Annotated in this window: 100 protein-coding genes (1 of these 100 only partly in view); 59 read left to right on the plus strand and 41 right to left on the minus strand. The window is 48.4% G+C overall.

All coding sequences use genetic code 11. The features are described from left to right. A protein-coding gene (locus CWM47_RS11880) for a ThuA domain-containing protein (protein WP_100988180.1) crosses the window boundary here: on the minus strand, positions 1–2644 show its 5' portion. 1121 nt of this gene lie to the left of the window's left edge; only the first 2644 of its 3765 coding nucleotides appear in the window; it begins with the start codon at positions 2642–2644; its stop codon lies off the left edge, out of view. Positions 2645–2770: 126 nt separating this feature from the next. Between CWM47_RS11880 and CWM47_RS11885 the strand changes: the two genes are divergently transcribed. Beyond that, entirely contained in the window at positions 2771–3547 is a 777-nt protein-coding gene (locus CWM47_RS11885; protein WP_100988181.1) for an NUDIX hydrolase, read from the plus strand. 112 nt (positions 3548–3659) lie between these two features. On the opposite strand, the gene CWM47_RS11890 is transcribed toward CWM47_RS11885, so the two are convergent. The 4 genes from CWM47_RS11890 to CWM47_RS11905 all read right to left on the minus strand — a co-directional run bounded on the left by CWM47_RS11890 (position 3660) and on the right by CWM47_RS11905 (position 6595). After that, complete coding sequence (locus CWM47_RS11890; protein WP_100988182.1) at positions 3660–4013, minus strand: T9SS type A sorting domain-containing protein; 354 nt, start codon at positions 4011–4013, stop codon at positions 3660–3662. Between the two features lie 8 nt (positions 4014–4021). Next, positions 4022–4210 carry a hypothetical protein gene (locus CWM47_RS11895; RefSeq protein ID WP_100988183.1) on the minus strand — a complete coding sequence of 63 codons (189 nt, stop codon included), beginning with the start codon at positions 4208–4210 and terminating at the stop codon, positions 4022–4024. A gap of 26 nt (positions 4211–4236) precedes the next feature. Next, positions 4237–5334 carry a peroxiredoxin family protein gene (locus CWM47_RS11900; protein ID WP_100988184.1) on the minus strand — a complete coding sequence of 366 codons (1098 nt, stop codon included), beginning with the start codon at positions 5332–5334 and terminating at the stop codon, positions 4237–4239. Positions 5335–5428: 94 nt separating this feature from the next. After that, a complete protein-coding gene (locus CWM47_RS11905; RefSeq protein WP_100988185.1) occupies positions 5429–6595 on the minus strand; it encodes a glycoside hydrolase family 43 protein in 1167 nt (388 codons plus the stop codon). A 230-nt stretch (positions 6596–6825) separates the two neighbouring features. Here CWM47_RS11905 and CWM47_RS11910 point away from each other — a divergent pair, with 230 nt between their 5' ends. Next, positions 6826–9408: a TonB-dependent receptor domain-containing protein gene (locus CWM47_RS11910; RefSeq protein ID WP_100988186.1), complete on the plus strand. Its 2583-nt coding sequence runs from the start codon at positions 6826–6828 to the stop codon at positions 9406–9408. A gap of 86 nt (positions 9409–9494) precedes the next feature. After that, a complete protein-coding gene (locus CWM47_RS11915; RefSeq protein ID WP_100993843.1) occupies positions 9495–10211 on the plus strand; it encodes an outer membrane lipoprotein-sorting protein in 717 nt (238 codons plus the stop codon). A gap of 93 nt (positions 10212–10304) precedes the next feature. On the opposite strand, the gene CWM47_RS11920 is transcribed toward CWM47_RS11915, so the two are convergent. After that, complete coding sequence (locus CWM47_RS11920; RefSeq protein ID WP_100993844.1) at positions 10305–11033, minus strand: 3-keto-disaccharide hydrolase; 729 nt, start codon at positions 11031–11033, stop codon at positions 10305–10307. 1267 nt (positions 11034–12300) lie between these two features. Between CWM47_RS11920 and CWM47_RS11925 the strand changes: the two genes are divergently transcribed. From CWM47_RS11925 to CWM47_RS11935, 3 genes are all read left to right on the plus strand, one after another. Further along, positions 12301–12663: a hypothetical protein gene (locus CWM47_RS11925; protein WP_100988187.1), complete on the plus strand. Its 363-nt coding sequence runs from the start codon at positions 12301–12303 to the stop codon at positions 12661–12663. A 142-nt stretch (positions 12664–12805) separates the two neighbouring features. Next, positions 12806–13420 carry a 2,3-bisphosphoglycerate-dependent phosphoglycerate mutase gene (locus CWM47_RS11930; protein ID WP_100988188.1) on the plus strand — a complete coding sequence of 205 codons (615 nt, stop codon included), beginning with the start codon at positions 12806–12808 and terminating at the stop codon, positions 13418–13420. A 65-nt stretch (positions 13421–13485) separates the two neighbouring features. Continuing rightward, positions 13486–14418 carry an NADP-dependent oxidoreductase gene (locus CWM47_RS11935; RefSeq protein ID WP_100988189.1) on the plus strand — a complete coding sequence of 311 codons (933 nt, stop codon included), beginning with the start codon at positions 13486–13488 and terminating at the stop codon, positions 14416–14418. A gap of 262 nt (positions 14419–14680) precedes the next feature. Here CWM47_RS11935 and CWM47_RS11940 read toward each other — a convergent pair whose 3' ends face one another. After that, positions 14681–15949 (minus strand): asparagine synthetase B, encoded by a 1269-nt coding sequence (locus tag CWM47_RS11940; protein ID WP_100988190.1) that lies wholly within the window; start codon positions 15947–15949, stop codon positions 14681–14683. Positions 15950–16096: 147 nt separating this feature from the next. Between CWM47_RS11940 and CWM47_RS11945 the strand changes: the two genes are divergently transcribed. The 4 genes from CWM47_RS11945 to CWM47_RS11960 are packed head-to-tail and all read left to right on the plus strand — an operon-like array spanning position 16097 to position 20528. After that, complete coding sequence (locus tag CWM47_RS11945) at positions 16097–18694, plus strand: M1 family metallopeptidase (protein WP_100988191.1); 2598 nt, start codon at positions 16097–16099, stop codon at positions 18692–18694. A 2-nt stretch (positions 18695–18696) separates the two neighbouring features. After that, positions 18697–19629: a helix-turn-helix domain-containing protein gene (locus tag CWM47_RS11950; RefSeq protein WP_100988192.1), complete on the plus strand. Its 933-nt coding sequence runs from the start codon at positions 18697–18699 to the stop codon at positions 19627–19629. Between the two features lie 41 nt (positions 19630–19670). Then, the gene (locus CWM47_RS11955) at positions 19671–20174 is read left to right on the plus strand and encodes a hypothetical protein (protein ID WP_240625864.1); all 504 of its coding nucleotides are present in this window, start codon (positions 19671–19673) and stop codon (positions 20172–20174) included. Positions 20175–20210: 36 nt separating this feature from the next. Further along, positions 20211–20528 (plus strand): DUF3817 domain-containing protein, encoded by a 318-nt coding sequence (locus CWM47_RS11960; RefSeq protein WP_100988194.1) that lies wholly within the window; start codon positions 20211–20213, stop codon positions 20526–20528. A 76-nt stretch (positions 20529–20604) separates the two neighbouring features. Here CWM47_RS11960 and CWM47_RS11965 read toward each other — a convergent pair whose 3' ends face one another. After that, on the minus strand, positions 20605–20907 hold the full coding sequence (locus CWM47_RS11965) for a hypothetical protein (RefSeq protein ID WP_100988195.1): 303 nt from the start codon (positions 20905–20907) through the stop codon (positions 20605–20607). A 145-nt stretch (positions 20908–21052) separates the two neighbouring features. Here CWM47_RS11965 and CWM47_RS11970 point away from each other — a divergent pair, with 145 nt between their 5' ends. The 7 genes from CWM47_RS11970 (at position 21053) to CWM47_RS11995 (ending at position 30056) form a co-directional block, all read left to right on the plus strand. Next, positions 21053–21766, plus strand: coding sequence for a lysoplasmalogenase (locus tag CWM47_RS11970; RefSeq protein ID WP_100988196.1), 714 nt, complete (start codon positions 21053–21055; stop codon positions 21764–21766). 99 nt (positions 21767–21865) lie between these two features. Continuing rightward, positions 21866–23044 (plus strand): nucleotidyltransferase domain-containing protein, encoded by a 1179-nt coding sequence (locus CWM47_RS11975; protein WP_100988197.1) that lies wholly within the window; start codon positions 21866–21868, stop codon positions 23042–23044. A 417-nt stretch (positions 23045–23461) separates the two neighbouring features. Beyond that, positions 23462–27922, plus strand: a complete 4461-nt coding sequence (locus tag CWM47_RS11980; RefSeq protein WP_100988198.1) for a beta strand repeat-containing protein — start codon at positions 23462–23464, stop codon at positions 27920–27922. Between the two features lie 89 nt (positions 27923–28011). Then, positions 28012–29064, plus strand: a complete 1053-nt coding sequence (locus CWM47_RS11985) for a T9SS type A sorting domain-containing protein (RefSeq protein ID WP_100988199.1) — start codon at positions 28012–28014, stop codon at positions 29062–29064. Positions 29065–29112: 48 nt separating this feature from the next. Continuing rightward, a complete protein-coding gene (locus CWM47_RS38760) occupies positions 29113–29253 on the plus strand; it encodes a hypothetical protein (protein ID WP_170069423.1) in 141 nt (46 codons plus the stop codon). Positions 29254–29356: 103 nt separating this feature from the next. Further along, positions 29357–29644 carry a PqqD family peptide modification chaperone gene (locus tag CWM47_RS11990; RefSeq protein WP_100988200.1) on the plus strand — a complete coding sequence of 96 codons (288 nt, stop codon included), beginning with the start codon at positions 29357–29359 and terminating at the stop codon, positions 29642–29644. Further along, on the plus strand, positions 29637–30056 hold the full coding sequence (locus tag CWM47_RS11995) for a lasso peptide biosynthesis B2 protein (RefSeq protein ID WP_240625867.1): 420 nt from the start codon (positions 29637–29639) through the stop codon (positions 30054–30056). The genes CWM47_RS11990 and CWM47_RS11995 overlap by 8 nt, the downstream gene beginning before the upstream one ends. 50 nt (positions 30057–30106) lie before the next feature. Here CWM47_RS11995 and CWM47_RS12000 read toward each other — a convergent pair whose 3' ends face one another. Next, positions 30107–32050: an asparagine synthetase B family protein gene (locus CWM47_RS12000; protein WP_100988202.1), complete on the minus strand. Its 1944-nt coding sequence runs from the start codon at positions 32048–32050 to the stop codon at positions 30107–30109. A gap of 167 nt (positions 32051–32217) precedes the next feature. On the opposite strand from CWM47_RS12000, the gene CWM47_RS38095 reads away from it, so the two are divergent. Next, positions 32218–32361: a lasso RiPP family leader peptide-containing protein gene (locus CWM47_RS38095; protein ID WP_157815954.1), complete on the plus strand. Its 144-nt coding sequence runs from the start codon at positions 32218–32220 to the stop codon at positions 32359–32361. Positions 32362–32476: 115 nt separating this feature from the next. After that, positions 32477–33181, plus strand: coding sequence for a hypothetical protein (locus tag CWM47_RS12005; RefSeq protein WP_100988203.1), 705 nt, complete (start codon positions 32477–32479; stop codon positions 33179–33181). A gap of 255 nt (positions 33182–33436) precedes the next feature. Here the strand turns inward: CWM47_RS12005 and porU2 are convergent, their stop codons facing one another. After that, positions 33437–36697, minus strand: a complete 3261-nt coding sequence (gene porU2, locus CWM47_RS12010; protein WP_100988204.1) for a putative type IX secretion system sortase PorU2 — start codon at positions 36695–36697, stop codon at positions 33437–33439. Between the two features lie 271 nt (positions 36698–36968). On the opposite strand from porU2, the gene CWM47_RS12015 reads away from it, so the two are divergent. From CWM47_RS12015 to CWM47_RS12030, 4 genes are all read left to right on the plus strand, one after another. Continuing rightward, on the plus strand, positions 36969–37826 hold the full coding sequence (locus CWM47_RS12015; protein WP_100988205.1) for a methylated-DNA--[protein]-cysteine S-methyltransferase: 858 nt from the start codon (positions 36969–36971) through the stop codon (positions 37824–37826). A 21-nt stretch (positions 37827–37847) separates the two neighbouring features. After that, on the plus strand, positions 37848–38543 hold the full coding sequence (locus tag CWM47_RS12020; protein WP_100988206.1) for a 2OG-Fe(II) oxygenase: 696 nt from the start codon (positions 37848–37850) through the stop codon (positions 38541–38543). Then, entirely contained in the window at positions 38540–38797 is a 258-nt protein-coding gene (locus tag CWM47_RS12025; protein WP_100988207.1) for an Ada metal-binding domain-containing protein, read from the plus strand. The genes CWM47_RS12020 and CWM47_RS12025 overlap by 4 nt, the downstream gene beginning before the upstream one ends. A 68-nt stretch (positions 38798–38865) precedes the next feature. Continuing rightward, positions 38866–39474, plus strand: coding sequence for a PDDEXK family nuclease (locus CWM47_RS12030; protein WP_100988208.1), 609 nt, complete (start codon positions 38866–38868; stop codon positions 39472–39474). Between the two features lie 3 nt (positions 39475–39477). Here CWM47_RS12030 and CWM47_RS12035 read toward each other — a convergent pair whose 3' ends face one another. Next, positions 39478–40959 carry an aminotransferase-like domain-containing protein gene (locus CWM47_RS12035; protein WP_100988209.1) on the minus strand — a complete coding sequence of 494 codons (1482 nt, stop codon included), beginning with the start codon at positions 40957–40959 and terminating at the stop codon, positions 39478–39480. Positions 40960–41045: 86 nt separating this feature from the next. On the opposite strand from CWM47_RS12035, the gene CWM47_RS12040 reads away from it, so the two are divergent. The 3 genes from CWM47_RS12040 (at position 41046) to CWM47_RS12050 (ending at position 43350) form a co-directional block, all read left to right on the plus strand. Continuing rightward, complete coding sequence (locus tag CWM47_RS12040; RefSeq protein WP_100988210.1) at positions 41046–41669, plus strand: pyridoxamine 5'-phosphate oxidase family protein; 624 nt, start codon at positions 41046–41048, stop codon at positions 41667–41669. A 22-nt stretch (positions 41670–41691) separates the two neighbouring features. Then, a complete protein-coding gene (locus CWM47_RS12045; protein WP_100988211.1) occupies positions 41692–42372 on the plus strand; it encodes an FMN-binding negative transcriptional regulator in 681 nt (226 codons plus the stop codon). A gap of 78 nt (positions 42373–42450) precedes the next feature. Next, positions 42451–43350, plus strand: coding sequence for a cation diffusion facilitator family transporter (locus CWM47_RS12050; protein ID WP_100988212.1), 900 nt, complete (start codon positions 42451–42453; stop codon positions 43348–43350). Positions 43351–43450: 100 nt separating this feature from the next. Here CWM47_RS12050 and CWM47_RS12055 read toward each other — a convergent pair whose 3' ends face one another. After that, on the minus strand, positions 43451–44254 hold the full coding sequence (locus CWM47_RS12055; protein WP_240625869.1) for an OBAP family protein: 804 nt from the start codon (positions 44252–44254) through the stop codon (positions 43451–43453). Beyond that, complete coding sequence (locus CWM47_RS12060; protein ID WP_100988213.1) at positions 44255–45472, minus strand: glycosyltransferase family 1 protein; 1218 nt, start codon at positions 45470–45472, stop codon at positions 44255–44257. It abuts the gene before it with no gap. 360 nt (positions 45473–45832) lie between these two features. On the opposite strand from CWM47_RS12060, the gene trxA reads away from it, so the two are divergent. Continuing rightward, entirely contained in the window at positions 45833–46177 is a 345-nt protein-coding gene (gene trxA, locus CWM47_RS12065; protein ID WP_100988214.1) for a thioredoxin, read from the plus strand. Between the two features lie 152 nt (positions 46178–46329). Here trxA and CWM47_RS12070 read toward each other — a convergent pair whose 3' ends face one another. After that, positions 46330–48111 (minus strand): pyruvate dehydrogenase complex dihydrolipoamide acetyltransferase, encoded by a 1782-nt coding sequence (locus CWM47_RS12070; RefSeq protein ID WP_100988215.1) that lies wholly within the window; start codon positions 48109–48111, stop codon positions 46330–46332. A 395-nt stretch (positions 48112–48506) separates the two neighbouring features. After that, on the minus strand, positions 48507–49703 hold the full coding sequence (locus CWM47_RS12075) for a class I SAM-dependent rRNA methyltransferase (protein WP_100988216.1): 1197 nt from the start codon (positions 49701–49703) through the stop codon (positions 48507–48509). A 127-nt stretch (positions 49704–49830) separates the two neighbouring features. Here CWM47_RS12075 and CWM47_RS12080 point away from each other — a divergent pair, with 127 nt between their 5' ends. Further along, the gene (locus CWM47_RS12080) at positions 49831–50700 is read left to right on the plus strand and encodes a sugar phosphate isomerase/epimerase family protein (protein ID WP_100988217.1); all 870 of its coding nucleotides are present in this window, start codon (positions 49831–49833) and stop codon (positions 50698–50700) included. Between the two features lie 216 nt (positions 50701–50916). On the opposite strand, the gene CWM47_RS12085 is transcribed toward CWM47_RS12080, so the two are convergent. Further along, positions 50917–51834, minus strand: coding sequence for a zinc dependent phospholipase C family protein (locus CWM47_RS12085; RefSeq protein WP_394342013.1), 918 nt, complete (start codon positions 51832–51834; stop codon positions 50917–50919). Between the two features lie 295 nt (positions 51835–52129). Here CWM47_RS12085 and CWM47_RS12090 point away from each other — a divergent pair, with 295 nt between their 5' ends. From CWM47_RS12090 to radC, 3 genes are all read left to right on the plus strand, one after another. Then, positions 52130–52528: a Dabb family protein gene (locus tag CWM47_RS12090; RefSeq protein ID WP_100988219.1), complete on the plus strand. Its 399-nt coding sequence runs from the start codon at positions 52130–52132 to the stop codon at positions 52526–52528. A 103-nt stretch (positions 52529–52631) separates the two neighbouring features. Then, the gene (rpsT, locus tag CWM47_RS12095) at positions 52632–52895 is read left to right on the plus strand and encodes a 30S ribosomal protein S20 (protein ID WP_100988220.1); all 264 of its coding nucleotides are present in this window, start codon (positions 52632–52634) and stop codon (positions 52893–52895) included. Between the two features lie 174 nt (positions 52896–53069). Then, positions 53070–53765, plus strand: a complete 696-nt coding sequence (radC, locus tag CWM47_RS12100) for a RadC family protein (protein ID WP_100988221.1) — start codon at positions 53070–53072, stop codon at positions 53763–53765. 158 nt (positions 53766–53923) lie between these two features. Here the strand turns inward: radC and CWM47_RS12105 are convergent, their stop codons facing one another. From CWM47_RS12105 to CWM47_RS12115, 3 genes are all read right to left on the minus strand, one after another. Continuing rightward, entirely contained in the window at positions 53924–54505 is a 582-nt protein-coding gene (locus tag CWM47_RS12105) for a pseudouridine synthase (protein ID WP_100988222.1), read from the minus strand. A 67-nt stretch (positions 54506–54572) separates the two neighbouring features. Next, positions 54573–55349 carry an exodeoxyribonuclease III gene (locus CWM47_RS12110; protein ID WP_100988223.1) on the minus strand — a complete coding sequence of 259 codons (777 nt, stop codon included), beginning with the start codon at positions 55347–55349 and terminating at the stop codon, positions 54573–54575. 104 nt (positions 55350–55453) lie between these two features. Next, the gene (locus CWM47_RS12115) at positions 55454–56665 is read right to left on the minus strand and encodes a nucleoside permease (protein WP_100988224.1); all 1212 of its coding nucleotides are present in this window, start codon (positions 56663–56665) and stop codon (positions 55454–55456) included. Positions 56666–56855: 190 nt separating this feature from the next. On the opposite strand from CWM47_RS12115, the gene CWM47_RS12120 reads away from it, so the two are divergent. Beyond that, complete coding sequence (locus tag CWM47_RS12120) at positions 56856–57575, plus strand: DUF4292 domain-containing protein (RefSeq protein ID WP_100988225.1); 720 nt, start codon at positions 56856–56858, stop codon at positions 57573–57575. A 132-nt stretch (positions 57576–57707) separates the two neighbouring features. Next, the gene (locus CWM47_RS12125; protein ID WP_100988226.1) at positions 57708–59921 is read left to right on the plus strand and encodes a M28 family peptidase; all 2214 of its coding nucleotides are present in this window, start codon (positions 57708–57710) and stop codon (positions 59919–59921) included. Positions 59922–59975: 54 nt separating this feature from the next. Here CWM47_RS12125 and CWM47_RS12130 read toward each other — a convergent pair whose 3' ends face one another. From CWM47_RS12130 to mutS, 3 genes are all read right to left on the minus strand, one after another. After that, positions 59976–60479, minus strand: a complete 504-nt coding sequence (locus tag CWM47_RS12130; RefSeq protein ID WP_100988227.1) for a Rad52/Rad22 family DNA repair protein — start codon at positions 60477–60479, stop codon at positions 59976–59978. 277 nt (positions 60480–60756) lie between these two features. Further along, complete coding sequence (locus CWM47_RS12135; protein WP_100988228.1) at positions 60757–60963, minus strand: hypothetical protein; 207 nt, start codon at positions 60961–60963, stop codon at positions 60757–60759. Positions 60964–60991: 28 nt separating this feature from the next. Beyond that, positions 60992–63637 (minus strand): DNA mismatch repair protein MutS, encoded by a 2646-nt coding sequence (mutS, locus tag CWM47_RS12140; RefSeq protein ID WP_100988229.1) that lies wholly within the window; start codon positions 63635–63637, stop codon positions 60992–60994. Positions 63638–63743: 106 nt separating this feature from the next. On the opposite strand from mutS, the gene CWM47_RS12145 reads away from it, so the two are divergent. The 4 genes from CWM47_RS12145 to CWM47_RS12160 all read left to right on the plus strand — a co-directional run bounded on the left by CWM47_RS12145 (position 63744) and on the right by CWM47_RS12160 (position 66533). Beyond that, on the plus strand, positions 63744–64283 hold the full coding sequence (locus CWM47_RS12145) for a PH domain-containing protein (protein ID WP_100988230.1): 540 nt from the start codon (positions 63744–63746) through the stop codon (positions 64281–64283). Between the two features lie 51 nt (positions 64284–64334). Beyond that, positions 64335–64865 (plus strand): RNA methyltransferase, encoded by a 531-nt coding sequence (locus CWM47_RS12150; protein WP_100988231.1) that lies wholly within the window; start codon positions 64335–64337, stop codon positions 64863–64865. A gap of 76 nt (positions 64866–64941) precedes the next feature. Continuing rightward, on the plus strand, positions 64942–65421 hold the full coding sequence (locus CWM47_RS12155) for a hypothetical protein (protein ID WP_100988232.1): 480 nt from the start codon (positions 64942–64944) through the stop codon (positions 65419–65421). Between the two features lie 191 nt (positions 65422–65612). After that, positions 65613–66533 carry a sensor histidine kinase gene (locus tag CWM47_RS12160; RefSeq protein ID WP_100988233.1) on the plus strand — a complete coding sequence of 307 codons (921 nt, stop codon included), beginning with the start codon at positions 65613–65615 and terminating at the stop codon, positions 66531–66533. A gap of 86 nt (positions 66534–66619) precedes the next feature. Here the strand turns inward: CWM47_RS12160 and CWM47_RS12165 are convergent, their stop codons facing one another. From CWM47_RS12165 to CWM47_RS12175, 3 genes are all read right to left on the minus strand, one after another. After that, on the minus strand, positions 66620–70387 hold the full coding sequence (locus tag CWM47_RS12165) for a PVC-type heme-binding CxxCH protein (RefSeq protein ID WP_100988234.1): 3768 nt from the start codon (positions 70385–70387) through the stop codon (positions 66620–66622). Positions 70388–70476: 89 nt separating this feature from the next. After that, positions 70477–71592: a Gfo/Idh/MocA family protein gene (locus CWM47_RS12170; RefSeq protein ID WP_100988235.1), complete on the minus strand. Its 1116-nt coding sequence runs from the start codon at positions 71590–71592 to the stop codon at positions 70477–70479. Between the two features lie 58 nt (positions 71593–71650). Next, positions 71651–72529, minus strand: coding sequence for a sugar phosphate isomerase/epimerase family protein (locus tag CWM47_RS12175; RefSeq protein WP_100988236.1), 879 nt, complete (start codon positions 72527–72529; stop codon positions 71651–71653). Between the two features lie 135 nt (positions 72530–72664). On the opposite strand from CWM47_RS12175, the gene CWM47_RS12180 reads away from it, so the two are divergent. Then, a complete protein-coding gene (locus CWM47_RS12180) occupies positions 72665–73537 on the plus strand; it encodes an AraC family transcriptional regulator (RefSeq protein ID WP_100988237.1) in 873 nt (290 codons plus the stop codon). 270 nt (positions 73538–73807) lie between these two features. On the opposite strand, the gene CWM47_RS12185 is transcribed toward CWM47_RS12180, so the two are convergent. Beyond that, positions 73808–74695 carry an alpha/beta fold hydrolase gene (locus CWM47_RS12185; protein ID WP_100988238.1) on the minus strand — a complete coding sequence of 296 codons (888 nt, stop codon included), beginning with the start codon at positions 74693–74695 and terminating at the stop codon, positions 73808–73810. A gap of 178 nt (positions 74696–74873) precedes the next feature. Between CWM47_RS12185 and CWM47_RS38100 the strand changes: the two genes are divergently transcribed. From CWM47_RS38100 to nspC, 5 genes are all read left to right on the plus strand, one after another. Then, a complete protein-coding gene (locus tag CWM47_RS38100) occupies positions 74874–75029 on the plus strand; it encodes a hypothetical protein (protein ID WP_157815955.1) in 156 nt (51 codons plus the stop codon). A gap of 258 nt (positions 75030–75287) precedes the next feature. Next, positions 75288–76064, plus strand: coding sequence for a hypothetical protein (locus CWM47_RS12190; RefSeq protein WP_100988239.1), 777 nt, complete (start codon positions 75288–75290; stop codon positions 76062–76064). 63 nt (positions 76065–76127) lie between these two features. Further along, positions 76128–76958: an energy transducer TonB gene (locus tag CWM47_RS12195; protein ID WP_100988240.1), complete on the plus strand. Its 831-nt coding sequence runs from the start codon at positions 76128–76130 to the stop codon at positions 76956–76958. A gap of 59 nt (positions 76959–77017) precedes the next feature. Further along, entirely contained in the window at positions 77018–77470 is a 453-nt protein-coding gene (locus CWM47_RS12200; RefSeq protein ID WP_100988241.1) for an energy transducer TonB, read from the plus strand. Positions 77471–77493: 23 nt separating this feature from the next. Next, positions 77494–78654, plus strand: coding sequence for a carboxynorspermidine decarboxylase (nspC, locus tag CWM47_RS12205; RefSeq protein WP_100988242.1), 1161 nt, complete (start codon positions 77494–77496; stop codon positions 78652–78654). Between the two features lie 145 nt (positions 78655–78799). On the opposite strand, the gene CWM47_RS12210 is transcribed toward nspC, so the two are convergent. Together CWM47_RS12210 and CWM47_RS12215 are read right to left on the minus strand one after the other, a co-directional pair. Next, on the minus strand, positions 78800–79780 hold the full coding sequence (locus CWM47_RS12210; protein ID WP_100988243.1) for a UDP-glucuronic acid decarboxylase family protein: 981 nt from the start codon (positions 79778–79780) through the stop codon (positions 78800–78802). Between the two features lie 98 nt (positions 79781–79878). Next, the gene (locus CWM47_RS12215) at positions 79879–81210 is read right to left on the minus strand and encodes a UDP-glucose dehydrogenase family protein (RefSeq protein ID WP_100988244.1); all 1332 of its coding nucleotides are present in this window, start codon (positions 81208–81210) and stop codon (positions 79879–79881) included. A gap of 364 nt (positions 81211–81574) precedes the next feature. Here CWM47_RS12215 and CWM47_RS12220 point away from each other — a divergent pair, with 364 nt between their 5' ends. After that, complete coding sequence (locus CWM47_RS12220; RefSeq protein WP_100988245.1) at positions 81575–82720, plus strand: acyl-CoA dehydrogenase family protein; 1146 nt, start codon at positions 81575–81577, stop codon at positions 82718–82720. 184 nt (positions 82721–82904) lie between these two features. Here CWM47_RS12220 and CWM47_RS12225 read toward each other — a convergent pair whose 3' ends face one another. Beyond that, on the minus strand, positions 82905–83147 hold the full coding sequence (locus tag CWM47_RS12225) for a GlsB/YeaQ/YmgE family stress response membrane protein (RefSeq protein WP_100988246.1): 243 nt from the start codon (positions 83145–83147) through the stop codon (positions 82905–82907). Positions 83148–83215: 68 nt separating this feature from the next. Continuing rightward, a complete protein-coding gene (gene pgeF / locus CWM47_RS12230) occupies positions 83216–83962 on the minus strand; it encodes a peptidoglycan editing factor PgeF (protein WP_100988247.1) in 747 nt (248 codons plus the stop codon). A 236-nt stretch (positions 83963–84198) separates the two neighbouring features. On the opposite strand from pgeF, the gene CWM47_RS12235 reads away from it, so the two are divergent. The 4 genes from CWM47_RS12235 (at position 84199) to CWM47_RS12250 (ending at position 89653) form a co-directional block, all read left to right on the plus strand. Further along, a complete protein-coding gene (locus CWM47_RS12235) occupies positions 84199–84606 on the plus strand; it encodes a T9SS type A sorting domain-containing protein (protein WP_100988248.1) in 408 nt (135 codons plus the stop codon). Positions 84607–84770: 164 nt separating this feature from the next. Next, positions 84771–86438 carry a putative maltokinase gene (locus tag CWM47_RS12240; protein WP_100988249.1) on the plus strand — a complete coding sequence of 556 codons (1668 nt, stop codon included), beginning with the start codon at positions 84771–84773 and terminating at the stop codon, positions 86436–86438. Positions 86439–86719: 281 nt separating this feature from the next. Beyond that, positions 86720–88735 (plus strand): 1,4-alpha-glucan branching protein GlgB, encoded by a 2016-nt coding sequence (gene glgB, locus CWM47_RS12245; protein WP_100988250.1) that lies wholly within the window; start codon positions 86720–86722, stop codon positions 88733–88735. Positions 88736–88879: 144 nt separating this feature from the next. Beyond that, positions 88880–89653, plus strand: coding sequence for a hypothetical protein (locus tag CWM47_RS12250; RefSeq protein WP_100988251.1), 774 nt, complete (start codon positions 88880–88882; stop codon positions 89651–89653). 91 nt (positions 89654–89744) lie between these two features. Here CWM47_RS12250 and CWM47_RS12255 read toward each other — a convergent pair whose 3' ends face one another. Then, complete coding sequence (locus CWM47_RS12255; protein WP_100988252.1) at positions 89745–90707, minus strand: alpha-E domain-containing protein; 963 nt, start codon at positions 90705–90707, stop codon at positions 89745–89747. Between the two features lie 248 nt (positions 90708–90955). Between CWM47_RS12255 and CWM47_RS12260 the strand changes: the two genes are divergently transcribed. Both CWM47_RS12260 and CWM47_RS12265 read left to right on the plus strand, forming a co-directional pair. After that, a complete protein-coding gene (locus CWM47_RS12260) occupies positions 90956–91759 on the plus strand; it encodes an NIPSNAP family protein (RefSeq protein WP_100988253.1) in 804 nt (267 codons plus the stop codon). Between the two features lie 56 nt (positions 91760–91815). Further along, positions 91816–93210: a Gfo/Idh/MocA family protein gene (locus CWM47_RS12265; RefSeq protein WP_100988254.1), complete on the plus strand. Its 1395-nt coding sequence runs from the start codon at positions 91816–91818 to the stop codon at positions 93208–93210. A gap of 135 nt (positions 93211–93345) precedes the next feature. Here CWM47_RS12265 and CWM47_RS12270 read toward each other — a convergent pair whose 3' ends face one another. The 5 genes from CWM47_RS12270 to CWM47_RS12290 all read right to left on the minus strand — a co-directional run bounded on the left by CWM47_RS12270 (position 93346) and on the right by CWM47_RS12290 (position 98301). Continuing rightward, on the minus strand, positions 93346–93564 hold the full coding sequence (locus tag CWM47_RS12270; protein WP_100988255.1) for a hypothetical protein: 219 nt from the start codon (positions 93562–93564) through the stop codon (positions 93346–93348). A gap of 128 nt (positions 93565–93692) precedes the next feature. Then, positions 93693–94721, minus strand: a complete 1029-nt coding sequence (locus tag CWM47_RS12275; RefSeq protein ID WP_240625879.1) for an OmpA family protein — start codon at positions 94719–94721, stop codon at positions 93693–93695. A 287-nt stretch (positions 94722–95008) separates the two neighbouring features. After that, entirely contained in the window at positions 95009–95617 is a 609-nt protein-coding gene (locus CWM47_RS12280) for a hypothetical protein (protein ID WP_100988256.1), read from the minus strand. Positions 95618–95767: 150 nt separating this feature from the next. Then, positions 95768–96298, minus strand: a complete 531-nt coding sequence (locus tag CWM47_RS12285) for an REP-associated tyrosine transposase (protein WP_100988257.1) — start codon at positions 96296–96298, stop codon at positions 95768–95770. A 152-nt stretch (positions 96299–96450) separates the two neighbouring features. Continuing rightward, positions 96451–98301: an ABC transporter ATP-binding protein gene (locus tag CWM47_RS12290; RefSeq protein ID WP_100988258.1), complete on the minus strand. Its 1851-nt coding sequence runs from the start codon at positions 98299–98301 to the stop codon at positions 96451–96453. Positions 98302–98441: 140 nt separating this feature from the next. Between CWM47_RS12290 and CWM47_RS12295 the strand changes: the two genes are divergently transcribed. From CWM47_RS12295 to CWM47_RS12310, 4 genes are all read left to right on the plus strand, one after another. Continuing rightward, positions 98442–99764, plus strand: coding sequence for a thioredoxin fold domain-containing protein (locus tag CWM47_RS12295; protein ID WP_100988259.1), 1323 nt, complete (start codon positions 98442–98444; stop codon positions 99762–99764). 331 nt (positions 99765–100095) lie between these two features. Beyond that, on the plus strand, positions 100096–101367 hold the full coding sequence (locus CWM47_RS12300; protein WP_100988260.1) for an Hsp70 family protein: 1272 nt from the start codon (positions 100096–100098) through the stop codon (positions 101365–101367). A 138-nt stretch (positions 101368–101505) separates the two neighbouring features. Then, on the plus strand, positions 101506–102072 hold the full coding sequence (locus CWM47_RS12305; RefSeq protein WP_100988261.1) for a low affinity iron permease family protein: 567 nt from the start codon (positions 101506–101508) through the stop codon (positions 102070–102072). A 186-nt stretch (positions 102073–102258) separates the two neighbouring features. Then, on the plus strand, positions 102259–104286 hold the full coding sequence (locus CWM47_RS12310; protein ID WP_100988262.1) for a PAS domain-containing sensor histidine kinase: 2028 nt from the start codon (positions 102259–102261) through the stop codon (positions 104284–104286). Positions 104287–104407: 121 nt separating this feature from the next. On the opposite strand, the gene CWM47_RS12315 is transcribed toward CWM47_RS12310, so the two are convergent. From CWM47_RS12315 to CWM47_RS12325, 3 genes are read right to left on the minus strand one after another with little or no spacing between them, the layout of a single operon-like run. Then, positions 104408–104998, minus strand: coding sequence for a biliverdin-producing heme oxygenase (locus tag CWM47_RS12315; protein WP_100988263.1), 591 nt, complete (start codon positions 104996–104998; stop codon positions 104408–104410). After that, the gene (locus CWM47_RS12320; protein WP_100988264.1) at positions 104995–105426 is read right to left on the minus strand and encodes a response regulator; all 432 of its coding nucleotides are present in this window, start codon (positions 105424–105426) and stop codon (positions 104995–104997) included. The genes CWM47_RS12315 and CWM47_RS12320 overlap by 4 nt, the downstream gene beginning before the upstream one ends. 7 nt (positions 105427–105433) lie before the next feature. Further along, entirely contained in the window at positions 105434–107674 is a 2241-nt protein-coding gene (locus tag CWM47_RS12325) for an ATP-binding protein (RefSeq protein WP_100988265.1), read from the minus strand. A 223-nt stretch (positions 107675–107897) separates the two neighbouring features. Between CWM47_RS12325 and rbsK the strand changes: the two genes are divergently transcribed. From rbsK to CWM47_RS12340, 3 genes are all read left to right on the plus strand, one after another. Further along, the gene (rbsK, locus tag CWM47_RS12330) at positions 107898–108815 is read left to right on the plus strand and encodes a ribokinase (RefSeq protein ID WP_100988266.1); all 918 of its coding nucleotides are present in this window, start codon (positions 107898–107900) and stop codon (positions 108813–108815) included. A gap of 58 nt (positions 108816–108873) precedes the next feature. Continuing rightward, complete coding sequence (locus tag CWM47_RS12335; protein ID WP_100988267.1) at positions 108874–110418, plus strand: ADP-ribosylglycohydrolase family protein; 1545 nt, start codon at positions 108874–108876, stop codon at positions 110416–110418. Positions 110419–110638: 220 nt separating this feature from the next. After that, the gene (locus tag CWM47_RS12340; RefSeq protein WP_100988268.1) at positions 110639–111823 is read left to right on the plus strand and encodes a hypothetical protein; all 1185 of its coding nucleotides are present in this window, start codon (positions 110639–110641) and stop codon (positions 111821–111823) included. A gap of 98 nt (positions 111824–111921) precedes the next feature. Here the strand turns inward: CWM47_RS12340 and CWM47_RS12345 are convergent, their stop codons facing one another. Both CWM47_RS12345 and CWM47_RS12350 read right to left on the minus strand, forming a co-directional pair. Further along, on the minus strand, positions 111922–112578 hold the full coding sequence (locus CWM47_RS12345; RefSeq protein ID WP_100988269.1) for a hypothetical protein: 657 nt from the start codon (positions 112576–112578) through the stop codon (positions 111922–111924). 263 nt (positions 112579–112841) lie between these two features. Continuing rightward, a complete protein-coding gene (locus CWM47_RS12350; RefSeq protein WP_100988270.1) occupies positions 112842–113834 on the minus strand; it encodes a GRP family sugar transporter in 993 nt (330 codons plus the stop codon). Between the two features lie 133 nt (positions 113835–113967). Between CWM47_RS12350 and CWM47_RS12355 the strand changes: the two genes are divergently transcribed. Then, positions 113968–114411 carry a DMT family transporter gene (locus CWM47_RS12355; RefSeq protein ID WP_100993847.1) on the plus strand — a complete coding sequence of 148 codons (444 nt, stop codon included), beginning with the start codon at positions 113968–113970 and terminating at the stop codon, positions 114409–114411. Between the two features lie 65 nt (positions 114412–114476). After that, positions 114477–115100, plus strand: coding sequence for a hypothetical protein (locus CWM47_RS12360; protein ID WP_100988271.1), 624 nt, complete (start codon positions 114477–114479; stop codon positions 115098–115100). Positions 115101–115343: the final 243 nt, after the last annotated feature.

The following is a 115343-nucleotide window of genomic DNA, read 5'->3' on the forward strand; positions in this document are numbered from 1 at the left end:
CTACCTGAGCGGTTGCATCGGCACTGCGGTGGCCCTGGGCAATTGCCGCCAGATCGTAGCCTTCGGCCAGATAGTCGATGTTAACGGCCACTTCGCCCTGCTTTATTTTCCCATTCGCCAGACTGCCATCTTCCTTATCCGTTACCTTCACGTCATAAGCATAAGGCTGGCCCGGAAAGAAGAAAGTCTGGTTGCTGTTTTTTGATTCGAAGGTAAGCACGGGCTCTTCATTGCCCGCCATAATCTCCAGCGTCCGGCTGCTGCTGCCTCCTTTGGCGTCACTCACGGTAAGCGTTGCTTTGTATACCCCGGCTTTATCGAAGGTAACGGTTGGGTTTGGCTGGTTGAATCTGCGTGCGGCACCTCCGGCCTTGGGAACTACCGTCCAGACATAGGTTAAGGCATCATTATCAAAGTCTTTGGTACCAACCGACGAAAGGTTGGCTTTGAACGGAATTGACCCGCCTTTTTTGGAGGTAGCTACCTGCACAATGGGCTTGCGGTTACCGCCGTTGTATTCGATACGTACCAACCGGGCGTCGTCGTTCTGCGTAAACCAGCCACTACCGTATTCCAGCATGTACAGATCACCTTCCGGCCCAAACTCCATATCCACCGGATTCGAGAATTTATAGCTGGGCATAACCCGCTCCATAGAGGCATAATTGCCGTTGGCATCCAGCGTAACGGCCATGAGCCAGCCCCGCATCCATTCATAAATCAACAGTTTGCCGTCGTAATAATCCGGAAAAGGACGCCTGGCCTGCGCAAACTGATCTTTGTAATAAACCGGCCCGGCCATTGCCGAACGACCACCCGATCCCAAAAGAGGAAACTCTTTCGATTCAGCATAGGGATACCAGATAAAGGCTTTCTGAGCAGGAGGCAATTCGTTTAGCCCGGTGTTGTTGACCGACTTGTTAATTGGTTTTGCCGGATCGTATAATGGACCGGACTGACTAGTGGCAAAGTCGTATTGATGATACGCTTTGTTATCGCCTACGAAATAAGGCCAACCGTAATTTCCGGCCTTGCGGGCCTGCCCTACTTCATCCTGTCCGGCGGGTCCACGCTCATCTTTAGGTTGAGCCGCATCCGGGCCAATATCGCCCCAGTAGAGGTACCCATTCTTAGGATCTACCGAAATCCGGAATGGGTTCCGGTGCCCCATGGTATAGATTTCAGGGCGGGTGTTCGGTGTGCCTTTAGGGAACAGATTGCCTTCCGGAATTGTATAGCTGCCGTCGGCTTCGGGGTGAATCCGTATTACTTTTCCGCGTAGATCATTTGTATTGGCTGATGTCATCTGGGCATCGAAGGGCGACCGACCGGGGCGCTCATCCGACGGGCTAAAGCCATTGGATTCCTGCGGGTTTATATTGTCGCCGGTAGAGATGAATAGGTTGCCGTGAGAATCGAAGGTCATCGAGCCGCCCGCATGTCCACTGATCTCGCGTTGGGTGGCTACGTCCAGAATAACTTTTTGGGAACTCATCACCAGTTCCTCACCAATAAATTCGTAACGCACCACGCTATTTTTGGCTTCTTTGCCTTCTGGCGAATAATACAGATAAATCCAGTGATTTTGCGCAAAATTGGGATCTTTGGCTATACCCAGCAGACCGCCTTCATCTTCGCCAACTTCCCCTTTCTTATTGGTGACTTTGGTATTCACCGGAATGTGATTGATGACTTTCAGCTTCCCCGTCGAGGGGCTGAAGAGTTTTACATTACCCTTGCGCTCTACAACCAGTACACGACTATCGGGCAAAACAGCCAGTTCCATTGGCTCGTCGAGTTTTTCGGCCAGCACAACTTTTGCGAATCGATTTTCTTCGGGCAGTCGCTTCGTTTTTGCCTTCGCGTAGTCCAGCGGCTTTGGCGAATCGCCACCCATTACATATTGTAAACCGGCTCCCAGATGACGCAAAAACAGCGGTTCCGAGAACGTGGCATCTGTGTGTCCACCCGCCGTGTAGAACGAGCGTCCGCCCTCAAACTCCTGATACCAGGCCATCGGGTGATTATCGCCATTGGTACCTCCCTGATAGGTTTTTTCGTCGATGGTCAGGAGCACGTGCAGGGCCGGACTAATGTTTTTGAAGGAATAAAATTCATCTTCCCGCTCCCAGCGTTCTGGCAGAAAATTCGTTGCCGGATTAGCTTTATCGGCTACGACAAAAGTCCCTTTCTGGACATTGTTCGGCATGGGATGATTAGCAAACCAGGCACCCGCCAAGCGGTTGTACCACGGCCAGTCGTATTCGGTATCCGTAGCGGCATGGATGCCCAGATAGCCTCCACCGGCCTGAATATAGCGTTCAAAGGCATTTTGCTGGGCGGCATTGAGTACATCACCGGTAGTGCTCAAAAAGACAATCGCCCGGTAGCGTTTCAGGTTTTCTTCGGTAAAGCGCCCCGCATTCTCTGTGGTATCGACGGCGAACCCTTTTTCTTTACCCAATTGAGCAATCGCTTTCTGACCCGCGCCAATTGACGCATGCCGAAAGGCAGCTGTTTTACTAAATACAAGAATGCGGGCTGGCTCATTGGCGCCCACATACGACCACAACCCAATGGACACTAGGCCAATGAATGCAGTCCCGACTAGCCAGCGCAGGGAATTTGGTATAAGCTGTACCATTGAGATTCTGTAGACTATTTAGCGAAAAAATTGAATTAAAATTAATAGCGTAAATTTTACGGAATAAAGATAGAACACTTTTATGTAATTCGTAATGCTTACGGAATAGTTTTTTTATCTTTGGTCATGAACTCGGAAGAAGAAGTACTGGAATTTGTCAAAAACGGCCATCAGCAATACCTGCCCCACCTCAGCATCGATCCTGTCATTTTTGGCTACCACAACCAGCAGCTGAAAATTTTACTTCTCAAATGGAAAGGACAGAATGGCTGGGGGCTGCCGGGCGGTTTTATCAAGCGTGAAGAGCCCCTAAGCGAGGCCGCCCATAGAATTTTAGCCGAGCGAACGGGTCTGCAAGACTTATTTCTTCAACAGTTTCACCTTTTTGGAGACTCCCCCTATCGGCTCCGGGAACGGAGTGCCGGGGAGTTTAAAGAAAAATATGGCCTTGACGTTGATGATGATAACTGGCTGTTTGTGCGCACATTGTCCATCGGCTATTTTGCCCTGGTAGATTATTCGAAGGTGAGCGTCAGGACAGACTTTTTCACCGAAGGGTACCAATGGTGGGATGTAAATGAGATTCCTCCGCTTTTATTCGATCATAATGAGGCCGTAGAAAAAGCGTTAGCTACGCTTCGACTTCAGATTTATCACCAGCCGATCGGGTATAGTCTGTTACCAGAAAAATTCACGCTTCCCGAAATACATACGCTGTACGAAACAATTCTGGGCAAAGAGCTGGATCAGCGTAATTTTTCTAAAAAGCTTGTTGCCCTTGGTCTAATCAGGAAGCTGAACGAACAGCGGGCTATTGGTCCCCATAGGTCTCCTTATCTGTATCAGTTTGAGAAAGAAGCCTACGAGGACGCCCTGAAGCATGGGCTAGTTCATACGTATTGAGTCGAGGTATTGAGTCGTTAATTGGTGAAATGGTTACTGGATCACTGCGAACCAGCAATCAAGCCAGTACAGCATAATTTCATCAGTAACCACTTCACCCCTCCACCAACTATTACTGAATAACAAAGCTTTCATTCGGGTTGGCCTGCACCACAAACGCTTTGCTGACGATTTCGTCGCCTGTCTTTAAGATCAAATGGTAAGTGCCCGTGCCTAAGCTCGACACATCAAATTGCTCACTGAGCCCTTTGCCCAAAGCTACATTCTGCGTGTAGACGGCTTGACCATCAGCATCCAGAATAGCCAGCTGGCCTTTTGTTTGCAGGGGTTGAACATACAGTTTGATTTTACGCTCGGGGGTCATTACTACACGGGTCTGAGCGGCTGATGTTTGAGGAGTTGATACGTTAGCGAACGATGCAGCACTGGCTACCAGGCCCAGCATCAGAGTAAGTACTTTTTTCATGGCTTTTTTTAGTAAGTAGTTGTTTGTTTCGTTTTGACGATGCGCCGGGGCGACGATTTGCCGGTTTGCCGTTGCGATGAAACAAAGTTGCTACAAATGGTATAAGCCTGAAAATCAAAGGCGATGAGTGCCAATAAAAGCTGGACGACTGCTGTTTTTAGAGGGCTAAACCCGTTATCAACTGGTTCAGAATTCATCCTGTACGGTCAGAGCATGACCGTCGTTACTGGCCCATGAGCGTACTTAATTTAGCCTCCAGATTTTTCCCCCGCAGATTTTTGGCAATAATTCTGCCGTCTTTATCCAGCAGAAAACTATTGGGTATGGCCGTAACCGTGTACAGAGCCGCCGTGGCACCCGAATAGCCATCCAGCTCTGAGACGTTCTCCCAGGTGTACCCATCTTTTTTGATGGCATTCGCCCAACGGCCTTTCTCCGTGTCGATCGACACACTTAAAATAGCAAATCCTTTGTCTTTGTATTTTGAGTAAAGTCGCACTAACGTCGGGCTCTCTTGTCGGCATGGGCCGCACCAGGAAGCCCAAAAGTCAACAAGGGTATATTTACCCCGATACTTTTTCAGGTCGACGGTATGGCTGGCAGTATCCTTTGCGGTAAATTCCGGGGCAATGGCGCCCAACGCAATGCGTTTGGTGGCATTTACTTTGTTGACAAGCTGCCGCGTCAATTCAGTATTGGGATATTTTTTCTGAAAAATAGCCACCATCTGGTCCATCAGCTTGATGTCATTATCCGAATGCCAGCGCATGCTGTGATGAACCGCAGCCAGCGAGTTGATAAAGAAGGGTTGTTCGACCCAGGTGGCCAGCTCGGCTTTATAATTCTCGGATGCTTTCTCGTGTTCGACGTTCCAGTACTCGATTCGAGCCTTATCACCGCTTTTTACGGCTACTGCCGATGAATCATACGTGCGCTTGAGGTATTTGTCAAACACATTTTTACGATTTCGCTCATAGTCGATCAGGTATTGCGTATCCTGAGAACCAGTGCACACGATGTCATCCCTTTTGACCTGCAAATTGATAACATCACCCGGTTTTGCCAGTACCTGTACCAGGGCCGAATCGGCAACGCTGATCGAATAAATGAGCGGTTCTTTAAGCGGTATCGCAAATTGGAATGCCCCTTTAGCATTCGTAACTACTTCCTGCACTTTCCTATCCTTCCGGGTTTCGTAATTCATGAGGGTTAACTGCACCGGTTTTCCAGCAAATTTGGTCGGTAGTAAACCCTGCACCGTAGCCGATTGGGAGAAGGCAATAGTAGTCCAGAAACTAAACATCAACAGGAAAAATCGCATGGAGTCGTTGTTGAATGATCGTCGATCAGTAGAGAAGCTGCTAAGTAGACATCGACCTTTTCACATTAGTTCAATGTGAGTTCGCTTGCTTTCATTAGTTGCCAGAAGCAGTTGCTTTGGCGCCCGAAGGGAGTTTCTGGGGTGTGGTGGTTGGACCCAGGATTGTTATTCGTCCGTTTTGCACCTGCATTCGATCAATACACACAACGCGTTCATCGCCGGTTTTGGCGGTTCTGGCATGGTAGACGCAGAACATTTCTTTGCCGTCTGGCGAGTACGTAACGCTGTTGTGCCCTGTGCCCGTTACCGAGCCACCCTGATCCGTATTTTTCTGTAATACCGGATTGTTAGCCGCTTTTTTATACGGACCCAATGGCGACGTGGCCGTGGCATACCCGATGGCATAATACCGACCGGCGAAATTATTGGCCGAATACATCATGTAATAGGTATTGTCTTTTTTGAACGTCACCGAACCCTCCGTCCAGCGACGGTTCACTTCGCGGGCTGTAACCGACCGGCTTTCCCATTCGGCCTGTTTGTCGTTCAGCCGAACGGGTGGGCGCAGTAATAAAACCGGTTCGCCGATGACGCCGGAGAAATCGGGTTTTAGTTCGACACCATATACCCAGCTTTCCTCAATTTCCTTGAACCAGCCTTTTTTCCGGGCCAAATCAGCTACTTCGCTGTCGACGGAGTGTTTATAGCAGCAACGCGAATAATATAAATAGGCTTTGCCATTGGTATCAAAAAACACATTGGCATCAATAATTGGATAGCCCGGATCAAAAACTGGTTTGTTGGACAGGTCGATAAACGGGCCGGTAGGTTTGTCGGAAACGGCTACACCGATACGGAAATTTTCCATCTCCTTCGTCGGGTTCACGTTCCATTGCGCACTATAAAACAGGTAAAATTTCCCCTTCACTTCATACACCTCCGGTGCCCAATAGGCTCCACCAAAACTAGCTTTCGGGTCGTTCCAGGCATTTTTGTTATCGTGAAAATAGACCTGTCCTTCTGCCTTCCAGTTCACCATATCTTTAGACGAGTAGGCCGAAAATCCTTTATTTGCTCCTCCACCAGTGCCATACATATAATACATCCCCTTCGTGTGCAAAACGTAAGGGTCACCAAACTGGACAGCTAAGGGATTGGAAAACGTAGCTTTTGTCGTGGCTATACTTTGTGTCGTTTGCGCCATAGACTGGCGCCAGAACAGCAGGATAAAAACGAAAAGAAATTGCAGCGATTTTTTCATTCTATAATAAGCAAATACATGTCAAAAGTTAACCTTGACGTTGAGGTTCTGTGCAGGAAGCAGTCGTTAGTCTGAGCTAAATTACCGAATGCATCGACTGGTTAGGCTGGTGGGCGGTATTCACTCATCAGCTATTTTCATCTATTCATCGGGTTGATTTCGATCTTCATCCGAATTCTTTTTCAGGTGTAGAAGCGGGGGTTGATCTTTGTCAGGTCAAAAGCAACCTCATGAAAACGAAAGCTCTACTTATCGCCATTTGTTTACTCACCCTCTCTTTACATTCACCCGTTCGGGCGCAGTTCCCCACAATGGGCGGTTCTGCGCAACCGAAAGCCCTTCCCGGCACTGCCGGTGACCAGAGCCCCAAAGGAACGGCAAAAATCACCGGTTCGGTGCTTGATTCAACCCAGTCGAATGCGAACCCGGCCAAAGCTGTTGAATTTGCCAGTATCGCCCTTTATAATACAGCAACAGGTAAGGCCATCGACGGTACCGTAGCAGATGAAAAAGGCAAGTTCACCCTCACAAAGTTAGTCGCCGGAAACTACCGTATCCTGGTTAGCTTCGTTGGGTTTCGCAACAAAACAATTGATAACCTGACGCTGGCCAACGGGCAAAGCCTGGACCTGGGAACGATTAAACTGGCATCCAGCATAAAAACGCTGGAAGAAGTAACTGTGGTGGGACAGGCCGCCATGATCGAAGAAAAAGTTGACCGGCTGGTGTACAACGCCGAAAAAGACATTACCGCCAAAGGCGGTGACGCAACCGACATTCTGCGCAAAGTGCCGCTGCTTACGGTAGACCTTGACGGAAACGTTTCGCTCCGGGGCAGCTCCAATATCCGGGTGTTGATCAACAACAAACCGTCGACTATTGTGGCCAGCAGCGTTGCCGATGCCCTGAAGCAAATTCCAGCCGATCAGATCAAAACGGTGGAAGTGATCACGAGCCCCTCCGCCAAATATGATGCCGAAGGATCGGGGGGTATTATCAACATCATTACCAAAAAGAACAGCCTTCAGGGATTGAATCTCAATGTCGATTCGGGGGTGGGTAACCGGGGGTCGCTGCTCTCGCTTAATGGCAATTACCGCAAAGGTAAAGCGGGCTTCACCGTTGGGGGCTTCGGACGGGCGATGTATAACACCATTACTAAAACCAACCTCGACCAGACCAGTCAGGTGAACGGCATAACGACACTGACCCGCCAAGCCGGTGATGGACATAGTTCGGGCCTGTTCGGACAGTATAACCTGGGTTTCGATTATGATCTGGCCAAGAACCAGAGCCTGACAGCCGGAGTGCGCTATGGTGTGCGGAACATGCTCAGCCAGCAGGATCTGGTTACTCAGTTGTTTACCAACGGCACGCCCGGTTTAACGGCCTATAGAAACGTAGATGCAAAGAACCTGTCGGGTACGGTAGATGCGAATATTGATTACCTGCACACGTTTAAGCCCCAGCAGGAATGGAGCATCTCGACTCTTTACAGCCGCAATGATTTGACCAACAACTTCGATGCCGATTTGTTGAATGGCGCCAACGAGCTAACGGGTCGTCAGCGCAATCTGAATAAAAACGTGAACCAGGAGTTCACGCTGCAAACCGATTACCAGACGCCGATCAAGAAAAATCAACTGCTTGAATTTGGCGCCAAAGGCATCATTCGGCAGGTCAACAGCAACTATCAGTATCAACTGGCGGGCCCATCGGGCGCGTTCACTACGGAAGCGAACGGCACATTAGGCGAACTGCTCTACCATCAGAATATTGCCGCCGGTTACAGTTCCTATACCTATACGACCAAAAACCGCTACACCTTTAAAGGTGGTTTACGGTACGAACACACGTTCATTGATGCCAGCACCCGCGAGGGAGGCACCCTTGGGATTGGCGATTATGGTGTGCTGGTTCCGAGTGTAAACGCGTCGAAGACGGTTAAAGGAACCACCTTCAAACTGGGCTTCAACCGCCGGATTCAGCGGCCGGGTCTTCAGCAGCTGAACCCCAACTTCAATGCGGCAAACCCCCAAAACATTACCGTCGGTAATCCAACCCTACGCCCGGAATTGACCAATAACTTTGAGCTGGGGCTGAGCAAAACCATCAAGAAAACATTCATCAACGCGACCTTCTTTGGCCGCGTAACCAACAACGCCATTACCCAGATCAGCCAGCCTTCCGATACACTACCGGGCGCTATCGTGACCATCTACCAGAACATCGGTCGTCAGCATACCTATGGAACGAACATCTTCGCCAATGTGGCCGCAACCTCCAAAATCAGCATTGGCCTTTTCCTGAACACGTTCTATACTACGCTGACAGGACAGGCTATTGGCACAGATGGCGTATCGGCAACCTTGACCAATTCGGGGATAAACCTTAGTGGAGGAACATTTGCATCGGCCCAGTTCAGAAATGGCTGGGGTGCCCAGGCCTTCGGTTTCATGCAGGGTTCGTCGGTACAGTTGCAGGGACGGCAGGGTGGATTCGGTTTCTACACGGTAGGTGTGAAGAAAGAATTTGCAAACAAAAAAGCCAGTTTAGGATTAGCTGCGGAGAACTTCCTCAGCAACCGTTACCACATTCATACCGTTCTGAATTCGGCGCAGTTCAGCCAGGTAAACGATGCGTATCTTTACAACCGGGGTGTACGCCTGACGTTTACCGTAAAAATTGGCAAAATGACGATGGATGCCCCTCGCAAGAAAGCCAAATCGGTAAATAATGACGACGTGAAGAGTGATGGAAATGGCCAAACCCAATCGGGCGGTACACCTGCCGGTGGTGGCACACCCCGCTAACGTAAACCTGTAAGGTTTTTAGAAACCATACAGGTTTAATGAGTCTAATACCTAATCTATTCTTTATTTTTAAGCTAAAAAACCCCATGAAAACCAACACCTTTCTGGCCGCTGCAATGGCCATCGTCCTCAGCATCAGCGCTTCTGCCCAAACGGTCGACGAAATCGTCGACAAACATATTGCCGCTCTGGGCGGTATGGATAAGATAGCCGCGGTAAAAACGGTCTATGCCGAACGTTCACTTTCTGTACAGGGTATGGAAATACCCAGCAAATCAACGATTTTAGTTGGCAAAGCAATGCGTTCCGAATCGTCGGTCATGGGTAATTCCATGATTCAGGTGGTGGATGGAACAACGGGCTGGATGATCCGTCCGGCCATGATGGGCGGAACAGGTGACCCCGAAGATATGCCTGCCGATCAGATCAAACAGCAACTCGGCCAGCTCGACCCATTTGGCCCACTGGTCAATTATAAAGACAAAGGCAACAAAGTCGAACTGGTAGGAAAAGAAAAAGTGGATGGTAAGGATGCTTACCACCTGAAAGTGACCACCAAAGACGGGCAAACGGTAGAGGACTTTCTGGATGCCAACACCTATCTGATCAGCAAAGTCAGTATGATGGTGAACGGCCAGCCGGGCGAAATCAGCTTTTCCAATTATAAAGACGTGGACGGTGTCAAGTTCCCCAATACGATGGAAATGGCCTCTCCACAGGCAGGCAATATTACGTTTACTACCGAAAAAGTCACGGTGAATGGTAAGGTTGACGAAGCTATTTTTAAGAAACCAGCCAAGTAAGCTTTTGTATATGAGCAGAACGTAACGACGTACCTGTTGCGCTTATTTGTCAGTAACCAGCACGTAGCGATGGGCCATTCTAAGGCCCATCGCTTATTTTTTTGCCAATGGTTTTACGGCTACTTCCTTAAAGAAAACCACATCATGGTCGCCATGATTCTGCAAGCCAATGTAGCCTTCATTCGGCCGTAGCCCATGATAGGGTTCGAAGTCAAATTTACGGGGAGGCACCGGGTCGCCCTCCCGGAAATCGGTCACCTTTATGCCGTTCACAAAAATGGTCGTACGCGGACCATCCAGTGTAATATCCATCGTATTCCACTGCGGGCCCGGTTTACCGGGTTTTGCCAGTGGTTTGGTTAGGGAATAAAGGGTGCCCGTAACGTGGTATTCATCTTCGTTGGAGGTTTCGGGTCGGTTGTCAATTTGTACTTCATAGCCGTAGTGAACCGGCATCCATTCTTCGCGGGGTTCGAGGGGTATGCGAATGTACACCCCCGAATTGCTGTTTTCTTTTTCCATCTTATAAACCACACGAATGGTACAGTTGCTGAACTTCTCTTTTGTCCAGTACAGCAACCCCATGCCGCCATGTCCGCGAATCATGCCTTTCTCAACGGACATGCTTCCCTTCCCGACATGCTTCCAGCCAGCCAGACTAACACCGTTGAAGAGTTGGCGCCAGCCGTTTTCCTGTGTATTTTTTTTGGTTTGCCTACCAGATGATACGCCTGAAATGGGAAGCGCTACCAACGTGGCAGTGCCAGTTGGCAACAAATGGCATAGACCTGCCAGTACATAGGCAACGATTACTTTTTTCATGATGTAAGGGTAGGCTAATAACTCGGTTACTGAAGGCATGTAAACTACAAAAATACCGTGTGATCTGCCAATATATTCCCGCTGTTGATTCTGAATTTCACCTGACTAGACATACCTAAATAGGCCATACAACACAAATGAGCGACATAATAGCGTTTCCGTTTGAGCGATTTAGACTACTTCTGTAGTCACTGTTTGATGCGTATGTTGACCTACTACGTGGGCGAAAATACAGCTAAACTCTTATCCATTTCACTAATCCATCATGTAGTTATCTTTTATTTATAAATCAAGCCATACAGTAAATAAAGAATTAATCATATATATTATTTAATAACTTGCGTATACGAATATTACTCTTTTTTTATCCCATGACTTCTACTTCAACTACAATCATGCACTCGTCTGACGAAGATTTACCTCCTATTGTCGATTCATCGAAAGCATCCAGAATTACATTTCAAAAAGTTTGTCCGTGCTGTGAGCGTTCGTTTGCTCTTGATCGGGTTCCCCGATCCTTCCTGCTGAAGTATGTGCTTTTTTTCATTCCGACCCGCGTGTATCACTGCTATAGTTGCCATCATACATTCACACGAATTGGTTGAACCTTGCGGTGCGCAAGGCTCGTCAATCTGATTATCAACTACTATTTATTTCTGAGTTGGTACGTTTTTCGTTTACCAACTAACAGCCCAAACGTGGTATCAGGCAGACTGACACTGCGTTTCAATTCATGCTCCTTGCCCCCTCGCCTATCGTCAAAACGATAAAAAATAATTTATACCGGCTATATACACACCGGTATGCAAGGTAAATAGTATCAATCACGTTTTATACGTACAACCAGTCAAACAGTTACTGTAAGGCAATTATCAGTTGTTAGCTACATGCGCAAACCCATGAGGCAGGGCTAAAATTGATCGTTTCATAAAGAGGACAATTGCTGAATTGGGAGTCTGTCTCAGGATACTTTCGTACATTGCCGTGTATTTGATCGCAAGAGCAGTGCATTTCGTACTTTTTTCAGGTACAAAATCCCCATTACTGCCCGTACGGTAGGATTACTGCTGGCGGGCTTACACTCCGGTAGTACGACCGCCTAGTTGTAATATTCCTTTTTTTTACCCGGAACGTATCCGGCCATTGTCAGAAGAAAAAATTTCTGACTTTTTTTTCGCATAACCTGATCTGATAAAAAGCTCCTGTGCCGTGTTGGCGAACCCGGCAGATTGACGCTAATTACCTGACAATTAAATTACCTTTATTCATGAGCAAACAAGCCTATATCCCCAAAGTAGCTGACTGGGTGCGCGTACACGGATTTAATGACATTAAAGCCAATATCGAAGGGTTTCAAACACCCATCACGTATGGCCGTCAGCAAGACAGCGAACAGTTTACGCCTGATGTAACAGGAAAACAATTCGACCAGGAATCCTACTTTGAGGTGATATTAAAAAGCTCAGGGGCCGAAGCAAACCACCTGCTGTCAAAACTCAAACTACTGAGCCAGCTAGCCGCCGTAAAAGGAGGAAAACTGTACCTGATGTCGCCCAGAGGGCATCGCTCCTACGCTAAAGAAGTACTTGCCGAGAGCAATATCGTTGCTGAAGTTATCAACTTACCATAAATTAGGATATGCCGTTCGTTAGCGCCTTTGTTTAGGCAGTAACGATACGGCCGGAAGCTATGTTGGCAAGATACAAACCCGTTTTGTTTGAACACTTTACCCGACTTGTGGTAGTTATTCCTATAGTCTGTCTTGCCAATATATGCCTCTTTTTGTCATCGTCCGTCATGGACAATCGCAGTGGAATGCCGAAAATCGCTTTACGGGTTCTACCGATACACCTTTAACCGACCTCGGCCGACACGAAGCCCGCGAGGCCGGTGTTTTGCTTAAAGCCAACCAACCACCAAACTTTGGCATTGGGTTTACGTCGGTTCTTCAGCGGGCAATTGAAACGATGTCGATCATTCTGGACGAAATTGGCCAGCCTGATTTACCACTTGAACAAAGTGCGGCCCTCAATGAACGCATGTATGGCGACTTGCAGGGGATGAACAAGCACGAAGCTGAAGTACGATTTGGGGCTGAGCAGGTTTTCCGCTGGCGTCGCAGCTATTCCGATCAGCCCCCCAATGGTGAGAGTTTAGCCGATACTCACGCTCGGGTAATCCCCTATTTCAACACCGAAATTCTTCCTCATCTGCAAGCCGGTCAACCTGTACTGGTAGTTGCGCACGGCAATAGCCTGCGGGCGTTGCTGATGGAACTGGAACACATAAGCCCCGAAGACATCGAAAAAATTGAGCTGGCAACGGGCACCCCGCGCCAGTACGACTATGATCCCGCAACGGGATCGTTTCGTCTGTTACCCGTTTAACATGCGAATTCTTTCTTGATCGCTCCTGTTAAAACAGACTCTAAGAATCAACAAATTGTAAGCGTATGAAAGCCGTTGTGTTAAGCAATTGGGGTGGCGTTGAGAACTTCGCCGTTCAGGAGGTACCCAAACCAACCATCCAGCCTGACGAAGTACTGGTTCACGTGAAAGCCTTTGGCGTAAATCCCGCCGATTTTAAAACGCGTTCGGGCGTTGCTCCCTACTCGAAGGCGTATACGCACCCTATTATTTTGGGGTGGGATATGGCCGGAGAGGTTGTAGAAGTGGGTTCGGGGGTAACCACATTTACTGTGGGCGATGCGGTTTATGGCATGGTCAACTTTCCTAAACCCGGCCAGGCCTATGCCCAGTATGTAGCCGCGCCAGCCGCTCATCTAGCCCTGAAACCCGCAAAATTATCCTTCGAGGAAGCCTCAGCCGCTCCCCTGGCCGTGCTGACAGCCTGGCAGGCATTAACCGAGCACGGTCAATTGAAATCAGGCGAAAAGGTATTGGTTCAGGCCGCATCGGGCGGAGTGGGCCATTTGGGCGTGCAACTTGCCAAGGCGTTGGGTGCCTATGTGATTGGCACGGCATCGGGCAAAAATGAAGAGTTCGTTCGATCACTGGGTGCCGACGAATTTATAGATTACACAAAAACCAGCATTGAGGAATCGGTGAGCGAGGTCGACCTCGTTTTTGATACCGCCGGAGCCGATACCATCTTCGCATCTGCCAACGTCCTGAAACCAGCCGGACGACTGATTTCCATTGCCTACGGAGACATGGACAAAGTGCTGGCCGTTCGCCCGGATATTCATGCCGAACGAATCCTGGTGCATACCAGTGGCGATGATCTGCGAACGATCAATGAGTTTATCGACGAGGGTAAACTAAAAATTTCGGTAAGCGAGGTCTTGCCCGCCAATCAGATTGCCGACGTGCACCAGAAGCTGGAAAGCCGCCGAACAACGGGAAAGATCGTATTGACATTCTGATGCACGGAACGCAGATTTTTATGATTGTTAAGATTCGGACTGATTTTTCAATCATAACCGATCTTAATAATGAGGTTATTTGAGCTTTTGTTTCCGAGCGTGTTTTTGTCATCCCGACGATAGGAGGGATCTTCGGAGAAGGCGGAGTTTTCTATTCCCCGAAGATCCCTCCTATCGTCGGGATGACAAAAACACGCTCGGAAACAAAAGCCTAAACAACCTCAATCTAAACAATCATAAAAATCTGCGTTCCATATCCTCTTTACGTTTTCCGCTTCTTCTTCCGGGCCGATGGAAACAGAACGTTGTTTAAAATAAGCCGGTAACCGGGCGAATGCGGGTGTAGATTCAGGTCGGTTGGGTTACGGAAACCGCCCCCACCGCGTAATCCTTCCGGGTCGTGCCCGCCGTAAAATGTCCATTGCCCCTTGCCCGATTCGCCGTAAATATACCGGTCGGAGGATTTGCCCTCACCCATCACCAACGAACTTGGCTTAACGGCCGTTTTTCGGAAAGCCGTCGTCTGCCCGAAGAACTCCTTGATAATGGATTCGTGGTTTTGCGTAAGCATGGACGGAATAACATCCCACTTGGCCGAGAAGTTGAACAACTCAAAAAAACCGCTCGGCTGGTCAAAACCGCGCCCCCCGGCCGAATTAATATCCGAGAACGTAGAGAACCCCCGATACCCGTTATCGCCTTCGAGGGTGAAGTTGCCGAAGGCAAATGTTTTGCTGAAATCCAGTTTCGACTGTGCATCGGGGTCAACATCGTCGCCGTCGTAGCTGCTGCCCACAATATCGACGCCCTCGGCAGCCAGCGCAATGTCGAGCGTTTCGGCAGCCGAACACATGGCGAAAAGATAGCCCCCGCCTGCACAAAACGCCTTGATTCCTTTAGCTACAGCGAGCTTCATCTGCGATACTTTCGAATAGCCGTATTTGCGGGCAATATCTTCTTGCACTTTAATGTCGGTCAATGACTGCCGATGCATGTTTCGACCATACTGACCTGTGAAATCTTCGTGGTGCAGGTGCAGCCAATCGTATTTGGGCAGATCGCCTTTCAGCACTTCTTCGTCGTAAACAACCTCGTAGGGAATTTCGGCGTAGGTAAGCACCAGTAACACCGCGTCGGTATTTTCAAACTCGGCCGGGCTTACCTTGATGGGGGAATAAACGATGATTTTGGCCGCCTTCTGGAGCGTTACCACATTCATGTTCACATCAGGATCAGACAGTTGCTGTTTAATGGATGCGGCTCTGGCGTCGGAAATAACCTCGACAGAAACGCCCCGTATACGGCATTCGTTTTCAATCGACGCGATTTGCTTGATCATAAAACTACCGCCCCGGTAATTCAATAACCAGTCGACATCCAAATCATCTTTGAGCGCCTTATAGGCAATGCCATAGGCTTTGAGGTGATTCGCCTGCTGGTTATCCATCGGGATCAGGATCGAATTAGCCCAACCCGGAACGGCCCGACCAATAATTACCAGCAATAACAGAAAAGACAGTTGCTGTTTCATAGAGTGCCTTATTTTTGACCTAACGTTGCTAACCCACTACCAAACAAGAGTAAGTTTGTGATGTCTGGGCCAATCTTCAGATTGGTCTTATACTTTTTACGATTCACGGCCAATCCGGAGATTGGCCCATGCATAAAATAACCGACAATGGTCTGGAATTTCCCTAAAATCACTCGTTACGGCGCTACTCTATTCGTACTATCACTACTGGTTATGTCCTGCAACCGTCGTCCCTTACCCAGCCAGTCTTCTTTGGTCGAAACGGGTGTATTGCAAACACTGGCCAACGCCAGAAAACAGACAATCAGTCAACTGGCGTATGTTCTAAAGTTCGACATTCCGGCGCAGAAAAACCAGCCTATTCTATCTACCGAAACAATTTCGTTTAACTGGGCGGCTCCCCGACCGGCGCAACCCACACTGGAACTCGACTTCAAAGAAGAACGTGCTCATTTGCAGACGGTTTCGGTCAATGGAACCAATATACCCATTGCTTATGAGAGCGAACATTTGTTAATTTCTACTGCATTTCTCAAGTCGGGAGCCAATACAGTTTCGATTCAATTTACGGCGGGCAATCTGTCGCTCAACCGCAACGATGAATACCTGTATACCCTGCTCGTTCCCGACCGCACGCGCACGGTTTTCCCCTGCTTCGACCAGCCCGATTTAAAGGCTACATTTCAGGTTTCACTAACCATTCCGGCCAGTTGGCAGGCCATGACGAATGCACCCCTGCGCGACTCGACCCTTTCGGGGGATCGTAAAACGATGAACTTCCTGCCTTCTGACCGAATCCCCACCTATTTGTTCTCGTTCGTAGCCGGGAAGTTCACACCCGTAACGCGCACACCAACCGGGCGCTCCATGACGCTCCTGCACCGCGAAACGGACTCCACCAAGTTACGTCTGAGCACCGATCTGCTTTTTTCGCTCCACGCCGATGCCCTTCGGTTTCTGGAAGAATTCACCCAGATTCCGTATCCGTTTCAAAAGTTCGATTTTGTCGCCATACCCGACTTTCAGTATGGGGGCATGGAGCATGTGGGCGCTATCGACTACCGCTCGTCGGCATTGTTTTTAGACAATGGTGCCACCCGCGACCAACGGCTCTCACGCGCTCATGTTATTGCCCACGAAACGGCACACATGTGGTTTGGCGATCTGGTTACGATGCGCTGGTTCGATGATGTTTGGCTGAAAGAAGTTTTCGCCAATTTCATTGCCGACAAAATCATGGAAGTATCATCGGCTGATGCCAATTATGACCTACAGTTTGTGGTCGATCATTTCCCGGCTGCTTACGCTGTTGACCGTACTGAAGGCGCTAATCCAATTGGTCAGCCGTTGGCTAATTTGCAGGAAGCCGGGTCACTTTACGGCGGGATTATTTACCACAAAGCCCCGATCATGATGCGGCAGCTGGAGCGGCTCATGGGCAAAACGGCTCTGCGCGATGGTTTACGCGAATACCTCAAAAAATATGCGTTCAGTAACGCCACCTGGGCTGAGTTGATTGCCATTCTGGATGCCCGAACACCCGCCAACCTGACGGCTTGGAACCATGTCTGGGTGAATGAAACAGGCCGACCAAAATTTACATATCAGCTTGACGGTAAGGGGGGCAAAATCAAGCAGTTTATTATTACGCAGCAGGGCGAAGATGGGTCAAATCGGCTATGGCCGCAGCACTTTGACATAACGCTGGTCTATGCCGATCATACAGAGGAACTGGACGTAAATATGAATCAGGCACAGGTTACGCTAACGGAATCAATTGGTAAACCTACCCCACAGTATATGATCTTTAATTCCTCGGGGCAGGGCTACGGTGTATTTCCAATCGACTCTGTATCGGTTCTGCAACTGGAACGGATCAAAAATCCAGTAGCCCGAGCATCGATTTACATTAATCTATACGAAAATATGGTGGCGGGTCAGAGCATTTCTCCTGCCAGCCTGGTTACTGGCTACCGAAGTCTCCTCGGAAAAGAACCCGAAGAACTTAACCTCCGGTTGCTAACCAGTCAACTATCAGACATTGTCTGGACATTAACCAAACCCGAAGCCCGCCCGGCCCTGGCGACTGCTGTAGAAGAGGATGCCTGGCGGGCGATGGAGCAGGAAACCGCTTCCGGAAAGAAGAAACTACTGTTTCGGCTTTACCAAAACATTGCCCTCAGCCAGACTGCCCGCGACCGGCTTTACACGATCTGGAACGATCAAAAAGCCCCCGCCGGTGTGACGCTCACCGAAGACGATTATACGGCGCTGGCCCTCGCGCTGGCGGTTAGAGACTACCCGGCCGAAGGCATTCTGACGAAACAACTGGCGCGTATCAAAAACCCGGATCGCCGGAAACGGCTGGAGTTTATGATGCCTGCGCTGTCATCGAGTGTAATGGAACGGGATGCTTTCTTTGCCTCGCTGGCCAGCGACACCAACCGCGAACATGAGGCCTGGGTAACGGCGGCACTGGGGTATTTACACCATCCCCTGCGGACCGAGACATCGGCAAAATATCTACCCAAAAGTCTTGATTTACTGGAAGAGATTCAGCGCACGGGCGATATTTTCTTCCCCGAATCGTGGTTGCGGGCAACACTATCAACTTACCAGACGCCCGAAACTGCGCAACTGGTTCGCAAATTCCTGGCCGACCGGCCAACCTACAATGCCCGCTTACGCGCCAAGCTTTTACAAGCCGCCGATGGTCCATTTCGAGCCAGTAAACTACTGTATTAGTCATGGCACCCGATGAGTCGTTTCCTGCCATAAGTCCAGAAATGGCCCGCGAACGCTTTCTCGTAAAAAACGAGTCGTGGCCTGAGCGCTTTAAGGATAATTTCAATCAGTTCATTGTTGCTCCGCTGGAATATAGCGGGCCGGTTATCAAGCTGCCGCTCCCTCCTTCCCGAACCGGCAATCACGTCCTGATTCTGGTTACGGCCGGACAGGTTGAGCTGACGGTTGGCCATCTGGCCTATACGCTGTCGGCTCAGAAACTGGTCATTGTACCTGCCCTGCAAATTTTCACGTTAAATACGATTCGGGAAGATGCAACGGGATTTCTGTGCTTTTTCAGCCCCACCTTATTGCTTAACGCCGGGCAGGGCGCTGATTTTGATTTTCTGAAACTGACGGGCAATCCACTAGTTTCGCTGTCGGTTCAGCAAACAGCGTTCATAAATACCCTGTTCGACCGGCTGACAATCGAATATACAGAAAACGGCTCGATTAAAACAGACCTTATTCGCCCTTACCTACTGGCCTTACTAGCCGAAATAAATCGGGCGTATGTGGGAACAATGGAGGCAAAAACAGACGCAGGTGACCGTCTTGTACAGGGATTCATGGACTTGCTCACGACACAGGTTCGGGTTAACCGATCAGTTAGTCAGTATGCAGAGCAGTTGAACGTTAGCCCAAACCACTTAAACAAGGTAATTAAAGGCAGAACGGGCAAATCGCCCTCGGTATGGATTGACGAACGCGTTGTGCTGGAAGCAAAAGTGTTACTGTTTCAATCAGGCATGAGCATTGCCCAAATAGCCAATCAAATGGGGTTCGACGATCAGTCAGGTTTCGGCAAGCTGTTTCGGAAATATGCAAAAATGAGCCCAGGCGATTTTAGAGTGAGGACTACCACAAGCAAAATGATTGATTTTGACCAATCTTAGCCGATTTGCGCCTACTTCGCAGTAGCCTGACAAACTGAACTTTGCAAACGTTTATTCGCCTGGCTATTTGTCGTCTTATGGTTTACCCGATTCTCTTAGTTATTCATAATGCCTTTCGCTGGCTTGTATTGAGCAGTTTACTAGCCACACTTGGCAGTAGTTATTCGGGCTGGTTATGGCCACGCAGTTATCGTCCCTTCGATCAAACCATCCGTATTGTTGCTACATCTATTGTGCATACGCAGCTATTGATCGGCTTTTACCTCTATTTCATTAGCCCACTCATTCGTTATTACTGGCGTTTTAAACCTGATGCCAGTCAATCGCCGGAGTTTCGTTTTTTCAGTATCATTCATATTAACCTTATGTTTACGGCTGTTATTGTCGTCACTATTGGTTCCAGTCTGGCAAAACGGAAGGCCACTGCGCAGGGAAAATTCAGGACAACAGCTATTTATTTCACCATCGGCCTTGTATTGATTCTAATAGCCGTACCCTGGCCCTTTTCACCACTGGCCTCGCGGGGCTGGTTTCGTGCTTTTTAACGGGATATAGATCTTTATATAACATACTTCTTTACTATGAATTTTTTCACGTCTCTTAAAACCAGATTGCGCGTTATCGGCTTTGCCGAAGGGGTTTCATATCTGTTGCTACTTTTTATTGCCGTTCCGTTAAAACGAATGGGCGGGCACCCGGAAGCGGTGCAAATTCTCGGACCTATTCACGGATTATTATTTCTGCTGTATGTGTTGGTTGTCATTCAGGGAAAAATCGAGTATGGCTGGACTATAGGTAAAATGGCCCTGGCCTTACTTGCGTCCATTATACCGGGTGGGACTTTCTACGCCGACCATAAGTTCTTTCGCCACCTACCGGCTACTCCTGAGCAGGTTTAAAAGTCTGGTTGTCAACTTCACATAATGCAAAAAGCCGGACAATATGCCCGGCTTCTAACACTAAATAAATTAGTTATTACTTGATTGCTTCCAGGGCTGCGGCTGCTTCGGCTGCGGCAATGGCGGCACTATTTTTCTCAGCGTATTCGTCACGTTGCGTTTCAAAGTGCGCGAAAATTTCGGTAACAGAATCGACGTTCTCCGCGATTTTCCCATGCATCGTACCCAGATTTTGTTCCAGATACGAGTCGTTCAGCCCATTCATGTTGTCTACTTCAATTTTGCCGATTTTTTCGATGATAGCCCGTTGGCTGTTTTGAAGGTCTTCCAGTTCACGAACGATCTTATTCATCAACTCAAATTTCTGTAACTTATCCATGATCTCTTTTTTATAGTGTTAAGTACTATAGAAACACAGTATACACTAAATGGTTTGATACTATTTTCAGGAATAAACGCCAAGTTGCTGATTTTAAGCACGATTAGATAGATTTTATCTACCTTGAGCGATTCAATCAACCACCATGTCCACTACACCTACCCGCTCATTTACGATCATTTTTGCGCTCATTACACTGCTCGAAATGATTGGCGATACCCTGCACATTCGCTGGCTGCACTATGGCAGTAAACCGCTGATTATGGCGTTGCTTTTTCTGTATGTCTGGCAGCACTATCGTTTGGCGGGCTCTCCCCATATAATTCGCTGGCTGATGATTGGTATGGTTTTCGCCTTGCTGGGCGACGTCTTTCTGATGATTCGGGAAGTAGATTTGTTCGCATTGGGTCTGGGCTCGTTTCTGATAATGCAGCTATGTTACTGTCGTGCCTTCTGGCTGCTTATTTATCGGGCAAAGCAACCGCTTCGTGTTCAGACGCTGTGGAAAACATCCGTCCCATTTCTGATTTACGACCTTGCGTTCCTGATTTTACTTTACCCGGTTTTTGTCAATAATCCATCCCTGACACCCTTATGGTGGCCGGTAGTGATCTACGTCTTTTGCCTGAGTACGATGGGCCTGCTGGCTACTCAGGTTGACAGATTTCAGCTACATGACCTACTGAATCGAGGATCGCTTGTAGTAGGGGCCCTGCTTTTTATACTGTCCGATTCGGCCATAGCCATTGATAAATTTCTGCACCCTATACCCGGCGCTACCTGGGTGGTTATGACCACCTACGCAGCTGCGCAGTATCTTATTGTTGTTGGTTTAGTGCAGCAAACCTCACCTGCCTGATTCGTTCTAATCTTGGTGAATCAAGCACGTTTCAGTAACTTCCATCCTAATCAGGTACTCGAAACCATTTTAAAATGGCGTTGATTGTTGACGGAATCTATGAATACAGGTCTATCTCCTGAAATAACTGTACTGTTGATGGGCTGCTTGGTGGACCTATCGACTGATAAACAAACGCAGATCAACCAATATATCCAGCAACAACTCATTGACTGGAAGCGCCTTGACACGCTGGCCGATCGTCACCGGCTCAAACCTTTCCTGTACCGTACCCTCCTGAAAATTCCCAACGCTCCTACTGCCTTCGTCGAGTCGCTCAAACAGGACTGCCGGATAACCGCTACCGATAACCTCCTGAAACTGCAACACTATAAGGAAGTCAGTGCTCTGCTAACCGAACACGCAATTGAGCATATACCATTAAAGGGTGTTTATCTGGCAGAACACGCCTACCCGGACAGCAGCCTTCGAATTAGTGGCGATATTGACCTGTTGGTTGGCAAAGACGATGTTTTCAGAACGATACGTCTTTTACAGAATCATGCCTATCATTTATCAAAGAAGCAGGATCTGCACTGGCAACAGGGTGAACAAACGATTCTTTCCGATTTGTATGAAGTTAGTTTGTTCAAACCCTTTTTCAACGACAGCCATTTCGACATTGACCTGCACTGGAAAATCATGGGTTTCAACCAGCACTATGCCCTGTTTGACCTGCCCTATGTTCGTTCGCAGCCCGAGTTTTCGACCGAGTTGATGATCGTATTGCTGGTAACGCATCACGGCGTTAATAATGTCTGGCAGCAAATTTACTACATAAATGATTTGTACTTTTCCCTGAAGGGCAAAGACATCAACTGGAACTGGCTGTTGCAGGAACTTGGCCGATACGGTTTTGAGGATGTCTTTCTGGCGGGGCTATATTGGTGCGTGCAAATCTGGAATCTTTCGTTACCTGCCACTGTGCAGACATTAATAGGCTCATCAAAAATTCATTCGATTGCCGAAGACTACGCCCAAAGTTGGGAAAGCGATAAAGCGAACGAGTTCAGCGATTTGATCCTGTTACAGCTCACCCGTCTGGCGAAAGCTCAAACAAAACCGGGCAGGCGACTTAAAACGTATGGTACTTTTCTGAGTAGCCGTGTATTTCGCTACAGTCTGTTCAGGGTAGGTCCGCGCCTGATTTATCTACCTAAAGAAGTTGGTTTCCTAACCATATTTATACGAGCAACGCAGTCTTTATTTCGTTTTTTACCTGCGCGTTCTACCAATTGACGACCAGACGATAGTATCCTTCACTGCAACGTTGAAACTTTATCCGGCAACGCGGCTAACTACGAGACAGTTAGCCGCGTTTTTTTATGGTTTACAAAATCAAGTGGTTTGGCGGTACCGTCGTTCAAAACTGAGTTACCCTTTTTAAATTTTATTATTTAGTCTATCGATAACAATTGTCATTAGTTAGTAAGTAATTATAAAACAGTAAGTTATAAAATTCATTTTTATAATATAACAAGTTAACATATACCGGTAAATATATATTATTTTATATGAAAATTTCTTTCTCATACATTTATACGAATCAAAAGATCAACATATTAAACACAAATTAACTTTCTTTTAATGATTATAGACATAAAGGATATAACGAATCCTCTATGATTTTCTTTTCAATCACTTACTTCAACAGTTATGACTCAAATTTCTACTTCCTTTCGCAGGAGAGCTTTGTCGTATGCTCTGATCTGGATTACTCTTCACCTTCTTTCATCGTTTGCCAGCACCGTTTCGGCACAGGTGAGCAGCGCAGCATGTAACTCCTTTACGGCCGTTACAAATCCCGGATTTAGCAGCCTCTCTGTTACATCAAGTCAGGTTCCGGTGTTTGGTGGCGATGAATTTTCGTCGAAAGGGAACCTAATTGATGATGATGCCGGGTTTACAACAGCGGCCACGTTTTCGTTTGCTATTGGTGGATCAGCCTGGCTATCCGTTCAAGACCTGAATGCTACAGGGGCAAATGTTTATCCGGCGGGTAGTTTTGCTGGCTTCATTGTTAATGACAACTCATTATTAAACACAGTCGGCACCGTAACGATCTCTACGTATCTGGGCACTAGCACTACCCCAGTTGATACAAAGACAAGCAGTTCGTTACTATCCAATGGTTTATTGAGTGGCAAATCGAGAATTGGCTTCTACAGTGCCGGTGCTTTTGATCGGATTCGTATCGATTTTTCGGGACTGGTTGCCGGGAGTTTAAGCGTATATGCACCCATTGTTGAGAAGTTTTGCAATACCTCGCCCACTCTTAGCTGCAATACCCCGACGTCCTTAACAGCGCCCGGCCATTCTGTATTCATCAATCCAGATCGAACAGGTATTAGTGGTGTTGCCTGTGTTGCCTGTGGCATCGTTAATTCAGATAATGCGATTGACAACAATAGCGCCAACTCAGCCAGCATTGTGCTGACGGGCGGCCTGGCCGTCACCGGATCAATAGCCGTAAAAAACAGGTTCGTGACTTACCCGGCCAATACATTTGCGGGTTTCGATATAGTCAGACCCACATTGGCGAATATAGGCGTATTTGATGGGCTCACGGTGTCTACATACATAACAGGAAATCCCAATCCTGTCCAAACGTTTAGCGGCACTGACCTTATCTCGGCAAATGGCACAATTCTGTCTGGCTCTGGCAGACGAACCGTCGGGTTTTTAGCCTCGCAGCCGTTCGACGAAGTAAGATTGACTGTTAGTCAGCTAGCCGGTGTGACCTTAGGAACAACCTCAGTCTACGGGGTTATTGCCACTTCGTTTTGCAGTGCACCCAGCCTCGACTGTGCCGATAATACACTACCCAAAAATACCCTCATTCCGCTAACAAACCCTACACACCCTGTTTATGTGGATGGCAAGAATACGAGTATTTTGGGCGCAGCGTGCGTTGGTTGCTCAATCAATAATTCGGAGAACATTGTTGATAACAATTCAGCCAACTTCGCCACAGTTGTATTGACTGCGGGTGTGTCGACCAGCGCAACAGTTGCCGTGGCCAATGCTCTCCAGACATATCCCATCAATAGTTTTGCCGGATTCGATATTCAGATAAATACGCTGGTATCGGCAGCGGTGTTAAGCAGGGCCACCATTTCGCTGTATAATAATGGCGCACTGGTTCAGACCGGAACAGGAAACGCCTTTATTGTGGGCGCGACAACCGATCTGCTGACGGGCCGTAGTCGTCAGATTGTCGGGATTGTCGCAAAAGCCGCGTATGACGAAGTTAAGCTTACCATACCCAGCTTTGTAGGGCTTGATCTGGGAACGATCAATATTTACAGTGCTATCTTCGAAAAAACCTGCACAGCAACAATTGTTTGTAATACGGCCTATAATCTAAGCAGTCCGTCATTCCCAGTTGTCATTGATGGCGATCGTACCGGCGTTACGGGAGCGGTAAATGTAGCCACAACCATTCAGGACCCCTGGAATGTGGTATCGGCCAGCACAACAGACTTTGCCAGAATCACCAATCTGGCCGCAGTCGCTACAAATGCCTCCATTGCCGTAGTCGACCCGATCAGCACCTATCCTACAGGTACCTTTGCGGGTTTTGCCCTCAGGAAAGTAAGCGGCCTGGTTACGGCCGATTTATTCTCAAAACTGACAGTAACTACGTATCTGGACGGTGAAGCGCAGGAATCAAGAACAGCAGGTAGTTTGCTTGATCTGTCAATTGTCCTGTTTGGTACAACGACTGATTTCTTGAATGCAGGGTTCGTCACGACAAAGCCCTTCGACGAAATTCAATTAACGGTTGCTCCTCTGGTAGGCCTGGGGGTACTGAGCGGCAACCTCGATGTATATGGTGCCTTTGTTGACACCCGTACGTCAACAGGTGGCGGTTTGGTTTGTGCACTGAACACGAACCCTGACGTTAATGTGACGAACAAAAATGTTCCCGTTAGCGGAAATGTCAAAACCAACGACCTGGTGCCTGTCGGAACAACCTATGGCCCAGCACCGACATCGACTACCCAGCCAGCAGGTTCCTCGCCATCGTTAACGGTCAATGCCGATGGCACATACACGTTTGTCAGTTCAACGCCCGGCCAGTATGTCTATGCGATTCCTGTTTGCGGGTCGGGTCTCTCAGGAACGAGCTGCGCTACCCAAACGCTGACAATTACGGTACTCGACCCAACGGTCAATACCAACAAACCGGTTGCCAATCCTGATGTTGCGACAACAACGGGCAGTCCAACCAATGCTACGGCGATTACGATCAATGTGAGAGTCAACGATGGACCGGGCAATCCGGGGGGTACATTGGGTACGCCCACCATTGCTACCGGACCCGCTCACGGCACGGCCAGCATTGTGAATGGCAACCTGGTTTATACCCCTACGGCGGGTTACTACGGCGCCGATCTGGTCACCTATCAGGTGTGCGAAACGCCCGGTACTAACCTGTGTGCTACGGCTACGGTCACCATTACAGTAAATGCACCGGATAGCCCCAATACCACCGTGGCCGCAGACGATTACGTAAGTACCTACCAAAGTTTGACCGTTACGGGGAATGTAAAAACCAATGACAGCGATCCCGAGGGTAATACACAAACGGTTACGGCTCAAACCACAACGGTTCCTGGAAAAGGTACGCTGGCATTGACAAGCGATGGCAAGTTCATCTTTACACCAGTGGCCGGTGCTACAGGACCTGTTGACTTCACCTATACCACCTGCGATAATGGCAGCCCTTCAGTTTGTGCCAACGGTACACTGCATGTGCTTGTCAACCCATTCAACCCCAACCCGGACTTTGCCGTCACGAACAAAACGGTTCCGGTAACGGGTAGTGTTAAAACGAATGATGTGATACCTGTGGGAGCAACCTATGGCCCGGCACCTTCACCAGCCAGTCAGCCCGCCAGTTCCTCACCAACGCTGACCGTTAATACCGATGGCACATATACCTTCAGCAGCACAACCCCGGGGGTATACGTATATAATGTGCCTGTATGTGCACCAGCGCCACCCACCTATTGCACAACACAGACGCTGACGATTACGGTACTCGACCCGGCGGTGACCAACAACCCACCCGTAGCGAACCCTGATTTCGTTACCACCACCGGTAATCCAACCAGTGCCACGGCGATTACGATCAATGTGAGAGCCAACGATGGGCCGGGCAATCCGGGGGGTACATTGGGTACGCCCACCATTGCTACCGGACCCGCTCACGGCACAGCCAGCATTGTGAACGGTAACCTGGTTTATACCCCTACGGCGGGTTACTACGGCACCGACCTGGTCACCTATCAGGTATGCGAAACGCCCGGCACTAACTTGTGTGCTACGGCTACGGTCACCATTACGGTTAAGGCACCTGGCCTACCGGCTACCGTGAGTATTAACGATGATTATGTGTCAACTTCGGGTGGTACACCTGCTACGGGGAACGTGCTTACAAACGATCTGGGCAATACCCTCACCGTATCCAATGCAGGAACAACAACTACCTCGTCGGGCACGCTGGTTATAACGGCAACGGGCAGCTTCACCTTTACACCGGCACCGGGTGTAACAGGCCCCGCTACGTTCACCTATACTGCCTGCGACAACAGTACGCCTTCGGTTTGCGGCAGTGCTACGCTGCATGTGCTGGTTGGGCTGTCCAGACCAGATTTGACGCCAATTATCAGATTACCGCTTACAAACTTCACCGCATCGGGACCAAATTCATCCCGCCAGTTTACAGTGGAGTTAACAGAAGTGAATGGCCAGTCTACATCAAGTGGAAATATCGTCTTCACTATCGGAGTTCCTCTTGGCTATACCCTCACCTTCGATAATACGCTCACAAGTATCAATGTATCAGGCGGATTTAATAATCCTGTCGTCGTCGATAATACAAAATGGACTCCTACAGCGTCAAATAGCCGACAAATAACGCTGATTATTGCCGCTGGACAATTTATTTCCGCAAATGGGGTTGCAACAATTGGTTTTACTGCTACTCGGGCAGGAGCAAACACGGGTAATCTCTCTAATATAACGACAAACATTAGTGTTGACAATACAGGAACGTATGATACGAATCCGTTAAATAATGTTTACGCTTTAAGTGTCAATTCACTTTAAACAATATGTTGGTGCTAATACTATTTTATTAGTATTTTAGCACCAACATATTTTCAATTATTGTTTTTGTTTAACAAAAAATCAAAGTTATGAACAGAAAACTTTTACTAGTATCCCTAATAAGTATAGGCGGCTGGTACACCTGCTATGCACAAGACCCTTCGGTTGGTGGTTTTGTCGTCAATCCATCCTCTATAGCAACAGGAGCGAATGGAACTGTTAGTGCTGATTTTGGAAACGGTAGCTCTGCAGATATTCCTCAGGCAAATAATGGTACGTATATAATCAACTTACCTCCTAATATTGGCGTTGTTTCCACGTCTGTTCAACCTAACGCCCCCACCAGTACAACGGCTAATCTTGTAACGACCGTTAGTCCTTACGACCCTGTTAATGGCCAAATCATCAGGGTAATAAGTAGTGCTGGGCCAGTTCCAGGAAATGCTAATTACACGATAACTATAAATGTTCTAGGAGTGCAGCCCACTGGAGGAACACCAGCACCCATTAATATCAACGCCAGTTCAACCCCGGCACTAGGCAGCAATGTAACGGGCAACGATATTGCCACATCGAGCATCACAGTTACAGGTCCGCTACCCGTTGCGCTTGTTTCTTTTACTGCCAGAGCACAGCAGAATCATACGGTAGATCTGGCCTGGACAACATCGCTGGAAACTAATAACAAAAGTTTTCTGGTTGAACGAAGCAAGGATTTAAGTGGCTTCGAGGTGGTTGGCGAAGTGAGTGAAGTGGCGCCTATGAGCAATGCATTGAAGAACTATCATTTGGTGGATCAGACACCGTATTCCGGCACAAGTTACTATCGCCTGACGCAAACGGATTTGAGCGGCAAAGCAACGATTTATCCCGTTGTATCGGTAGTTCTGCGTGACGAATCCTATGGGGTCTACCCTAATCCAGTCGTACGCGATGGCCGCTTTTCGCTTCGCCTGGATGAGCCTGAAACCGCTACCCTGGGATTTTTTGGCGCTGATGGACGCGCCTTGCCACTCCAGAAAACCGGTGTTCAGTCGGGTAACCTGCTACTCAAAACAACGGCTAACCTTTCGGCTGGTGTTTACGTACTCACCGTGCAGGAACGGGGACAGACCCGCCAGCACCGCATCGTTGTCGAGTAACTCGCCCCCTTTACGGATTCATCTCATTCCAAAAACTTATCGTCAGTCATGACCACAACAAACATACATCCATTGGTTCGCTTACCTAAAAAAGCCTATAAAACGCCCCGGCTCAAGGCCCTGGGCAGCGTCAAAAAACTTACGCTTAAAAGTGGCTCGGCTGTCGATGGCTTTGGCACATTTGCATAAACCTAAATTCGTTTGGTTATAGTAGCTTGTGAGCTTGATTCGCACTTATCTTGGCGGATCAAGCTCTTTTTGTTAACTTCAGTCTGATTTAGTCGGTCTACTTATGTCTATTACACTCAATACGCGCATCCAGATGGTATCCAATCAATCCTCCTCCGTTCTCGGCGACGAAACCATTCTGCTCAATTATGAACTGGGAAATTATTATGAATTGAATGAGGTAGGCGGGTTTATCTGGTCACTGCTTCAGGAGAGAAAAAGTATGCTGGCTCATGAAATTCTGGACTGTTTGCTCGATGAATTTGATGTAGAGCCATCAGTCGGCAAGGACGAGTTGATGCTATTCCTTGATAATCTATCGCGTGAAAAGCTTATCGAAACCAGTGTCTAGCCTATCGAAGTTCCTGTCTTTGAGTGGGTCCAGGCAGTGGCTGCTGGTCAGGAGCTTTGTGGTGCTGAGTACATACAAATGCCTGCTGCTAGTATTCCCCTTCAGGAAGTTTCTGCCAGCAGAACAAACACTTGTCGCTTCCCGAAAACCGCTTTCCGAACAATCGCTTTCCCAGACCATCTGGGCGATTCAGGTACTAAGCAACCGGCTGCCATTAGGCTTTACGTGCCTGGTACAAGCCCTGAGCGCCAAATGGCTGCTGAACAATCACCCGGATGTACGCGTGTGTATTGGCGTTCATAAAAGTGTAGATCAGGGATTTTCTGCACACGCCTGGGTTGTTTACAAAGACCAAATCATTCTGGGGGAACAGCCTGGCCAACAGTTTCAACCCATATTAGACTGGCATTGAGTAGGTTTCAGTGCATGACGACTGACATTTATCCGATGATCCAAGCGACCTTAACTCACCTTTTGCAGTGAGCCCAGCCAGAGGGCAAGATAGATGATCCGACTCAGCAGCCAGTTATAACGGGTTTTCCGGGTTACCGGCAGTTTGGAATCAAACACAACGGCCACAATTTTAGTAAATACCTGCCGGTCAACAACGCCCCAGATAGGATGAGCCCCCGAAGCGAACTGCTCAACTGTAGCCGTGTATAGCTGCCGGGCCGATACATTCCCATACTCCACAAAGTTGGCCTTCGTAGAGCGCGTTACAATTTCAGGAGGCAATATTGTTGTGAGTCCATTCCGGATCAGGCCCCGCCCCCGCCCCTTGTCGAAGCAAATTTCCAGCGGTGTCGACAGGCCCAGTTCAACCACATATTTATCGAAAAAGGGAAAGGAATAGGGATGGCCGTAATGCGCCCCGATGTGATTCAACTGTTCATTACAAATTACGTTGGTCGTGTTCAGAATTTGCTTTACCGGAACCACCCGCCCTTCGCTCAGGGCGGTTGTCATTGGTTCAGTAGATAGCTGCGGACTGGGAAAAACACGCTGCTTGAAATCTGGCGAGAAGGCATGATCAAGCTGTGCCCGATGCGTTAGTTTAGCGGTAAGCCGCTTGGAAAAATAAACGAGAATACCAGCCGTAGACAGACCGAAGAGTTGTTTTTGTCGACGCAGCATAGCGAGGAAGCTACCCGTTGACTGCTCGTTGAGCCGTTTTTTCAAATTGGTACCCAGAACCGTCAGGGCATATGCCTCAAACTGACGTTCATTGGTCAGACGGGGCGGATTGGTCATAAAATCTGGCGGGTATCGATGATCGATATATTGATGGCAGGCAACTTGCAGCCTGGCCCAGTCTTCGGTATCCAGCAACTCGTCCAGAAAGTCAAAGCCGGTTGCGATGACACTATCACCGTCATGCCCGGTTAGCAGAGTGTCGCAGCCAAGTTGCCGGGCTTCCTCCGAAACACCTATGTGAAAACTCGATGGTATTACAAAATGATCGGGCCGATCGAACAGGGAATTTATAGCGAGTACCGACTTCAGCACATCAGCATTAGGGCGTATGGTGTGGTGTCGTGGCTGCCATTTGTTGATAAACGCCCGTACATACGTCGACTCATCGGTAGAGGCCAGCCCTGTATCGATGTTAAATGTATGAAGGTCGGTCCTTTGTTGCTGCTTTAACAGAAACTGGGCTACAGCGCTCACAGATGATGAATCCAGCCCACCACTTAAATGAGCTCCAACCTGTTTTTTACCCAAGATCCGATGGTCGATCGCCTTTGTGAATGATTCCCGAAAGGCCGAAGCGTATTCGTCAGGATGGCGCAGGCTGCTGTATTTTTGATAATCTATCTGCCAGTACGGCCGCACCGTCAGCCCCTGTGCATCGACCTGAACAGAATGACCGGGCAAGACACTGTATATTGACTCATAGAATGTCTCGGCACTGTACGGCACGTAGGTTGTTGTCCAGGTCAGGTATTCCCGGAACTTGTGCTCATTGGGCCTGACAACAACTTCATGCAACGCCAAAAGTGCCTTTATTTCGGACGCAAAGGCAAAAAAACGACCCGACTGATACACATAATAGAGCGGCTTAACGCCCAGCGCATCCCGCCCGCAAACAAGCGTATGGCTGTTCGTATCCCAGATCGCTACTGCAAAATCGGCGTTCAGGTCCGTAAATGAAGCGGGGCCACTTTGGGCAAAATTCGTCGTAAAGGGTTGATCAGTTGTGTGAGCAAACAAATCGGCATCAGCAACAGCATAGGTCGACGTTGTGAGATTTGCTTCCTGCTTATTGTCAAATGCCAACAGAATACCGTTCTCAATCGGTTGAGCCGTTACCGTTCCCCGGTGCGACAGCAATCCGATCATATTATCTTCATCTGCCACGCGTACAGTCTGCCCGTCAAATCGTATTATTCCCGCAATTCCGCCCATACTATCAAAACTAGCTCAGTAATTTATTTCTTCGGAAGCCATCAGATCCCTATAACTAACGGATAAAAGCCAAGTTGGCGTTTGTACTGTTACTCATGTGTGATTAATTCTTAACATTGGAAAATTCGCTCCTGACGCTATTTTTACGACACGAAAACTTGACACATATGAAATCCAGATCTACTCAACGCAACACGGCTCCATCGCCCCGAAAGACCTATCAAACACCAGCCCTTAAAAATTTGGGTAGTGTCAAAAAACTCACGCTAAAAAGCGGCTCGGCCACCGATGGCTTTGGCACATTTGGATAAGACATCATAGCATTTTCGTTGGACAGGATTACAGAATTTCTCAGTTCATATCTTTTTAAATCGGCAATCCTGTCCGAAAAAATGTAAACTTGTTGTCTTTCTACGTAGATAAATAATGCAACGAGGCAATCACATACATAGTACGCTGGCCTTACTGATTTTACTCGTTATTGCGGGTGGATGTCAACCCAATACTGACCCCGCGCCTGATGATACGGCCTACTTTCCACTGCAAACCGGCGACTACTGGATTTATCAGGTTACGCAGGAAAACTATTCGCTCACCGGTGGTGCAACAACAACTGCTTATCAGGTTCAGGAAAAAATTGGCAGTTCATTTACAAGGAGCGGTCAGGTGTTTTTTCAGGTAGAAGAATCCACACGTACGTCGGAGAAGGGTAATTGGCAAATCAATGCCATTCGGACGGTTTTCAAAAGTCTTTCGGAAGTGGTGAGTCAGGAGAATAACGTACCCACAAGAAGTCTGGTTTTTCCCATTTCGACCAATACCTCGTGGAATAGTAATACATACAACGCGTTACCCGATTCCTTGCCACTTCGGTATGAGAATATAAGCCGTCCCTTTGCCGTCAATAAGCTGGCGTTCGACCATGCGGTTTCGGTGGTTGGCCCATCCGACTCTACCCTGATCGGGCTAACGAAATACCAGCGGGTATATGCTCTGAGTGTTGGATTAGTGTATCGGGAGAATACGGCTCTGGCCTATTGCCAATCGACACCTGACTGCATTGGCAAAGGTGTTATCGCATCAGGGAGCCGCCAGAAATGGGCTTTACTATCTAGTAATAGGCTGCCTTAGTGTTGTCTACTACTTAAAGATTTAATTGACTGGACTATAAAAACATGAACCTATTTTCATTTAATTATTTAATATTCAAAGGGTTTTAACCACAGAGGCACAAAGTACACAGAGGTCTAATGGGGTACTTTTTACCCCATTAGACCTCTGTGTACTTTGTGCCTCTGTGGTTAAAACCCTTTGAATATTAAATAATTAAATGACGGATTGAATTAACTTGATTGCAGCCTGTAAGCGGCAATTATCTACGTTTTCTTAACGCTGCCAGACAACTTTGCCGGTGTGTACTTCGGTGCGGCCATCCTTGTAGGTCAACCGTAGTGAATACGGATAAAGCCCCGGCGCTGTGCCCTGCCAGAGAAAGGAGTTCTTGCCCGTCGATAACGAAAAACTATCGGCGTAAACCGGTACCCCCGACTGGTTATAAATCATCAATTCTGACGCTGTAGGCAACTCTTTCACGTTCAGCGTTAGCTCAAACTTTACGTACGTAGTAGCAGGGTTCGGATAAGCCAGCAGTGTGACCGCTTCATCTTTTGCAACAACATTAAAATCGAGGGTATAGGGCGGCTGCGTACGATTCCCGGCGGCATCTTTTCCAAAAACAATAAGCTGATAACTGCCCCCTTCATTCAGCGATAAGTTGGCACTTACCTGAAGCTGGTTGGCCGAAACCGCCGAAACCGAAAACAAACCGGACGACAGCTTTTGGGGCGAACAGGTTTCACATGTTTTTAGAAACACATCAACGGCACTGGTGTCTTTTGGCGAAAGAGGATTTTCGTCCAACAAGTAAATATCGACGCGGGGGGCTATACTCACCACCGCCTTGTTCTCCCGGATTTTGCCATCCATAAATACATTGATCTCCGGGCTAACCCGATCCGGCAATGCGTTCAGCGGGTAGCTGGTGCTACTTTGCGCCTGTGTCCAATCAATCGTCAGGCTGGCCGTATTGTTCGTTTTACTCAACTCGACCAGTTGATTATCGGGATCAATAATCACCTCAATTTTTTGCAATCGCTCGTCTTTAGCCAGCGTGTAGACTAACGTGTCGCGGTATCGAAACGAACTAAACTGACGTATACTGGCGGTTGAAACCGCGTTGATCGTCTTTTTCAATGATACCAAAATCGTTTGCCCCGAAACATATTTGCCAATGTTAGCCAATGGAACAACCACCCGGATCGAATCGCTGCTTTTAAGCGAACTCCCGGCAATGCTGGATTGAATGTACATGCCCGATGGCTCAGCGGCAAAGTCGGGGTTGGGCAGCGGATAAAGGCTCACAGCAGGATCGCCCTGCAACAGCATTTGCAACATAACCGAAACATCATAGGGATCAGCGCCTTCCTTTTCAAGGTCGCGGTTGAGCTGTTGCTGAACTTTTCCGAACGGCATACCCAGGGTCTCTGCATCGGCATACAGGTCGGTATATAGTTTCGTCAAATAACGGGTGGTGGGTTGCTGAAAACTCCAGTAGGTGTGGGCCAGAACAAGCCCCGCGCCTTTGTTTGGTGCCAGAAGCCAGTCTGTCGACAGGGTTTTGAAGTTGGAGAAGATCTCCCCTACGCCACAACCGTTAAAAATCATAAGCGGATATTGCTGGTTACGAAAGCCATTTTCCGGGGGCGAGGCAAAGCCGAAGTTCATATCCGTAACAGACGGACCGGCATGACCAAAAAACGTGATCAGGCTTAGCCCGCCATTAACGAGGGGCGTAATATTTATTGGTTCAACCTCATTGGTCGTACTTTTGCTGAACGCACTGATTTGCCCCCCCAACAGGCCGTTGCTATAAATAGTGCCAATACCGCTCAAAGCTTCGCGCAGCCCTGCGGCTTCTGCGGCTGTTTTCCCTCCGCTGATGTGAACAATATGCTTTCGCCACAGTCCATTGGGTGTTGCGCTTTCGAGCTGTTTTACTTTGTCCAGATAAGCCAGCACCTGCTCGTTGGTTGTCGCATTGATTCGTCCTGTCGGAATAGCGGGTGTATTGGCTGAATAGCCTGCCAGTCCGGACGTCAATAAAATATCGGAACCAGGATAGCCAACCGTTGGCACAAGATCGTCGGTAGCGGTTTTAGTCGTATACGGATAACTGTTTGCCCGCCCAATGAGCAACAGGTTTTTCACAGCCGTATTGGCAAGCAGATAATCAGCAAAACGGCGGAGCGCCAGCGGGCTTTTCTCGCCATAGTTGAACTGATCAAATAACGAATCGGACTCAACAATAAGGGGCGTGTAAGTTCCCCCGGCAGCAGACGCCCGATAGGCTGCGTATCCTGCCGCCGACTGCCGAAGCGATGCATGGGTAATAAGGACGTAATCTGTTGTTTTTGCCACTGGCGACCCTAAGCTGACCGCCTGAATGGCAAGCGGTTTAGCAGTCGCATTGGTAAGTAAGATGTTTCGATTCTCTGCGGCTTCGCTAACCACGATCTGGGTTTGTGTTCCGGCTGTTTGAGTTACCAGAAAGCGGCAATTTGCCTTGTCGGTGATATCATAAGCATAGGACGCAGCCGGCACATTTGCCACGACCATCAGCGCCATGGGTCGGGCACTGGCTGGCAAGTGAAACACCTTGGTACTCTGCCCGCTCATGTCCAGCACCTGTGGGTAGGTGACCTTTACGTAAGTTACGGAAAAGTTGTTGGTGTAGCCATTCTTTACCGTTTTGAACCGCAGGGTTACTTGCTCGTTTTGAATTGTTTCGGGCTTTATCGTCGTCTGAAAGGTTTGACTGGCGAAGCCCGCACAGGATAAAGTAGAGAGTGCCGAATTTGTTGTTGCATCGGCCTGTACCTGAATTTGGTGAAACGAATTATCCCGGCCATTCACCATGCCCTGCAGTGTAACGGGCCAGTTTGTCGATACACGTCCCGGCAATTTCAATTGAACGACACCCACCGAATCGGCGGTAAGCGTGTGTCCTGACCAGCCTTCGCCGGGTTCAAAATAACTCTGCTGCAAGACGGGTTCCAACCCCTTCAAATTGTTGAACGTGTACTCACTGGTGAACGCCTGAACCAATTCTTCTACATGAAATGGGATGGAAGCTGCCCCTACTGGCGAGGTGTTCAGTTCGGGCATACGCTTGCCCTTCAGCGTGGGGCTACTCGTCAGGAAAAAAGCGGTTTTACTGGAAAAAAGAGTCTGATAAGGATGTAATCGTTGTTGTGGCCGGTAAAGTAAGGAGTCCTGAGCGCCGTCATTACCTTCACCGTAAAACTCAATGTAATCCTGCGTATCGAACACGCCGTCCTGCTGGCCTGTTACCCGGCAGGCAACTTCTTTTCCTCTGAAAAACAGTTGCCAGCTAGCCGGATTCGTTTGAAGAAACGATGCATCAGCTGCCTTGATGTCCGCATAGCCAACTCGATAAATACCTGCCTGATCTACCGTAAATTTGAGATATTTCTGACCCGTCTGTGTCCATTCGTTGCCAAATCGACTTTGTCCGCTTACGACCAGCGAATTGACCAGGAACCAGATAAGGAGTAAACCTTTCTTCATACGGAGATGCCTATACCTGACCGTAATAAGCAGTCAGTATAGCGTTGTTATTTTTTATCAAATATACCAAATAGTACGGGTCGGTCATACATATGCGACCAGTAGTTCGCCAGCCATGAACTGCCCGTGATGGGTGCTACTCGTTTTAACCCTTCTAGGCAGGAAGTAAATTTCATCCCTGGATTCACCCTGCTCTCTAATTCCGCAAGAATCGGGTTTATCACGCCCCGACTTATAGCGACATTTGTATAGGTCAATCAACAGAACCATAATGAACATGAACAGTCCCTACACCTATCAGCAAATTGCCAGGGCTATCGAGCACTTAACGGCTACTTTTCGAGAACAGCCAACGTTGAGCGAACTAGCCGAAAAAGCTAACTTGAGCGAGTTTCATTTTCAGCGACTTTTTACGGAATGGGCGGGTGTTAGTCCAAAGAAATTCGGCCAGTACCTTACGCTCGAACACGCTAAAAGCAGATTACGGACGGGTGCCCCTTTAGCCGATGCTGCTCATGATGCAGGTTTGTCGGGTACGGGTCGGCTGCACGATTTGTTCGTCAGCATTGAGGGTGTTACACCAGGTCAGTTCAAGCTGGCGGGCGCGGGGTTATTGCTTTCTTACGGCGTGTTCAACAGCCCGTTTGGACCGTATGTGCTGGGTGCTCTCAGGGGGAAAATTGCCCTCCTGCACTTTTTGACTGAAGGCGACCAACCCGAAACGATCCTGGCAACAGCCTGGCCAGAGGTTTCCTTACAAAACGATCCAAGTGCCCTACAACCTCTTGCGGACCAGATTTTTGCACAAACTACCGTCGCCGACATGGTTAATACGTCTACCAAACCGCTACCAATTTTACTGCGAGGTTCGGCGTTTCAGCTTAAAGTGTGGGAAGCCCTGTTAAAAATCCCCGAAGGCCGGTTAGTTAGTTACGACCAGATTGCCGATGCTATTGGGCAACCCACAGCGTCGCGGGCCGTTGGAACGGCTATCGGAGCCAATCCAGTTGGTTACCTGATTCCCTGCCATCGGGTTATCAAAAAAACGGGGCTATTTGGCGGCTACCGCTGGGGAGTTGAACGCAAGCAGGCCATGCTCGGTTGGGAAGCCGCCCGAGTCGAATTATGACACAAATAGGTCAAAATATTTATGAAACCAAGTACCCTGAACTGGCCCACTCACCAGCAAGCCCTCTCCGAAACGGGGTTCACATTATTACCACCGCTCCTATCGGCTGACGAATGCCGGGAAATAGCCACCCTGTACGATTCGCCAGACCTGTTCCGCAAAACGATTGTGATGCAAAATCACGGCTACGGCAGTGGCGAATACAAGTATTTCAACTACCCCTTGCCGCCCGTTGTCGATGCGCTTCGGCATGAACTATTCACGCAACTTGCCCCAGTCGCCAATGACTGGAATGAAAAACTCGGCCTTGCGCAGCGATACCCCACCGAGCTTGATGAATGGCTGGCTGTGTGTCACGAAGCTGGACAAACCCGCCCAACGCCCCTGATGCTCAACTACGCAACCGGCGACTGGAACGCGCTTCATCAGGACATGTACGGCGAGTTATATTTCCCTTTTCAGGCTGTTTTGTTTTTAAACCAGCCGGGGCAGGAGTATACCGGAGGTGAGTTTATCATGCTCGAACAACGCCCTCGCATGCAATCAAAAGCAACCGTTTTGCAACCGCAGCAAGGCCAGATACTGCTTTTCACAACCAAGTTTCGGCCAGTTAAAAGTACACGGGGTTATCACCGCGTGGCGATGCGGCACGGTGTCAGCGAAGTCAGGAGTGGCAAACGTTTGAATGTGGGCTTGATCTTTCATGATGCGGCATGATAGCGCATAGTGAGTTAGGGCCCACGCCATTTGCCCGGTTGCGCACATTGGTGAGCCTGATTAAATGTAAGGAAATTACACTGGGAGGTCACCGCCCCAGCAAAATTTACGGGTTACTTACCTGCCGGGCGGGCAAACACATGAAGGCCGAAAATAGAGTCTTCTTTCGAGACGAAACTGAAGCTACTGAACAGGGTTTCCGGCCCTGCGCGGTGTGTTTGCCAACCGCCTACAAGACCTGGAAAACAAGCTAATACGTAGTTTGTCAATATATTTTTTTACACTAAACTTGTTAAAGTATAAACTCAACAGAACTAAGACCATGGTTGCTGAGAAGAAACGTCGTTCATCCACCCGTACTATTCCCTCTGCCCTCATTTATGAAATGTGGGCAGGACAACCCGTGTACTATCGGGGGTACAGGGAGGTGCTGGCGGGAAAAAAAACACTTGAAGAAATTATATCGTGTTCTGATTTACAAGGTGTTTTAGTGGCACTTTTGACTATTTATATAGGCAATCATATCAACCGAAAAAAGTACCTTCTGGCAACAAATGAGATTGGTTTACATCTGGCTGTTGGGGATAATCTGGGCCATGACCTGGTAATTTTTGAGAAAGAAAAAATAGGCAAGCTTAAAGGAAACTATTTTGATGTACCGCCAAAGGTGGTTATCGAGGTAGATATTAAAGCCGACATGACTGACTTTCCTAACAAAGCAGACGAATACATCATGCGTAAATCGCAGAAATTACTCGACTTTGGTGTTGAGAAACTACTCTGGATTATTACAGGCGCACAAAAAGTTTATGTCATCAACAAAAATGACCCAATCTGGTATGTAGTGAACTGGTCAGAAACCATTACCATGCTGGATGACTGCACCCTGAACATCAAACAACTGCTGGACGACGAGGAAATTACGTATTGAGGCCTAGATCACCCTTCTCAATACCGCCACACTCTGCTCCAACTCATCTTCCGAACTCGACGCAAAGCCAAGCCGTGTTCCGTTCAACTGCTGGCCGGGTGGGTTATGAAAAAGCCCATTTGCTAGTGTCAACCCCTCCTGAGCAGCCCGTTGTGCCATTGCTTCCATATTTAGTTTAGGGTCGAAGCGTGCCCAAACGGCCAATCCGCCATCGGGCTTATTGAACTGAACAGCATCCGGCAGTTCGCTGGTTAGCAACGCGCAAAAGTGATCGCGTCGAGCGTGGTACGTACGTAATGTTTTTCGAAAGTGCCGTTTCATGTCGCCGGTTTTGAACAACTGCCCAATGGCAAATTCGAGCATGGGGTCGCCCTGCCGGTCAATGATACGCCGGAGTCGGGCCAGTTCATCAATCAACGCCGTTGGGCCAACCACGTAGCCAACCCGAAAGGCAGGTGCCACCGACTTTGTCAGCGAGCCAACATAGACGACCATACCTTGCCGGTCGGCGCTGGCAAGCGGTAAAATTGGTCGGCTGAGGTAATGAAAATCGTAATCGTAGTCATCTTCCAGTATAGCAAATCCATATTGTTCAGCCAGTTGCAACAGTCGAACCCGTCGGCCGGGCTGGAGTGTTACAGTCGTTGGGTAATGGTGATGGGGCGTAACGAAAACCATTCGTATCGGCTGATTTTCGCAATAAATGGCCAGTTGGTCTATATCGAGACCATGTTCATCAACAGGCACGGATAACACAGTAGCGCCCGTTTTCCGGAAATTCATAGTTGCTCCCGCCCAGGTAGTTTCGCCCGTTACGACGACATCGCCCGGCCGCAGCAGCACCTGACTGGCGAGGTGCAGGCCCATGATACTGCCCCGCGTAATAAGTACATTCTCGGGTGTTGTTTGCAGGCCACGGGTTTCGTTCAGGTAAATGGACAGTTGCTCACGCAGTAAGGGATGCCCTTTTGTATCGCCATAGCCAAAGTGTTTCTGCGGATTTCCCCAGCGAAAATACGAGCGGTAGGCCCGGCTTAACTCGTCCATCGGTGCCAGTCGACTATCTGGAAAACCATCATCTAACCGCAACCCATCCTGATTTGTCAGCACAGGCCGGGCCAGAAAATCAAGGCGCTCAAAGGCGTAGCCCGGCTGTTCAGTTGTGCCCCTATTTCGATCTGAAGCGGCCTGACTATTCTTTACAATCAACCTCTGTGGCTTGACTTCCGGAAAATAATCAGCTACATACGTGCCGCTCCCCGACCGGCTTTCGAGCCACCCCTGGGCAACGCCTTCATCATACGAAGCAACAATTGTTTGCCTGTTTAGATCAAGCAATTCGGCAAGCTGGCGTGTACCGGGCAATCGTTGCCCCGGCGTCAATGTACCCGCCCGGATAAGCTGCCCAAGTTGATTACTTAGCTGAACGAAAACAGGCACAGGCAACGATCTATCCAGATGGATCAAGGTTTTAAAGGGAAGCATAACCGGACTAGTCAGTTTATAGGAACTGGATGATTTACATAGTCCACTAAAGCAAGACATTTGCAGTATAAAAAGCAAATGATTCTATGCAAACCAGCCGCACAACACCCAGCCGTTTAGCAAAACGTGCGCATTACGACGAAGCCACCATTCACCCAATTCTGGACGAAGCTTTGTTCTGTACCGTCAGTTATGTCATTGACGGCCAGCCGATGGCTATTCCAACAGCCTATGTCCGAAAAGGCGACAAGCTTTACATTCATGGGTCGGTGGGCAGTCATTTTATTCGATCTATTGAGCAGGGGAATCCTGTCTGTATTTCGGTTATGCTGACAGACGGGCTGGTGCTGGCAAAATCGGCTTTTCATCATTCGGTCAACTATCGCTCGGTGGTGATTTTCGCAAAGGCCGAAAAAGTAACCGACGAAGCTGAACGAATGGAAGCACTGGCCCTGATAACGGATCATCTTATACCCGGCCGCTGGAACGACCTTCGGCCAACTACCAACAGCGAAATGCGGAAAACAACGGTTCTTGCCTTTTCGCTGGACGAAGCCTCCGCCAAAGTTCGCACAGGTGGGCCAGGTGACGAACCCGAAGATGAAAACCTGCCAACCTGGGCGGGAGTAATTCCAATGCAAACCGTGCGACTGACACCGGTTCCGGCGCAGAATAGCCTGGAAACAGCACTGCCCGATTATTTACAATAGTTCCTAACTATTCAAATCCATTATGTACACGCCCAAAACCTTTCAGGAAACTGACCGCGATACATTATTTCAGTTTATACGGGATAACTCATTTGCGTTACTAATATCCACCGGCAATGATGGCATTCCGGTAGCTACCCACCTTCCTATTGAGCTGCTACCCAGCACCGACGGGCAATTTCACTTGGTTGGGCACCTCGCAAAAGCCAACCCACACTGGAAGTTGTTGACGGGTCAAACGCCCGCCCTGGCTGTATTCTCGGGTGCTCACAGCTACATATCATCCTCCTGGTACGATCACGTTAACGTACCGACCTGGAATTATCTCTCGGTACATGTTACCGGCCGAACCACCCTTTTGACCGACGACCAAACGCTGGACTTCTTGCGAAAACAAGTCGACAAATATGAAGTCCGTTCGGCCTGTCCCGTTTCGGTCGATAGCATGACGGAGGCTTATGTCCGAAAAGAAATGCGGGGTGTTGTCGCCTTCAGTATGACCCTCGACAGTATTCAGGGCACGGCCAAACTCAGCCAGAACCGCGACGATAAAAACTACCGGAACATCATTACCGAGCTGCGTCACACAGGCGATGAAAATGCGGAGAAAATGGCCGCTGAAATGGTATCGAGACGGCCCGCATCTGACAGTGAGCCCGCAGGTGTTGGCCCAATGGGCAAACTGCCTTCATCAGACCAGTAAAGCGAGACCTCGGATGTTGGTTATTTCTCGATGTCAGCAAGTCATGAACATAGCCCGTATAATTCGGGTTGAACCAGCATGGCATCGACTAAAACAGCAATATATACGGCTCTGGGAGCCAATCTGATCATTGCCCTCACCAAGTTTATAGCCGCCAGCGTTACGGGTAGCTCGGCGATGGTTTCGGAAGGTATCCATTCGCTGGTCGATACGCTGAATGAAGTGCTGCTGCTGTTGGGCCTGAAACGTAGCCAGAAACCAGCCGATATGAAACGACCGTTTGGCTACGGTCGCGAGCTTTATTTCTGGTCGTATGTTGTGTCGATCTTAATCTTTGCCGTTGGTGGCGGGGTGTCGTTCTACGAGGGGCTTAGTCATATTAGTAACCCGGAGCCAATAGAAAATCCGCAGTGGAACTACATCGTTTTGGGTATTGCGTTTGTGCTGGATGGCTACTCGTTACTGACGGCCTTACGGGCCTTTAATGCCCAACGGGGTAGCCAGCCATTCTGGTCGGCGGTGAGAGACAGCAAAGACCCGGCTACGTTTGTGGTACTGTTTGAAGATGGCTCTGATGTGCTGGGCCTGATTATTGCCTTTCTCGGCGTGTTTTTAGGGCACCAACTCAATAACCCGTATCTGGATGGAGCCGCGTCCATACTTATTGGCTGCTTACTAACGGCGGTGTCCATTTTACTGGCCCACGAAAGCCGCAGCCTGCTTATGGGCGAAGCCGCCGACCCGGCAATTGTACAACAAACAATAGCCCTGACAGAAGCCGACCCTGTGGTCATAAAGGCCGCTCAAACGCTGACCTTTCAAATGGGGCCAAATGACATTGTGCTTATCCAGCGAATTGTCTTCACGCCCGAATTAACGGATGCAGCTATGATTCAGGGCATTGCGCGTATCCGAAAAACGATTCAAACAGCCGAACCGTCAATCCGGCAAGTGTACATCGAACCGGTCAGTGCTTGATCAGGCAGCGATTTCAAATACACCAGATAATCAGTCAGCGCTTTCCATTGACCTTTCAGATAGAACAGTCACTTCCCTTCTGAAATTATGGTAGAATTACTTATTCTGGAACATGTTGGTGCGTATGCTTTGTCAGAGCGGGCAGTTGTACGACGTCGCCCGATTGCCAGGCATCGGCACCGGGTTGAACGGATGATTCGGGAATATCAAGACGGTTCTTTTTCTTTTCATCCGTAGATAAATCAAACCGCCGATCCCGGTCTTTTTCCAGCTGTTTAGTAAGCTGGCCGTCTTTGGTGAAGCCCATCATTAATGCCGGACTTCCATACGGAAGGGCTAAATCCTGATCGGTATGCCACGTATGCCAGGTTTTGCCATATGTGGTCACGATGGTTTCCATCAGTTCATGTTCGGCAACGTCGGGTAACCCTGGTGCAATGAGGGAACCACTTTTGACTTCGTACCGATGGCTGTGCCAAAGCTTTTTCTCATCGGCGGGCAGTGTTTTAAACAGCTTCTCCGAAACGATATACTCAACGCCCATGATCTTGGCACTGTCGCCATTTCCATCAAAAATAACGCACTGCGTCAGGTCCTCATTGAGTTTGGAACAGTAATGATGAGCTTCCATCTGGCCATTCATGTGGCCATTATAAAAATGAAAGCCGTCGAGGTAAATATCCAGTTTGTTTACTGGTTTCTTTGCCTGTAAAGCCGATGCACCCGCTTCGAGAACCTGGGTTTTAGTGGTTTTTTCCTGACCGGGCGACGTTACATTCGACGGCGTGCTACTACCTCCGCAAGCACTGATAAATAAGCTTATACAAACTGAGATCAAGCTGTTATTCATGACAAGTTCGCCCTGGTTGCCCGTTAGTTGGCTCTTTCTATGCCAGTTTCTCATTTATTTTATAGCCGCATATACCAGTTGCCCTTCAAGTAGTTTCTGCATTTGACGCCAGGTGTTATCCCAGGATTGTTCCTGCAGGAAAGCGTCCAGCGCCGTTCGATCCGAAGTAGATGCATATTGAATCATTTGGCCAAGTGCCTTCTCGATAACCGATGCCGAGTCAGCAATTAACACCTGATCCCAGCCGCCATAGGTTCGCGCCACATCCCGAATAGATGTTGACACGACCGGTAAACCAGCCGCCAGATACTCCGGCGTTTTGGTGGGGCTGATATAGCGGGTGGCCTCGTTAATAGCAAATGGCATCAAAGCCGCATCCCAATTACTGAAGTAAGCGGGCAGTTCATGATAGGATTTCATACCCAGATAATGCAGGTTTGGCCCTTGTGGCAGTGTGGCGGGGTCAATTTTCACAACCGGACCCAGGAGCACAAACTGCCAGTTCGGTAAACGTTCGGCTATATCTTTGAGCAGATCAAGATCAAGTCGTTCATCAATGACACCACTGTAGCCGATACGCAGACCTGTTAAATGCCGTTGATCGACAGGGTCAGGCAATTTCTGGCGAGCAGCCTCAAAATGTTGATAATCGATACAACTTGGAAAGGCAAACACGTGCTCATGCCGTGAACGTTTGGCTTCATAAAGACTGTAGCCACCTGTAAATACCAGATTTGCCTTGGCTAGTAATCGCTTTTCCAGATCGAGCAATTGAGGTGATGCCCCTTTAAACGCCGATAGCTCGTCCATACAATCATACACGGTCAATTGCGGACAAAGGTGATCGGTGAATTGCAGCGCCATTGGTGTATAATACCAACTTACATACTTCTTTATAGACTGTTGTTCAATCAGTTGATTGACTAGCTGGCGCTGCAACCGAATTGTCGTTTCGTGATCGATCCCATGTGGCAGGCGAGGAACCACAACCCGAATAGTATCAGATAATACCTGAACGTCAAGCCCAAGTGTATCCTGCCAGACAGGCTCTTCAACATACCAAACCCGATACTGACGACTGGCTCTACTCAGTAAATGCTGAGGCCGTTGATAAACAAAATTCCAGCGTAAATGGGTGAAGCAAATTACATCTTGACTATCACCCCGTAATTGGCTGGACGGATGGTTTATCGAGTCTACAGAATGGGTTAATGGGTTGAAGGTTGACTTCCTGATTTTGTTGGATGAGTCGGTTTTGTTGTCGGTGATCATAGATGGCTAGCACACGTTATTAGTTAATAAGGCCAGGAGCTTTGTAACTCTTGTTGGATCGTGTAGTAGGCAAACGTGCCACACCGAATATGTCTTTTTTTGTCTCCGCACACAGTGAGGATACGGACCAAATCGAGTCAGGCACTCAGCAATTTATGCATGGATTTCAGGCAGGTCAAATCAAAAGCGTTAACCTGCTAAAAACTAAAACACTGGTAGGACAGGCCTATATAGACACACTAGGCTTAACTGTGCAATAGCACAGATGCCCCGCCCAGGCAACACATAGGTCGGAACTAAACGGCCTGAAAACGGTTTATGTAGCTGAAACAAGTTCAACTTAATAAACTCATTTCAGTCATGGCAGCAGGAACACATGCCGTAGAAGCAACCGATGCGAACTTCAACGATCTCATAAATTCTGACAAACCCGTTTTAGTAGATTTCTGGGCCGAATGGTGCGGTCCTTGTAAAATGATCGGACCCGTTGTTGAGCAACTGGCCGGCGAATACGAGGGAAAAGCCATTGTAGCCAAAATGGACGTTGACCAAAATGCGCAGATTCCCGCTAAATTCGGTATCCGCAGCATCCCAACCCTGATGATTTTCAAAAACGGACAACTGGTCGATAAAGTAATTGGCGCCGTTCCCAAAAACGTACTGGAGCAAAAGCTTCAGGGCGCAATGGAACCCGCAACGATCTAATTTCTGTGACTATAAAAAAAGCCCATCCCGATTGTCGGGATGGGCTTTTTTTATAGTCACAGAAAGAGGAGAAAAGGGAGGAGGGGAAAAAAGGGGAGAAAGTTATGGCAATACGCTCCTTTCCTCCCTTTCTTCCCTTTTCTCCTTTAAACTTATACCAACATCCGCATCGGATCTTCGAGCAGTTGTTTGAACGTTTGCAGGAACGATGAACCCGTCGCACCATCCACCACGCGGTGATCGCAAGACAGAGTCACTTTCATCACGTTCGTTGGTTTGGCCACCGGAACGCCAGCTGCATCCGCTTCGAATTTCACCGTTTGTTTGATACCACCTACCGCCAGAATGCAGGAATCGGGTGGGTTGATGATTGCCGTGAATTCGTCGATACCGAACATACCGAGGTTCGAGATAGAGAATGTACTTCCCTCCCAGTCTTTTGGCTGAAGTTTCTTGTCTTTCGCTTTTCCGGCCAGATCTTTCACTTCGCTCGAAATAGTCGACAGCGTTTTCTGATCGGCATTACGAACAACCGGCACCAGCAGGCCCTCATCAACAGCCACTGCGACCCCGATGTTGACATATTTGTACTTCCGGATTTTATCGCCGAGCCAGGATGAATTCACGTTCGGATGTTGTTTCAGCGCCAGCGCAGCCGCTTTGATCACAAAATCATTAAACGATATCTTAACAGGACTTATGCCATTCACTGTGCCACGGAAATCCATTGCCTTATCCATGTTGATTTCCATGGTCAGGTAGAAATGCGGAGCAGTGAACAGGCTCTCGCTCAGACGACGGGCAATTGTCTTGCGCATCTGGCTAACCGGAACATCTTCGTAGTCGCCCGAAGGTGCGGGCGTTGCTGCCGATGCAGGGGCGGCTTGCGCAGGTGCTGACTGAGCAGCAGGAGCTGTGGGCTGAGGAGCCGGTGCAGCAGGTTGAGCTGCAGGAGCAGCCTTTGCAGGAGCAGTTTTTCCGGGAACAAATGACTCGACATCGCTTTTCACGATGCGGCCTTCCGGGCCACTTCCATGTACCTGCGTGAGATTAATACCCTTCTCTTCGGCAATCCGTTTGGCTAACGGCGATGCTTTCACACGGCCATTCGATCCAACAACATCACCTTCGCCACCACCGTACGATAAATCGGTGTCGGCATCGGCGGGCAAATCGGCTTGCGGATTTTGCTGGGCTGTTGCGCTGCCACCTTCGCCGGTAGCCGCTTCATTACCAGCTGCGGGTGCACCACCACCGCCATCCAGCAATACTTTAAAGTTGGCGCCCTTTTCGCCGACAACGGCAATGATTTCATCAACGGCAACAGACGACCCTTCTTTAACGCCGATGTACAACAATGTACCTTCTTCGTAGGCTTCAAGATCCATGGTGGCTTTATCGGTTTCAACTTCGGCCAGTACATCGCCGGATTTCACCGTATCTCCTTCTTTTTTATGCCATGCCACGATGGTTCCTTCCGTCATGGTATCGCTCATTTTCGGCATCCGAATAATCGACGCATTGACGTTCTCGGCTGGAGCGGCAGAGATGGCCTTTGGATCGGGCAATTTCGTGGCCGTTTCATTACTCGCGCTATTGGCGGGTGCCGGAGCCGGTTCTGGCTTGGGAGCAGCAGGCGCTTCGGCACTCTGGCTTCCTCCGCTCGTTCCGTTGAGCAATGCTTTATAGTCTTCACCATCGGCACCAATAACGGCTAAAACGCCATCTACCGGTACGGACGCACCTTTCTCTACACCGATATACAGTAATGTACCCTCATCATAGGCTTCGAGGTCCATTGTCGCCTTATCGGTTTCAACTTCGGCCAGTACATCGCCGGATTTTACTTTGTCGCCCACTTTCTTGTGCCACTCCGCAATGACGCCTTCGGTCATTGTGTCGCTCATCTTGGGCATTCGGATTAATTCAGCCATAATTAGCTATGTATGTAATCGGGTTATACGAAAGGACTAGTCGGGCCACTGAACCGTCGGACCGCCGAACCGTTCTGGCGGTTGAGACCCAAAATTAGCGGAAAGCAATTAATGTTAATCTAAAAGAGCAATTAAAGTACAACCTTTACTGCTATTCTATTTATTTCAACGTGAATACTGGACAATTGGTTTTTGTCATCCCGACGCAGGAGGGATCTTAAAGTTTCTTGACTTGAGCGCTGACTGAGCCTAAGATCCCTCCTGCGTCGGGATGACAAAAACCAATCAACAATCAACTATCAATGAGCAGCTTACTCTTTTATTTTTCCCGCTGATTCACGTTGTTTTTGTCAAAAAATGGTAGAGACATTTTGTTAAGTCAGACACACTCTATATCATTCAACCCACAGCACCAATCCTTTCAGATAGCCCCCTTCGGGGTGGAATAAGCTAACCGGGTGATCGGCGGGTTGGCTCAAGTGGTGTAACACGCGCACCTGCCGACCTGCTTCAATAGCAGCCGCCACAATTGTATTATAAAACAATTCCCGATCGACCACCTGCGAACAGGAGAATGTGAACAACAAACCACCCTTCGCCACCCGACGAAGGCCCTCGGCGTTTAGTCGTTTATAGCCCTGCACAGCCCGGTGCCGTGCCGACTGGCTTTTGGCATAGGCAGGTGGATCGAGCACCACAACATCATATACCTGATCGTGATTTTTCATGTAATGCATCACATCTTCGGTATACGCCTGATGCCGCTCGTCGCCTTCACTGACGTTGGCCGTTATGTTCTGATTCGTCAGGTCAATTGCTTTCTGCGATACATCGACCGAGTGAACAGAGCGAGCGTCTGCTTTGAGTGCATAAACAGAAAACCCACCTGAATAACAAAAAGCATTCAACACGTTTTTCCCTTTCGCATACTGAGCCAGGAGTGCCCGATTGTCGCGCTGATCCAGAAAAAATCCGGTTTTCTGGCCGGTTATCCAGTCGACCAGAAACGTATTTCCGTTTTCCTGCACCGGGTGTGGCACGGGTGTCCGGCCGTACAGGTAGCTATTCGTTACGGTAGCACCGTATTCGTCGGGCAAAGTATCAGCGCTTTTGTCATACACCGCCAGGAGTTCCTTACCAAAAACAGCTTTCAGGGCTTCAGTAATGGTGTCCCGTTCGCGGTGCATACCAATGGAATGTGCCTGTAGCACAACGACACCATTATATACGTCCAGAATAAGACCTGTACAACCATCGCCTTCGCCATGAACGAGTCGGTAGCAGTTGGTCTCTCCGGTAACGATTGCCTGGCGAATTGTACGAATATGGGCAAGTTTTTTAGTCCAGTACGGTAAATCGGGCGTAACGGGTCCACCAGCCGTAGCACCGAAAGAAAAAACCCGAACGGCAATGCTGCCATCGTGGTAATGGCCGGTGGCAAGATACTTTTTCTTACTGTCGAACACTTCCACTACATCGCCATCGTTCAGATCACCTTCGTAGCGGCTGATAGCGCGTGAGAACACCCAGGGGTGGAATCGCCGGAGCGGTTCATCGCGTCCGGCTTGTAGATATAATTTGGAAAACGTCATTCGTATTAAGGAAAGACCGCAAAAGTAGTGAAGAATGAAGTGTAGAGAGTGAAGAATATTTTCCTGTTGATATTCATCACTCAACACTCTTCATTCTTCACTACTTTTATACAAACTTTAACCAACCATGCAACGACGCAGTTTCCTAAAACAATCCGGTCTGTTAACAGCCGGAGCCTTTACCCTCGGCCAAAGCAACCTACTGGCCAATGCACCTGCCAAGCTGATCAGCCCGTTTGGCGTTCAACTTTACAGCGCTCGTGACGTGATGCCTAAAGATCCAAAAGGCGTTATGACACAACTAGCCAATATGGGCTACAAACAGTTTGAGAGCTTCAGTGGTGCACAGGGCTTTTTGTGGGGCCTGGAGCCGAAAGAAATGAAGTCATTTCTGGATGGCATCGGGGTAAAAATGGTCAGCACGCACTTCAACTTCAGAGCGGAGATGGAAAAGCCCGACGGAATCAAGAAGAGCATTGAGATGGCTCATGACGCCGGGTTGACTTATTTGCTGTGCCCTTACATTGGTCCGCAAAAAACATGGGACGAATGGAAGAAAATCGCCGATATGTTCAACACCGCCGGTGAAGAAGTGAGCAAGGCTGGCTTGAAATTTGGTTATCACAACCATGACTACTCGTTCCGGCCCCTCGATGGCAAACTTCCTCAGGAATTTCTGTTAGCCAACACCGATCCTAAAAACGTGATGTTTGAACTGGATTTGTGCTGGATTGACGTAGCCGGTGTAAACACCGCCGAGCACCTCAAGAAGTACGGCAAACGCTACGAACTGTGTCACGTCAAAGACTATACGGTACAGGCAGGTAAGCCCGTTCAGAATGACTTGGGCAAAGGCAATGTCGACTTCAAGAAAACACTCCGCATAGCGATGGACAGTGGCATCAAATACTTCCTCGTTGAGCAGGAAGAATACGCCGAGTCGCCAATGGTAAGCCTGAAAAACGATGCGGAGTACATGAAGAAACTGGCCGTGTAACCGTGATTTTAACAGGATTTAAAGGATTAGACAAGATTATCTGAACACTAGGCGCGGCCCTTCGGTGTTTTGATAAGATTTAAAGGATTTTTAAGATTGCAGACACTAAATTCTATGATCTCAAAAAAAAACCTTAAATCTGGTCAAATTCTGCGAGGCCACACCTATAGCTCAGATAATCTTGTCTAATCCTTTAAATCTTGTTAAAATCACGGTTCAATTCTCCTCCCTCGCCGAAAACAGCCGTTTAAGCCAACTCTTCTTCTCTTCGACTTCTTCTTTTTGTTCCTGGTCGGTAAGTTGATAGTTTGCCAATGCCCGCAAATCCGGCTGACCGGCGTCAACCCAGCAGGTGTACCAGAAATCGCCAACCATTTTCACGGACGCCCTCATCTGGCGTTCGACCTGCCCGCGCAACCGTTCATGATACTGCCGGGAGAAGTCTGCCGAATAAACTTTGGCAGTGATGCCATTTCGCTCTTCAAAACCATATTTGCGCGTTTCACCGACTTCGCTTGTTAATTGCTGCTCAACATACAGTACTGAATCCAGTGCCGCATTGGCATTGAACACAGCCCGCCAGGCGGCTTTTTGGGGTGAATACACATACTCGGCTTGGCCCGTCAGAAAATCATAGTCTGTACTGAACAGTTCGGGCAAGCGCGACTCCCAAAATCCGTGAATGCCCTGCTGGTTGGTTAGCTGCCCATTATAATTACGGGTCGTGTGTAACGGTACATTAGCATCAGCAATGTAATGGCCTAAGTCGGCAGCTACACGTAAAATACGCCGAACATCGCGTTGCTTAAATGCTTCGGTTAATTGATATTTCGTCAATTGGATCTGCCAGGGCACCAGTCCGTGCAAGGCCAGAGAATCCTCGCCGTAACGGGCCGTTGCCTCTTTGTAAAATCTTGGTAAGGTCGCAACCGATGTGTCAGGATAGGCATCGAGGTCGATAAAATGACGCGGAGCCTCCCCTACCACCGCATACCGTCGCTTATCGGGGTTAACCGCATTGTCGGCCAGAAAACCAATATGCTTTTTAAAAAAGTGCATCATATCGGTTGGAAGTGTAAATACGGAGAGTCGATTTATTTGCTGATGCGCAAAAAATCCCCACGTCGGGGCCATTGATCCGGCAAAGGTCCGGCCAAACTCCTTTATGGTAAAGCGACTCTTTAGTTTCACCGTGTTTTTCCCTTCTGAAAGCCGCCGTACAGATACTTCCCATCTATCCTTTTCCGGTTTGCTGGTAGCATGAACAGCTACGCTTCCAAAAAAAATATTGACAAAAATTAGCAACCAAATAAAACGTTTGTACATTTGATAAATCATGGTACTTTACAGGCAAATTGTTTAACTATTCAATTAAAGCACCATCTGATTCAAAACAAAATTTGGTCAAATCAATAATTCTCAAATAATCATGAATGTCAAGTCAAAGGGATATACCCTAATCGTTGTGTTACTTTGCGCGTTTGCTTTAACAATCTATGGTGCTTACTCACCTGCGCGGAAAGCCCAGAAACAGCAAGTTGTGTGTGTTAAATTCAAAAAAGGGGTCGAAAATGCAGCAGTCGAACAGCATATGAGCGGTTTTGCTTCCTTAAAGCATGAAATTCCACAGATCGTTGGTTACACGTCTGGCAAGACAATTTTGCCAAATCAGGCCGTTGCAGACTATGACGTAGTACATTACCTAACGTTTCAATCGGAAGCTGATATAAAAACTTTTGAGAACAGCGCAGCCTACAAACAATTCGTTAAAGAGAATGAAGTAATCTGGGAAAAAACGTTGACTGTCAACGCCGATATTCGTCAGTAAGGTCAAGTAAATCAAGAATTTCGGTTGGAACAGTTGCTTGTTCCAACCGAAATTCTTATTTTTGCGCCCTTATATCGAGATAACGATCACATTTTATATACCAATGGCAAATCACAAGTCATCAAAAAAAGCTATCCGGTCGAGTGCCAAGAAGCGTTTATTGAACCGTTACCAACACGTAACGACCCGGAACATGGTAAAGAAACTTCGTACGACAACCGACCATGCCATGGCCGTTGAATTGTACAAAACTGTTTCGTCTGCCTTAGACAAACTCGCTAAGCGTAACATCATCCACAAAAACAAAGCAGCCAACAACAAATCGAAATTGGCTCGTTTAGTTAACAAGCTTCAAGCTGCTGCTTAAGCAGTTTTATTGAGTTTGAGTTGTTGTGTAGTAACTGTAATGAGCTATTGCCAACTATATAACCAATAACCAAATTCTTGAGGATGGCAAGTCATACGAAACCTTACCTTTTTGAGGGTAAGGTTTTTTTGTGCACTTTGTAAACCAAAACAGCACCGTAACTGACTTATATCAATGTCCTATGAATCCTCCGGCACCATTCAAAGCTGGGCCGAAGAAGATCGTCCGCGAGAAAAACTCATGCTCAAAGGCAAGGCGGCCTTGTCCGAAGCCGAACTTATTGCGATTCTTATCAACTCCGGCACCGTTGATCTTACAGCCGTAGATGTCTCCCGAATTATTCTCAAAAGCGTCAATAACAACCTCAATGACCTGGCGAAGCTGAGCGTCAAAGACCTCTCGAAGTTTCGGGGTATTGGTGAAGCTCGGGCTATTACTATCATTGCCGCGCTTGAACTGGGTCGTCGGCGTAAGGAACAGGACCGGCCGCAACGGGCACGGGTTACGTGTTCGCGCGATGCCTATAATGAGATGATTCCGCATTTGATCGACAAGCCCCACGAAGAATTCTGGATTTTGTTGATGAACCGCGCCAACGAAATTATGCGTCCGGTTCTGATTAGTACTGGGGGCGTGTCGGGTACCGTTGCCGACCCAAAGTTGATTTTCAAACAGGCTATCGAGCATCTGGCATCCTCGATGATTTTGTTTCATAATCATCCATCAGGCAATTTAACACCTTCGCAAGCAGATAAAGACCTGACTAAAAAACTGAAAGACGCTGGTCGACTGTTAGATATCCCTGTGCTCGATCACCTGATTTTTACCGATAAAGCTTATTACAGTTTTGCCGATGAGGGGATTCTGTAGGTGCTACTTGAATTGAGTGATTCGGTTGTACCTATGGGGTTCAGCCCGTTTAAAACATTAGTCTGGATTACGGGCTGAAGCCCGTAGGTACAACCGAATCACTCAATTCAGCTACTATTTAGTATAGTTATTTGTCGATCATCATAACATACCAATACTTAAAAAAGCCGAAGTCCTTTCATCACCTCTTCCCGACTCAGTTCTCGAACTTGACCGGGCATCATCCCCTCGGCAGTAAAGTTCTCAATAGCCCAGCGTACCAGCCGTAGGGTTGGGAAACCCACCGCAGCGGTCATTTTGCGAACCTGCCGATTTTTACCTTCGTGCAGGGAAATTGATACCCATGAGGTTGGGATACTGGCCCGATACCGAATTGGCGGGTTGCGTTCGGGTAAATCTGGTGCATCAATCACACTGGTCTTAGCCACCAGCGTGTGATAGGTTTTACTATCTACCGAAATGGTGACTCCATCCGACAATTGGCGACAGGCGTCATCGGTCAAAGCCCCATCAACCTGCACGTAATAGGTACGGTTATGCCGAAACTTTGGATTAAGCAGGCGGTGATTGAGTTGTTTGTCATTGGTCAACAACAAGAGCCCTTCGCTGTCGGCATCGAGTCGCCCTACGGGATAGACATCCGAAGGGAAGGTAAACTCCAAATCGGCCAGCGTTTGTTTATCGCCCTCCCGACTGAATTGGGAGAGCATAAGGTAGGGTTTGTAGATGAGAAAGTACATAGTTATCAATGAGCGAAAGAGTGAATGAGTGAAAGAGCGAAACCTAACAATGTGTCGTGTCGCCCTTTCACTCATTCACTCTTTCGCTCATTGATAACCAGACCGGGCAGTGGTCGGCGTGAACGGCGTCGGGTAGCATTTTGCAGTCTATAATTTGGTCACGGAGGTTGTCAGTGACGGAGGCATAGTCGATACGCCAGCCTTTATTGTTGTTACGAGCACCTACGCGATAACTCCACCAGCTATATGCCACATCGGCAGGGTTTTTATACCGAAACGAATCGGTCATGCCGCTACCAAACCAGCCGTCCATCCAGGCGCGTTCTTCGGGTAGGAAACCAGTCGAATTCTTGTTGCGTATGGGATCATGAATGTCGATAGGTGTATGGGCAATGTTGTAATCGCCCACAACAATAAGCTTGGGCCGCTCTTTCCGAAGTTCCTGCACATATGCATAAAAGTCAGATAGAAAACCCATCTTAACTCCCTGGCGAAGTTCGCCCGACGTGCCCGACGGAAAATAGCAATTGAGCAGTGTCAGATCGCCGAAATCGGTGCGCAGAATGCGTCCTTCACAGTCATAAACGGGTAACCCACAGCCTAAAACAACATTCGTTGGGGCTATTTTCGAAAACGTCGCCACACCCGAATAGCCTTTCTTCTCGGCTGCATGCCAGTGATATTGATACCCTAACTGTTCAAATACAGACAGATCAACCACGTCGGTCGTTGCTTTAACTTCCTGAAAGCAAAGAATGTCAAATTGGTGCTGAGACAGCCAGTCGACCAATCCATTACGGATAGCCGCCCGGATACCATTTATGTTGTAGGAAATAAGTTGCATAGATTCTTAAACGCAAGGAGCGCAACGTAAAACGCAAAGGTCGCAAAACTTTATCTTCCCTGCGATCTTTGCATTTTACGTTGCGCTCCTTGCGTTTATAGTAATTACGATACCAGTTCGCCCTCATTAGGAACGGGTCTCTTTTTATCCGTAAACAACAGCACAAAAACGACTAATACCGCAGCCGCGATACCCGCCGGAACGAGCCAGAAAGAAGTCCAGTCGACGCTATTGCCCGTTTTAAACATATCTTTCACAATGCCGGAAAGATAAGAGCCAATACCCATTCCAATACCGTAAGTTGCCAATGAAATTAGTCCCTGTGCCGATGACTTTATCTTTTCACCAGCTTTATTATCGGTATAAATCTGACCTGTAACAAAGAAGAAATCGTAGCAAACCCCATGCAGAATGATAGCCAGATAAAGCATCCATTCGCCTGCACCACCATCGCCATAACCGAAGCAAATGAAACGCACAATCCAGGCCACCAAGCCCACGATAAGCATTTTCTTGACGCCCAGTCGAGTGTAGGCCAATGGGATGAGCAACATAAAGATCACTTCAGACGCCTGCCCAAGTGACATTTTGTTCTCCACATTCTGCATGCCTCCGTCAGTCAGTGACGGATTGGCCATGGCGTAATAAAAAGAAAGCGGAATACAAATAAGTACCGACGACAGAAAGAAGATAGCAAATGAACGGTCTTTGAATAGTTTGAACGCATCCAGACCCAAAATTTGCGAGAAAGATGTGGCTTTAGTAGCCTTGGGAGGGGTGTCAGGCAGGAAAAAGGAGAAAATACCCAGTACAACCGCAGAATACATGGATAGTTGAAAGATTGTTACTTTATCCCCAAAGCCGTAGTACCCAACGATATTAGTAACAACAATCCAGGATACAGTTCCCAGTACGCGAATACCCGGAAACTCTTTTTCAGGGCTGGACATTTGTTGCATCGCAATAGACGATGTTAGGGCCAGAGTTGGCGCGAATGTTAAACAATAAACTAGTAACACCCAGAAAAACTGGTCGGCATCATTCACTTGAATGAGGTAGAAAAGTACTACTGCTCCTAATAAATTAAGGACGCCCAAAACCTTTTGAGCAGCAAAATAGCGGTCTGCAATCATTCCTATAAAGAAGGGAGCGATAAGCATAGCAATTGAAAAAGTCGCAAAAGCGGCTCCCTGCTGTACGCCGGTAGCATGGAGTTGTGTTTCAAGGTACTTTGTCACTTGGCCGTACCAGGCGCCCCACACAAAAAATTGCAGGAACATCATTACGGAAAGTTTGACGCGGGTCGTTGACAGCATCGTAAAGTTAGTAGTTAAGTTTTAAGCCGATGAAGGTAACGAACACCCGTCAGCCCTGCAAGCCGATTGGCCCCTAAAGTTGCCGATAGAGCAAAAATGAATATCATTTTTTGTAACTATCATGCTACTTGCTGTACGTTTTACAAGCGTGGTTCAGTACCTTTACAAACTATCTGACTAATCTATTTGCATGAAAAAGCAACTTATTACCCTTGTGGCCCTAGTGGCCATTCCGGCGTTATCCTTTGCGCAGACAGCCGACGAAATCATCACTAAAAATATTGCGGCTTTGGGTGGTGCCGACAAAGTGGCCGCCGTTAAATCGCTCCAGTTCGACCAGTCTATGAGTGTTATGGGCATGGACATGACGGGTAAAGTAACGACGGTTGTTGGGCAATCGTCCCGTACAGACATTACTGTAATGGGTCAGCAAATGACGCAGGTCGTTGACGGCGATAAAGGCTGGGCGATCAACCCGATGGCGGGCGGTTCTGGTGCACAAGCACTTCCAGAAGATCAAGTGAAGCTACAGAAGGGGAATACTTACGTGATTGGTACTGAGTTGGCAACAGCTAAGGATAAAAAATATCCGGTCGAATTGGTTGGGAAAGAAAAGCTGAACGAAAAAGACGTCTATAATTTAAAAGTGACTGGTCCCTCAGGTGTGGTCAATTACTTCGTCGATGCTGCTACCTATCAACTGGCAGGCAGCAAAGCGACCATTACGATGCAGGGGCAAAGTGGTGAAATCAAATCGCAGTATAGCAATTATAAAACGGTAGACGGCCTTACGTTGCCGTCGACAATAGAACTCAACAGTCCTGCCATGCCGGGTGCTATTACCATGACGTTGTCGAATATGGTATTCAACCCTAAAGTTGATTCGACCATCTTCGCGATGCCTAAATAAGTTTTATTCTCTTTAAAGGAATGAGAGCCGTGCAACCTACGGCTCTTTTTTTATTAACCAACTATTCACTTGCCTTTTTTAAGCTTTACCGAAGTAAATTCCGATATTTGAGAATTATACAATTTGATTCTCATGCACTATCAGCCTCTACTAAAAACTGCTTACCGAACGCTGGCACTGGCGTTTACAGTTGCAGCCGCTCAGGCGCAGCCTGGCCCAGCGCCAGTACTCAGCGGTTTCATTCCTGCCCGGCAGGCCGCTCAGGTTAAACTCGAAGCCGAGTTTAAAACCAAACAATCATCAGCGGCTTTTAAAAATCACCTCGAAAAGCTGAGTAGCGTGCCGCACCTTACCGGTTCGAAGGAAAATGAGCAGGTGCGCGACTACATTGCCGAAACCATGCGTAAGGCGGGTTGGCAGGTAGACATTTACCCGCACGATGTATTACTACCAAAAGGCCCCGGCGAGATTGCCGTTGAACTGGTCGAACCCATCCGTCAGCCGCTGAACATCCGGGAGTTTCTCTTTAAGGAAGACAAGTACAGCAGCGACCCACGACTGACGCCCGGCTATAATGCCTGGTCGGGTTCGGGCGATGCCACCGCCGAAGTCGTATACGCCAACTATGGCCGGAAAGAAGATTTCGAGCAACTTAAAGCGATGGGTATTTCGGTAAAGGGCAAGATCGTGCTGGCTCGTTACGGCGGCAATTTTCGTGGCTATAAAGCCCAGTTTGCCCAAGCCGATGGGGCCGTTGGCGTGATCATTTATACCGACCCCGCCGATAGCGGCTACATGCGCGGCCTGACCTTCCCGGAAGGCCCCTATTACAGCGAAAGCGTGATTCAGCGGGGTTCTCTGCTGACGACGCCCTATACCGGTGACCCGCTTACCCCCGGCGAAGCAGCCTTGCCACTCGATGCCAAGAACACACCCAAACGGCTCGATCAGAATGCCGTTGGTCTGCATAAAATTCCGGTTACGCCCCTCCCCTACGGTTCTGCTACCGAAATTCTGAAACGGATGGCAGGCATCAGACCCGTTCCGGCAGGCTGGCAAGGCGGCTTACCGTATACCTACCGGCTGGAAGGCGGACCAGCGCTAAAAGTGCGGTTGATGGTGAAGCAGGAGAAAACGATTCAGCGGATTTATCAGGTGGTTGGTACGCTGACCGGTGCCGAGTTCCCCGACGAATGGATCATTGCCGGTTGCCATTACGATGCCTGGTCGTATGGTGCTACCGATCCAAACTCGGGTACGGCGATGTTATTGAGCATGACCGAAACGATGGGTAAACTGGCCAAAGCCGGTCAGCGGCCCCGGCGTACGATTAAAGTTTGCCATTGGGACGCCGAAGAACCGGGCGTAATTGGCTCGGCGGAGTGGAGTGAGCAGTTTCGCGATGAGCTGACACAGAAGGCTGTTGCGTATATGAACTACGATGCGGCTGTGTCTGGTCGGACGTTTGGGGCGAGTGCGTCGCCGTCCATGAAGAAGCTGATTATTGAAGCCACTCAGGCGGTTCAATATCCTGATTCAAACAAAACGGTCTATCAGCACTGGATGGGTCATAAAGCAGCAGGCAATCCAACGCGGGTAACGGGCTCATCGGCTCCGGCAGTGATGGCGGGCGAACCAACGATTGGCAACCTCGGTGGCGGCTCCGATCATATTGCGCCATACATGCACATCGGAATTCCGTCGTTGAGTGCGGGTATGGAAGGACCAACGCTTTACCACTCCCAATACGACGACCTCTATTTTTACGACAAGTTCGCCGATCCGACCTACAAAATGGGACCGATGATGGAGCAGGTTGTGGGCACCATGACTATGCGGCTGGCAAACGCCGACCTTGTTCCCTATGACCTTGCCCGCTACCCAGCCGATCTGGCCGTTCACCTGAAAGCCGCCGAAAAAGCCATTCAGGCCTATGCACCGACGTACTCGATCAACCCATTGCTGAATGCCGTTGCCGATATGAAAAAGAATGCCGACGCCTGCGAACTGGCCCGGCAGAATTACCTGCAAACCGGCCGCACCGATAAGCTAGTGGAGTTGAATAAGGAACTTCGACTTCTGGAACGGTCATTTATTGATCCAAAAGGCAACGCGTTTGGTGGCTGGTACAAATCACTCTATGCGTCATCAGACCCAAACAGCGGATATGCGTCCTGGATGCTACCGGGTTTACTATACGAAGCGTCGTTAAAGTCAACGGCGAATCTACCCGACCTGGAAGCTCGCTACAAAAAGGCGATTCAGACACTCAGCGATAAGTTGCTCGTCATTTCGAAGGGCATGGGAGGCAGCAATGCCCCGGCGGCTGTAGGAAGCAGTAAATGATATAATTGTATGATGCAGGGTATATTATAACATCACACACCCTGCATCATACAATTAGGCGGCCTTCGCCGTTGGTTTGGCGTGTTCGGGTTTAAGCACCACTACATCGCGCACAGTGCCGCCCGCGTTGATTTTTTCGACCATTTTGTCTAATAAAGGCGTTGCCCAATTGGGTATATACTTGTCTGTTGTTTCGATCAGCACCTTCGGAAAATCATATAACGCCCGACCTAATCCAAACTGAACAGCGCACCGTTTCATAGCGTCGCTGATACCGCCTTTCACTGGCTCAACACTCGTCCGGCTGGCCCCGTCGGTTTTGCGGACAATTTCACCACCGGGCAGAATCGCCGTGATGGTGCATAAAAAACCACCGTCAATTTCCTTGATTTCGTTTTGCCAGCCTGCCCAACCGAACTGGTCGTCGAAGCGTTGCATCACGCAACGATTAGTGATGTACGGCACGACGATGATCTTCTGACCATCTTTAGTTTGGCTTTGTACCCGCCACTCAATTTCGTGAACCGTAAGTGGGGCGGTTAATGCGTTTAGTTCCATGTTATGTATGTTGTTGTTTACCTGTTATTAACGTGAATTACGAATAAACCTCAATATATCTATCTGATAATCAGAAGATTATTTTTGGCTGATTTTTGTCATCCCGACGTTAGGAGGGATCTTCGGTGAAAGCAGAGTTTTCTATTTTACCAAAAATCCCTCCTAACGTCGGGATGACAAAATGACCGAGGTTAACCTATTGCCTTTAAATAACTTATCTCACTTTTCATCCATACTTCACATTGTTATTAATAAATCTGTCGACGGTGGCCTACTGTTACCACGTCAACAATTGACGTTTCTGCCTGTGTTCAGCCAACGCAATAGTTGGCTCTTTTCGAGCTTTTACATCATCATAAAGCTTAATATCATCTAATTCTTCCAGTTCCTCTAAAACTTGTTGCCACTGTTTAATTGGCAATACTACCGAAACACGCTTACCCTGTTCGTCAGTAATATATTGGGGATGAAGGACTTTGTTCATAGTCTCAAGTTAAACATTCGGTTTATATCTACTCCGCCATTTTCAGCAACTCATTCAATCGCAGCAGCGCTTCAATAGGTGTTAGCCGATTTATGTCGATGGCGCGTAGTTTCTCCTTGATCGCTTCGGATTTGGGGTCGCCGGATTCGATGATGCGAAGGGCTAATTCCCGTTCCTGAGGCACGGCCTTTTGAATGTTTTCCCGGTTAGTTTCGCGTTGGTGCGACGACTCCAGTTGTTTTAAAATCTCATTGGCCCGACTCACAATCTGGGCAGGCATTCCGGCCATCTGCGCTACGTGAATCCCGAAACTGTGTTCCGAACCGCCTTCTTTCAGCTTCCGCAGAAAAATCACTTTGTTGCCCAGCTCTTTCACCGACACATTGTAATTTTTGATGCGTGGGTTATCGGCAGCCAGATCGTTTAGTTCGTGATAGTGCGTGGCAAACAGCGTTTTAGGACGGCAGTCGGTTTTGTTGTGCAGGTATTCGGTGATGGACCAGGCAATGGAAACGCCGTCGTACGTACTGGTCCCCCGGCCAATTTCGTCCATCAAAATCAGGCTTCGTTCGCTCAGGTTGTTGAGAATACTGGCCGTTTCGGTCATTTCAACCATGAACGTACTTTCGCCCCGCGAGAGGTTGTCAGACGCGCCCACACGCGTAAATATCTTGTCGACCAACCCAATGTCTGCCGACGATGCCGGGACAAAACTACCCGACTGCGCCATCAGCACAATCAGGGCCGTTTGCCGCAGCAAAGCTGATTTACCCGCCATGTTCGGCCCGGTAATAATGATGATCTGCTGGGTCTGGTCATCCAGGTAAACATCGTTCGGGATATACGGCTCGCCGGGGGGCAACTGCTGTTCAATAACCGGGTGCCGACCATCTTTGATGTTCAGCACTTTGCTTTCGTTAATGGCCGGCCGAACGTATTTGTTCTTGACAGCAACACGGCCAAACGAAGCCAGTACGTCCAGCACCGACAATACGCGGGCGTTCTGTTGAATAGCCCCCACATACTCACCAGCGGCAATTACCATATCGTTGAACATCCGGGCTTCGATCTGGAAAATCTGTTCCTCGGCGTTCAGGATTTTATCTTCGTATTCTTTCAGTTCGGGCGTAATGTAGCGTTCGGCATTTACCAGCGTCTGCTTTCGAATCCACTCTTCGGGCACACGGGTTTTATGGGCGTGCGTAACCTCTAAGTAATAACCAAACACTTTGTTATAGGCTATTTTGAGTGACGAAATACCCGTCCGTTGTACTTCGCGCTCCTGCAATTGAAGCAAATAATCTTTCCCCGAATACGCAATGGCGGTCAGTTCATCTAACTCTGCGTTAATGCCCTGTTTAATAATTCCGCCCTGGTTTGAGAGTGTTGGGGGATCTTCGCGCAGTTCCGTTTCAATCCGGTCGAGCAGAAACGAAACCGGGTTGAGTTGATCGGCATATTTCTTTAATGAAGGCGACTCCTTTTGGCTCAGCGCCGTAATCAATAGTTCTTTAATCGGCAGCACATGTTGAAGCGACCGTTTCAATTGCAGCAACTCACGCGGGCTGATACGCCGAACAGCCACTTTAGAAACCAGCCGTTCCAGATCACCAATTTGCTTCAGGTGATTCATCAGCGTGTCGGCTAAATCAGTATCGCCAACCAATAACTCGACCATATTCAAACGCTCGTCGATCAGGGCTTTTTCCTTGAGTGGCAAGTTGAGCCATTTACGTAGCAAGCGTGCGCCCATTGGCGTTACGGTCTGGTCGAGGATCTGAATCAGGGGCACACCTCCCTCCTGCTGGGCGACCGTCAGTTCAAGATTACGGATGGTGAATCGGTCGAGCCACACGTAGCGATCTTCTTCAAGCCGGGTAACGCGGGTTATGTGCTGAAGGTCTTTATGCTCCGTTTCGTTGAGGTAATGCAGAATCACACCAGCCGCGATAATCCCATCGGGCATGCCCTCAATACCGAACCCTTTGAGCGAAGTGGTCTGAAAATGCTGTTTCAGGAAATTGTACCCAAAGTCGTAGGTGAAGGCCCAGTCCTCGAGGGTGTATGTATGAAATTTATCGCCGAATAAACTGCCGAACTCCTGCCGATTACGTTTGCAGTACAGAACTTCCGATGGGTTGAAACTTTGCAGCAGTTTATCGACGTAAGCCGAATTACCCTGCGAGGCCAGAAATTCGCCCGTCGAAATATCCAGGAATGAGATACCGAATGTATCGTCTGTTTTGCCGAAGTGAACAGCGGCAAGGTAGTTGTTGCGCCGGGTGTCGAGCACATTGTCATTAAATGAAACACCGGGGGTCACTAGTTCCGTAACACCCCGCCGAACAATGCCTTTCGCTACCGATGGGTCCTCTAACTGATCGCAGATAGCGACGCGTTCGCCCGCCCGAACGAGTTTAGGCAAGTGGGTATCAAGCGAGTGGTGGGGAAACCCGGCCAGTTCTTCGTTCGATCCGCCGTTGTTTCGTTTGGTAAGCGTAATGCCCAGAATCTTGCTGGCCCGAACGGCATCTTCGCCAAAGGTTTCATAGAAATCACCAACACGAAAGAGCAGCAACGCACCGGGATATTTGGCTTTGATCTGGTTATATTGGCGGTTGAGGGGCGTTTCGTTTTTCTTAACTTGTGGCTTTGCTGCGGTGGTCGATTTCACTGATTTTCGTTGGATTGTCGTAAACAAAAATAGCAAAATTTACCGAGAAAATGGCGGTTTTTCGCCTTATTACAGGTGTAAATCGTAAACAAAACAGCTCCTTGCAATGACCTCTCCCGAACTAACCTTTCCGCTAAAAGCCAGCTTCAACCCGATTATCCGAACCTATCTATTACTGTACATCTCCTTCTTTTTGGTCATCTCGATTATTGGCATCTTATTCCTCCCATTCTGGCTTTTGGGCGTGGGCCAGTGGTGGAGCAGTCACTATTTCAAAAACCTGGAATGCGAATTATCAGAACGTTCTCTGCGATTCAAAAAGGGAATCCTGTTTCAGGTCGAGAAAACGATTCCGCTGGAAAATATCCAAGATGTTACATTTGTCGCTGGCCCCGTGCTGCGTCATTTTGATCTTTGTATACTAAAATTTGAAACCGCCGGGCACAGTCAAAACCAAGCTAATGATATGGAGTTAATCGGCATTATTGATGCACAGGCTTTCCGAACGCACATTATTGAACAACGGCAAAAGCTGATGACACTTAAAACTAATCAGCCTCCTGTTGCTACAGATCAGACGCTTCTAACAGAAATAAGGGATACCTTGCGCGACATCAGGCAACTATTGCACGATAGTAGCAAATGAGCTTGGTGGATTCTATTATCATGCAAGACTACTAATTCAATAGACGCTTAAATGCCTCCAAAAAAAATCACCCTCGATGAGCTCAACCGATTGTCGGTTTCTGATTTCAAAGACGCCGAAAAATTTCCTTACTGCCTTATTTTAGATGACATCCGAAGCTTAAATAATGTCGGGTCTGTGTTCCGGACAGCCGATGCATTCCGGGCGGAGAAACTTTACCTGTGTGGTATTACAGGCCAGCCACCCCACCGCGACATTACCAAAACGGCTTTGGGGGCCACCGAATCTGTTTCGTGGGAGCATGCAGCCGATATAGTAGCTTTAGTTAGACAACTTCAGGAAAGCGGCTGGATTGTAGCGGCTGTAGAGCAAGCCGAAGGAAGTACCTTGCTAAGTGATTTTTTGCCAGAGTTAAACAAACCGTATGCCTTTGTGTTGGGAAATGAGGTGGCAGGAGTTCGCGATGAGATTGTCCAACTAGCTGATTTAGTGATCGAAATCCCACAGTTTGGCACAAAACACTCACTTAATATTGCGGTGACAGCCGGAATTATTTGCTGGGATTACCTACAAAAGAAATAACAAAAACTTAACATTGAACTTGCATTTACCCCAAATAAATCGTATTTCTTTGTAGATTTTTTTATTCACTATTTTTATGACAAATAAGACCACAAAAACGAAACAGGAATCACTGGCATCAGAAATTGTCAGTTCGATCGAAACCAAGCTTAGTGAAGCAGGTGAGGCTACAAAAAAGATGAAGAAATCCATCGAGAAATCGGCGGCAAAATTGGCCAAGAAACTCACTAAACTAATGCAGAAGGCCGAGAAAAAGGCCGTTAAGCCAATTAAAACAGGCGAAAAAAAACTAAAAAAAGAAGGGGCCAAAGCAAAAAAGAACGCTCAAAAAGCTGAGAAGAATGCAAAACGCACGGCAAAAAAAGCAGCTAACCTAGTTTCAGAAGCCGTTGATGTTGCCAAAACGGCAATAACACCAAAAACACCCAGCCGCCCATCACGCGCTACCACAACCGCGTCGAAACCAGCCGCGACAAAATCTGCGACTCGTACACCAGGCGCGAAAACCACTACAAACTCATCAACGCCAGCCGAAACGGCGACGGAAAACGCATAAGATTAATTCTGACGACTATTATTTACTTAATGCCCGCTTTTGGCGGGCATTTTTGTTGTAGCCTATTATTTTTATAGGGATTTTAGTGTGACATTTATGAAGGAGTCTGGTCTATTATAGGCTTTGTCGATTTCAAACTAGAGTTTTCTACTTAATCCGTAACAGACGATTAATCTATAACAGACGGCGTTATGCTACACCGTTACCGTTCCAGTGCCTTCCCTTTATTTACCTTCGCGCTTTTGTTAGTTTTTATAGCCGGATTGTTACTCAGAAACTGGCTTTCAGCTCCAGAAACCGACTCGTTCGTGAGCCCGTCATTACTATGGTTAGCCTTATTTGGCCTGGCCATTGTACTACAAATGGTGATTGGCTACGTCTTATGGCGGGTGCTGCGCCAACGACAACGATCTGTTGTACAAACAGAAGTGCTCCATTCAATCGTCCACGAATTTCAAACGCCCATTACCGCTATCCGGATGGCGGTCGATATTCTGGACTCCCCGATTGCCCGTAATCAGCCCGAACGAACGGAGAAATACGTTCGCATTATTCGGGAAGAAACAGAACGGCTTCAGCACCATGTAGAAACGATGCTCACGCTGGCCCGTGCTGACCGGAACACGCTGATACTGAACACCGAACCGGTTTACGTACATCAACTTCTACACTCTGTAGCCGAACGCCACGGCGAATACCTGACGGTAAAGCTGCCTAACACAGATACGTACATTCTGGCCGACCGGCTGCACTTGACCAACGTCCTCTATAATCTGTTGGATAATGCCGTTAAGTATAGCTCGCATGAGCCCCGAATAACAATGCAGGCCAGGAAAGATACCGACGGTCTTACGATCTCGATTTGTGACGAAGGTGTCGGTATTCCGCCCAAACTAATATCCCAGATTTTTCAACCTTTCTTCCGAGTTCATGATCGCAATCAACCCAGTGTAAAAGGCTTCGGCTTGGGACTGAGCTATGTTCAACGAATCATCCAGTCGCACGGCTGGACAATCTGGGTAAAAAGTGAACAGGGCAAAGGCAGTGAATTCATTATTCAAATACCCCCCTCGTCCATATTACCTCCACTTCCAAAAGACATGCCTGCGTAGCCGGAAAACTATCAAGTAACTAAACGACAATGGCCAGACATCATACTGATATCTGGCCATTGCCTTTTTGGTAAAGCGCTGTTGTACTATTTGGCACTCATGCCAATACTCGCTTTGGTAACTTTCATAACACCGTTCATAATCCGCCAGTGACCAGGGAATGTACACACGAACGGATAGTCGCCGGGCGTAGTGGGGGCCGTAAATTTAAGTCGGTACGTTTGGTCCGGGTTAACCAGTGGCGTGGCAGCCAGCACCTGCGAAATAGCGGGCACGTAATTGCGATCGGCGCCATCTTTTGCCGTAATCAGCTTGTCGGCAGCAGCGCCAATAATTTCCATGCTCTTGGGTTTACCTACCACCAGATTGTGCTGCATGGCATCGACGTTCTCCAGCACCAGCTCAACCTGCTTGCCTGCCGTAACGGTAAACTCTTTTTTGTCGAAACGCATCTCTTCACGCACCGTTTTCAGGCGAATCACTTCTACGTTTGGATCAACCGGCTCGCTCTTGGTCAGGCCCCATACTTCATACAGGCGACCCAAACGCTCGCGATTCTCCGTGGATGACGACCCACTCAAACTAGCCAGAAACGACTTGTCGGCATCACGTACCTGAGCGGGCTGTTTCATATTCCATCCTTCCGATACACCTTTCACAATGGCATCGCCCTGAGCGCGGTCCAGTTTTGCACTTTGCCGGAGCAAGGCAATAACCGAGTCGACGGAAGCAACCGAGGCATAACTCCGGGTGGCCCGTTCGAGCGTGTAGGCACTGAGACTCTGTGGGGCGCGGTAAGTTAGTGTGTGCGTTGCGTTGTTGTTCTGCTCGTTACCCTCGGGGATGACGTTTTCCCGGTCGAGCATGACCGAGATCGTATAGTCGCCCGCCCGCTCGAATAAAACACCCATATCACCCACCCAGGGACCATTGTTCGATTTGCTGATGGTTACCGTTTCGCCGGGCTTGATGCCTTTGTCATGGGTCACACTAACAAAATTGATCTTGGCGCCTTCCTGCTCTCCCTTCGGCCCTTCAATACGAACCGTCATTGGAATAGGGATACCTTCGGGAATGGCGACACCACCGGCGTTGGTCACGTCGACAAAAATGCGCGCGCCCTCCCGTACCGATGGCGACTCGGGTGTTGTTCGTACGGCTGCTACCATCAGGTCTGGCTTATTGCCGGTGGGTGCTTTCGCAGCTTTCTGCATTGGCGCATCAGCACCATTATCTTTAGCAGCGTGGGCACTCATGTCGTGAGCCGGTTTGGGCTGCGCAGGGGCACGCATAGCCACCTGATTTATATAGGTTTTCAATAACTTCCCGTCCTGTCCTGTCAATACACAGGCAAACGCGTCGGGCAACCAGCGGTCGTTGGTTTCGGTTGCTTTGTCGAGCCGGGCCAGAATAGCCTGTTGCACAGCCTGCGTTTGTGGAATTTCAGATAGTTTCAGTAACGTATTCAGCACAACCAAGGGCTCCTTGTCGTTCAGCATATTGGTTTCGATCAGGGCACCGGCAACATCCGGTGTAGCAGGCATTACCTGTACTGCCGTTTTGCGGACACTGGAAGCGGGGTGTTTGAGTGCCTGTCCAGCGGCTACAGCTGCGTCACTGTTTGTTCCGTCCAATGCGCCTAGTCCCTGCAACGTCCAGAGTGCATGGATAGCCGCCGGATTGTTATCGATTTCATCAACCGATTTGTCGTTTACCAGGGCAATCAGCTGCGGCACCACATCTTTATTATTCCGCTCGATCAATAGCCGCTGGGCAGTCATCCGCCAGAACATGTTTGTGTTTTTCAGCGCGGCAATCAATTCCTGCGGACGGTCTTTGCTCAGCGCCATTGGCGCATAGGCGGGTGCATTTTTATAGCCAACGCGGTAGATACGGCCGTGGGTAAAATCGCGGAGGGGCGTTTCGTAGGCGTTGCCCGACCCATTGGTGGCTCCTTTCGGCGTAGGGTTGTGCTGGATAATATAGCTGTACCAGTCAACGACCCAAACGGCACCATCGGGCCCCACTTCGGCAAAAACAGGCGCAAACCATTCGTCGGCTCCCGCCATGAGGTTGAACCCTTCGGCATCTTCGAAGTTCGTTCCGGTTTTCTGCATCACGTTCTGGTGCAGAATATGGCCCGTTGGCTCAGACACAAAGGCAATGGTATTCCAGTATTTTTTCGGGAAAGCCCGGGCAGTATAAAAGTTATGGCCCGCAGCTGCCGTGAATCCGCCAAAAACATCGACCTGCCGAACCTTTTCGGTAATGGGTTTCATGTCCTTGTGCGTATCAGTGCTGCGGCTGCCGTTTTCGCGAATGTGCGGTGCTCCATTAAAATACCGATTCGGAATGGCCATGTACCAGCCGTGCGAATTGTTGGCGGTCGACCCAAAAATATCGCCCGTTTCGGTCAGGCCAAGCCCCCATGTATTGTTGGATGTACCGGTCACGTATTCGAGCTTCGACCCATCTGGCTTGAACCGGAAAAAGCCCTGACCGAACTTCACACTGTCGGCACCGATTTTACCTTTAAAACCCGAGTAGCCAACGCTGCCCCAAATCCAGTTGTCAAAACCATAGTGCAGGTTGCTTGGTCCGGCATGGGTATCATAGGTACCAAATCCGGTAATGACAACTTTCTTCACATCGGCCTTATCATCGCCGTTGGTATCCTGCAAAAACAGCATGTGTGGTGCCTGCGAAACATACAGACCACCATTGCCAAAGGCCATTCCAGTTGGGATACTCAGTCCCTCGGCGAAGTTGGTAAACTTATCGGCTTTCCCATCTTTATCGGTATCCTCGCAAATAACGATGTAATCGGAACCACCTTCTGGTTTGCGTTCGTTGGGATAGTCTTTTGTTATCAGCGCATAGAGTCGTCCGCGTTCATCCCATGCCATAGCGATCGGGTGCATAACGTTCGGTTCATGCGCGAATAAATCGAGCGTAAAGTCTACGGGCACCTGAATGTGCTTCATGGACTCTTCCGGCGAAAGTGGGTTCTGCTCTAACTGAGCTCCCGGGCGTTTTTCGTAGTTAGGCAGGTTAGCATCATGATAGGTGAACGCTTGCGGCTTCAGATCGTCATGCTGTTTTTTCACCTCATCGCCCACGGCCCACAAAATACCGCGCTCCAGCAGTTGCTGAAAACCCGGCTGGCTCCAGGTGCGCTCATCGTGACCATAGGCGGTGTAGAACACACGACCCTTGCCGTATTGACGAGTCCAGGTGTACGGCTCCTCCTTCTGGCCCGGCTTATCGGTTGCCTGATCAGCCTTGATGTCCCGCACGGCCAAAACATTGTTGTCGGCCTGTAAGTGACTGTGCAGGTAGGTCTCGTCATACGCCTTGAACGAGGGCAAACCCGCTACAATTGGGTTGTTTGGCTGCGTAAAATGGGTTTGAATGGTATCCATTTTATGCCGCCAGAATTGCCCGCCTACGACTTTATCGACGTATTCGGGGGAGTTTCGGAAGCAATACGACGCGCAGTGAACGGGAATCAGCCCTCTTCCCGACGAGACATAGTCTAACAAGGCTTTTTCCTGCGGCTTCCCAATACTGTCCCAGTTGGCAAAGATCAGTAAGCCGTCGTACTTGTTCAGGTTGTCGGCATTCAGGTCTTCTAGTTTATCCGTATAGGTAATATTGATGCCTTTATTGCCCAGTGCGGCCATTAGCTCAGGCACCCGTTCGATAGGCCGGTGATGGCCATTGTCGCCCAGAAAGAGGATTTCTGTCCGGCGCGGGCTTTTCGACTCCTGCCGAACACTCGTTTGTTTCGCCGACTGACGGGCGCACTGGGTAAGGATTACCATTAACCCGATGGCAGTTAGTATTTTTTTCATTTTAAACACAGAGTGAACAGAGGATTCACGGAGAGCACGGAGCAACTTGGTGCCCTCCGTTTTTTCTCCGTTACCTCCGTGTTTACTAGTTAGACATTTTTAAAATCTGGCAATTGAATCAACTTCCCACCCTGTAAAGCCGATTCGTGCGCCAGAATACCCACACTCGTCCAGTTGGCCGATTGTGCTGCATTGGGGAACGGATCACGGTCTTCAACGATGGCCGACACAAATTCATGTACCATGTGTGGGTGCGACCCACCATGACCTCCCCCCTGCGTAAACGATAGGTGTTGCTGCTCATCGGCATCATACACCCCTTTGGTCGTGAATCCGGCTATTTCGGCGGGTAGTAAGCGCCCATAATCGGGTACAGTTACCTTTTCGGGAATCTCCGGCTCCGGCTTTTTGGCCGTATGAATAACCGGCTGCTCATCTTCAATCAGTTGCCATTCGAACGATTTTTTATCGCCGTATACTTCAAAACTTTCCCGGTATTGGCGGGCCACATCGAACAGCGACCGGTAAACATAGGCCGACAAATCACTGTCTTTGAACTTGATATGCGCCGACTCCACCGCAAATGGCGAGTTATGAATCTTGGCTAACTCCTCCCGAATCGTACCCGAACCAAAGCAGGATACATAGTCGGCTTCGAGTTTGAGCAAGCCCGCAACGGGGCCAACACAGTGCGTTGCATAATGCATTGGTGGTAAACCCGGCCAGTAATCAGGCCACCCGTCCATGTCCTGCTGGTGACTTGCTTTCAGAAACTGAACTTTACCCAGTTCGCCCGTTTCATATAACTCCTTCACAAACAGAAACTCGCGGCTGTAAACCACCGTTTCCATCATCATGTACTTTTTGCCTGATTCCTTACAGGCTTTCACGATTTCCAGACAATCGGCCACACTTGTCGCCATTGGTACCGTACAAGCTACGTGTTTTCCAGCCCGCAGGGCCTTCAGACTTTGCTCGGCATGGTTTGGAATGGGCGAGTTGATATGCACCGCGTCGATGGCCGGGTCGGCCAGCAGTTCGTCGTAGTTGCTATAGCGTTTTTCAATGCCATACGCATCACCTATTTCATTTAACTTCTCAACGTTGCGCTGGCAAATCGCATACATGTTTGCGTTGGGGTGCCGCTGATAAATTGGAATAAATTCGGCCCCAAATCCGAGGCCAACGATTGCGATGTTAATCATTTTTAAAGTACGAAAGAGTGAATGAGCGAAAGAGTAAAAGAGAGAAAGAGTGAAATAATCATTTCATAATATAGCTCTTTGACTCTTTCGCTCTTTCACTCTTTATAAAGTCTAGTCCATCGACGGCCAGCTGCTCGGGCGAATCGAACATAGGCCGGAAAATATGTGTGGCTGCTGCCAGTTCGGGCGGGTTCGGGCCAAAGGCTTCAATGGCAATGGGCCCTGCATAATCGACCTCCTCCAGGACAGCAAATACCTCTTCGAAATTTATATGCCCCTTGCCGGGAGTGGACCGGTCATTCTCCGAAATCTGCACATGAATCAAATAAGGCGCGCACATTCGTAAGGCATCACCAATACTTTTCTCCTCCATATTGGCATGAAAGGTGTCGAAAGCAACCCGGCAGTTCGGGTGGTTGACCGCTTCTACATACCGCACTACATCATCGGCGCAGGTGAGCAGATAAATTTCAAATCGATTGAGGTACTCGATTGCCAGCGTTACGCCCTGTGTCTGCGCGTATTCGGCTACCTCACGCATACCATTTACCGACCAGTTCCACTCTTCGGCCGTTGCCGGTTTGCCCGTAAATGTCTTGAATCCTGCATACATAGGCCCCATTACAATCGCAGACCCAACAGCCCGCGAGCAATCGACCACTTGTTTGAGATAATTGACGCTGGCTGTACGTACAGACTCATCAGAACTAATCAGGCTGTGCTCAGGACCGCAGATCGTACAGGTCTGTACACCCAGCCCCAACTCACTGATTTGCTTCCCAATACGGTGCCATTTGTCTAGGCCAGCAGGCCCCGGCTCACTAATGGGTACTTCAACAAAGTCGAAGCCACTCGTTTTCAAAAACCTGAATGTATCGGTCAAATCTTCGTCCATCGACATTGTCCAGACGAACATATTCATTCCTATCTTATTCATATTCTTTCCGTAAAAAGTTAAACAAATATAAATAGGGCTTAAATTTGTATTCTGGCTTTTATTATCGAATACCGACTTTATTTTTACACATATTATAGAAATTAATCGATATTTGCGTTAAAAATCAGCAACTGAATGAAACAGCCTCTTCGCAAAGACCTCGAACCTGTTGCGGCTTCATTCATCGTGAAAGAGTTGTCAGAACCGCACTTTGACCAAAACTGGCACTTCCATCCGCAATACCAGTTGTTTCTGGTTGAAGAAGGTACAGGTACTCGTTTTATCGGTGATTCGATCAAGCCGTTTGGACCCGGTGATCTGGTTTTTCTGGGCCCGAATTTACCTCACCTCTGGCGTAGCGATCAGGCCTATTTTGATCGGCAATCAAGTTTGACGACGCGCGGTATTGTGGTTTACTTTACCGAAGATTTTCTGGGAAATGATTTCTTCGAAAGGCAGGAAATGTCTCAACTGAGGCAGTTACTTGGCCAGGCCCGGCAGGGTCTGGAATGGACCGGTCATACCCGTAGTCGAACAGAAACGGCATTGCAGAACCTGACCCGGCAGGCAGCAGGCTTCGAACGCGTCATTAGTCTTTTATCTTTATTGAACGACCTTTCCAGAGCGACCGATTATCGGTATTTGACAAGCCCTGGCTATACTAATACCGTTAAGGCAACCGAAACGGACCGAATGCAATTGGTATATGATTATGTACTAGGGCACTTTCCTGACGACCTGAGTCTGGATACGATTGCCGATCTGGCTGGCATGACCTCCCCGGCTTTCTGTCGGTATTTCAAAACCCGCGCCAACAAAACATTTTCCGAATTCGTCTCCGAAGTACGCATTGGACACGCCTGCAAATTACTCATGAACGGCAAGCTCAACATCACGCAGATCAGTTTTGAGAGCGGCTTCCGAACCCTGTCGAACTTTAACCGACAGTTTAAAGATATTACCGGCCAAACGCCATCGGCCTATGTGAAGACCTACAAACAATTATAGAGTCAGTTCCGTAACTGATGCCCGATAAAAACATAGGCGTAAAACGAAAACGGCCGGCCCTCTTAGGAGAGGGTCGGCCGTTTTGAATTAAGCAATCGAACAGAATTAAAATATATATTTAACCACAGAGACGGTCCGCCGTTGCGGCACAGAGCGTACAGAGGTGCAATATTCTGATAACAAGCCGATTGAAGCTCTGTGCTCTCTGTGCCGCAACGGCGGACCGTCTCTGTGGTTAAAAAATTTGCGTAAGTACTTAAAAAGGCTTTTTTAATAAATAGTAGTGGTTCCTATTGATTCCCGGACAGTCACACCTTCCTGGATAAACGCAAGCAGATCCTGTGTCAGTCGATCTTTTTCGGTGATGAACAGGCCATGAGGAGCACCGTCATAAACAATATACGATGCGTTTGGCAGCGCGTTGGCTGTCCGCTCGCCCGAGGCTTCAATGGGCACGGTTTTGTCAGCATCGCCGTGAATAATCAGGGCAGGCACCTGAATTTGTGCCAGATCATCCCGAAAATCGGTTTGCGCAAATGACTTGGCACATTCAAGTGTGGCTTTGTGCGATGCCACATAAGCCCGTGCGAAATCGCCGTCGAGGTGAGCCTGACTAACGGGCTGACTGATCAGGTTAACGCCGTAGAACTGCTTGCCAAATGTTTTCAGAAAATCAGCTCTGTCTTTCTGAAGGTTAGTAGTTATTTCATCAAAAACATCCTGATCTACCCCATCCGGGTTATCCTCAGTTTTAAGAAGATACGGCGTTACAGCACTAATAAAGGCTACTTTCGATACCCGTGCGCCACCATGACGACTCATGTAGCGGGCCACTTCGCCACCGCCCATCGAGAAGCCAACCAAGGTTACATTTTGCAGATTCAATTCATCGAGAACTGCTTTCAAATCGTCGGCAAGGGTATCATAATCATATCCACCCCAGGGCTGCGACGACTTGCCGAATCCCCGACGGTCGTAGGCCACCACACGGAGGCCGTGAGCGGGTAATTCGGCCAGTTGATAATCCCACATTTCGTGGCTCAATGGCCAGCCATGAATCAGAACAACTGTTTGTGTGGCGTTTCCGGTACCCAGGTCCTGATAGAACAGTTTGATGTCATTGCCAGACGCATCCGTACCCGCTTTAATGTAGCTCATAACGTATTTTTTTGTTGAGTAAGTCTATTTGTCAAGTAGAACTATAGCTACGACAAATGGTTTTTTATGGATTCATATACCGGGCTTTTTTATGAACAGAAACCAGAAGATGTTCATAAAGTCCTGCTTGTTTAGTATATTGTAATTTGAGTTTTGTGTAAATTAGTATATTGGCAGGATGAAAACGAAGCAAAAAAAGAAGACGGACAAATCGTCCATCAGGGAGCAAATAGCCTGCTCAGCTATAGCTTCATTCCGCATTGAAGGCATTATGATCTCTACAGAACAGGCCCAGTTAGCCTTAAAAAAGATTAGTGTTGATGCAACGGGCTAATTTTGCCAGATGAAGTTCTCTATCGCTGATTTACGCGCCGACCGCCAGCAGCGATTGGCTACCGGACTTGACCAAAACTCATATTGACACTGTAGAAAGCGTTAAAGCTTATTGTAAGGACAAGGCATCCATCTTGATTAATGCCACTGAGCAACATACGCACAAGCTATCGGCGGGCTAAAACGGTATCGCTACAGAGTAGATCGTTTGCGCACACAAGGTATAATGTACACGAACCATTGCAACAACTCTATTCATATGAAATCATTATTCCTGACCTTGATAGCCGCGTTATCGCTTTCATGTACCTACGCACAAAAACGCGATTCGACGAAAGCAGCCCCCGTCCAGCAGGCAAATCCTAATGACCGCCGAAATGGCTACGAAACCTATCAATCGACAGGTCAGATTGTTGGTTCGGGACCGAATGGGATGATCAATACCATAGATCACCGCTATGAAGGACTGCGTGGTACACCCTATTTTTTACCGGAATGGATCAAAGGACGAGTCGAAATGAATGCCGGGCAAAATTATACAAATGTGCCACTCAAGTTCAACGCCTATCAACAGCAGTTGGTCCTGCTGCGCACATGGGCCGGTAACGACTCCATCATTGTCGACGCCACTCAGGTGAAGCGGTTTACATTGACCAATGCCGACGGACAGACGTATTTGTTCGAGCGATTACCAATGGCGAAGACCAACGATCAAGCCTTGAAAGACGGGTATTTTCTGGTGCTTTACGAAGGAAAAAACGTGCTCCTTAAGCGAATAGCGAAAACCTTTAAACCCGCCGATTATAAAAACCCATACGCCAATGATGTTCGTTACGATGCCTTTCGGGACGCGTATTCGTATTACCTGCTGAAACCAGACCAGACATTGACCAAAGTTAAGCTCTCCGACAAATCAATTATCGATGCACTCGGCGATCGGAAAGATGAGTTGAAGGCATTTGTGAAGCAGGAAAATCTGTACTTCAAAACAGATAACGACGCCGTGACACTCGTAAAAAAATACGATAGTATGTAGGTGATCTATGGAATTTGTCGGGCGCGAACATCCTGGTGATACAAACCAAATCGCACAACGCCCATGTATCCGTCTACCACTTCCAAAGCCGTCGCGTTGACCTACGACGACATTATTTTTCAGGGCCGCAATCGTTCCTACGGGGCATTTGATCTCCGTAAAAGCTATAAACCGACGCTCAGCCGCGCTTTAGGACTGGGCGTCGGTTTGTTTTTAGGAGCCTTAACCGGACCTACGCTCTACGCCCGGTTCTGGCCCCACGAAGTCATCAACCCAAATCAGTCGATGAAGGAAGTGACGTTGACAAAACTGGTCGAACCTCCCCTCGAAAAACCCATCGTTATTCCACCCGCAGAAACGGCTCCGGCAGTAAACACCGTACGGAATCTGCCCCTTGTTGTGATGCCTGAAGCCGATGTCGTTGAGGAAACCTTACCACCAACGACAGATGACTTGAAAGATGCCACATCGGGCACTGAAACCGCCGAAGGAACGGGCATCGACGACATCATTGCGGCTCCCGAAGCCTCGACTCCCACAGTTGCCGAGAAAGCTGTAGAAACTGAGCCCAAAACCGAAGCGCCGTTCATCACCGTCGAGCAACAGCCCGAATACCCCGGCGGTATGGATGCCTTGCGAAACTTCCTGGGCAAGAACCTGAACTACCCTCGACCGGCTGCTTCGGCGGGTGTTGCGGGACGGGTTTACCTTAGTTTTGTGGTCAATACAGACGGCAGTCTGACCGATTTGCAAGTGGTGAAAGGCATCGGCTTTGGCTGTGATGAAGAAGCGCTCCGCGTGATGCGCAAGATGCCGAACTGGCGGCCCGGTAAACAGGCAGGACGCGCCGTTCGGGTAAAGTACAACTTACCAATTTCGTTTACACTGGAGTAATTCTTTGTGGAAAAAGTCGGGGAACTGCATCCAGTTTCTGTACAAACCAGTTGACCAACATGCAGCTACGTTTCCAGCTATCTATCTCCGCACTCATTCAGTTTTTAGTAATGAGTGCGGGGCTGTTTTTTATCCCCAGCGTTGGGCTTGCCCAAACAGTTGCGAAAGTCGACACAACCGTTTTTACAATTGTTGAAAAGCAGCCAGAATTTCCTGGTGGAATGAGCGCATTGAGCACATACATGAAAGCAAACGTCAACTACCCGCCCGAAGCGCAAAAAGCGGGTATGAAAGGCCGGGTTTTTGTCTCATTTATCGTTGAAACAGATGGTTCGCGTACCGCCATCACACTTTTGAAAGAATTGGGATATGGCTGCGATGAAGAAGCCATGCGGGTTATCCGGTTAATGCCAGCATGGCAACCCGGTAGTCAATCAGGTCGGCCGTTACGGGTCAAGTACAACTTGCCTGTGCTTTTTGGTATCGACTATCCAAAGGTCAAGGTACGATAGACAGGTTTGCCTACCTTTGCGGTATGAATACGACTTTGCTTCAACACCTCGACCGCAATGCCGAACCTGTTATTCCGTCGCCTTGCTTTGTTCTTGAGGAAGCCAAACTCCGCCGAAACCTCGAACTGATCGATTCGGTACAGCGGACGGCTGGCGTAACGATCATTCTGGCCCTTAAAGGCTTCTCGATGTATTCGGCCTTTCCGCTGGTTCGTGAGTACCTGAGCGGTGCCACGGCCAGTTCACTCAACGAAATCAAACTCGTGAACGAGTACATGGGCGTACAGGCCCATACCTACATTCCGGCCTATCAGGATGCTTCATTCGATGAAGTCGTGAGCCGCAGTAGTCACCTGACGTTCAACTCCTGGAGCCAGTGGGAGCGATTTAAAGATCGTGTAGCTGGCAAACCCGTTTCGTGTGGCATTCGCGTGAACCCGCAATATTCGGAAGTAGCTACGGATATGTACAATCCCTGCGTGCCCGGTTCGCGGCTCGGCGCTAACCGCGACCAACTGCCCGATCAACTACCCGAAGGATTGGAGGGAATCCATTTCCATACCCTCTGCGAGAACGATTCATTTACGCTCGAACGAACACTGGAAGCCCTCGAAAGTCGGTTCGATACCCTATTGCATCAGGCTAAATGGGTAAACTTCGGCGGTGGTCATTTGATGACACGCGAAGGCTACGATACCCAGCACCTGATTAAGCTGTTAACGGCTTTTCGGCAGAAATATAATGTGGACATTATTCTGGAGCCCGGTTCGGCCATTGCGTGGCAAACGGGCGTTCTGACCTCAACCGTTCTTGATGTGTTCAACAGTCAGGGGATTGACGTTGCTATTCTTGACACCTCGTTTGCGGCTCACATGCCCGACACGCTCGAAATGCCCTATAAGCCCAAAATTATAGGCTCTTATCACGAACCCGTTGCCGGAAAACCAACCTATAGACTGGGGGGAATGACCTGCCTGGCCGGTGATTTCATGGGCGACTATTCATTCGACAAACCGCTCGAAGTGGGCGACAAAGTCGTGTTCGACGATATGATTCATTACACGATGGTAAAAACTACCACCTTCAACGGTGTAAACCTGCCCGCTATTGGTGTCTGGAAAGAAGATGAGTCCTTCCAGTTAATCAAAACGTTCGGCTACGAAAGTTTTAAAGATAAGCTGTAGCACCGATGTACCCAGTGCCACAATACTAAAAAAACCTGCATACGATACCGTGTGCAGGTTTTTGATAGACAGCTAAAGGTAACCACCTAAGGCAGTTACAGCGAGGTAAAGCTACGATGGTTTTCGGGAATGAAAACCGGTTCGTTTACTTTTTTGAGAACTCGCGGTGATAGGCCGCCGTGTATAATTCTTCTTCCGGCAGGCTCTTGAAGTAGTCATACGTAATACGCAGACCTTCTTCACGCGACACTTTTGGCTCCCAATCCAGAATCGCTTTGGCCTTCGTAATATCAGGCTGGCGCTGTTTTGGATCGTCTACAGGTAAATCTTTAAGCACTAACTTTTGTGTTGTTCCTGTAAGTTTGATGATCTCTTCGCCAAACTCTTTAATCGTAATTTCCGACGGGTTGCCAATGTTGACCGGATACGCATAATCGCTCAACAACAGGCGATAAATTCCTTCGACCAAATCATCGACATAACAGAACGAGCGCGTCTGGCTGCCATCACCAAAAACCGTCAGGTCTTCACCACGCAAAGCTTGTCCAATGAACGCAGGCAATACACGACCGTCGTTCAGGCGCATCCGTGGTCCATAAGTATTGAAAATCCGAACGATACGCGTTTCCAGACCGTGGTAGGTGTGGTAAGCCATTGTAATGGCTTCCTGGAAACGCTTGGCTTCATCATATACTCCGCGTGGCCCTACTGGATTTACATTTCCCCAATATTCTTCGGGTTGCGGGTGAACACTCGGGTCACCATAAATTTCCGACGTCGATGCGATGAGTACGCGTGCGTTTTTCACACGAGCCAGACCCAGGCAATTGTGAATACCCAACGAGCCCACCTTCAGTGTCTGTATCGGGATTTTCAGGTAATCAATAGGGCTGGCAGGAGAGGCAAAATGAAGGATGTAATCCAGTTCGCCCGGTACATGGATGTACTTGGAAACATCGTGATGATAAAACTCAAAATTAGGCAGATGGAACAAGTGCTCAATATTGCGAATGTCGCCCGTAATGAGATTGTCCATTGCCATTACGTGGTAACCTTCTTTAATAAACCGATCGCAGAGGTGCGACCCCAGAAATCCGGCTCCACCCGTAATTAATACACGTTTCATATATCGTTTGGAATAGAATTACACACAAATACACAGAGCACACGACATGTGTACTCTGTGCAAATCTCTGTGTATTTTGTCTTTGTGTGTGATAAAAGTTAGACTTTCTGTTCAACAGGCGCCAAAACAGCTTCGCGTCCAACACTATAGTAAGTATAATTTACTTCACGCATCTGGTCAAGTTCATATACGTTACGGCCATCGAAGATCACCTTGTTCTTTAATAGCAGATTCATTTTGTCGAAATCGGGTGTGCGGAACAACGGCCATTCGGTAATGATCACCAAGGCATCGGCATCATCCAAGGCAGCGTATTGTGTGTGCGCATAGGTAACGGAGTTGCCAATCACATTCCGAACATTTTCCATGGCTTCCGGATCATATACGGTCACCTTGGCACCAGCGGCAAGCAACTCCTTGATGTTATCCAAAGCGGGCGCTTCACGGATATCATCAGTATAAGGTTTGAACGCCAATCCCCATATAGCGATTGTTTTTCCTTTCAAATCACCACCAAAGTGGTTCAGGATCAACGGCATCAGCTTGGTTTTTTGTTCATAGTTCACCTCCATTACCGACTTCAGTACTTTGAAATCATAATCAAAATCCTGTGCCGTTCTGGCCAATGCCTGAACATCTTTAGGAAAACAGCTCCCGCCGTAGCCAATACCGGCAAACAGGAAACGTTTGCCAATGCGACTATCCGTACCAATACCCCGGCGAATATCGTCCACATTGGCACCCGCACGCTCGCAGAGGTTGGCAATCTCGTTCATGAACGTGATTTTCGTAGCCAGGAACGCGTTAGCAGCATACTTGGTCATTTCGGCTGAACGTTCGTCCATGAAAATAACCGGGTTTCCCTGCCGCACCAGCGGTGCATAGAGTTTATTCATTACTGCCTTGGCCCGATCTGATTTTGTACCAATTACAACACGGTCGGGTTTCATGAAATCTTCCACGGCTACGCCTTCACGCAGAAATTCGGGATTCGATACTACGTCGAAATCTACCTTAGCGTTATCAGCGATGTGTGCATGTACTTTCTCGGCTGTACCAACAGGAACGGTACTTTTATCAACAATAACCGCATACTGACTCAGGATCGGTCCGAGATCGCTGGCTACTTTCAGAATATATTTCAGGTCGGCTGAGCCATCTTCGCCCGGAGGGGTTGGCAGGGCAAGAAAAATAACTTCAGCGCCTTTGATTCCTTCTTCTAAATCCGTTGTAAATGTTAAACGTCCTTCTTCAACGTTCCGATGAAAAAGTGTTTCAAGACCAGGTTCGTATATGGGAACGATACCATTATTAAGTTTCTCAACTTTTCGTACGTCGATATCGACGCAGGTTACCTGATTGCCCGTCTCAGCGAAGCATGTACCCGTAACAAGTCCTACATATCCGGTTCCAACAACTGCTAATTTCATATATATATAGTAAAATAAAATTTCAAAATAACTACTACAGACTATTCCGAAGGATTCGTTTCACAAAAATAGGAGTTTTTCAATAAGCACCCACATCTGGCATACAATAATGACTGAGCGGTCGGTATGCCCTACTCCAATGTGTATTTACTACAGAATGCCTTTACAGCATGACCATATGCTACCATTTAGAATCAATAATTACACTATTGTAACAAATATAATTATTTAATAAACAAAAAACCTATCTATCGGTATTTTATTTACTATAATTTGGGATTTTAACGTACAGAAAAAAAGGTTGAAATTCTTTTATAATTTCCTTATATTTCTATTCACTCATCAACAGAAGTAGACTCATTGTATGATTAACGAAATTGTAGAAAATCAAGAATTAATTGCCCAATCAGTTCGCGACCTGGGCGAACGCCTTATTCGCCCAAATATCAGACAATGGGATGACAGTCAACACTTTCCCTCAACTTTATTTCACCAGCTCGGCGAACAGGGTTTAATGGGTATGCTTGTCCCGGTTGCCTATGGTGGTTCAGGCCTGGGTTATCATGAATATGTAGCTGCTATTGTTGAACTTTCACGTATAGATGGCTCAATCGGGCTATCTATGGCTGCCCATAATTCCTTATGTACTAATCATATCCTCCTGTTCGGAAACGAAGACCAAAAACAGACCTACCTTCCTCACCTGGCTTCCGGCGAGTGGCTTGGTGCCTGGGGACTAACCGAGCCCAACACAGGCTCCGATGCAGGAAATATGCGTACAACAGCGGTTCGAGAGGGTGCATCCGGTGATTGGGTGCTTAACGGGGCGAAAAACTTCATCACACACGGTATAAGCGGTGACGTTGCCGTTGTCATTGCCCGCACTGGTGAGCCAAATACACCGCATAATGCAACTGCCTTTATTGTTGAGCGCAATACACCTGGTTTTTCGGGTGGACGTAAAGAAGATAAACTTGGTATGCGGGCTTCGGAAACTGCCGAAATGTTGTTTCAGGATTGCCGGATTCCCGATAGTCAGCGGTTAGGCGCCGTGGGCGATGGGTTTGTTCAGTCGCTGAAAGTACTTGATGGCGGTCGTATTTCGATTGCCGCTCTTAGTCTTGGCATTGCTTACGGAGCCTATGACGCAGCTTTGGCGTATGCAAAGGAGCGTGAGCAGTTTGGGCAACCCATCGCTACGTTTCAGGGCATCAGTTTTAAACTGGCCGATATGGCTACCGATATAGAAGCGGCCAAGCTACTGACCTATCAGGCTGCTAATTTAAAAGACAGTGGAAAATCTGTAACGAAAGAATCGGCGATGGCGAAACTGTTTGCGTCTGAAACAGCGGTGAAGGTCGCCAATGAAGCGGTTCAGATCTTTGGCGGCTATGGCTATTCGAAAGATTATCCGGTCGAGAAGTTTTACCGGGATGCAAAGCTGTGTACTATTGGAGAAGGAACAAGTGAAATTCAGAAACTTGTTATTTCAAGGCAGATATTGAAGTAGACCGGACCGGGATTATAGCTAGATCTTAAAGATTGCCCAAGATTACGCGCTTACTGTAATCTCGGGCATATAATAACGTAATCCAGACTGGGATTTTAGTGAGATTTAAACGATTGATCAGGATTATGCACTTGCTGCAATCTTGGTTAATCGCTAAAATCTCGCTAAAATCCCGGTCATTTATTTATACTGTGCTGCTGCGTCCTTTAATCAAAGCGGCAATACCCAGAATAATAACCGCCCCAACAAAGGCTGTTAAAATTTGGTCAATTACGGTACCATCACGGCCAAAAATCCAGCCGCCAACAAATCCACCAGCTATACCAAGCAGAATTTCGGCGAATAACGAGAACGAAAACCGTTTAAAAACGAGGTCGGCAAGCCAACCGGCTACCGCACCTACCAGAATTGATACCAAGATTCCCATGACGTTTGCGTGTTGAGTAAAAAGTATGTGATAAAAACAGATACATAACGCCACCAATAAATAATTGTTCAAGGCTTCAAACCAATAACGGCCAGCATACGTCCGGTTTGACCGTGCTCTGCACGATATGAAAAGTACGTGTCGTTGTTCAGCACGGTCGAAAATGGCGAGATAGCAATCTGAGTCGCAGGAATACCGAAATCTGTTAATAAGTGCGCGTTCGCTGCTTTTAAGTCAACAAAGCTTTTTTCACTGTCTTTGTCCAGTCGTTTGAAAGCCGAAGCAAACTGGTCGGCTACGTCGGGGCCAACCTCAAAAGCACAGTCATCAATGCACGTACCTACGTAAGCATAGCAATGCTCCGCTTGTGTACCAAACTGCTGCTGCATGGCCGCCAATGTTTTGGTGACAATCCCCTCTACCGTACCACGCCAGCCTGCATGAATAGCGGCAACGGCCTGCTGGTGCTGGTCGTAAATCAGAATGGGTACGCAATCGGCAACAGTTACACCTATCAGCAAACCGGGCTTGTTTGTAATAAGCGCATCGTAGCCCTCAAATCGGCCTGCCTCTGTAGCATACAGAATTTCTGTACCGTGTATTTGGTGTGAGGAAGCAAACTGGCAGGTAGAGGCCCCAACAGAGGAAAAAAAACGACGACGATTCTCATCGACATTTTCCGCATCATCAGCCGTATTGATACCCAGATTAAGCGATTCGAACGGGGCAGGACTTACACCCCCATGCCGGGTACTTTCGGCGGCAATCAACGTAGAGAAAGGAGAAAATAACGCAGGTTTATAATGAAGCGACATGGAAGTAATGACGTTTTGAGCGACTTGTGTGTCAGGAAACTGAGCAAAATTGCGACCTAAACACCGCCAATCCTACAAACCATTCAATCAGCCATCCCTATTTTCTACCCGCTCATCAACAGAAATGACCGTTCCGGTAGTTTGCAATGCATAGTACCAACTATAGCCTATATCTTTGTTTCACCAATCGGAAATAATCCGACTAGCTTTTATACTAAAAACACAACCATATAATCATGAAAACGCTTATCAAATCCCTCGTCCTAGCCCTTTCATTGGGTATTATTACATCAGCTGCTTCTTTTGCGGCTATTCCGGAAACCAACCCTATTGGTCGTCCATCGAAGGTATCATCGTATAAAACCGGCATTTATTCGACCATAGCGGGCAAATTGCATATCTCGCTGGATAAAACGATTGGCGGTCGTGTTGACATTCGCCTGATCGATGCCGACGGGAAAGCGCTATACGCTCAGCACCTCGGCAAAAATGAATCAGGATGCCGTGTTCGTTTAAATTTAAGCGATTTGGAAGATGGGGTATACACGCTGGAAATTACGAATGGTATTGAAACGACCACTCAGAGCGTAACCATTGTAACTCAGCAACCTACCATCAGCAACCGCGTCGTTGCCATAAATTAATCCTTCTATAGGCATTACATAAAAACCGCACTGGGCTGGTCCGAGTGTGGTTTTTATATGCGTTTATACCAGCAACTGCCAACATAGACGCTTCTTTTTTGTTGTATATTCAAGAAATTTTTGCCTTGTACTTGGTGTAGTAACAGGTACACTCTTTTTAATCTATGGTTACGACGCAATCATTACATCTGCCTACAGGCTGGCTTAACGCGGGTTCCGACGCCCAGTTCTGGACAATACTGACGCAAACACTATTGCCGCCCTATGTTAATACCTGCCGGTGGTTTGCCGGTAAAGCGCGTCAGCAAACCGGTTTTGCGGTTAAAACCGTACATACTCTACCGCTTGCCGATGGCGATGTGGCCTATCTGCTAATCCTGGAAGCGTCGTATGCCGAGGGTATTCCTGAAAATTATTTATTGCCGGTAACTTTTCTGGCCGATCATACAGCCCATACGTTATCCTTTCAAGTTGGCGACATTCCGGAGAAAGGGCGCATTGGCGATGTAATGATCGGCAACAAAACAGGCCTGTTGATCGATGCGATTTACGACGACCGATTCCGACAGGCGTTGTTTGCGGCTATCTGTCAAAATCAGATCATTTCCCAAACAAACGGAGCCCTGACGTTTCACCGGGGAAAAGGCCTGGATGAAGGCGATGAATCCCTTACCTCGCAAGTGCTTCCCGTCGATTCGAGTAATTCGGCCATGACGTTTGGCGATAAATATTTCCTTAAACTATATCGAAAACTATTTCAGGAAACCAACCCGGAAGTCGATATGGTAGCGTTTCTGACCGACGAGAGCAGCTTCGAACATATTCCGGCTTTCGGGGGCAGCATTATCTGGCAGCACGAACAACGGCCTGATATTACGCTGGGCATGGTGCAGCGAATGGTGCCTAACGACAAAGATTCGTGGATGCAAACCGGCGATTACCTGAACGACTTTCTGTATGCCGTTCCTCAGCGCCTGTTTGCCATTCGGGAAGATGTGTTCGAGAAAGTTGAACTGCTGGGCAAACGGACCGGCGAAATGCATTGTGCGCTCTACAAGCCATCCCGCCCCGATAACCCAACAGATCCGGCTTTTGCCCCGGAACACTTTACCGATGAGTATCGCGATTTTTTGATCAAACGTTTCGAAGATTTACTGGACCGGCGTTACAATTTGCTCATCGACAATTACACCAAACTGGATATTCAGGCTCAGCGACTGGCCTGGGTGTTTATGGAAGCGAAGGAAATGATTGAAACATTCATTGCCGACTTCCGCACCCGTCCAATCGACTCGCTCCGTATCCGTATTCACGGTGACTACCATCTGGGGCAGGTGCTGGCGACAGAAGATGATTTCGTGATCATTGATTTCGAAGGTGAACCCGAAAGTAGTATTGCCGACCGAAAAATCAAGCATTCGCCCCTCAAAGATGTGGCGGGTATGATTCGGTCATATCATTACGCCGTTTCGGCCAAATTATTCAACTCTGCCGAAACCGACGACCTCGACCCCGATCATTTGCAACGAGTCTCAGATCGCTGGTTTTACCTTATTCGGGATACCTTTCTGAATGCTTATCTGGATGTTTTTGGTGCTCCGCATCCGTTGTTCAAAAACAACAGCGAAATCAACTTTCTCCTCCTTATTTACTTACTCGAAAAGGCCGTCTATGAACTGGGTTACGAGATAAGTTACCGGCCATCGTGGGTTAAGATCCCTTTGAAAGGCATTATTGATGTGGTGCGCGAGATCGAAAAAATCCGCCTGAGCGATGGTGTTGCCACACCCCATGTGGCCATGCTGCAAACGGGGCTACTACAAACGAAGTAATGCTCTCTGCCTGGCAGATGTCTGCCTGATGGTCTGTTTGATCCGGATGCCGTTTTGTCATTCACCAGAATTAAACACGTAATATACCAAACGACTTAAACCCATTCATAGCGGCAAGAGTTGTTTAGAAACGTAGACCATGTTGCGATTGACCTTATTTAAAAAAATGCGCAACTAACCGGCACACAAATTGAACCCTTATCCCTGTTGAACGGCGAGGAATTTTTCTAACTTTCCGATTCTGATTCCGTTCTATAATGAGCGTTCTACCCTTTTAACCTATGGCAAAACGAAAAACCACTACACCCGCGGCCGAAACTGAACAAACGGTACAACCTGCTTCACCACAGGCACCAACGACTATAACAGCCCCGGCAGCGTCCCCAACCCATCAGGACGCCGGGATATACTCCCGTTTCTCCGATTTCGATGTTCACTTATTTCGGGCGGGAAAGCACCAAAAGCTTTATGAGAAATTTGGCTCTCATGTGGTTGAACACAACGGTGTTACCGGCACTTATTTTGCGGTATGGGCACCCTCGGCCAAGTACGTTTCCGTAATTGGGAACTTCAACGGCTGGAACAAAGGAAGCCACTCTCTGAGTGTGCGCTGGGATTCGTCGGGTATCTGGGAAGTGTTTATCCCAAACATTGGTCGGGGCGAAAGCTATAAATATTTTATCGTCCACGAAGGCGGACGCGAAGTAGAAAAAGGCGATCCCTATGCCCACTGGTGGGAACTGCCCCCAAAAACAGCCTCCATCGTCTGGGATACCTACCACGAGTGGCAGGATCAGGAATGGATGGCAACCCGTAAGGAAAAAAACGCCCTCAATGCGCCAATTTCCGTTTACGAAATGCATATGTCGTCCTGGCGACGCGATCCGGGCGACCCCGAACGTGAATTGAGCTATGGCGAAATTGCCGATGCGCTGGTGCCATACCTTCAGGATATGGGCTTCACGCACGTTGAGTTCATGCCGGTTATGCAGTACCCTTATGCACCGTCGTGGGGCTATCAAATTACTGGCTACTACGCACCAAGTAGCCGGTTTGGTACACCACAGGAATTTATGCAACTCATTGAACGCCTGCACCAGGCGGGCATTGGCGTGTTGCTGGACTGGGTTCCCTCCCACTTTCCCGGCGATGCACACGGCCTGTATGAGTTCGATGGGTCACATTTATACGAACATCCCGACCCACGTAAAGGCTATCATCCCGACTGGAAAAGCTATATTTTCAACTACGGTCGCCCGGAGGTTCGCTCCTTCCTGTTGAGCAACGCCATGTTCTGGCTTGATCGCTGCCATGCCGATGGTCTCCGCGTCGATGCCGTAGCCTCGATGCTTTACTTGGATTACTCACGTAATGCGGGCGAATGGGAACCTAACGTATTTGGCGGGCGCGAAAACCTGGACGTTATCTCGCTCATTAAAGAACTTAACGAAGCCATCTATAAGGAATTTCCTGATATACAGACAATTGCTGAAGAATCGACTGCCTTTCCGGGCGTGTCAAGACCGGTATTTATGGGTGGTCTTGGCTTTGGCATGAAGTGGATGATGGGCTGGATGAACGACACGCTCCGGTATTTCGAGCGCGATCCTGCTTTCCGTAAATTTCATCAGGATGAGCTCACCTTCAGCACGGTGTATGCCTATACAGAAAACTTCATGCTGCCACTTTCGCACGATGAAGTTGTGTATGGCAAGAAGTCGCTGGTTGGTAAAATGCCTGGCGATGAGTGGCAGCGATTTGCCAACCTGCGTTTGTTATTCTCGTACATGTTCACGCATTCGGGCGCTAAATTGCTGTTTATGGGTGGTGAATTCGGACAAACATCAGAGTGGAAATTTGATGACAGCTTAGACTGGCACTTACTCCAGTTTGCTCCTCACAAAGGTATGGCTGCTTGCGTAAAGGCGTTAAACACCCTTCACAAAACCGAGCCAGCCATGTATGAGCGCAATTTTACGGCCGATGGTTTTGAATGGCTTGAAACCTCCGACCGTGAGAACAGTGTAATCACCTACATTCGCAAAGGCAATCGACCAGAAGACAATTTGCTGATTGTGTTGAACATGACACCCGTTCCACGTTCCAGTTATCGCATTGGTGTGCCAACGGAAGGTTCCTATCAGGAGGTGTTCAACAGCGATGCGCTTGAATTTTATGGAAGTGGCGTTGTCAATTCGTCGCCCATATCCTCCGATCAGCAACCCTGGCAGGGACGATCACAGTCGATCAACTTAAATGTACCACCACTGGGCGCGGTTGTCCTTAAAATGGTATAAGTCAAGAGTATACAGTAGCAAAGAAACAGGTGCAGCCAACTTAGTTGACTGCACCTGTTTTTTTGCTACCCATTTTCTATTTTAGTGCATATCCCACTCTGAGTTCGTTCCCTATCTTTGTGGGCTCAACAGCTTGACTTATTAATGAAGCAATTATTTGGTGCGTTACTAATTTTATCTCCACTATTCACCTATGCGCAATCGCCAGTATCAGCCCGCCTTAGTAGTGGTTATGATTTAGGTATGGCCTACTCGGAAAGCCACTACAATCCGTCTCTCACCTATTACCAGTTGATAAATATTGGCGAGCATAAAACGTTTTCGCTGGGCTGGACGGGGCGTCTGGCCGCTTTTTACGGCGACAACCTCAACTACTACACAGCTCCCGCTCGCCTTACACGCGGGAAAAGCGGATTCGGGGCCCTGAGTGGGCCGCTACTTGTCGATAACATCGATACGGTTCGCTACGACTACGTGTCGATGACCTCGTTTAATTTAGGGATTCGGGCGCAGGTAAATTTGGGGCTGTTGGAATTGGGTGCAAGTGCTGACCTGTTGGGGTTAAGTTTCGGCAAGTCACGAACAGGACGTTATCAGTCGTCAACGGGTCAGTTCAACATTCAATCCAGCACAGGAACCGATTCGACGACGGCTTTTTACCAGGGTTCGAATACCTTTCAGAAATCGCATCCAAGTCTGATGAATCTACGCTTACTCAGCGATAATGACAGAGGTACGCTCGCTACCGAAGTATATGCCAGACTTAAAATCGGCCAGCGAATTGGCGTTAAAGTGAGCTATCAATGGCTCACGACCGAGACAACCGTTTCTAAGCGCGATGTAATTTCCGACAATAATCGCTTTCGAAACCGGGCAAACATGGCGTATATAGCCCTAACGATTCCGGTGTTTTATTAATGTTGAATGAGCGAATGAAGGAATGAGAGAATGGATTTTGGGAAGTACTTACTCATTGCATTCTCTCATTCCTTCATTCGCTCATTCAACATTAAACCTCTATCGGTTTCAAATCGAAATAGGTCTCGAAGATCGTGCTCCCGATTTTGTTGGTACGCGTCTGAAAATCGTCGAGGTACTGGTGCAGGCCTGCTTTGAAAATATCGGCAGTTTCCGTGAATTCAATTTCTGTACGGAGCTTTGATAATGATCGCTCAGCTATATTACCAAAGCCGTTAGTAATATTGTTTCCCGAAATTTCGTAGAGCGATAGTTCAGCCTGCCGGATGCAGTGCGCTACAGCACGCGGGAACATTTTATCGAGAATAAGAAACTCCACAATGCTCGATGGCGTGAGTGCCCTGTACTGTTGGCGGTGCATATTATACGCACTAACCGACTTTAGCACTGCCGACCAGATCATCAGATCGATAGTTGAGCCAACAGCTTCTATCTCAGGCAGCAGCGTAAAGTATTTCACATCCAGAAACCGGGATGTTTTGTCGGCCCGCTCCAGAAAACGCCCTAGCCGCCCAAAATGCCAGGCTTCGTTTCGCGTGATTGTCGCGTCGATAATGCCATAAAAAAGCTGAGTGCTGTTGCGTATCTCCGTAAAGAAATGCTGCGTCTGAATTTCGCCCCATTGCTGATTAGGCGATGTGTCGCGCACCATCAGATAAAACTGATTCAGGTGTTCCCACATTTCCTTCGAAATGATCTCGCGGATGGTGCGGGCATTTTCGCGGGCGTAGCTCAGACAGGTAACAATAGAGTTTGGATTACGCTTATCGAACGTCATAAACTGGATAACATTCTCCCGCGTAGGCTCCTTATAATATTTCACAAAAAGATCGTGATCCGCTGTTGCAATGAGCAGAGGCTCCCACTGTTGATCCACATTGGGCGGCAAATCGAGGGCGAGATTGAAGTTCACACTCATAAAACGAGCATAGTTTTCGGCCCGCTCAATGTATCGATGCATCCAGTAAACAGAATTGGCAACGCGACTCAGCATAACGTATAAAATTGGGATAAAACGGTGGATGACCAACAAAAATAGGCCTTTTTGACCACTTAACAACTAAAGACAGCCAACTAAAGATTTCTCACCAAATGCTGACATATAAAACTAACAGGCAATCTTGGTAGAAATATTGACAGACAATTGAATAAAATAAGGTTATGCGTTTTTGATGGGGTTAGAAAATGGGGCTAGATTACTTCTATTGTCAAAACACTTTATTACTTCGTTTCTGCAATATTATGACAGACAAACTGTATTCACTATTCTTGTTTAGCCTGCTTCTCTGCACGGCCACTTTTGCCATGCCCAACCCAGGTTCACCCAAACCCGCTGAATCAGTCACGACAGCGCCAAGTTCTAAATTTTATGAAGTAAGAATCTACTACCCAACACCAGGTAAATATGCCGAAATCGTTGATCGTTTCCGTCAGTATACGACCAAGATATTCGAGAAACACGGCATGGAAAACATTGGTTACTGGACACCCACCGATACCGCTCGCAAAGAACTGATCTATATTCTGGCCTACCCAAGCCGCGAAGCGCGCGATGCATCCTGGAAAGCTTTCGGTAGTGATCCTGAATGGAAAGCGGTGGTAGCCAAAACCGAAGCCAATGGCAAACTAGTCGACCATGTCGATCAGATTTTCATGACCGAAGCCGACATATCGCCCAAGCTTAAATTAAGTCAGAAATCGCCGGAACGGACGTTTGAATTGCGTACCTACACGTGCACCCCCGGCAAACTGCCTAATCTGCTAACGCGTTTCCGCGATCATACCATCAAGTTATTCAGCAAGCATGGCATGACGAACATGGTCTATTGGGTTACCCAGGAAAAAGATCCAAGCGTTCAGCCCAAACTGGTTTATATTCTGGCCCACCCCAGCGAGGCCGAAGGAAAAGCACACTTCGAAGATTTCCGCAAAGACCCCAAATGGATTGCGGTTAAAGATGCCTCTGAAAAAGAAGCGGGTGGTTCGCTAACGACAAAAGTTGAGTCAATTTATATGAAACCAACCGATTATTCGCCTATTAAATAACTCAGGCAAACAACCTTATTTATCAATCGGTTTCATAACGTAAAATAAACAACGTTATGAAACCGATTGATCGTTTAGTGAACAGCTTACTTGGCAATCCGGCGATGTCAACATTATCTCGTCAGGATTTTCTTCAACTCACGGGCCAGGGTCTGGCTGTTGGCGCATTGGGCAGCACCCTTACTTCCTGCGAGAAAAAACCGGAAGCAAATACCGCAGCCGTTGAAACAGCCAGCACGCCTGGCGGGCCCGTTCCAAAACTCCCCGCTACTTCGCCCCCGGCCCAAGTCCCTGCCGACTCTACCAAACCTATTGAGCTGGAGCAGATAAAAGCTAAAACAGAGCAACAGGAAGGGCCCACCCCTACACCAATGGCCGCAGATCAGCGCGTTGGCTATGCGCTCGTTGGCCTTGGGCACCTGACACTCAATCAGATTTTGCCCGCTTTCGGTGCTTGTACAAAATCGAAAGTGGTGGCTTTGGTGAGTGGTAGCCCCGAAAAAATGCAGAAGGTGGCCGCGCAATATGGCATTAAAGAATCGAGCTGTTACAGCTACGCCGACTACGACAAACTCAAGGACAATAAGGAAGTACAGGCTATTTACATTGTGCTGCCCAACGGTATGCACGCCGAATACACCATTCGGGGGGCGCAGGCCGGAAAGCATATTCTCTGCGAAAAACCGATGGCCAACTCCGTGCAGGAATGCCAGGCGATGATCGACGCCTGCAAAAAAGCGGACCGCAAGCTCATGATTGCCTACCGAATTCAGTATGAGCCGCATAATAAGATGGTGCGCGAGATGGTACAGACAGAGAAATTCGGGAAGGTAAAAAGCATTATTGCCAACAACGGCCAAAACTCCGATAATCCTAAACACTGGCGGTTTAACAAGGCATTGGCTGGTGGAGGGTCTTTACCCGATGTGGGGCTGTATTGCCTGAACACGATTCGATTTGTACTCGCCGAAGAACCTACGGAGGTAATGGGCTACGTTCACAGCACGCCCAACGACCCACGATTTAAGGAAGTTGAAGAGCAGGTAAACTGGTTAATGAAGTTTCCAAGTGGTGTGCAGGCCAGTTGCGGAACCAGTTACGGCCATCATGACGATAAGAGCTATCGCGTTTTGGCCGACACCGGCTGGATTAAAATGGACCCGGCTTTTCCTTACACAGGTCTAAAGCTGGAAACGAGCCAGGCGCAGGGTCAGGAAAATCAAATTATCCAGCATAACATTCCCGATAAAGACCATTTCTCCACCGAGATGGACCACTTTTCGGAATGTATTCTGGACAACAAAGTGCCATTTACACCCGGCGAAGAAGGACTTCAGGACCAGAAAATCATGGAAGCTATTTACCAGTCGGCGCGGGAAGGGAAACCGGTTAAGTTGCCTGCCGTGAGCAAGAAAGATGCGTTTAGAGGGCCTGAACCTAAAACTGCCTGACAGCGCAAGCCATCTCGATAAGGTTTGTTGGCTACTTTCAGTTGCGCAGTTTGATCGAGCGTTTTATTTATCTGCCGAAATTGAGCGATCAGTTTCGGCAGATAAATAAAAAATAATCTGCTTGTTTTTTAAACACTAATGGTCGGCGTCTTCATTGAGTTTCTGCCCTGCGAACAAGCCTGAAGCGTCATTTTCAATAAAAAAATGGGCTATCACACATACAATACATATAACTATAATGGCAATCAGGAATAATAGTAGGTCCGGCATACCTAGAGCCATTGAATCTAAAATACATAAAGGCACAGCTATGGTAAGCATTACTAAATAAACGGGAGCTTTTCGTTCGTGCATAGTAGTATATAATTTTAGATAATTACTAATATTAACAATATTTAAATAAATGTAATATTATATTTATCATTTCAAAAATACGTAAATAAAATATGAGATTAAATTTACGTAAAGACTAAAAAAATACCTCAATAGTATAGTATAATAAATTCCACCCGCCTGTTTTTCCGTCGGTTCTCTTCGTTGTTATTCGGAGCGATGGGGTCAATTGGGCCGCGCCCAAGGGCACTAAGCCGGTTTTTAGCAATTCCTTTGGTAACGAGGTAGTCAATAACAGCCTGGCATCGATCGCGGGAGAGCTTTACGTTTAAATCGAAATCGCCCTGATTGTCGGTATGACCACGCAGTTCGATTTGCATGGCCGGGTTCTCCGCGAGCATAGAGACTAGTTGATCAAGTTCAGGAAACGACTCAGACCGTAGAATGGGCAAGCTCTGGTCAAAATAGACATTTTTCAGTTGCACGGGCTTACCATTTTCAACTGAACCGAACGGCTTATTTGTAACGGCTGGCATCTGTATGCTGCCAGAGAGTGTTGGAGCCTTTATAATCGGTTTTGCAACTGGCGTTTCCACGAATGTCGACTTCGCCGATTTAACTACCGCTTCAGGAAGCGCCTGAGCTTTGGTAACATCCGGTGTCTTCTTACGCGTCAATATGACCCGTGCTTCGCTCTGCATACTGTCCAGTTTGATGGACTTTGTAAAATCGCCGTAGCCACTGGCCGAACTGGTCAACTGATACATTCCTTTCCCAGGAAGCTCCGTTTTAACCACACCGGTAGTCGAATCGGGAGTTAGCAAGAGCGTTGTGTTGCCGGCTTTACCCGAAACTGTAAAATGAGCATCGTGGATTGGCTTGTTCGTCCGGCTATCGACTGCCCATACGGTCAACGAAATGGGTGCTGGGTCGAGCTGAGCGTCAAACTCATAGCGATTACCCGTAGGCGACACGGCAATGGTCATCGTGCGTTGGGCAGACTTGTACCCGTCTGCGTTAACTTCAATAGACAGATTATCAGGCCTTTCGAATACACGTGTAAGTTGCCCATTGGTTATGGCAATACGCTCCGTTCTATTGGTAATACGTGAAGTCATAACGGCAACAGCCGACGCCAGTGGCTTACTGATATCAACCGAAAAAACTTTGATCGTCAATAGACTGGGTTTGTTTTTTCGGACAGAATCTGCTGGTCTTGCTGTTGCTATAGTCGGTTTATACCTACCTCCAGATGCCTTCAGACGTGAGTAATCAATAACCTGACTTCGAACATGACCAGAACCGACGAGCAGAAAACACGCCATCAGTATCAGTAGTACCTTTCCACTGTGCAAGGTTATAAGTTGCCTATTCATCTGTGGCCTTGATTGATACTACTTCTGTCTTCTGCACCCACTTTGCCGCTACTACCATCCGTAACATGCATCAGATTCTTCACCATAGATTAATGATGAGCTGTAGTCGACACCGGTGGATTTATCATTATATGTGCCCGATGCGTACCGGGGTCCATGATCCAGGGCATACCCGGTGCTTCGGGTTTGAGCGGTAAACCAGTGCTTTCGGCAGTAGCATAGGGAATATAGACAACTGAGCGCATATATCCGTCCTTCACCTCACCCGTAGCCGCAGTAAAATCTTCTTCTTTGGCCGTGTAGGAGACTAACGATGATGGATGGCTCGGCATGATCAGCTTCTTATCCTTTACTTCCTGCTCGCGCATCGCCAGAATCTCCGCCGGTTTTTTACCGGCCTGTTTCAGGATTCGGCCACGCTCCATGAACGGGTCGAGATCGCGGTGGTAACACGACACGCTCAATCCTTTTTGAGCGGGGTCGTCGGCCAGACAGATCAATTCATTGGTGCCCTTCCGCAACACGACGAACTGATTTTTATCCGAGTAGCCATACACCGTAGCTCCATCGCGCTTATCGGCCGGGGCTGCCAGCACGGCGGTTTTAATTTGTATATCAGGTGCTGGAATGGTTGGCGTTTGGGCCAGTGCATTGGTCAGTAACGCGGGTAAGGCAATGAAAGTAAGGGTGATTTTCATAGTTATTAGATGGTTTAGAGCTTATGGCGCGAGGCTCTGGCCTCGTGTCTACTATTACCCGGCCTCTGGCCGAAATATAAAGAATGTGAACAGTCCGGCCAGAGGCCGGGTAATAGTAGACACGAGGCTAGAGCCTCGCGCCATTATTATTCAATACGGACTTAAATGTAAAGCCGTGTCTGGATTGGCGCTACTGTAAATATAATTCTGTGGCTCGTTAACCAGACCTGCCTTAACTGGATTCTGATGAATATACTCAATCTTCTCGTCGATCCAGCGATTCGATTCCAGACTAATGGGGTGATTTCCATGTACCCATACTTGGTATTCAGAATTATTGATCTTCTGTTTAGCAAAGTACCGAAATAAATATAACAGCCAATCTCGCCTGCTTTCTTCACTATGATCCTGAATCAGTTGCAAGAGTTGCTTTGCGGTAAAACTCTTGAAGTCGCGCATAACTGGACCAACTTCACCCGACTTAACATCGCAAACCATATGAATGTGGCTCGGCATTATACAGAATGCATATACGCGCAGCCCCTTCCTGGCAATACAGACGTTCAGGTTACGGATAATCTCGTCGCAATATTCCTTTCGGGTAAATAAATCAATCCAACCAACAATTGTAAACGTTACAAAAAACAAACCGTCTTTGTAAAATCGGTACTTCTCCGACATAGAAATGGTGTGAACAGTGTGTAGGATGGCGCGAGGCTCCAGCCTCGTGTCTGGTATTCTCCGGCCTCTGGCCGGGTTAAATAAAAAGCAATACAATAACCCGGCCAGAGGCCGGAGAATACCAGACACGAGGCAGAGCCTCGCGCCATCCCCTACTGATAACCCCGTGCCTGCAAGCCGAACAGCTCGGCGTAGCGGCCATCTTTTTCCAGCAGTTCATAGTGGCTGCCAATTTCGAGAAGGGTACCATTTTCCAGTACCAGAATCCGGTCGGCCATGCGAACGGTGCTGAACCGGTGCGAAATAATGACCGACGATTTTCCGTCCGTCAACTGGCCAAATCGCTGGAAAACTTCGTACTCGGCGCGGGCATCGAGAGCGGCTGTAGGTTCATCCAGAATAATAAGCTGGGCATCGCGCATATACGCCCGGCCCAGCGCTACTTTCTGCCATTCACCCCCCGACAGTTCAACGCCTTTGCCAAACGAGCGGCCCAGTTGCTGATCGTAGCCACCAGCAAGTTTAGCAATGACCGTATCGGCCAGACTGCGTTGCGCCGAGGTTTCGATACGGGGCTGATTTGTACGCTCGTCAATATCACCCACAGCAATGTTTACTCCCGCCGACATTTTGAAGCGCGTATAATCCTGAAAAATGACACCGATATTGCGTCGGAGTTCCATCAGATCGTACTCTCGAAGATCATAACCATCTAGAAGGATCCGGCCCTCAGCAGGGTCATAAAGGCGAGCTAATAGCTTAACAAGCGTCGTTTTACCAGCGCCGTTTTCGCCAACGAGTGCCAGTTTCTCTCCTGACTGAAGTGTGAAGGAGAGATTACGTAAAGCCCAGCGTTCAGAATTGGTGTACTTAAAGCCAACGTTCTCGAACACAAACCCTTCGCGAATCGGACTTGGGAACGGACGTATATTTTTGGGCGAATGAATAAGTGGCTTGATGGCGAAATAATCAAACAAATCCTGCAAATAGATTGCCTCTTGAGTGAGACTGCTAAACTGAAGCAAAATGCCCTCCAGCGAACCCCTCACCTGCCGAAATGAGCCCGCCAGAAATGTCAGATCACCCAGTGTTATTTGGCCGCTTATAGCTCGCATCACAATCCAGACATAAGCCCCATAATAGCCCGCCGTTCCCAGCGCGGTGAGCAACGTTCCCCAGCCTGCGCGGCTGATGGCCAACGCCCGGTTCTTTAGATAATACCCCCACGACAATTCCTTGAATCGGTCGATCAGGAAACCTGACAAACCAAAAATCTTAACCTCTTTTGCGGTTTCATCACTTGCGCCAATGTAACGGAGGTAATCGAGTTCGCGCCGTTCGGGGGTCCAGGAGCGGGATAGTGAATAACTACGTTGATTGAAGTAGTTATCCCCAATAAACGAGGGTGTTACGGCCACCAGAATCAACAGTAACAACCACGGATTATAGACGGCCAGACCAGCCCCCAGAAAACCCACCGAAATCAATTCCTGCACCTGCCCGAAAACACCCGAAAGCAGCACCGTGCGGCCGCTTGTCTGACGTCGGGCGCGTTCGAGTTTGTCGTAAAAAGTAGCATCTTCAAACTGTTCCAGATCGAGCGTGGCAGCGTGTTCCATTAGCTGAATAGACGTCTGGTTGGCGAACAGATCGCCCAGTAAACTGTCCATCAGGGCCACCGCCCTGCCTAGCGCAGTTGAGAGAATAGCCAGTCCAAACTCAGCCCCAACCAGCCACCAGATGTACTGAGTATCCTCGGTCGCACTCTGTTTGGAAAGGGCTACAACCTGATCAATTATAAGTTTGCCAACATAGAGCGTTGCCGCCGGAATAGCCGCCCGAATCAGGCGGAGGGCCGCATTGCCAAGGAAAAGCCCCGGCGAAACTTCCCAGACTAATTTAAAAAATGCGGGCAGATTGCCCAGTGCCGCGAAGCGTTCACGCCAGCTTACCTGTTCCTTCGTATCAGCGGGTTTAGTATGTGGAATTTCAGACTTTGCCATATACAAAAAAGACAAGGCCAGCGGGGGAATAGTTCATCGCAGGTAAGCCAGCGTTCGCGACAACACAGTTGGCTATGAACAACGCGAGGGAGGGCCGCACACTAGTATTAGCTTTACAAATTTTTGTTGTTACTTCCCGAATGAAATTATTCGTTTCAGGTCTAACGCTGCTCATCTTTCTGATTGTCACGTGTGAACTTACGGCTCACAATAGTAGTCCAATAGTCAGCGACCAAACGGGTATTGTCTTTTTCAAAGGTTCCTGGAAAGACGTGCTCGCCGAAGCCAAACACCAGAATAAACCCGTGTTTCTGGACGTCTATACAAGCTGGTGTCCACCCTGTAAACGCATGGCTAAGGAAGCGTTTCCCAATCCAAAGGTGGGGACAAAATTCAACGTCCATTTCATTAACTATCAGCTCGATGCCGAAAAAGGCGAAGGCATACAGTTAGCCAAACAATTTGCTGTGGCCAGCTATCCAACCGCGCTCTACATTGCGCCCAACGGCGATTTAATTTACAGAGCCGTGGGTTACAGTGGCATCAATGGGATGCTCGATCAGGCCGATCGTATGCTGGATCTGCCCCGATTGCGCACCACTCTCGCCAAAGGGGATAATGATTTTGTCGAGGGTAAGCGCGACTTGAATTTCCTGAGAAGGTACGTAAAAACACGTCAGAGCCTTAATCGGCCCACTCATGATGTGCTCGATGCCTATATCGACGCCTTGCCCGAGCATGAGCAGGCAACCAGCGAAACACTAACTTATGTTGCCGAAACACTCGAATCATCAGACACGAAGGCATTTGGTTTTTTGATAAAAAAGCGTCCATTGATACGCTCATCTGACCTAACCAGTCAACAGTTAGTAACAACTATTTCCGATGCGTTAGCCCGTGCGCTGACTAACGACTTTAAACAGGCCTGTGCTACTACAGACGAAGTGCTATTGGAAAAGACTATCCGAAACAGTGAGCGAAACACGGCATCGGCCGAATCATTCGGGACGCAGCAGCAGAGCCAGCATCAGGCTACAGCCAATCGTTACCGGCTACAATTTTATAAGCAAACCCGAAACTTTGTAAAATACCGGACCATTGCAGAACCTATCGCCCAACAGCAACTGATGGTTGTGTCGGCAGGTGAGTCCACCAGATTAGCTGCTGATTCAGCAACACAACAGGAAAATGCTGTGGCCCATTCGCTTTACGAAATTGCCGATACGTACCGCGAACTGGGCACTTCGCCGGCAGACTGGCAAGCTGCAATAACCTGGGCCACACGATCTATTGACCTACATCGTAGCCATGAGTACCTGAACACCTACGCGCTGTTGCTATACAAACTTGGCCAGAAAGAGGAAGCCATAAACGCACAGAAAGAAGCCATTTGCGAAGCCGAAAAAGTAGGTCGGCACACCGAACAGTATAAAAACGAACTGGCTAGTATGAAAGGAAATTAATGTCTGAGTGATGATGGCGCGAGGCTCTGCCTCGTGTCTAGTATTCTCCGGCCTCTGGCCGGGTTAAGTTATATAGTTTAGCAAACCGGCCAGAGGCCGGAGAATACTAGACACGAGGCAGAGCCTCGCGCCATCATCACTCAGATATTAGCCTCGCGCCATCATCCTCATCAATTTTAATGCCTACATACGTTTTTACAGCACGCAAAACCCATTTTTAAAGGTAAATTTGCGCCCTTTTATTTAATTAAAGTCGTGCATACCTGTTTCTATGTGTCATCTATTCTGATACAGAAGGTGATTTGCGCGGTGCTATTTGAGACAGATCGGAATGACAACAGTTTCTTGCGGAATAGATTTTGGCACATCGAATACAAGCGTAGCCATTGATAAAGACGGCGAAATCAGCCTGGTACCCGTTGAGCAATCTCATGTAACTATACCCAGTGCCATCTTCTTTCAACGGACCGATAATAAAGGAGTGTATGGACGAATGGCCGTTAATTTATTCCTCGACCGTGAGCAGGGCCGTTTCATGCGTAGTTTAAAGCGGGTGCTGGGTACCTCGCTCATGAAACAGGGGACCGTCGTTAACGGTGTATCCATGAATTTCTCGGCCATCATAACGTCTTTTCTAGAACACGTAAAAAATAAAGCTGATTTGACTGCGGGTCAGGAAATTGAGCATGTCATTATGGGCCGCCCCGTTCATTTTGTCGACAACGACCCCGAAGCCGACATCCGGGCACAGGCCGAATTGAGTGTGATTGCCAAACGGATTGGATTTAAACACATCGACTTTCAGTTCGAGCCTATTGCTGCGGCCTTTGCTCACGAAGTTCGGCTGAGTGGCGAAAAGCTGGCCATTGTCGTCGATCTGGGTGGCGGAACGTCTGACTTTACCGTCATAAAACTCTCAAATAAATACATCCACAAGCCCGATCGAACGTCTGATATTCTGGCCAATACCGGCGTTCGGGTTGGGGGAAATGATTTTGATAAAGAGCTAAGTTTATCGGCCATTATGCCCGAACTGGGTTACCGCAGTACATATGGCGATAAAAATCTGGAAGTGCCTATAAAACAGTATCAGGATCTGGCCGAATGGAGTAAGGTGAACTTTTTGTATACCACCAAACTCATCATGCAAACCCGGCAGATCCTCCATCAGTCGCACGACAAAAAACGATACAGTCGGCTGTTGAACGTGCTGGAACACGAAACGGGGCACACGCTTTTGTCGGCTGCCGAGGAAACAAAAATTGCTCTTACAGACCATCAGCAGCATAAGGCTCTGTTCGATTTTATAGAAGAAGACTTTTCGATAACTATAAAACGTGATCTTTTTGAAAAGTCCATTCACGGCGAAGTTGAAAAAATAGCCGCTTCGGCCCGGCAGTGCCTTCAGGATGCGGGGGTTAAAAAGGAAGATATCGACCTTGTTATTCTCACCGGCGGCTCTACCGAAGTCCATTCCATACAAACCGAATTTAAACGACTCTTTCCCAATGCGGCCATTGCTGACGAGAATAAACTCTCCAGCGTTGGTCTCGGTCTTGCCTATGAGAGCCGGAATAAATTTGGCAATAACGGTTTTCATTGAATAACAGGATTCGTCTGAAAGCGAGGGCCAACTGACGTCAAAAAGGCATTTTCTGGCATTAGTTGGCCTTTTTAATTTCATAAGGCACCCTGCTGCATCGTTTACGTAGTAATCATCCTTTTTAACTTTCCTGCTCGTATGAATACCAATTCATTTACCAAATTTTTTGAGCGATTTGCCTCTAAAGCAACACAGGCTACAGGCTCTTCAACCGCTTTTTTGATGGCGTTACTTACGATCATCATCTGGATTATTACCGGACCTGTTTTTGGTTATTCAGACACATGGCAGCTTGTTATCAACACAGGTACGACAATCATTACCTTTTTGATGGTCTTTCTGATTCAGAAATCGCAGAATAAGGACTCATTGGCTATGCAGCTTAAACTCAATGAGTTGATTGCCGTAAACAACAAAGCCAGCAATCGGCTGCTAAATGTAGAAGATCTGACCGAAACAGAACTACACGCGCTACATCAATTCTTCGGCAAATTGGTCGAAAAAGCGAAAACAGAAGCAAACCTGTCTGAATCGCACTCCGTTGAAGAAGCCGAAGATATTCATGAAGACAAAGTTGAGGTTTTAAGACAACGGCAAGCCGATCGCCGGAAAAATAGACCAGCGTCAAAATCGACTGCTCTGCCGAATGTAAAACCATCCAAAAAATCGTCTAGCCCTAAGAACACCAGCAATCCCGATCAGTAAGGTTACAGGCCCTGGACCGTCTGGAGATATTTTAAAGACGTTTTGTCTGTAATTTTGTTTAGCATGTAAACAGGTTTTTAGTCTGAAAACAGGCTCGTTTACCAGCAACTAACTTCGATACGGCTATCGAACGGTTTATCTTTTTCGTAAAACTGGTAAACTATATTTTCCAGACAGTATCAACGCATGAATCAGCCTTTTGCCGCTCAATCAACTTCTCTTCTACCAGACGAAGAAGCTTTGCTTCGACGTTCTTATGATCAATTGCAAACAGCCCTTAGTATTGGGTTGATTGCTACCTGGTTTTGGGACATCCAAACCGATAAAGTTTACGGCGACTTGAATCTTTTCCGGCTGTTCGGCATCCCAGAACATTCCCTAACAGTTGGACTTCCACTACACACATTTACAGATCAAATACATCCTGACGACCAGTCGCGGGTTACTCATCTCATCAATGAGGCCATTCAGTCAGGTACGATGTATGAAGCAGAATTCCGCACCATGCCTGATGGCCCCATGAAGTGGGTCCTTGCCCGGGGAAAGGCAACGTATGATAAAGATGGGCAACCCCTTACCCTGTCGGGAGCACTGGTCGATGTCACAGAACGCAAGCAGGTTGAACTGCGCTCACAAATAGCCGAAACCAGTCTTCGGCTTTCCGTTGAAGCGGCACGAATGGGCACCTGGGACTATCAGCCCCTTTCAGGTGAGTTAACGTGGTCTGATCGTACAAAAGAACTCTTTGGTCTCCCTTTAACAGCAGCTATAGACTACAACGTCTTTTTGCAGTGTGTTCATCCCGACGACCGAGAAGCAACTGACCGGGCTGTGCAGGCCATTTTACAGCCAGACAGCAACGGGCGATTTGCCTGTGAATACCGAATTGTGGACACTAAAGGCGGGCTCATACGTTGGATCCGATCAAACGGACAGGCTTTTTTTAACGAGCAGGGAGCTGTTTACCAATTCATTGGTACCGTCATCGACATTACTTCTGACAAAGAAAATGAGTCGCTCTTACAACGACGTGTTGAGGAGCAAACGTACATTCTGGAACAACAGGCACATCAATTGCGGACAACGCTGGATGCTTCCATCAATAGCATTATTGCCATGACCGCTCTACGAGACGACACTAATACGATTGTCGACTTCATGATGGATACGGCTAATGAAGCGGTCATAAAAAGTAATTTCATGACACCCGAGCAGATAATTGGCCGAACATTATTAACGGTTTTTCCGGGCAATAAAGAGAACGGCTTTTTTGATCTCTATGTACGGGTTGTTGAAACGGGCAAGGCGGAACAAAGCAGTCAATATTACCGGGATGAATTTGGTCTTGAAGGCTGGTTTGAAGTATCGGCGGTTAAGCAGGGTAATGATGGCGTGGTGGTTACTTATAATAACATCACCGAACGAAAACGGGCCGAATTGGCTGCTTTGCAACAAGAGAAAGAGCTCAAAGAAGCCAATGCTGAACTCCGCCGTTCCAATGAAAACCTTCAGCAATTTGCCCACATTGCCTCGCATGATTTGCAGGAACCACTCCGGCGCATCCAGGCGTTTAGTGACATCCTGCAAAACCAGTTTGTCGACAGTCTTTCCGACGGTGAGCGGGATATGGTTCGTCGTGTTCAGAAGTCAGCTCAACGAATGCAGTTGCTTATCAAAGACCTACTACTTTACTCGCAACTCAGTACCCAGCGCGACTCGTTCACAACGGTATCCCTTACGAACGTGCTTTCAGATGTCGTATCGGATTTAGAGATGACTATATCCGAGAAGAATGCAACTATTGATGTAGCCCCCTTGCCACAGGTTTATGGAAGCGCCCCGCGACTTCGGCAACTTTTTCAGAATCTGATCACCAACGCGCTCAAGTTTTCATCACCCGGCGTCTTACCGCTTATTCAAATTCGTTTCCGGGCGGCTCAACCTAACGAACTCCCCGCCGACCTGCACGATCAGGCAAGCCAGCCTTTTTGGTTGATTTCTGTGGCCGATAATGGCATTGGGTTCGATGAACGTTACAAAGACCGAATTTTTACACCCTTCCAGCGCTTACATAATCCAGCCACGTATAGTGGAACAGGCATCGGTCTGGCTATTTGCCAGCGCGTTACCGAGAGTCATGGCGGGAGCATCGATGTGAGCAGCGAAGAGAACAAAGGCTCAACCTTTAAAGTGTTTTTGCCTGCGCTTGTTTAACCACAGAGACACAAAGTGCATAGAGGTCAATTGGGGAATTAAGTTCCCTCTTCAACCTCTGTGCACTTTGTGCCTCTGTGGTTAAATCATTTTTTTGATTGGCGTGCAACAACGTCCGCCATCAATTAATCTGGCTTATTTCTGGCTGGTTTTGCAGTAAAACGCGTTGATAAAGCGCAAATGCCCGACCCGCCGAGGCCACCACATCATCGGCAAAAGGTGTACCCTTCTGAGTCAGGAACGTCCCGAAGTTCTTCCAGTTACTACCGGTAGCGGGGCCGTAACCCTGATAGAACCGGGCATGTGTCAACAAGGGTTGAATAGCTTCGTTTTGCTGCAACAGCCGCCCTATAATCGTGCCGCCTAACATAGATCCTTCACCAACGTAGGTAGCACCCAACAAGGCAACGGGCGACCAATCGGCAAATAACTCGGGCATAGGCGCGGGTAATGTTGCCTGTAAGTAGGCCAGATCAGCTACCAGCCAGGAAGTTTTCCGGCGAATTTCGGGCTCATAGTCCTGAAAAAAATCGGCATGGCTGTCGATAGCCGTTTCCAGCGCCTGATGAAACACCAGGTGAGTACGCAATAAATGCGTATAGTCAATAGGCGAAAGCGTACCGTTACGTAGTGCTTCTGTATAAAAAAGCTGCTCGGTTTCTTCATGCAATGGTCGCGTTTCCTGCCGCAACCGGCTCAGCAAATCACTCATTTGTAGTCAATTCGGGTATTGTTCTCCAGCCAGAAATCGCACATTTTTTCAAGGACAGCACCTGTTGCCTGATAGCTGCCGGGTTTTACCACATAGGCATTGATACCTGCTTCGTAGGCCGATTTAATGTCTTTAGGATTATCGGACGTACTAAATGCCACAATAGGCAGATAGCGTGTGCGCGCAAAGGCACGCGTTTGCTCCAGCACGTCAAGACCACTCAAACCATCCAGATTCAGATCGAGGAGGAGCAGTTTTGGCAGGGTTGTTTTCTGTTGCTCATATCGCCCCTGCTCTCTTAAATAATCAAGGGCTTCGGAGCCGCTGCTGAAAACGGTGTATGTGATGGATCGATTCAGTTTCCGTATCAGGCGACCAAATATGTCCGCATCGTTCGGATTGTCTTCAACATATAGTACGTCGATCATGCCTTTATTATGTTGCCGGTATTACTGGAAATGAAACAAAAAAGGTAGTGCCCTGGTTTGGCTCGCTATGGAACCAGATTTTGCCCTGGTGCCGGTTAACAATGCGTTTGACAATGGCCAGCCCAACCCCCGACCCGTCGAAGGCGCGTGCATTTTCCAGCCGCTTGAACAGGTCAAATATTTTGCCGGCCTGTTTCATATCGAAGCCAATGCCATTGTCCTCAATCGAATAAATAACTTCGCCATCGGTTTGAACGCCTTTAATCCGAACCACTGCTTCAGTTGTCAGTTGGGTGTATTTGGCCGCATTACTCAGCAGGTTTGTAAACAGCTGGAGCGCCATAGTAGGGTCGGCCTTGATAGCCGGCGTTTCACCAATGTCGAAATGGAGCAAACGATCTTTTGTCGTTACCATAATTTCTTCCCTGATGCCGTCCAGCAGTTGACGCATATCAATCGGCTGCGTATCCAGTTCAGAGCGCCCCATTCGCGAATAGTACAGAATATGGCGAATAAGCTGGCGCATCCGATCAGTCGAGTCGATCACTTTTTGCAGTAGAGCCTGTGCATCGGGCGTCAGATCAGCCCCATATTCTTCAACTAAAATTTCTGTATAACACCGAATGGACGATAAGGGCGTCCGTAAATCGTGCGATACCGTGTAACTGAAGGCGTCCAGTTCTTCGTAAGCCAGTTGAAGCCGCTGGTTCAGCAGCCGGATTTCGTTGGCCTGTTTCGTTACGATCTGCAAAATATCTTCCCGCAGTTTCACCACAACCGAAATTTCGGCTTCGCTCCAGGGCTCAGACGTATTATGCACAATTTCGGTCCAGGCGGCAAAACTTTTACGGGGACTCAGCCGACGTGTTCCATCATCTTCGACGGTTACGGGCTTGTCGGGGTTGCCTGCCCACGTAACCTGTTCGATACGCTCAGGCTTGAACCAGAAAAGGTACTCGTTCAACTCCCTCGACAGCACGATGGTCAATAAGCCCGCGCCCACAGCCCTAAATGTTTCGGCGGGTGGGTATAGATTGGGCAGTTGGTTGGTTTCCAGAAACGATTCGGTACCGGTTGCTCCTACCCAGTCGCCTAGTGCCCGAATGGCGTTTTCATCTGGCGTTGCACCTAGTCGATATACCTTGTTGTTGAACAGTAAAGCGGCTCCGGTGGCCCCGGTCACATGGAGGGCAGTAATAGGGAGCTTCGTGAGGGCACGCACCACGTCGTCGCTCAGCAAGAGCTGCTCATGCAGTTGCTGACCTGTTTGCTGGTATTGAAGAAGGTTTGTCTGATCCTCTTTGTCTTTGCGGAACTCCAGAGAAGCCGACAGCAGCTGGCTCACAAATTTTGCTGCCTGCCGTGCCGGAAAATCGACAAAGCGAGGGCTGGTGTTATGGCAGGAAATCAAGCCCCACAACTCACCCCGATACAACAGCGAAATACTCATAGACGCCTGTACGCCCATGTTTTTGAGGTATTCGATATGCACCGGCGACACGGCCCTCAATACCGAGTGTGTCAGGTCAAGCGGTTGATTCTCAGGCCAGCCGGGCTTCGACAGAATGCGGGATGGCACACTGCCCGCATCGGCAATCATACGAACCAGATTGACCTTGTATAATTCGCGTGCCTGCCGGGGAATGTCTGTTGCCGGATAATGCAAACCCAGAAAAGGCTCCAGATCATCGTCTTTTTCTTCGGCAACGACCTTCCCATGCCAATCGGGCCCAAACCGGTAGACCATTACCCGGTCATAGCCGATAATACTTTTCACACGCCGGGCCGTATTTTGTAGCAGTTCGTCGAGGGTTCGACTGGATTGTACTTCGCTGAGTGCCTGAGCAATTAGTTGCTGATTGATCGACAGGTTCTGGTCATTGCCAATGGGTTCCCATTCGAGCAAAATCAGCCCCTTATAGTAATGAATAATGAGGTTCCAGTACTTACCGTTCAGGTGTAACCGATGTGGATTCATAGACTCCCACGATTCGTTACGACCAACTACATTCAGAATTTCGATTAACGTACTACCGGGTAGATCGGTACCGGTCAGGAGCTTACTAATAGGTTGCCCCAACAATTGCGCGGCCTCTATACCAGTTAGATCGACTATATTATCGCTGGCATGAACAATAGCGTACGTGTCGGGCTGTATGGCAATCAGATAGCCATAGGATTGAATATGACCGAGAATATGAATTGGCTCCCGTTCGCAGTTTGTTAAATCAATAATTGATGGAGTCATTGACAAATAGCCTATTGATAGCGAACGAAATCGTGTAGGCTGGCGAACGAAAACGCGGAACAGAAAAACGCATAGTGACAAAGTGCAATATAAGCATACGGCTTCAGGAACTAAAGGAAACCTGTCAATCGCACAGATCGCACATATATAAAAACGATAGAAAGAGTAAATGTTTACCCATGAATGTATTTATTTGAAAAAGTACACCTAATCACCCGAATGCATGTCTGCACAAATTTTAGTCATTGGTAGTTCAAACACCGATATGGTTGTAAAAGCCGACCGGCTACCGGCACCCGGCGAAACCGTAATTGGCGGTACATTTCTGATGAACGCAGGCGGAAAAGGGGCTAATCAGGCTGTGGGTGCCGCCCGGCTCATTACCAGTGCAGACTCGCGGGTAACGTTTGTCGCCAAAGTGGGTGCCGATATTTTCGGGCAGCAAGCGGTTAGCGGCTTTCGGGCCGAAGGTATCAATACGAATTATATCCTGACCGATACCGACCATCCGTCGGGGGTGGCGCTTATTAACGTCGATGCCGCTGGCGAGAACTGCATAACCGTTGCTCCCGGCGCAAACGCTCATCTGCAACCAAACGAAACAGATGCCGCTTTACAGGCTGTCGACGCTGATTCACTGGTGTTGCTCCAACTCGAAATTCCGCTGCCCACCGTTGAACACGCGGTCGAACAGGCCGCCAGCCGGGGGTTACGGGTCATTCTGAACCCTGCTCCGGCCAGGGCGTTGCCATCGAGCCTGTTTCCTAATCTGTTCCTGATCACGCCCAACGAAACCGAAGCCGAATTACTGACGGGAATCCGTGTAACAGACGTGCAAAGTGCCGAACAGGCCGCCTTGACACTGCACGAGATGGGTGTATCCAATGTAGTGATTACCCTCGGCGTAAAGGGCGCGTATCTGCACACAGGCTCCGAAGGGCAACTGATCACCACAGCAACCGTTGAGGCCGTGGATTCAACGGCCGCTGGCGACTGCTTTAACGGAGCCCTGGCGGTAGGCTTGTCGGAAGGGCAATCGCTTCCCGATGCTATTGCTTTTGCCTGTAAAGCCGCGTCTATTTCTGTTACCCGTATGGGTGCGCAGGCGTCCATGCCGCACCGAAACGAATTGCAGGCTTAAAGCTCCCTGTTCATCTTTCACTCCGGCGACTCAGTTTCGCTCTTTCACCCTTTCACTCATGAAAACACTCCTACTATCTGCCCTGACACTAGCGCTGTCGGCAATGACGCCACCCGCTAAAGTGGCTCCTAAAGCTGTTACTCTCGCCAAATCGGTTATTCAGGACAAAATTAAAGGTGGCTGGGCGGGTCAGGTCATTGGCTGCACCTTTGGCGGCCCGACCGAGTTCCGGTTTACGGGCACGATGATTAATGATTATCAGCCCATTCCGTGGTACGATGGCTACATCAAACACACAATGCTCAACAATCCGGGCCTTTACGATGACCTGTATATGGACTTGACATTTGTGGATGTGTTCGAGAAAAAGGGCATCGACGCACCCGTTTCCGAACATGCCAATGCTTATGCCAATGCAGATTATATGCTCTGGCACGCCAACCAGGCCGGTCGGTACAATCTGCTGAACGGCATGAAAGCACCCGAATCAGGGCACTGGCTCAACAACCCCCACGCCGATGATATTGATTTCCAGATTGAAGCCGATTTTTCAGGGCTCATGGCTCCCGGAATGCCAAACACGGCGGTGCAGCTTGGCGACCCCATCGGTCATATCATGAACTACGGCGATGGCTGGTATGGTGGGGCGTATGTGGGCGCTATGTATTCGCTGGCGTTCCTGTCGACAGATGTTAATCACATCGTAAAGGAAGCCCTCAAGACCATTCCGGTGCAGAGCACGTTCTACCAATGCATTTCCGACGTCATTAAATGGCATGACCAGTACCCCAACGACTGGAAACGCAACTGGTTTGAGATACAACGAAAATGGTCGGATGAAGTGGGCTGCCCTGATGGCGTATTCCGTGCCTTTAACATCGACGCCAAAATAAACTCGGCGTATATTGTTCTGGGCTTGCTTTATGGCGGGGGCGACTTCACCAAAACAATGGAAATCAGCACCCGCGCCGGACAGGACTCCGACTGTAATCCAGCCTCGGCGGGCGGCATTCTGGGCACTATGCTTGGGTACGACAAACTACCGGTTTACTGGAAACAGGGTCTGAAAGAAGCCGAAGATATTGACTTCAAATACACAACTATGTCGCTTAATGACGTCTATGCAATGGGCATGAAACACGCTCTGCAGGTCGTAGAACGAAACGGCGGCAAAGTGACCGGCGATCAGGTAACCATTGCCCTGCAAACACCCAAAGCCGTGCGGCTCGAACAAGCCTTTACGGGTCATCATCCCGTTTTGTCAACCTCGATCAACAAAGACCTGGACACTGACTACAGCGTTGATTTTGAGGGAATTGGTTTTGTTCTTCGGGGTGAAGCCAAACCCAAAAATCGGAGTTCGTGGGGCTATGAAAGTCCGTTCGCTTTCACGGCTGAAGTTTATGTGGACGGCAAGAAAATAGAAACGGCAAAGCTCCCCGTCGATTTTACCCACCGCCGGCATGAATTGTCCTGGAAATACCAACTGCCAAAGGGTAAACACACACTTCGTATTAAACTCCTGAATCCTGACGCCGAACATGTTGTGCATATGTCGGATTTGCTGGTGTACAGCGACCAGCCGGTAAAATCGAAGCTGTAGTTTTAGTTCAAACAATAGACTTTTATGAAAGTAAACAAAACGCGATTTTGTCATCCCGACGGAAGGAGGGATCTTCGGTAAACCGGGAAATTTCATTTCTACCGAAGATCCCTCCTTCCGTCGGGATGACAAAACTAAACCAACAACAACTTACTCATTATCAAATACTTACTCTAAAATTAGTTATTATTGACGTTAGTTTTAGTTCCTATCCAGATTCATGCATTTCCGCCTGCTCTTCCTGCTTCTGATTCTGATACGCCCGGCTTTGGCGCAGCGGGTGGTGTTGCCCACGCTGCACAACAATCCGGCAGGAGAATTGCAGGTTTACCGCGAAAATCTGGCATTACTACGGCAGGAACACCCTACCCACCGCGAGCTTCCTAATCTGAAGTTTTTCCTGTTCGGTATGGGCGACCGACTAAAACTCATTTATCGGAATGGGCGGTTGCTCAACGCATTGACCGGGAATATTGAAGAACAATGGCAGGTGACGCAGGAAATCATTGTGCCATCGGCTTATCTGGTCCATCTGGTTCTGGCCGACGGGCAAATCGTGCAGATTCAGGAAGATGAAACAGGCGTGTGGCTGCTACAGCCAAACAAGCGGCCCAAGTTGATACCGGGTACACGCAGTCGGGTAAACTTACCTCGTTTTGCGGGCAAACGCTTTGGTCCGGTGCTGCGGGTGCTGCACCAGGAAATACTGATCAACGTTATCCATGGTCGCCCTGTCCCGAACTTCCTGGTATATCAAAAACCTCGTTATCGTGATGCGGCTTCGATGGCGATGGTATTACGTCAGACAAATAACCTGATGCTTATTCATGATTGGATTATGGCTATTCATGATCCTTTCGACCGAAACAATAACGATATCCTCGACGCTGATAACCCCGGCGAAGTACTGTTTCTGGTGTCATTAGTGTCAGACAAGACGCATCCGGTTGTACAGATGGTGCTGAATTCAATCAGGCAATTTGAGAAAGATAATTACATCGCTGGAAAATCTGACAATACCGAACACCCTGTTTATCAGACAAAGTGGTTTAAGTACGGCCTCAAATCGCTCAACCTGCCCGATCGCTACAGTATTCCAAAACAGTATGATAGTTACTCGTCGCTGGTGTGGTGGGCATACACCCATGACCATGTAGAAGGCAAAAAATTCAGCGAAGATTCGGGCCTCAACTATCCATATTTAAGTTGGGCAGAAGATCATTTTTATGCCGGAAACAGAGGGTTTATTGGTACTCTTGACTATCCCTTAAGTTGGGAACAACACGCCGACAATGCCCATTACCCCGGCCTTACGGTGCTCGACAAAGACCTCGTCAAGCAAAAGTTAGCCTTTCCGCAGGCCTGGCACGCAGCCGAAATGTTTTTGCTGCTCGAAAAGCAATGACTGGATTTACTAGTACTACTGCGAGGATTCTAATTGACGTTATATAGGCCATAACGTCAAGATATGGCCTATATAACGTCAATTAGAATCCTCATCTATTAGTGCGTACCGCCAATGGTAATACCCGCCTTCAGGCTCAGGTAACTGTTATCAGCTTTCAAGGTAAGCCCTGTTGCTGCGTTTTTAACACTGGTGTTGCTAACCAGATTATAAGCTGCTTCCAGATGGAGTATCTTATATTTTACCCCTACTCGGCCCAGCCCCCCAACGGCGAATGTCGTTGGCAATGGATAGGTAACGGATGGGTTCCCTGACGACTGAAAGGTTTGTGAACTGGCATCGGCATAGTAAAGTCCAGCCCCAAGGCCAACAAACGGTTTGAGACCAGTACTTGTACTAATCACATAATTTGCCGTTACCGCCCCCGACATAATAGACTTAGCCTTGCTTGCATAATAAATATCGTTTTTCAGAGCTTCAGACCGCTGGATGAACGCCTGTTCAAAACGCAGGCCAACTTCCAGATTTTTAGATAGTTCAAACTGGGGTTCAATGCTGTAGACAACGCCAGCTTTAGCAAAACCATTTTCTCCCGTATTGAGCGGTGACGCATAGCCACCGGCGAGTGTCATTTTAAATAAGGGCTTGTTTGATTTGGTTGATTTTGCCGGTTTCGTCGGTGTGGCAGGTGCAGCGGTTTGGGCATTGGCTACAACAGAGACCATTACCAGCATGATAACGAATAACTTACGCATAAGAAATTAATAATTGTGTACTTGATGATTAACCGATTTTACTGAAGTTAGCCTTCGTTCGGCAAAGATGATCATTTTACAAATCAACCTATCCAACCAACCAAAAAACGGCAAACCCCAGTCTATCCTTATACAAGTAATGACCCGCTTCCGTTGCAGATGGTTGTTATTCATCCAGTAAAATTATACCTGTTTCAGTGATCCAGGCGTGTGTAGTTGATTCGTATCTGTCAATCCGATCGCATCACCCTGCCGTTTTTACATTATTTGGCGTAGATAATGAGCGCCAGACCCAGCACATAGCATAGGCCCATAAGAGTCAAATACCGGTTAGATGTTGCAGGGGCCCCTTTAAACTCATGCCAGATAAACACCCCCCACAAAACGGCGATAATTGTAGCTCCCTGCCCCAGTCCATAACTAATTGCATAGCCAGCTTCCCCCGACGCCAGTAAACTCGAAGCCATGCCCAGGCACCAGACCATGCCCCCCAGCATACCAATCCGGTGATTCCGGCGGCTCACATCGCTGTAATCAATCTCCCCATCGGCAGGTTTACTGGCATACCGGCGTAAAATCGGCAGAAACACCGGTGTACTAACAACTACACCAAGAGCAAACAGCACCAGCGCCGTATAGGGTGTAAGTAGACCCGGTCCGGGATTGGCGAAATCAGGAGCCATAGCTCTGGCTACGAAATAGAAAAAGAAACTCATTAAAAAGCCACCCACCAGCGAGATGATGAGCCCCTGAGTACTAACAGATCCATCAGTTGTTGCTTTGGCGCGATAGGCCAATGCGCTGAACACAATAGCCAGAAAAATAGAAAACACACCGCCCGATAGTAAGCTAATATTACCAACCGGCGACAGAATGTAGTTTACCACAACACCCAAAATCAATGCCAGCCCAATACCTACCGGCATGGCTACCGAGAGCCCCGCCAGTTCAATGCCAATCACAATCAGCACATTGGCTATGTTAAACACAAACCCACCCACCAAAGCAAAGAGGATGCTTTGTGTATCGCCCTGTTTAATATCGGTTAGAAAAGATCGCCCGGAAGTGCCAAAGCTCCCTAGTGTAAAGGCCAGTAACAAACTCAGAATCAGTATGCCATATGTATAATCTCGATAAAAGATGGTTGTTGGAACAGACTGCGTGGCTAATTTTTGCGTATTGGCCCAGGAGCCCCAGCAAAGCATGGTCAGGAAGCAGACGACAACCGCCAACGGGTAGTGAGAAATAATAAACATATTCGACTGAGCTTGTTTAGGTTAGGTTTATCAGGCAATCTACAAAATGCATTACTCACGACAAAGCCCGTTCTGTTTATAAAAGTTGAGTAGACGGTAAGGCTACGCCTTGTAGTTGGCTACCTTTGCAGGCATGAATTACATCTACATCCTCTTTGCTTTTCTGGTTGGTCTGGCTATTACTGTTCAGGCAGGTGTTAATGCTAATCTGCGGCAAGCGATGGCCAGCCCTATTCTGGCAGCCGCTATTTCGTTTGGTTCCGGCTTCATCGCCTTGCTTGTCCTGTTCTTTGCCTCCGGCTCATCAACTCCTTCGCTGGAAGCCATCAAACAGGTAAGCTGGTGGAAATGGATGGGTGGGGTTATGGGCGCAGTGTATATGATAACCGTCATTGTTAGTGTGCCAAAGATCGGTACCGCTAATCTAGTAAGCCTGAGCGTGGCGGGCCAATTGGTAGCCGCCATTATCCTCGACCATTATGGATTGCTGGGTTTCGCTATCCATCCGGCCAACGGCTGGCGTATGCTGGGTGTCATGCTGATTGTAACGGGCGTTTTGCTGGTGGTGAAAAACTAAGTGTATGGTTTTCGGTTTACAGTTTTCGGACTGTCGGCCAACCGTAACCCGAAAACTGTAAACCGATGATCAATTACCGCTTCTACCCTTCGCTCCTCAACGTGTTTGCGCGCTACCTGCGTGGCGGAAACCTCTCGGCACAGGAACTGATTGACTCCATCAACCGCGTACCAACACCCGGCACAGCCGCCCAGGAGCGTGGCGTTTCGTTTGAAGAGGCTGTTGTGAAAGGCACCAATGAGGAACGCTTCGACCCGGAGCTTATTAAAAAAGTTCGGAAGCTCCTCCCCCGGCCCATTGTCGATACGCAGGTCTATTGCCAATGGGAAATTGACGATGTGCTGTTTTACGGTTATGTCGATCTGATTGGTAAATTCAAAGCTGTCGATTTAAAGACGACGGCTTCCTACCAGCCAAACCGCTTTCTGCACAACCACCAGAATTTATACCTGCATGCCCTCAAGCGTAAAGGCATCAAACTCATGGAATACGTCATTGCCGAATTTCAGCCGGGTGGGCAAGCCGAAGTACATGTGGAAAGTTACTCCCTCACACACCCCATTGACAAACAGCTGGAAGAAATTCGCCTGCTCAAAGCATTTCTGGAAGAACACCGGCCACTAATTACCGACCCCAAAATATTTGTGACACCCGGCGAAGATGCCGACGCAAGACGAAAGTCAAGGTAAACCTATACAGTTTCTAAAGGGCTTCCTTACAAAAACTGGACTCCCCAATTGATGACTAAAATTGGAACACAGATAATACAGATTGAACGGATTTTCACTGCATCAACGGTCAGTCATGAGTTTTATCCGTAAAAATCCGTTCAATCTGTATTATCTGTGTTCCAATTGCTTTGCAAGAATGCCGTATACGGTTTCTAAAAGCCGCCACAGCGTCCCGGCTTGTAGTTCGTTTCGCCGTACCTT

The sequence above is a fragment of the Spirosoma pollinicola genome (assembly GCF_002831565.1).
In the GTDB taxonomy this organism is placed as follows: Bacteria; Bacteroidota; Bacteroidia; order Cytophagales; family Spirosomataceae; genus Spirosoma; species Spirosoma pollinicola.

Excerpts from the sequence above, each read along its gene's own strand:
- CWM47_RS12125 (WP_100988226.1), top strand. The coding sequence starts at position 57,708 with ATGCACTATCAGCCTCTACTAAAAACTGCTTACCGAACGCTGGCACTG.
- CWM47_RS12060 (WP_100988213.1), bottom strand. The coding sequence starts at position 45,472 with ATGATCACCGACAACAAAACCGACTCATCCAACAAAATCAGGAAGTCA.
- CWM47_RS12310 (WP_100988262.1), top strand. The coding sequence starts at position 102,259 with ATGAATCAGCCTTTTGCCGCTCAATCAACTTCTCTTCTACCAGACGAA.
- CWM47_RS12165 (WP_100988234.1), bottom strand. The coding sequence starts at position 70,387 with ATGAAAAAAATACTAACTGCCATCGGGTTAATGGTAATCCTTACCCAG.
- CWM47_RS11910 (WP_100988186.1), top strand. The coding sequence starts at position 6,826 with ATGAAAACGAAAGCTCTACTTATCGCCATTTGTTTACTCACCCTCTCT.
- CWM47_RS38100 (WP_157815955.1), top strand. The coding sequence starts at position 74,874 with ATGAAAACGAAGCAAAAAAAGAAGACGGACAAATCGTCCATCAGGGAG.
- CWM47_RS12085 (WP_394342013.1), bottom strand. The coding sequence starts at position 51,834 with ATGGCCCCGACGTGGGGATTTTTTGCGCATCAGCAAATAAATCGACTC.
- CWM47_RS12120 (WP_100988225.1), top strand. The coding sequence starts at position 56,856 with ATGAAAAAGCAACTTATTACCCTTGTGGCCCTAGTGGCCATTCCGGCG.
- glgB (WP_100988250.1), top strand. The coding sequence starts at position 86,720 with ATGGCAAAACGAAAAACCACTACACCCGCGGCCGAAACTGAACAAACG.
- CWM47_RS11885 (WP_100988181.1), top strand. The coding sequence starts at position 2,771 with ATGAACTCGGAAGAAGAAGTACTGGAATTTGTCAAAAACGGCCATCAG.
- CWM47_RS12240 (WP_100988249.1), top strand. The coding sequence starts at position 84,771 with ATGGTTACGACGCAATCATTACATCTGCCTACAGGCTGGCTTAACGCG.
- CWM47_RS12145 (WP_100988230.1), top strand. The coding sequence starts at position 63,744 with ATGACCTCTCCCGAACTAACCTTTCCGCTAAAAGCCAGCTTCAACCCG.
- CWM47_RS12110 (WP_100988223.1), bottom strand. The coding sequence starts at position 55,349 with ATGCAACTTATTTCCTACAACATAAATGGTATCCGGGCGGCTATCCGT.
- CWM47_RS11950 (WP_100988192.1), top strand. The coding sequence starts at position 18,697 with ATGGCACCCGATGAGTCGTTTCCTGCCATAAGTCCAGAAATGGCCCGC.
- CWM47_RS12220 (WP_100988245.1), top strand. The coding sequence starts at position 81,575 with ATGATTAACGAAATTGTAGAAAATCAAGAATTAATTGCCCAATCAGTT.
- CWM47_RS12090 (WP_100988219.1), top strand. The coding sequence starts at position 52,130 with ATGAATGTCAAGTCAAAGGGATATACCCTAATCGTTGTGTTACTTTGC.
- CWM47_RS12345 (WP_100988269.1), bottom strand. The coding sequence starts at position 112,578 with ATGCGTAAGTTATTCGTTATCATGCTGGTAATGGTCTCTGTTGTAGCC.
- CWM47_RS12270 (WP_100988255.1), bottom strand. The coding sequence starts at position 93,564 with ATGCACGAACGAAAAGCTCCCGTTTATTTAGTAATGCTTACCATAGCT.
- CWM47_RS12280 (WP_100988256.1), bottom strand. The coding sequence starts at position 95,617 with ATGAAAATCACCCTTACTTTCATTGCCTTACCCGCGTTACTGACCAAT.
- CWM47_RS12115 (WP_100988224.1), bottom strand. The coding sequence starts at position 56,665 with ATGCTGTCAACGACCCGCGTCAAACTTTCCGTAATGATGTTCCTGCAA.
- trxA (WP_100988214.1), top strand. The coding sequence starts at position 45,833 with ATGGCAGCAGGAACACATGCCGTAGAAGCAACCGATGCGAACTTCAAC.
- CWM47_RS12180 (WP_100988237.1), top strand. The coding sequence starts at position 72,665 with ATGAAACAGCCTCTTCGCAAAGACCTCGAACCTGTTGCGGCTTCATTC.
- CWM47_RS12005 (WP_100988203.1), top strand. The coding sequence starts at position 32,477 with ATGCAACGAGGCAATCACATACATAGTACGCTGGCCTTACTGATTTTA.
- CWM47_RS12225 (WP_100988246.1), bottom strand. The coding sequence starts at position 83,147 with ATGGGAATCTTGGTATCAATTCTGGTAGGTGCGGTAGCCGGTTGGCTT.
- CWM47_RS12340 (WP_100988268.1), top strand. The coding sequence starts at position 110,639 with ATGCATTTCCGCCTGCTCTTCCTGCTTCTGATTCTGATACGCCCGGCT.
- CWM47_RS12285 (WP_100988257.1), bottom strand. The coding sequence starts at position 96,298 with ATGTCGGAGAAGTACCGATTTTACAAAGACGGTTTGTTTTTTGTAACG.
- CWM47_RS12050 (WP_100988212.1), top strand. The coding sequence starts at position 42,451 with ATGGCATCGACTAAAACAGCAATATATACGGCTCTGGGAGCCAATCTG.
- CWM47_RS12075 (WP_100988216.1), bottom strand. The coding sequence starts at position 49,703 with ATGACGTTTTCCAAATTATATCTACAAGCCGGACGCGATGAACCGCTC.
- CWM47_RS38095 (WP_157815954.1), top strand. The coding sequence starts at position 32,218 with ATGAAATCCAGATCTACTCAACGCAACACGGCTCCATCGCCCCGAAAG.
- CWM47_RS11905 (WP_100988185.1), bottom strand. The coding sequence starts at position 6,595 with ATGAAAAAATCGCTGCAATTTCTTTTCGTTTTTATCCTGCTGTTCTGG.
- CWM47_RS12360 (WP_100988271.1), top strand. The coding sequence starts at position 114,477 with ATGATCAATTACCGCTTCTACCCTTCGCTCCTCAACGTGTTTGCGCGC.
- CWM47_RS12320 (WP_100988264.1), bottom strand. The coding sequence starts at position 105,426 with ATGATCGACGTACTATATGTTGAAGACAATCCGAACGATGCGGACATA.
- CWM47_RS11940 (WP_100988190.1), bottom strand. The coding sequence starts at position 15,949 with ATGAAACAGCAACTGTCTTTTCTGTTATTGCTGGTAATTATTGGTCGG.
- CWM47_RS12135 (WP_100988228.1), bottom strand. The coding sequence starts at position 60,963 with ATGAACAAAGTCCTTCATCCCCAATATATTACTGACGAACAGGGTAAG.
- CWM47_RS12300 (WP_100988260.1), top strand. The coding sequence starts at position 100,096 with ATGACAACAGTTTCTTGCGGAATAGATTTTGGCACATCGAATACAAGC.
- CWM47_RS11900 (WP_100988184.1), bottom strand. The coding sequence starts at position 5,334 with ATGCGATTTTTCCTGTTGATGTTTAGTTTCTGGACTACTATTGCCTTC.
- CWM47_RS12210 (WP_100988243.1), bottom strand. The coding sequence starts at position 79,780 with ATGAAACGTGTATTAATTACGGGTGGAGCCGGATTTCTGGGGTCGCAC.
- CWM47_RS12190 (WP_100988239.1), top strand. The coding sequence starts at position 75,288 with ATGAAATCATTATTCCTGACCTTGATAGCCGCGTTATCGCTTTCATGT.
- CWM47_RS12260 (WP_100988253.1), top strand. The coding sequence starts at position 90,956 with ATGACAGACAAACTGTATTCACTATTCTTGTTTAGCCTGCTTCTCTGC.
- CWM47_RS12170 (WP_100988235.1), bottom strand. The coding sequence starts at position 71,592 with ATGATTAACATCGCAATCGTTGGCCTCGGATTTGGGGCCGAATTTATT.
- CWM47_RS12335 (WP_100988267.1), top strand. The coding sequence starts at position 108,874 with ATGAAAACACTCCTACTATCTGCCCTGACACTAGCGCTGTCGGCAATG.
- CWM47_RS12155 (WP_100988232.1), top strand. The coding sequence starts at position 64,942 with ATGACAAATAAGACCACAAAAACGAAACAGGAATCACTGGCATCAGAA.
- CWM47_RS12105 (WP_100988222.1), bottom strand. The coding sequence starts at position 54,505 with ATGTACTTTCTCATCTACAAACCCTACCTTATGCTCTCCCAATTCAGT.
- CWM47_RS12290 (WP_100988258.1), bottom strand. The coding sequence starts at position 98,301 with ATGGCAAAGTCTGAAATTCCACATACTAAACCCGCTGATACGAAGGAA.
- CWM47_RS12250 (WP_100988251.1), top strand. The coding sequence starts at position 88,880 with ATGAAGCAATTATTTGGTGCGTTACTAATTTTATCTCCACTATTCACC.
- CWM47_RS12055 (WP_240625869.1), bottom strand. The coding sequence starts at position 44,254 with ATGAGAAACTGGCATAGAAAGAGCCAACTAACGGGCAACCAGGGCGAA.
- CWM47_RS12015 (WP_100988205.1), top strand. The coding sequence starts at position 36,969 with ATGAACATGAACAGTCCCTACACCTATCAGCAAATTGCCAGGGCTATC.
- CWM47_RS12160 (WP_100988233.1), top strand. The coding sequence starts at position 65,613 with ATGCTACACCGTTACCGTTCCAGTGCCTTCCCTTTATTTACCTTCGCG.
- CWM47_RS38760 (WP_170069423.1), top strand. The coding sequence starts at position 29,113 with ATGACCACAACAAACATACATCCATTGGTTCGCTTACCTAAAAAAGCC.
- CWM47_RS11920 (WP_100993844.1), bottom strand. The coding sequence starts at position 11,033 with ATGAAAAAAGTAATCGTTGCCTATGTACTGGCAGGTCTATGCCATTTG.
- CWM47_RS12195 (WP_100988240.1), top strand. The coding sequence starts at position 76,128 with ATGTATCCGTCTACCACTTCCAAAGCCGTCGCGTTGACCTACGACGAC.
- CWM47_RS11930 (WP_100988188.1), top strand. The coding sequence starts at position 12,806 with ATGCCTCTTTTTGTCATCGTCCGTCATGGACAATCGCAGTGGAATGCC.
- CWM47_RS12020 (WP_100988206.1), top strand. The coding sequence starts at position 37,848 with ATGAAACCAAGTACCCTGAACTGGCCCACTCACCAGCAAGCCCTCTCC.
- CWM47_RS12045 (WP_100988211.1), top strand. The coding sequence starts at position 41,692 with ATGTACACGCCCAAAACCTTTCAGGAAACTGACCGCGATACATTATTT.
- CWM47_RS12030 (WP_100988208.1), top strand. The coding sequence starts at position 38,866 with ATGGTTGCTGAGAAGAAACGTCGTTCATCCACCCGTACTATTCCCTCT.
- CWM47_RS12000 (WP_100988202.1), bottom strand. The coding sequence starts at position 32,050 with ATGGGCGGAATTGCGGGAATAATACGATTTGACGGGCAGACTGTACGC.
- CWM47_RS11925 (WP_100988187.1), top strand. The coding sequence starts at position 12,301 with ATGAGCAAACAAGCCTATATCCCCAAAGTAGCTGACTGGGTGCGCGTA.
- CWM47_RS11970 (WP_100988196.1), top strand. The coding sequence starts at position 21,053 with ATGTCCACTACACCTACCCGCTCATTTACGATCATTTTTGCGCTCATT.
- CWM47_RS11965 (WP_100988195.1), bottom strand. The coding sequence starts at position 20,907 with ATGGATAAGTTACAGAAATTTGAGTTGATGAATAAGATCGTTCGTGAA.
- CWM47_RS11990 (WP_100988200.1), top strand. The coding sequence starts at position 29,357 with ATGTCTATTACACTCAATACGCGCATCCAGATGGTATCCAATCAATCC.
- CWM47_RS12130 (WP_100988227.1), bottom strand. The coding sequence starts at position 60,479 with ATGGAACTAAACGCATTAACCGCCCCACTTACGGTTCACGAAATTGAG.
- rpsT (WP_100988220.1), top strand. The coding sequence starts at position 52,632 with ATGGCAAATCACAAGTCATCAAAAAAAGCTATCCGGTCGAGTGCCAAG.
- CWM47_RS12025 (WP_100988207.1), top strand. The coding sequence starts at position 38,540 with ATGATAGCGCATAGTGAGTTAGGGCCCACGCCATTTGCCCGGTTGCGC.
- CWM47_RS12035 (WP_100988209.1), bottom strand. The coding sequence starts at position 40,959 with ATGCTTCCCTTTAAAACCTTGATCCATCTGGATAGATCGTTGCCTGTG.
- CWM47_RS12215 (WP_100988244.1), bottom strand. The coding sequence starts at position 81,210 with ATGAAATTAGCAGTTGTTGGAACCGGATATGTAGGACTTGTTACGGGT.
- CWM47_RS11935 (WP_100988189.1), top strand. The coding sequence starts at position 13,486 with ATGAAAGCCGTTGTGTTAAGCAATTGGGGTGGCGTTGAGAACTTCGCC.
- CWM47_RS12080 (WP_100988217.1), top strand. The coding sequence starts at position 49,831 with ATGCAACGACGCAGTTTCCTAAAACAATCCGGTCTGTTAACAGCCGGA.
- CWM47_RS12040 (WP_100988210.1), top strand. The coding sequence starts at position 41,046 with ATGCAAACCAGCCGCACAACACCCAGCCGTTTAGCAAAACGTGCGCAT.
- CWM47_RS12235 (WP_100988248.1), top strand. The coding sequence starts at position 84,199 with ATGAAAACGCTTATCAAATCCCTCGTCCTAGCCCTTTCATTGGGTATT.
- CWM47_RS11985 (WP_100988199.1), top strand. The coding sequence starts at position 28,012 with ATGAACAGAAAACTTTTACTAGTATCCCTAATAAGTATAGGCGGCTGG.
- CWM47_RS12150 (WP_100988231.1), top strand. The coding sequence starts at position 64,335 with ATGCCTCCAAAAAAAATCACCCTCGATGAGCTCAACCGATTGTCGGTT.
- CWM47_RS11945 (WP_100988191.1), top strand. The coding sequence starts at position 16,097 with ATGGTCTGGAATTTCCCTAAAATCACTCGTTACGGCGCTACTCTATTC.
- CWM47_RS12350 (WP_100988270.1), bottom strand. The coding sequence starts at position 113,834 with ATGTTTATTATTTCTCACTACCCGTTGGCGGTTGTCGTCTGCTTCCTG.
- CWM47_RS12325 (WP_100988265.1), bottom strand. The coding sequence starts at position 107,674 with ATGACTCCATCAATTATTGATTTAACAAACTGCGAACGGGAGCCAATT.
- nspC (WP_100988242.1), top strand. The coding sequence starts at position 77,494 with ATGAATACGACTTTGCTTCAACACCTCGACCGCAATGCCGAACCTGTT.
- CWM47_RS11895 (WP_100988183.1), bottom strand. The coding sequence starts at position 4,210 with ATGAATTCTGAACCAGTTGATAACGGGTTTAGCCCTCTAAAAACAGCA.
- CWM47_RS11915 (WP_100993843.1), top strand. The coding sequence starts at position 9,495 with ATGAAAACCAACACCTTTCTGGCCGCTGCAATGGCCATCGTCCTCAGC.
- CWM47_RS12255 (WP_100988252.1), bottom strand. The coding sequence starts at position 90,707 with ATGCTGAGTCGCGTTGCCAATTCTGTTTACTGGATGCATCGATACATT.
- CWM47_RS12070 (WP_100988215.1), bottom strand. The coding sequence starts at position 48,111 with ATGGCTGAATTAATCCGAATGCCCAAGATGAGCGACACAATGACCGAA.
- CWM47_RS12315 (WP_100988263.1), bottom strand. The coding sequence starts at position 104,998 with ATGAGTGATTTGCTGAGCCGGTTGCGGCAGGAAACGCGACCATTGCAT.
- porU2 (WP_100988204.1), bottom strand. The coding sequence starts at position 36,697 with ATGAAGAAAGGTTTACTCCTTATCTGGTTCCTGGTCAATTCGCTGGTC.
- CWM47_RS12295 (WP_100988259.1), top strand. The coding sequence starts at position 98,442 with ATGAAATTATTCGTTTCAGGTCTAACGCTGCTCATCTTTCTGATTGTC.
- rbsK (WP_100988266.1), top strand. The coding sequence starts at position 107,898 with ATGTCTGCACAAATTTTAGTCATTGGTAGTTCAAACACCGATATGGTT.
- CWM47_RS11890 (WP_100988182.1), bottom strand. The coding sequence starts at position 4,013 with ATGAAAAAAGTACTTACTCTGATGCTGGGCCTGGTAGCCAGTGCTGCA.
- radC (WP_100988221.1), top strand. The coding sequence starts at position 53,070 with ATGTCCTATGAATCCTCCGGCACCATTCAAAGCTGGGCCGAAGAAGAT.
- pgeF (WP_100988247.1), bottom strand. The coding sequence starts at position 83,962 with ATGTCGCTTCATTATAAACCTGCGTTATTTTCTCCTTTCTCTACGTTG.
- CWM47_RS12185 (WP_100988238.1), bottom strand. The coding sequence starts at position 74,695 with ATGAGCTACATTAAAGCGGGTACGGATGCGTCTGGCAATGACATCAAA.
- CWM47_RS12175 (WP_100988236.1), bottom strand. The coding sequence starts at position 72,529 with ATGAATAAGATAGGAATGAATATGTTCGTCTGGACAATGTCGATGGAC.
- CWM47_RS12355 (WP_100993847.1), top strand. The coding sequence starts at position 113,968 with ATGAATTACATCTACATCCTCTTTGCTTTTCTGGTTGGTCTGGCTATT.
- CWM47_RS12200 (WP_100988241.1), top strand. The coding sequence starts at position 77,018 with ATGCAGCTACGTTTCCAGCTATCTATCTCCGCACTCATTCAGTTTTTA.
- CWM47_RS11980 (WP_100988198.1), top strand. The coding sequence starts at position 23,462 with ATGACTCAAATTTCTACTTCCTTTCGCAGGAGAGCTTTGTCGTATGCT.
- CWM47_RS11975 (WP_100988197.1), top strand. The coding sequence starts at position 21,866 with ATGAATACAGGTCTATCTCCTGAAATAACTGTACTGTTGATGGGCTGC.
- CWM47_RS12305 (WP_100988261.1), top strand. The coding sequence starts at position 101,506 with ATGAATACCAATTCATTTACCAAATTTTTTGAGCGATTTGCCTCTAAA.
- CWM47_RS11960 (WP_100988194.1), top strand. The coding sequence starts at position 20,211 with ATGAATTTTTTCACGTCTCTTAAAACCAGATTGCGCGTTATCGGCTTT.
- CWM47_RS12265 (WP_100988254.1), top strand. The coding sequence starts at position 91,816 with ATGAAACCGATTGATCGTTTAGTGAACAGCTTACTTGGCAATCCGGCG.